Origin of the sequence: Streptomyces sp. D2-8 (genome assembly GCF_023184515.1) — a bacterium.
Taxonomy (GTDB): Bacteria; Actinomycetota; Actinomycetes; order Streptomycetales; family Streptomycetaceae; genus Streptomyces.
Window position 1 is genome coordinate 169,917 of sequence record NZ_JAAHBP010000009.1, and the last position, 112,635, is coordinate 282,551.

98 protein-coding genes and 10 pseudogenes (2 of these 108 running past the window's edge) are annotated in these 112,635 nt (G+C 72.3%); 57 read left to right on the top strand and 51 right to left on the bottom strand.

Features of this window, described 5'->3' with window-relative positions:
• Nucleotides 1-14, top strand: partial view of an MMPL family transporter gene (locus G3I77_RS18785; RefSeq protein WP_248505235.1) — the end only. 2,137 nt of this gene lie to the left of the window's left edge; the window shows 14 of its 2,151 coding nt (coding positions 2,138-2,151); its start codon lies off the left edge, out of view; its stop codon occupies nt 12-14.
• Nucleotides 15-216: 202 nt separating this feature from the next.
• On the opposite strand, the gene G3I77_RS18790 is transcribed toward G3I77_RS18785, so the two are convergent.
• Both G3I77_RS18790 and G3I77_RS18795 read right to left on the bottom strand, forming a co-directional pair.
• Complete coding sequence (locus G3I77_RS18790; protein WP_248505236.1) at nt 217-1,668, bottom strand: HAMP domain-containing sensor histidine kinase; 1,452 nt, start codon at nt 1,666-1,668, stop codon at nt 217-219.
• On the bottom strand, nt 1,665-2,357 hold the full coding sequence (locus tag G3I77_RS18795; protein ID WP_062926706.1) for a response regulator transcription factor: 693 nt from the start codon (nt 2,355-2,357) through the stop codon (nt 1,665-1,667). Before G3I77_RS18795 ends, G3I77_RS18790 begins: the two co-directional genes overlap by 4 nt.
• Before the next feature lie 207 nt (nt 2,358-2,564).
• Here G3I77_RS18795 and G3I77_RS18800 point away from each other — a divergent pair.
• Nucleotides 2,565-2,741: pseudogene (locus G3I77_RS18800) on the top strand (transposase); the annotation flags it as partial.
• Between the two features lie 73 nt (nt 2,742-2,814).
• On the opposite strand, the gene G3I77_RS18805 reads toward G3I77_RS18800, so the two are convergent.
• A complete protein-coding gene (locus tag G3I77_RS18805; RefSeq protein WP_248505238.1) occupies nt 2,815-3,204 on the bottom strand; it encodes an alpha/beta fold hydrolase in 390 nt (129 codons plus the stop codon).
• Between the two features lie 114 nt (nt 3,205-3,318).
• Nucleotides 3,319-4,380: a hypothetical protein gene (locus G3I77_RS18810; protein WP_248505240.1), complete on the bottom strand. Its 1,062-nt coding sequence runs from the start codon at nt 4,378-4,380 to the stop codon at nt 3,319-3,321.
• Between the two features lie 156 nt (nt 4,381-4,536).
• Here G3I77_RS18810 and G3I77_RS18815 point away from each other — a divergent pair, with 156 nt between their 5' ends.
• On the top strand, nt 4,537-6,627 hold the full coding sequence (locus tag G3I77_RS18815; protein WP_248505242.1) for an autotransporter: 2,091 nt from the start codon (nt 4,537-4,539) through the stop codon (nt 6,625-6,627).
• A gap of 12 nt (nt 6,628-6,639) precedes the next feature.
• Here G3I77_RS18815 and G3I77_RS18820 read toward each other — a convergent pair.
• Nucleotides 6,640-6,738 (bottom strand): annotated as a pseudogene (locus tag G3I77_RS18820) (MOSC domain-containing protein); the annotation flags it as partial.
• Between the two features lie 159 nt (nt 6,739-6,897).
• Between G3I77_RS18820 and G3I77_RS18825 the strand changes: the two are divergent.
• A complete protein-coding gene (locus G3I77_RS18825) occupies nt 6,898-7,413 on the top strand; it encodes a DinB family protein (protein ID WP_248505244.1) in 516 nt (171 codons plus the stop codon).
• A 12-nt stretch (nt 7,414-7,425) separates the two neighbouring features.
• Here G3I77_RS18825 and G3I77_RS18830 read toward each other — a convergent pair whose 3' ends face one another.
• Nucleotides 7,426-8,820, bottom strand: coding sequence for an amino acid permease (locus tag G3I77_RS18830; protein WP_248505246.1), 1,395 nt, complete (start codon nt 8,818-8,820; stop codon nt 7,426-7,428).
• A 130-nt stretch (nt 8,821-8,950) separates the two neighbouring features.
• On the opposite strand from G3I77_RS18830, the gene mmuM reads away from it, so the two are divergent.
• Entirely contained in the window at nt 8,951-9,862 is a 912-nt protein-coding gene (gene mmuM, locus G3I77_RS18835; RefSeq protein WP_248505248.1) for a homocysteine S-methyltransferase, read from the top strand.
• Nucleotides 9,863-10,005: 143 nt separating this feature from the next.
• On the opposite strand, the gene G3I77_RS18840 is transcribed toward mmuM, so the two are convergent.
• The gene (locus G3I77_RS18840; protein WP_248505250.1) at nt 10,006-11,610 is read right to left on the bottom strand and encodes a carboxylesterase/lipase family protein; all 1,605 of its coding nucleotides are present in this window, start codon (nt 11,608-11,610) and stop codon (nt 10,006-10,008) included.
• 366 nt (nt 11,611-11,976) lie between these two features.
• On the opposite strand from G3I77_RS18840, the gene G3I77_RS18845 reads away from it, so the two are divergent.
• On the top strand, nt 11,977-13,020 hold the full coding sequence (locus tag G3I77_RS18845) for a LacI family DNA-binding transcriptional regulator (protein ID WP_248505252.1): 1,044 nt from the start codon (nt 11,977-11,979) through the stop codon (nt 13,018-13,020).
• 100 nt (nt 13,021-13,120) lie between these two features.
• Here the strand turns inward: G3I77_RS18845 and G3I77_RS18850 are convergent.
• A pseudogene (locus G3I77_RS18850) lies at nt 13,121-13,258 on the bottom strand (ThuA domain-containing protein); the annotation flags it as partial.
• A gap of 156 nt (nt 13,259-13,414) precedes the next feature.
• Here G3I77_RS18850 and G3I77_RS18855 point away from each other — a divergent pair.
• A complete protein-coding gene (locus tag G3I77_RS18855) occupies nt 13,415-13,813 on the top strand; it encodes a VOC family protein (protein WP_248505254.1) in 399 nt (132 codons plus the stop codon).
• Here the strand turns inward: G3I77_RS18855 and G3I77_RS18860 are convergent.
• On the bottom strand, nt 13,799-14,482 hold the full coding sequence (locus G3I77_RS18860; protein WP_248505256.1) for a helix-turn-helix domain-containing protein: 684 nt from the start codon (nt 14,480-14,482) through the stop codon (nt 13,799-13,801). The genes G3I77_RS18855 and G3I77_RS18860 overlap by 15 nt on opposite strands.
• A 142-nt stretch (nt 14,483-14,624) precedes the next feature.
• Here G3I77_RS18860 and G3I77_RS18865 point away from each other — a divergent pair.
• Nucleotides 14,625-15,392, top strand: a pseudogene (locus G3I77_RS18865) (NmrA family transcriptional regulator).
• 12 nt (nt 15,393-15,404) lie between these two features.
• Here the strand turns inward: G3I77_RS18865 and G3I77_RS18870 are convergent.
• The gene (locus G3I77_RS18870; RefSeq protein ID WP_248505258.1) at nt 15,405-16,586 is read right to left on the bottom strand and encodes a YihY/virulence factor BrkB family protein; all 1,182 of its coding nucleotides are present in this window, start codon (nt 16,584-16,586) and stop codon (nt 15,405-15,407) included.
• A gap of 110 nt (nt 16,587-16,696) precedes the next feature.
• Between G3I77_RS18870 and G3I77_RS18875 the strand changes: the two genes are divergently transcribed.
• The 15 genes from G3I77_RS18875 (at nt 16,697) to G3I77_RS18945 (ending at nt 31,557) form a co-directional block, all read left to right on the top strand.
• A complete protein-coding gene (locus G3I77_RS18875) occupies nt 16,697-18,331 on the top strand; it encodes an acyl-CoA dehydrogenase family protein (RefSeq protein ID WP_248505260.1) in 1,635 nt (544 codons plus the stop codon).
• Nucleotides 18,332-18,594: 263 nt separating this feature from the next.
• The gene (locus G3I77_RS18880) at nt 18,595-19,872 is read left to right on the top strand and encodes a GAF domain-containing protein (protein ID WP_248505263.1); all 1,278 of its coding nucleotides are present in this window, start codon (nt 18,595-18,597) and stop codon (nt 19,870-19,872) included.
• A 175-nt stretch (nt 19,873-20,047) separates the two neighbouring features.
• A complete protein-coding gene (locus G3I77_RS18885; protein ID WP_248505265.1) occupies nt 20,048-21,358 on the top strand; it encodes a hypothetical protein in 1,311 nt (436 codons plus the stop codon).
• A gap of 66 nt (nt 21,359-21,424) precedes the next feature.
• Nucleotides 21,425-21,997 carry a GNAT family N-acetyltransferase gene (locus tag G3I77_RS18890; RefSeq protein ID WP_248505267.1) on the top strand — a complete coding sequence of 191 codons (573 nt, stop codon included), beginning with the start codon at nt 21,425-21,427 and terminating at the stop codon, nt 21,995-21,997.
• Between the two features lie 126 nt (nt 21,998-22,123).
• Nucleotides 22,124-22,207 carry a putative leader peptide gene (locus G3I77_RS41215; RefSeq protein WP_338117313.1) on the top strand — a complete coding sequence of 28 codons (84 nt, stop codon included), beginning with the start codon at nt 22,124-22,126 and terminating at the stop codon, nt 22,205-22,207.
• A 127-nt stretch (nt 22,208-22,334) separates the two neighbouring features.
• The gene (locus tag G3I77_RS18895; protein WP_248505269.1) at nt 22,335-24,032 is read left to right on the top strand and encodes a nitrite/sulfite reductase; all 1,698 of its coding nucleotides are present in this window, start codon (nt 22,335-22,337) and stop codon (nt 24,030-24,032) included.
• Entirely contained in the window at nt 24,029-24,217 is a 189-nt protein-coding gene (locus tag G3I77_RS18900; protein WP_248505271.1) for a hypothetical protein, read from the top strand. The genes G3I77_RS18895 and G3I77_RS18900 overlap by 4 nt, the downstream gene beginning before the upstream one ends.
• Nucleotides 24,214-24,924 carry a phosphoadenylyl-sulfate reductase gene (locus G3I77_RS18905; protein WP_248505273.1) on the top strand — a complete coding sequence of 237 codons (711 nt, stop codon included), beginning with the start codon at nt 24,214-24,216 and terminating at the stop codon, nt 24,922-24,924. The genes G3I77_RS18900 and G3I77_RS18905 overlap by 4 nt, the downstream gene beginning before the upstream one ends.
• Nucleotides 24,921-25,484, top strand: a complete 564-nt coding sequence (gene cysC, locus G3I77_RS18910; protein ID WP_248505275.1) for an adenylyl-sulfate kinase — start codon at nt 24,921-24,923, stop codon at nt 25,482-25,484. The genes G3I77_RS18905 and cysC overlap by 4 nt, the downstream gene beginning before the upstream one ends.
• The gene (gene cysD / locus G3I77_RS18915) at nt 25,481-26,416 is read left to right on the top strand and encodes a sulfate adenylyltransferase subunit CysD (RefSeq protein ID WP_248505276.1); all 936 of its coding nucleotides are present in this window, start codon (nt 25,481-25,483) and stop codon (nt 26,414-26,416) included. Before cysC ends, cysD begins: the two co-directional genes overlap by 4 nt.
• Nucleotides 26,417-26,418: 2 nt before the next feature.
• Nucleotides 26,419-27,753 (top strand): sulfate adenylyltransferase subunit 1, encoded by a 1,335-nt coding sequence (locus tag G3I77_RS18920; protein WP_248505278.1) that lies wholly within the window; start codon nt 26,419-26,421, stop codon nt 27,751-27,753.
• A gap of 222 nt (nt 27,754-27,975) precedes the next feature.
• On the top strand, nt 27,976-29,079 hold the full coding sequence (locus tag G3I77_RS18930) for an ABC transporter substrate-binding protein (protein ID WP_248505280.1): 1,104 nt from the start codon (nt 27,976-27,978) through the stop codon (nt 29,077-29,079).
• Nucleotides 29,080-29,127: 48 nt separating this feature from the next.
• A complete protein-coding gene (locus G3I77_RS18935) occupies nt 29,128-29,916 on the top strand; it encodes an ABC transporter ATP-binding protein (RefSeq protein ID WP_248505282.1) in 789 nt (262 codons plus the stop codon).
• Entirely contained in the window at nt 29,903-30,799 is an 897-nt protein-coding gene (locus tag G3I77_RS18940) for an ABC transporter permease (protein ID WP_248505284.1), read from the top strand. Before G3I77_RS18935 ends, G3I77_RS18940 begins: the two co-directional genes overlap by 14 nt.
• A gap of 5 nt (nt 30,800-30,804) precedes the next feature.
• Nucleotides 30,805-31,557, top strand: a complete 753-nt coding sequence (locus tag G3I77_RS18945) for a sirohydrochlorin chelatase (RefSeq protein ID WP_248505286.1) — start codon at nt 30,805-30,807, stop codon at nt 31,555-31,557.
• Nucleotides 31,558-31,560: 3 nt separating this feature from the next.
• Here G3I77_RS18945 and G3I77_RS18950 read toward each other — a convergent pair whose 3' ends face one another.
• From G3I77_RS18950 to G3I77_RS18960, 3 genes are all read right to left on the bottom strand, one after another.
• Nucleotides 31,561-32,388, bottom strand: coding sequence for a GvpL/GvpF family gas vesicle protein (locus G3I77_RS18950; protein ID WP_248505287.1), 828 nt, complete (start codon nt 32,386-32,388; stop codon nt 31,561-31,563).
• A gap of 234 nt (nt 32,389-32,622) precedes the next feature.
• Complete coding sequence (locus G3I77_RS18955) at nt 32,623-32,997, bottom strand: nuclear transport factor 2 family protein (protein ID WP_248505289.1); 375 nt, start codon at nt 32,995-32,997, stop codon at nt 32,623-32,625.
• The gene (locus tag G3I77_RS18960; RefSeq protein WP_248505291.1) at nt 32,990-33,538 is read right to left on the bottom strand and encodes a DUF1697 domain-containing protein; all 549 of its coding nucleotides are present in this window, start codon (nt 33,536-33,538) and stop codon (nt 32,990-32,992) included. The genes G3I77_RS18955 and G3I77_RS18960 overlap by 8 nt, the downstream gene beginning before the upstream one ends.
• A gap of 340 nt (nt 33,539-33,878) precedes the next feature.
• Between G3I77_RS18960 and G3I77_RS18965 the strand changes: the two genes are divergently transcribed.
• A complete protein-coding gene (locus tag G3I77_RS18965) occupies nt 33,879-36,131 on the top strand; it encodes an MMPL family transporter (RefSeq protein ID WP_248505293.1) in 2,253 nt (750 codons plus the stop codon).
• A gap of 67 nt (nt 36,132-36,198) precedes the next feature.
• Here the strand turns inward: G3I77_RS18965 and G3I77_RS18970 are convergent, their stop codons facing one another.
• Nucleotides 36,199-36,516: a hypothetical protein gene (locus G3I77_RS18970; RefSeq protein ID WP_248505295.1), complete on the bottom strand. Its 318-nt coding sequence runs from the start codon at nt 36,514-36,516 to the stop codon at nt 36,199-36,201.
• Nucleotides 36,517-36,715: 199 nt separating this feature from the next.
• Between G3I77_RS18970 and G3I77_RS18975 the strand changes: the two genes are divergently transcribed.
• Nucleotides 36,716-37,666, top strand: coding sequence for a zinc metalloprotease (locus G3I77_RS18975; protein WP_248505297.1), 951 nt, complete (start codon nt 36,716-36,718; stop codon nt 37,664-37,666).
• Nucleotides 37,667-37,874: 208 nt separating this feature from the next.
• Here G3I77_RS18975 and mgt read toward each other — a convergent pair whose 3' ends face one another.
• Genes mgt through G3I77_RS18995 form a run of 4 tightly spaced genes read right to left on the bottom strand, consistent with a single transcriptional unit; the run spans nt 37,875 to nt 42,182 of the window.
• Nucleotides 37,875-39,116: a macrolide-inactivating glycosyltransferase gene (gene mgt, locus G3I77_RS18980; protein WP_248505299.1), complete on the bottom strand. Its 1,242-nt coding sequence runs from the start codon at nt 39,114-39,116 to the stop codon at nt 37,875-37,877.
• A gap of 8 nt (nt 39,117-39,124) precedes the next feature.
• A complete protein-coding gene (locus tag G3I77_RS18985) occupies nt 39,125-40,399 on the bottom strand; it encodes an ABC transporter substrate-binding protein (RefSeq protein ID WP_248505301.1) in 1,275 nt (424 codons plus the stop codon).
• Complete coding sequence (locus G3I77_RS18990; protein WP_248505303.1) at nt 40,399-41,232, bottom strand: carbohydrate ABC transporter permease; 834 nt, start codon at nt 41,230-41,232, stop codon at nt 40,399-40,401. Before G3I77_RS18990 ends, G3I77_RS18985 begins: the two co-directional genes overlap by 1 nt.
• Nucleotides 41,229-42,182, bottom strand: a complete 954-nt coding sequence (locus tag G3I77_RS18995; RefSeq protein ID WP_374385706.1) for a carbohydrate ABC transporter permease — start codon at nt 42,180-42,182, stop codon at nt 41,229-41,231. The genes G3I77_RS18990 and G3I77_RS18995 overlap by 4 nt, the downstream gene beginning before the upstream one ends.
• Before the next feature lie 160 nt (nt 42,183-42,342).
• On the opposite strand from G3I77_RS18995, the gene G3I77_RS19000 reads away from it, so the two are divergent.
• The gene (locus tag G3I77_RS19000) at nt 42,343-43,206 is read left to right on the top strand and encodes a phosphotransferase enzyme family protein (protein ID WP_248505305.1); all 864 of its coding nucleotides are present in this window, start codon (nt 42,343-42,345) and stop codon (nt 43,204-43,206) included.
• 10 nt (nt 43,207-43,216) lie between these two features.
• Here G3I77_RS19000 and G3I77_RS19005 read toward each other — a convergent pair whose 3' ends face one another.
• The 4 genes and pseudogenes from G3I77_RS19005 to G3I77_RS19020 form a co-directional block, all read right to left on the bottom strand.
• Nucleotides 43,217-43,933: a 3'-5' exonuclease gene (locus G3I77_RS19005; protein WP_248505307.1), complete on the bottom strand. Its 717-nt coding sequence runs from the start codon at nt 43,931-43,933 to the stop codon at nt 43,217-43,219.
• 130 nt (nt 43,934-44,063) lie between these two features.
• The gene (locus G3I77_RS19010; protein ID WP_248505603.1) at nt 44,064-45,335 is read right to left on the bottom strand and encodes an SAV2148 family HEPN domain-containing protein; all 1,272 of its coding nucleotides are present in this window, start codon (nt 45,333-45,335) and stop codon (nt 44,064-44,066) included.
• A gap of 72 nt (nt 45,336-45,407) precedes the next feature.
• On the bottom strand, nt 45,408-46,730 hold the full coding sequence (locus G3I77_RS19015) for a copper amine oxidase (RefSeq protein WP_248505309.1): 1,323 nt from the start codon (nt 46,728-46,730) through the stop codon (nt 45,408-45,410).
• Between the two features lie 58 nt (nt 46,731-46,788).
• Nucleotides 46,789-47,630: pseudogene (locus tag G3I77_RS19020) on the bottom strand (Tat pathway signal sequence domain protein).
• A 181-nt stretch (nt 47,631-47,811) separates the two neighbouring features.
• Between G3I77_RS19020 and glgX the strand changes: the two are divergent.
• From glgX to G3I77_RS19035, 3 genes are all read left to right on the top strand, one after another.
• Nucleotides 47,812-49,944, top strand: a complete 2,133-nt coding sequence (gene glgX / locus G3I77_RS19025) for a glycogen debranching protein GlgX (protein ID WP_248505311.1) — start codon at nt 47,812-47,814, stop codon at nt 49,942-49,944.
• Nucleotides 49,945-50,092: 148 nt separating this feature from the next.
• A complete protein-coding gene (gene treY, locus G3I77_RS19030) occupies nt 50,093-52,462 on the top strand; it encodes a malto-oligosyltrehalose synthase (RefSeq protein WP_248505313.1) in 2,370 nt (789 codons plus the stop codon).
• Nucleotides 52,463-52,641: 179 nt separating this feature from the next.
• Nucleotides 52,642-53,892 (top strand): M14 family zinc carboxypeptidase, encoded by a 1,251-nt coding sequence (locus G3I77_RS19035; RefSeq protein ID WP_248505315.1) that lies wholly within the window; start codon nt 52,642-52,644, stop codon nt 53,890-53,892.
• Between the two features lie 54 nt (nt 53,893-53,946).
• On the opposite strand, the gene G3I77_RS19040 is transcribed toward G3I77_RS19035, so the two are convergent.
• Both G3I77_RS19040 and G3I77_RS19045 read right to left on the bottom strand, forming a co-directional pair.
• Nucleotides 53,947-55,293, bottom strand: a complete 1,347-nt coding sequence (locus G3I77_RS19040) for a M14 family zinc carboxypeptidase (RefSeq protein WP_248505317.1) — start codon at nt 55,291-55,293, stop codon at nt 53,947-53,949.
• Between the two features lie 161 nt (nt 55,294-55,454).
• Nucleotides 55,455-56,006: a DUF1707 and FHA domain-containing protein gene (locus G3I77_RS19045; protein ID WP_248505319.1), complete on the bottom strand. Its 552-nt coding sequence runs from the start codon at nt 56,004-56,006 to the stop codon at nt 55,455-55,457.
• A 173-nt stretch (nt 56,007-56,179) separates the two neighbouring features.
• Between G3I77_RS19045 and treZ the strand changes: the two genes are divergently transcribed.
• The gene (treZ, locus tag G3I77_RS19050; protein WP_248505321.1) at nt 56,180-57,925 is read left to right on the top strand and encodes a malto-oligosyltrehalose trehalohydrolase; all 1,746 of its coding nucleotides are present in this window, start codon (nt 56,180-56,182) and stop codon (nt 57,923-57,925) included.
• A gap of 123 nt (nt 57,926-58,048) precedes the next feature.
• On the opposite strand, the gene G3I77_RS19055 is transcribed toward treZ, so the two are convergent.
• From G3I77_RS19055 to G3I77_RS19085, 7 genes are all read right to left on the bottom strand, one after another.
• Nucleotides 58,049-59,056: an aminoglycoside phosphotransferase family protein gene (locus G3I77_RS19055; RefSeq protein WP_248505605.1), complete on the bottom strand. Its 1,008-nt coding sequence runs from the start codon at nt 59,054-59,056 to the stop codon at nt 58,049-58,051.
• A gap of 47 nt (nt 59,057-59,103) precedes the next feature.
• Entirely contained in the window at nt 59,104-60,231 is a 1,128-nt protein-coding gene (locus tag G3I77_RS19060; RefSeq protein ID WP_248505323.1) for an aminopeptidase P family protein, read from the bottom strand.
• An 87-nt stretch (nt 60,232-60,318) separates the two neighbouring features.
• Nucleotides 60,319-60,879, bottom strand: a complete 561-nt coding sequence (locus tag G3I77_RS19065; protein ID WP_248505325.1) for a PDZ domain-containing protein — start codon at nt 60,877-60,879, stop codon at nt 60,319-60,321.
• Between the two features lie 528 nt (nt 60,880-61,407).
• Nucleotides 61,408-63,573 (bottom strand): germacradienol/geosmin synthase Cyc2, encoded by a 2,166-nt coding sequence (gene cyc2, locus G3I77_RS19070; protein ID WP_248505326.1) that lies wholly within the window; start codon nt 63,571-63,573, stop codon nt 61,408-61,410.
• Nucleotides 63,574-63,714: 141 nt separating this feature from the next.
• Nucleotides 63,715-64,905, bottom strand: a complete 1,191-nt coding sequence (locus tag G3I77_RS19075; protein WP_248505328.1) for a damage-control phosphatase ARMT1 family protein — start codon at nt 64,903-64,905, stop codon at nt 63,715-63,717.
• A gap of 73 nt (nt 64,906-64,978) precedes the next feature.
• Nucleotides 64,979-65,626: a ScbR family autoregulator-binding transcription factor gene (locus tag G3I77_RS19080; protein WP_248505330.1), complete on the bottom strand. Its 648-nt coding sequence runs from the start codon at nt 65,624-65,626 to the stop codon at nt 64,979-64,981.
• A gap of 280 nt (nt 65,627-65,906) precedes the next feature.
• Entirely contained in the window at nt 65,907-67,694 is a 1,788-nt protein-coding gene (locus tag G3I77_RS19085) for a S8 family serine peptidase (protein WP_248505332.1), read from the bottom strand.
• 362 nt (nt 67,695-68,056) lie between these two features.
• On the opposite strand from G3I77_RS19085, the gene G3I77_RS19090 reads away from it, so the two are divergent.
• Complete coding sequence (locus G3I77_RS19090; RefSeq protein ID WP_248505334.1) at nt 68,057-68,992, top strand: lytic polysaccharide monooxygenase; 936 nt, start codon at nt 68,057-68,059, stop codon at nt 68,990-68,992.
• Between the two features lie 17 nt (nt 68,993-69,009).
• Here G3I77_RS19090 and G3I77_RS19095 read toward each other — a convergent pair whose 3' ends face one another.
• Nucleotides 69,010-69,651 carry a Tat pathway signal sequence domain protein gene (locus G3I77_RS19095; protein WP_248505336.1) on the bottom strand — a complete coding sequence of 214 codons (642 nt, stop codon included), beginning with the start codon at nt 69,649-69,651 and terminating at the stop codon, nt 69,010-69,012.
• A gap of 636 nt (nt 69,652-70,287) precedes the next feature.
• Between G3I77_RS19095 and G3I77_RS19100 the strand changes: the two genes are divergently transcribed.
• The 8 genes and pseudogenes from G3I77_RS19100 to G3I77_RS19135 all read left to right on the top strand — a co-directional run bounded on the left by G3I77_RS19100 (nt 70,288) and on the right by G3I77_RS19135 (nt 77,368).
• Entirely contained in the window at nt 70,288-70,959 is a 672-nt protein-coding gene (locus G3I77_RS19100) for a DUF6230 family protein (RefSeq protein WP_248505339.1), read from the top strand.
• The gene (locus tag G3I77_RS19105) at nt 70,959-71,405 is read left to right on the top strand and encodes a DUF6114 domain-containing protein (RefSeq protein WP_248505341.1); all 447 of its coding nucleotides are present in this window, start codon (nt 70,959-70,961) and stop codon (nt 71,403-71,405) included. The genes G3I77_RS19100 and G3I77_RS19105 overlap by 1 nt, the downstream gene beginning before the upstream one ends.
• A 38-nt stretch (nt 71,406-71,443) precedes the next feature.
• Nucleotides 71,444-72,092, top strand: a pseudogene (locus G3I77_RS19110) (SAM-dependent methyltransferase); the annotation flags it as partial.
• Between the two features lie 204 nt (nt 72,093-72,296).
• Nucleotides 72,297-73,301 carry a substrate-binding domain-containing protein gene (locus G3I77_RS19115; RefSeq protein WP_248505343.1) on the top strand — a complete coding sequence of 335 codons (1,005 nt, stop codon included), beginning with the start codon at nt 72,297-72,299 and terminating at the stop codon, nt 73,299-73,301.
• A 190-nt stretch (nt 73,302-73,491) separates the two neighbouring features.
• On the top strand, nt 73,492-75,990 hold the full coding sequence (locus G3I77_RS19120; protein ID WP_248505345.1) for an ATP-binding protein: 2,499 nt from the start codon (nt 73,492-73,494) through the stop codon (nt 75,988-75,990).
• 14 nt (nt 75,991-76,004) lie between these two features.
• Nucleotides 76,005-76,436 carry a roadblock/LC7 domain-containing protein gene (locus G3I77_RS19125; protein WP_020271575.1) on the top strand — a complete coding sequence of 144 codons (432 nt, stop codon included), beginning with the start codon at nt 76,005-76,007 and terminating at the stop codon, nt 76,434-76,436.
• 1 nt (nt 76,437) lies between these two features.
• Nucleotides 76,438-76,797: a DUF742 domain-containing protein gene (locus G3I77_RS19130; protein WP_248505347.1), complete on the top strand. Its 360-nt coding sequence runs from the start codon at nt 76,438-76,440 to the stop codon at nt 76,795-76,797.
• A complete protein-coding gene (locus tag G3I77_RS19135) occupies nt 76,784-77,368 on the top strand; it encodes an ATP/GTP-binding protein (protein ID WP_248505349.1) in 585 nt (194 codons plus the stop codon). The genes G3I77_RS19130 and G3I77_RS19135 overlap by 14 nt, the downstream gene beginning before the upstream one ends.
• A 94-nt stretch (nt 77,369-77,462) precedes the next feature.
• Here the strand turns inward: G3I77_RS19135 and G3I77_RS19140 are convergent, their stop codons facing one another.
• From G3I77_RS19140 to G3I77_RS19165, 6 genes are all read right to left on the bottom strand, one after another.
• Nucleotides 77,463-78,419, bottom strand: a complete 957-nt coding sequence (locus tag G3I77_RS19140; RefSeq protein ID WP_248505351.1) for an ABC transporter substrate-binding protein — start codon at nt 78,417-78,419, stop codon at nt 77,463-77,465.
• Between the two features lie 88 nt (nt 78,420-78,507).
• On the bottom strand, nt 78,508-79,173 hold the full coding sequence (locus G3I77_RS19145; RefSeq protein ID WP_248505353.1) for an ABC transporter permease: 666 nt from the start codon (nt 79,171-79,173) through the stop codon (nt 78,508-78,510).
• Nucleotides 79,170-79,874 (bottom strand): ABC transporter permease subunit, encoded by a 705-nt coding sequence (locus tag G3I77_RS19150; RefSeq protein WP_248505355.1) that lies wholly within the window; start codon nt 79,872-79,874, stop codon nt 79,170-79,172. Before G3I77_RS19150 ends, G3I77_RS19145 begins: the two co-directional genes overlap by 4 nt.
• Nucleotides 79,871-81,007, bottom strand: a complete 1,137-nt coding sequence (locus tag G3I77_RS19155; protein WP_248505357.1) for an ABC transporter ATP-binding protein — start codon at nt 81,005-81,007, stop codon at nt 79,871-79,873. Before G3I77_RS19155 ends, G3I77_RS19150 begins: the two co-directional genes overlap by 4 nt.
• Nucleotides 81,008-81,087: 80 nt before the next feature.
• Complete coding sequence (locus tag G3I77_RS19160) at nt 81,088-82,545, bottom strand: cell wall metabolism sensor histidine kinase WalK (protein ID WP_248505358.1); 1,458 nt, start codon at nt 82,543-82,545, stop codon at nt 81,088-81,090.
• Nucleotides 82,542-83,240, bottom strand: a complete 699-nt coding sequence (locus tag G3I77_RS19165) for a response regulator transcription factor (protein ID WP_248505359.1) — start codon at nt 83,238-83,240, stop codon at nt 82,542-82,544. Before G3I77_RS19165 ends, G3I77_RS19160 begins: the two co-directional genes overlap by 4 nt.
• A gap of 205 nt (nt 83,241-83,445) precedes the next feature.
• On the opposite strand from G3I77_RS19165, the gene G3I77_RS19170 reads away from it, so the two are divergent.
• From G3I77_RS19170 to G3I77_RS19180, 3 genes are read left to right on the top strand one after another with little or no spacing between them, the layout of a single operon-like run.
• Nucleotides 83,446-84,741 carry a ferric reductase-like transmembrane domain-containing protein gene (locus tag G3I77_RS19170; RefSeq protein ID WP_374385828.1) on the top strand — a complete coding sequence of 432 codons (1,296 nt, stop codon included), beginning with the start codon at nt 83,446-83,448 and terminating at the stop codon, nt 84,739-84,741.
• 13 nt (nt 84,742-84,754) lie between these two features.
• Nucleotides 84,755-85,168, top strand: coding sequence for an FMN-binding protein (locus G3I77_RS19175; protein WP_248505361.1), 414 nt, complete (start codon nt 84,755-84,757; stop codon nt 85,166-85,168).
• A gap of 3 nt (nt 85,169-85,171) precedes the next feature.
• On the top strand, nt 85,172-85,909 hold the full coding sequence (locus tag G3I77_RS19180) for an FAD:protein FMN transferase (protein WP_248505362.1): 738 nt from the start codon (nt 85,172-85,174) through the stop codon (nt 85,907-85,909).
• A 158-nt stretch (nt 85,910-86,067) separates the two neighbouring features.
• Here the strand turns inward: G3I77_RS19180 and G3I77_RS19185 are convergent, their stop codons facing one another.
• The gene (locus G3I77_RS19185) at nt 86,068-86,499 is read right to left on the bottom strand and encodes a beta-galactosidase trimerization domain-containing protein (RefSeq protein WP_308311401.1); all 432 of its coding nucleotides are present in this window, start codon (nt 86,497-86,499) and stop codon (nt 86,068-86,070) included.
• A 46-nt stretch (nt 86,500-86,545) separates the two neighbouring features.
• Nucleotides 86,546-86,680 (bottom strand): annotated as a pseudogene (locus tag G3I77_RS40670) (LacI family DNA-binding transcriptional regulator); the annotation flags it as partial.
• A gap of 238 nt (nt 86,681-86,918) precedes the next feature.
• Here G3I77_RS40670 and G3I77_RS19195 point away from each other — a divergent pair.
• Nucleotides 86,919-89,780 carry an ABC transporter substrate-binding protein gene (locus G3I77_RS19195; RefSeq protein WP_248505363.1) on the top strand — a complete coding sequence of 954 codons (2,862 nt, stop codon included), beginning with the start codon at nt 86,919-86,921 and terminating at the stop codon, nt 89,778-89,780.
• 8 nt (nt 89,781-89,788) lie between these two features.
• Here G3I77_RS19195 and msrB read toward each other — a convergent pair whose 3' ends face one another.
• The 4 genes from msrB to G3I77_RS19215 all read right to left on the bottom strand — a co-directional run bounded on the left by msrB (nt 89,789) and on the right by G3I77_RS19215 (nt 93,281).
• Nucleotides 89,789-90,196, bottom strand: coding sequence for a peptide-methionine (R)-S-oxide reductase MsrB (gene msrB / locus G3I77_RS19200; RefSeq protein ID WP_248505365.1), 408 nt, complete (start codon nt 90,194-90,196; stop codon nt 89,789-89,791).
• Nucleotides 90,197-90,210: 14 nt separating this feature from the next.
• Nucleotides 90,211-91,602: a UDP-N-acetylmuramate--L-alanine ligase gene (gene murC / locus G3I77_RS19205; RefSeq protein WP_248505368.1), complete on the bottom strand. Its 1,392-nt coding sequence runs from the start codon at nt 91,600-91,602 to the stop codon at nt 90,211-90,213.
• A 143-nt stretch (nt 91,603-91,745) separates the two neighbouring features.
• Nucleotides 91,746-92,219, bottom strand: a complete 474-nt coding sequence (locus G3I77_RS19210) for an indole-3-glycerol phosphate synthase (protein WP_248505370.1) — start codon at nt 92,217-92,219, stop codon at nt 91,746-91,748.
• A 258-nt stretch (nt 92,220-92,477) separates the two neighbouring features.
• On the bottom strand, nt 92,478-93,281 hold the full coding sequence (locus G3I77_RS19215) for a pyrimidine reductase family protein (RefSeq protein WP_248505372.1): 804 nt from the start codon (nt 93,279-93,281) through the stop codon (nt 92,478-92,480).
• A 37-nt stretch (nt 93,282-93,318) separates the two neighbouring features.
• Between G3I77_RS19215 and zapE the strand changes: the two genes are divergently transcribed.
• The 6 genes and pseudogenes from zapE to G3I77_RS41220 form a co-directional block, all read left to right on the top strand.
• A complete protein-coding gene (gene zapE / locus G3I77_RS19220; protein ID WP_248505374.1) occupies nt 93,319-94,422 on the top strand; it encodes a cell division protein ZapE in 1,104 nt (367 codons plus the stop codon).
• 706 nt (nt 94,423-95,128) lie between these two features.
• Nucleotides 95,129-95,710, top strand: a complete 582-nt coding sequence (locus G3I77_RS19230; RefSeq protein ID WP_248505376.1) for a carbonic anhydrase — start codon at nt 95,129-95,131, stop codon at nt 95,708-95,710.
• Nucleotides 95,711-95,718: 8 nt separating this feature from the next.
• On the top strand, nt 95,719-97,203 hold the full coding sequence (locus tag G3I77_RS19235) for a SulP family inorganic anion transporter (RefSeq protein ID WP_248505377.1): 1,485 nt from the start codon (nt 95,719-95,721) through the stop codon (nt 97,201-97,203).
• A gap of 185 nt (nt 97,204-97,388) precedes the next feature.
• Nucleotides 97,389-98,339: a slipin family protein gene (locus tag G3I77_RS19240; RefSeq protein ID WP_248505378.1), complete on the top strand. Its 951-nt coding sequence runs from the start codon at nt 97,389-97,391 to the stop codon at nt 98,337-98,339.
• Nucleotides 98,340-98,429: 90 nt separating this feature from the next.
• The gene (locus tag G3I77_RS19245) at nt 98,430-99,812 is read left to right on the top strand and encodes a PhoX family protein (RefSeq protein WP_248505379.1); all 1,383 of its coding nucleotides are present in this window, start codon (nt 98,430-98,432) and stop codon (nt 99,810-99,812) included.
• 266 nt (nt 99,813-100,078) lie between these two features.
• Nucleotides 100,079-100,297: pseudogene (locus tag G3I77_RS41220) on the top strand (polyphosphate kinase 2 family protein); the annotation flags it as partial.
• Between the two features lie 9 nt (nt 100,298-100,306).
• On the opposite strand, the gene G3I77_RS19255 reads toward G3I77_RS41220, so the two are convergent.
• Together G3I77_RS19255 and G3I77_RS19260 are read right to left on the bottom strand one after the other, a co-directional pair.
• Nucleotides 100,307-100,792, bottom strand: a complete 486-nt coding sequence (locus tag G3I77_RS19255; RefSeq protein WP_248505381.1) for an SRPBCC domain-containing protein — start codon at nt 100,790-100,792, stop codon at nt 100,307-100,309.
• Nucleotides 100,789-101,163, bottom strand: coding sequence for a helix-turn-helix transcriptional regulator (locus G3I77_RS19260; RefSeq protein WP_248505383.1), 375 nt, complete (start codon nt 101,161-101,163; stop codon nt 100,789-100,791). The genes G3I77_RS19255 and G3I77_RS19260 overlap by 4 nt, the downstream gene beginning before the upstream one ends.
• A gap of 85 nt (nt 101,164-101,248) precedes the next feature.
• Here G3I77_RS19260 and G3I77_RS19265 point away from each other — a divergent pair, with 85 nt between their 5' ends.
• Nucleotides 101,249-102,766, top strand: coding sequence for an FAD-dependent oxidoreductase (locus tag G3I77_RS19265; RefSeq protein ID WP_248505385.1), 1,518 nt, complete (start codon nt 101,249-101,251; stop codon nt 102,764-102,766).
• 27 nt (nt 102,767-102,793) lie between these two features.
• Entirely contained in the window at nt 102,794-103,009 is a 216-nt protein-coding gene (locus G3I77_RS19270) for a hypothetical protein (RefSeq protein WP_248505387.1), read from the top strand.
• Here the strand turns inward: G3I77_RS19270 and G3I77_RS19275 are convergent.
• Nucleotides 103,001-103,288, bottom strand: a pseudogene (locus G3I77_RS19275) (ABC transporter); the annotation flags it as partial. The gene G3I77_RS19270 and the pseudogene G3I77_RS19275 sit on opposite strands and share 9 nt — an antisense overlap.
• 16 nt (nt 103,289-103,304) lie before the next feature.
• Nucleotides 103,305-103,514: pseudogene (locus G3I77_RS19280) on the bottom strand (ATP-binding cassette domain-containing protein); the annotation flags it as partial.
• Between the two features lie 42 nt (nt 103,515-103,556).
• Between G3I77_RS19280 and G3I77_RS19285 the strand changes: the two are divergent.
• Nucleotides 103,557-104,318: a peptidyl-tRNA hydrolase gene (locus tag G3I77_RS19285; protein ID WP_248505389.1), complete on the top strand. Its 762-nt coding sequence runs from the start codon at nt 103,557-103,559 to the stop codon at nt 104,316-104,318.
• 69 nt (nt 104,319-104,387) lie between these two features.
• Nucleotides 104,388-104,849 (top strand): hypothetical protein, encoded by a 462-nt coding sequence (locus tag G3I77_RS19290; protein WP_248505391.1) that lies wholly within the window; start codon nt 104,388-104,390, stop codon nt 104,847-104,849.
• Nucleotides 104,850-104,860: 11 nt separating this feature from the next.
• Here G3I77_RS19290 and G3I77_RS19295 read toward each other — a convergent pair whose 3' ends face one another.
• Entirely contained in the window at nt 104,861-105,433 is a 573-nt protein-coding gene (locus G3I77_RS19295; RefSeq protein WP_248505393.1) for a potassium channel family protein, read from the bottom strand.
• 199 nt (nt 105,434-105,632) lie between these two features.
• On the opposite strand from G3I77_RS19295, the gene G3I77_RS19300 reads away from it, so the two are divergent.
• Nucleotides 105,633-107,012: a DUF692 domain-containing protein gene (locus G3I77_RS19300; protein ID WP_248505395.1), complete on the top strand. Its 1,380-nt coding sequence runs from the start codon at nt 105,633-105,635 to the stop codon at nt 107,010-107,012.
• A 188-nt stretch (nt 107,013-107,200) separates the two neighbouring features.
• On the opposite strand, the gene G3I77_RS19305 is transcribed toward G3I77_RS19300, so the two are convergent.
• On the bottom strand, nt 107,201-108,667 hold the full coding sequence (locus tag G3I77_RS19305) for an aldehyde dehydrogenase family protein (RefSeq protein WP_248505397.1): 1,467 nt from the start codon (nt 108,665-108,667) through the stop codon (nt 107,201-107,203).
• 384 nt (nt 108,668-109,051) lie between these two features.
• On the opposite strand from G3I77_RS19305, the gene G3I77_RS19310 reads away from it, so the two are divergent.
• From G3I77_RS19310 to G3I77_RS19320, 3 genes are all read left to right on the top strand, one after another.
• Nucleotides 109,052-109,795, top strand: coding sequence for a DUF4142 domain-containing protein (locus tag G3I77_RS19310; protein WP_248505399.1), 744 nt, complete (start codon nt 109,052-109,054; stop codon nt 109,793-109,795).
• Nucleotides 109,796-109,881: 86 nt separating this feature from the next.
• Entirely contained in the window at nt 109,882-110,652 is a 771-nt protein-coding gene (locus G3I77_RS19315; protein WP_248505401.1) for a TIGR04222 domain-containing membrane protein, read from the top strand.
• Nucleotides 110,653-110,766: 114 nt separating this feature from the next.
• Entirely contained in the window at nt 110,767-112,371 is a 1,605-nt protein-coding gene (locus G3I77_RS19320; protein WP_248505403.1) for an alpha/beta hydrolase, read from the top strand.
• Between the two features lies 1 nt (nt 112,372).
• On the opposite strand, the gene hemQ is transcribed toward G3I77_RS19320, so the two are convergent.
• A protein-coding gene (gene hemQ / locus G3I77_RS19325; protein WP_248505405.1) for a hydrogen peroxide-dependent heme synthase crosses the window boundary here: on the bottom strand, nt 112,373-112,635 show its final stretch. The gene runs 469 nt beyond the window's last position; 263 of the gene's 732 nt are visible here — the last part of the coding sequence; its start codon lies off the right edge, out of view; its stop codon occupies nt 112,373-112,375.

Here is a 112,635-nt window from a genome sequence, read left to right on the forward strand (position 1 = left end):
CGCTGCAACGGTGAGCGCGGCGGCACGGACGAGATCCGGGACGGGCCCAGGCCCGTCCCGGATTTTTTTCATGGACCCGACGGTCGCCGCCCTTTGGTCCTGCGCCACGCGCCGGGCCGGGGTCGGCGCATCGCGGTGTCCTGCCCCGACGGCGAGCCGCGCGGGGCCATGCCCGAGGGCCGCCGTCCCTTGTCCTGCGCCGCGTCGCAGGGCGGGTCAGCACGCCGCGGTGTCCTCCCCGGCGGTGAGCCGCGCGATCGGGGCGGGCGGGGCCGTGGCCGGAAGGTCGACCCGAAGCAGCGCGCCACCGCGTGCGGAGCGGGCGACGGTGGCCCGGCCGCCGTGGGCGTCGACGACCCGCTGCACGATCGACAGCCCCAGACCGGATCCCGGCAACGCCCGGGCGCTGTCGGCACGGTAGAACCGGTCGAACACCCGCGGTACGTCGGCGACGTCGATGCCCGGCCCGGCGTCGTCGACCTCGAGCACCGCCGACGCGCTCTCGGCACGGAGCCGGACCTGGACCGGCTGGTCCGCGGGGGACCACTTGCCGGCGTTGTCGATGAGGTTGAGCACCGCCCGCTCGAGCGCAGCGGGACGCCCGCTCACCCACACGGAGGTCACGTCGAGCGCGACCTCGATGTCGGGCACGCGGGAACGTGCCCGGGTCGCGGCGGCCGCCACCACGTCGGCGAGGTCGAGCAGCTCGGTGTTCTCGTCACTGACGTCACCGCGCGCCAGGTCGGTCAGCTCGGCGGCAAGGGTGCTCAACTCGGCCACCTGGGCGCCGAGATCGTTGAGCAGCCGGGTCCGGCTCTCCGCGGGCAGTGCGCTGTCCAGGGTGCCGCGCCGATCGAGCCGGATCAGCAGCTCGACGTTGAGGCGCAGGCTGGTGAGCGGGGTCTTGAGCTCGTGGGCGGCGTCCTCGGCGAGCAGTCGCTGGGCCCGCCGGGAGTCCCGGAGTGCGGCGAGCATGTCGTTGATCGACTGGATCAGCCGCCGGATCTCCCCGCCGCCCTCATCCGGGATGTCGGCGTCGAGATCCCGGGTGTGCGCGACACGTACCGCGGCGGCGGTGAGCCGGTCGATCGGTGCCAGCCCGGTCCGCGCCACGGTCCGCCCGACAAGGGTGCCGCCGACCACGCAGAGCAGCCCGATCAGCAGCATGCCGAACCCGAACTGGTTGATCGGGCTGTCGTCGGCGACCTGGGCCACCTGGACCGCGCCGTCGCCTGCCCGCAGCGTGTAGATGAGGTAGCCGTCCTCGTCGCTGTCGTTGGACTCCATCAGGTCGGCCGACGCGCCCTGCGCCACGCGCCCCGCGTGCTCGCTGACGGGGGGCAGCGCGGGTTGGCCGGCCGGCGTCCGGGTCGAGCCGTCGGGCAGGATGACCCGCACCAGCCGACCGGTTCCGGGATACGGCGGTAGCTGGACCTGCGCCAGACCGGCGCGCTGCGCGTTCGTCGCCAGGACGCGGGAGTCGGCGCGTAGCTGATTCTCGGCGGTGTCCCGCAGCTCCCAGTCCAGTAGTTCGCTGGCCACCTGGAAGGCCACGAACACGCTGACCGCGATGGCCGTCGCCGCGATCACCGTCAGCCGGGTCCGCAGGGACCGCCGGCGCCACCATCGGGTCAGCCGGCGCGGTTCCCGGCCGGCGGGCCTGCTCACGGAGGAGTCTCCCGCAACGTGTATCCCAGGCCGCGCAGCGTGTAGATCAATCGCGGCTCACCCTCGGCCTCCATCTTGCGGCGCAGGTAGCTCACGTATACCTGGAGGTTGTTGGCGGTGGCGCTCATGTCGAAGCCCCAGATCGCCTCGAACAGCGCGTCGCGGGTCAGGACCCGGGTCGCGTTGCTCATGAGGACCTGCAGGAGGGAGAACTCGGTCCGGGTCAGGCGCAGCGGCCGCCCGCCCCGCCACGCCTGGAACCTGTCGGGATCGAGCCGGACGTCGGCGAACGACAGGATCTGCGACTCCCCGTCGGTCGGCGTGCGCCGGCGTAGCAGGGCCCGCACCCGGGCCAGTAACTCCTCGGTGGCGAACGGCTTGGGCAGGTAGTCGTCGGCGCCCGCGTCCAGCCCCGTGACCCGGTCGGAGACCTGGTCACGGGCGGTCAGCATCAGCACGGGCAGATCCCGACCCGCGGCCCGCAACCGCCGGCAGGTCTCCAACCCGCCGAGGCGGGGCATCATCACGTCGAGGATCAGCAGATCCAGCGTGTCGCCGTCGGCCCCACCGACCCCGTCGAGCACGGCGAGACCGTTGGCGACGGTGCTGGTGTCGTAACCCTCGACCTGGAGCACCCGCTCCAGCGACTCACGGATGGCCGCTTCATCATCCGCGATCATGATCCGCACGCCGGCCCGCCCCCTTCCAGTCGATGTTTTTTCCGCTCATTGTCCCCGATCAACCTGAGGTCAGGATTAGAGCGTCGCTGGGGACCGCGCTCTTACGGATACCTAAGAGGGCGGTATGAGATCCGGTAGGTGATTGGTCGTCGCCTGAACGTGTGGGACTGCGGCATCTCAGCCGGTCGGCGGGCTCGGGCGTGCTGGACTGGACACCTGAGTGAGCGCAAGCCCTACAAGACCGACCTGTCCGACGGGCAGTGGGCGCTGATCAAGTCGGTGATCACCGCATGGAAGGCCGCACACCCCTCGATCGGCGGCCACCAGGGCCGGTACGAGATGCGGGAGATCGTCAACGCGCTCCTCTACCAGGGCCGCACCGGCTGCCAGTGGCTCGCGAGCAGCGGATTCAGTCCGTTGAGCGAGAGTTGACGGTCCGACACCTCACGAGGAACGTTTCCGCAGGTCACAGACCTGCACAGGTGGGGCGGGTGGGACTCGAACCCGCGGCCGACGGATTACGAGTCCTTTTCGGATCTTCCGATCTGCCCTCGCTCAGCATCCGGGCCAGATTCCGCTGGACGACCAGCCCACCCTGGCTGTGGGAGACCAGCACCAGCTGGGAGAACTCCCCGCCCTCCACCTCCAGGTAGACCTTCAGGCCCTCGGCGATGTCGTCGTAGTCGGGCACCCGGCGCCACGGGCGCAGGGACACCTTGGGGGAGGCGTACTTGAAGCGCAGTTCTGCCGCGAACCGCAGCTCCTCGTCCTCGGCGATCCGCCGGGCGAAGTCGTCCCACGTTTGCGGGCCCGACAGAAACCCGTGGACGAAGACCACCCCGACGCGGCCTCCCACTCTTGCCTCCTCGCCACTGTCCGTGTTCCCGCAAGGAGAACCTGCGTTGCGGTCGCAGAGGGTGCCTACCCCAGGCCGGACCGGAAGAGACCTCGCAGGACAGCGGTTGCAGTATTAGAAGGGGCGGCGGTACGGGTTCTCGCTCACCCGCTCGTGGATGTCGCGCAGCCACGGCTCGCGGACGGCGGGCAACCGGGCCAGGGTGTGGAGGAAGATGTGCGGGTCGGGCCGGAACAGGCTGTGCGGGCGGAGCGGCAGGGGGTCGTCGCGCAGGACTCCGTCGGGCAGGCCGCCGGTCATGGGGACGGGCAACTGCACCTCGTGCCGGGCCAGTTGGAGCCACACGTCGGCGGCCAGCGGCACGGAGTGCGCGATGCCGGGCGGTGGCTGCCACACCTCTCCGGTGCGCGGGTGCCGGGGGACCAGGGCGATGTCGGGGACGGGGTCAGGGGTGGGCAGGCCCGGCCCCGCCAGGGCGGCCGACTTCCTCGGGGCACGTCCCGGTGGGAGGAGGAGGTCCAGCACGCGGCGGAACGTATCGGCGAGGAGGCCGTCGGGGACGTCCACCGGCGCACCCCTCGAGACGGCCAGCAGATGGGCGAGCGCCGCCCCTGCGGCCGCCTCCCAGCGAGGATCCCACGCCCCGCACGGCTCGACGGGCGGGGTGGCCTCGTACTCCTGCGTCAGCGTCTCCCAGTTCGCCGGTCCGGCGGGACGGTCGGCGGTGAGGATCTGTACCGCGTCCGGGGCGAGCCACACCGCCTGCCAGAACGTGCAGTCGTCGATGCGGGTCGCCACCGCCCGCCCGCACCGGGCGCAGGCCAGATTGGGGCCGTCCCGCCCGTCCAGCCCGAGGCAGTAGCCGTCGCATCGCTCGAGGATCAGGACGGTGCCGCGGACGTCCCCCGGCGTGACGACGACCGCGCCCGACGGCCCGAAGGACAGGGCGGGAACGGGCGCGAACACGCCCCGGGCCGCCGCCTCGTCCGTCCCGGCCTCGCTCCATGACCGCCAGGGCGGCCCGAAGGGCTCGGAGTCGACGGCGTACGTGCCCGGTTCCATCAGGGCGGGGAGCAGTTCATGGCCGTGCCGTTGATGGGCGTGGACGGGAAGCGCCACCCGCGAGACGGGAGCGGTCAGCTCGGCGCCGCACCGCGCGCACGCGAACACCGCCACCTACCTGCCCCCCTGATCCCCTGGGCCACAGCCACGGGGATTATGACGACACCGTGGCGGACCGCCAACCGCTTTTCGCCCGCCGTGGCGTCGGCACCGGACCGGCAATCGCCGACTTTCTGTTATCGGCCGCCCGCCGCCCGCGTCTCCCCTCTCGTGCGCAGCCTCACCCACACCACAGCAGCGGCCGCCGGAGTCCTCGCGGTGGTCGCCTCCCTGCTCGCCGCTCCCCCGGCGGTCGCCGCGGGCGCCCGGGACGTCACCGCCGACGTGCTGGCCGACCGGGACGTGACGCTCACCGGCGACACGGCCGTCACCGTGCCGCCCGGGACGACGACGTACGACGGCGTGTTCCGCGGCGAGGGCACGCTCACGGTGCGCGGCAGCGGGACGCTGGTCCTGACCGAGGACAGCGACTTCACACTCCCCCGGTCCCGGCAGGGGCAGCGGGTGCGGACGGCGGGCGGCAACCACCCGTACGTCACCGTCACCCGGCCCGATCCTCCTGCGGTCACGGTCGAGCGCGGCGCGACGCTCCAGTACGGCGACGGAGGCACGACGGGCCTGATCGGCCACTTCCCGTACAACACCCCGGCGTTCCGCCTCAACCAGGACAACATCCGGGTCGACGGCACGCTGCGCCTCTCCCTCAAGAGCGCCTACAACCTGGGCACGATCAGCGGCTCGGGCCTGATCACGCAGCCCAGGTTCCTCTGGGGCACGTGGGACCTCTCCGGCACCCACTCCTTCTCCGGGGTGATCGACAACGGCACGCAGGCGAACGCCGGGCGGCCCGAGTACGCGACCTCGCTCCCGCGCGTCCGCAAGATCCTCAACCAGGGCACCTGGACGGTCGACACCCCGCTGGGCCGGACCGTCACGATGGGCATGGACTTCTACCAGCGGGAGTACGGCAGCGACATCAACGTCCAGTCCCGGCCGGGCGGCAAGGTGGTCCTGACCGGCCAGTACAGCTGGTCGGACCAGGGCGGCGACACGGACCCGTCGCTCAGCGACCCGGCCCTCAACTGGACGCCCGCCCGCAAGAACGTCAACAAGCGCGGCACCAACATCAAGGGCGCGAACGTCCGGTGGGGCGACGGCACGACCGACAGGATCTTCATGCCGGGCACGGCGGAGACGGTCTACATCAACCTGCTGGCGGCCCGCTCGCGCTCCCGGCTGACCCTCGACTACAACGGCCCGGTGACGCTCGGCGCCCCCATCGGCGGCGGCAGATTCCACGACACCCTGTCGGCCCCCGGCGCCGGCGACGTCGTCATCGCGGGCACCCCCGGCAACGACGTGACCTTCGCGGCCGTGCAGTACTACGACGGCTCCACGACAGTGGAGAAGGGCGCGGTCCTGCGCCTGGGCAGCGGCGAACGGGGCGGCGACGGCGACCTGTACACGGGCGGCACCCACGACCGGCTCGTCAACGACGGCTCCCTGATCCTGCGCAACACCAGCAGACCCCTCACGCTCTCCCGCATCGACGGCAGCGGCTCCCTCACACAGTCGGGCGCCGCCACGACGACCCTGGCGGGCGGGGCGGTGACGTACACCGGGACGACCACGGTCTCCCGGGGCACGCTCGCGCTGCGCGGCGGAGCCACCCTCGCCCACAGCCGGTCGATCCGGCTCACCTCGGCCGGGGCCAGGCTGGACGCGAGCGGGTCGGGCCTGCGCGTGACAACGACGCTGACCGGCAAGGGCACGGTACGGGGCGCGGTCACCAACGCGGGCACGGTCACAACGGGCCTCACCGTCAACGGCCCCTACACCCAGAGTCCGAAGGGCTCACTGGTCCTACGGGACAAACCGCTGACGGTGACGGGGCCGGTCCGGCTGGCCGGGGACCTCGATGTCTCGGCCGCGCCCGGGGCCACTCGCGAGATCACCGTGCTCGACCACAGGGGCGAGGCGAGGACCTCGGGAACCTTCACCGGCCTCAAGGAGGGCGCCCGCCTGAAGCGGGCCGACACCACATACCGCATCAGCTACCGGGGCGGCGACGGCAACGACGTCGTCCTCACGCCCGACAGGGCTCCCAGCCCGTCCCCCACGACCTCCGCACCATCCGCCGCAACCCCCCACAGCGCCGGCGCCTCTACCCGGGCCGGCTTCGGCTGGTGGCCCTACGCCCTCGGCGCCGCCCTGGTCATCAGCCTCGCGATACCGGTGGCGACGCGCCGGGGCCGGGGCGGTCGCCGGGGCGGGCGGCATGCGGGCCGCGCGCGGCAGTGACCGGCCCGGTGCTCACAGCTCGGACTCGCCCCACACCGTGACGTCCACCTCGTCCCCCACAGCCACCTTGCCGGGACGAAGTACCGGGTACTTCGTCCCGAAACCGACGCCGGCCAGGTACGCCAGGGCCAGGCTCCGTTCCCGGTAACGGAGTTCGGCCGCGACGGTGCCCTCGCCACCGTAGGCCACCGGCTTCTCGTCCGCCCGCGCCGGCATCAGTGACGCCAAAACACGCGACACCGCATGCGAACTGTGGGAACGTCACCCGCGATGACACAGCGAACCGATACACCCCCCGCGTGGGACGAACGTACGCAGCTGGCCACCTTTCTGGATTACGCCCGCGACACGGCGCGAGCCAAGTGTGAGGGCGTGTCCGAGGAAGATGCCCGCAAGGCACCGCTCCCGAATTCACCGTTGATGACGATATGCGGGCTGATCAGCCACCTGCGATGGGTCGAGCATCACTGGGTCCAGGTGATGTTTCTCGGCGAGGAGCCCGAGGGGCCGCTCACGGCGGCGACCGACGACGACCCCGATCCCGAGATGCGGACGGCCGTCGACATCCCGTTGCCCCGGCTTCTCGCCGAGTACGAGGAACAGAGCGCCCGCTACCGCCGCCTGGTGGCCGAGCGCGACCTGAACTCAACGGCCGAGCGACCTCTCGGCGACGGCCGCCACGTGGACCTGCGCTGGGTGGTCCTCCACCTCATCGAGGAGATTTCCCGCCACAACGGTCACCTCGATGTCGTACGTGAACTCGTCGACGGACAGACCGGCGTCTAGCTGCAACACGCTTCAGGCGGCCGCCTCCCGCCGCCCCCGCAGCCACACGTACACCGGGATCCCGGCGAACAGGAACAGCACCCCCTGGTAGACGGCCGCGTACCCGGCACCGGCGATCAGCCAGAAGGAGAAGCCGAAGGAGAGGACGGCGACGATCAGGTCGCGGATCAGGCCCGCGGGGCGAACGCGGTCGCGGGTGCCGCGGGCCAGCCAGTACAGCTGGGCCGCCGCCGACAGCAGGTAGGGCACGCAGCCGGTGAACGTCGTGATCAGGACGAGGACGCGGAACGTGGTGTCCGGGCCGGCCGTGTAGTTGAGGGCGATGAGGAGGCTGCCGAGGACCGCGCAGGCCCACACCCCGAAGCCGGGGACGCCGCCCTTGCCGACGCGGGCGAAGGGCGCGGGGAAGAGGCCGTCGCGGGCGGCGGCGTACGGCATCTGCGCGGCCATGAGGATCCAGCCGTTGAGGCAGCCGGTGATCGAGGCGACGGCGACCAGGGCGATGGCGATGCCGCCCCAGCCGCCACCGGTGATGGCGTTGACGGCATCGGCGAACGGGGCGCCGGAGTCGACGAGTTCGCTGTGCGGGACCAGTCCGAAGACGGCGATCGTGCCGAGGACGTAGACGAGGGCGGAGGCCAGCGTGCCGAGGACGCTCGCCCGGCCGACCGTGCGCTCGGGGTCGCGGACCTCGCCCGCGCTGACCGCGGCCGACTCGACCCCGAGGAAGCTGTACAGCAGCAGCGCGGCGGAGGCGGCGAGCGCGCCGGAGACGCTCTCGCCGGAGGCGTTGAACGGGCCGAAGTTGTCCGCGTCGACGAAGAACAGGCCGACCGTGGCGAGCAGGAGCAGCGGTACGAACTTCAGGACCGTGGAGACGACCTGCACCGCGCCGACCCACCGGGTGCCCGCGAAGTTCGCCGCCGCGGGGAGCCAGAGGGCGGCCATGGCGACGGCTGCCTGGAGGGCGTGGTTGCCGTGCAGGGGTATCAGGACGTCGACGTAGCCGACGACCGCGACGGCCAGGGCGGCGATGCTGACCCAGCACATCGTCCAGTAGGACCAGGCCGACAGGAACCCGGCGAACTCGCCGAAGGCGTCGCGCGGGTAGACGTACAGACCGCCGGTGACCGGGCTGCGCCGCGCCAGCCTGCCGAAGAGCAGCGCGAGCAGGACGGCCCCGACCGAGAGCACGAGGAAGGCGAGCAGGCTGATCGTGCCGTACGGGGCGACGGTGGCGGGCAGGGCGAAGATGCCGCCGCCGATGATGTTGCCCATGACGAGGGCCGTGGCGGCGGCGAGGCCGAAGGTGCGACGGGGAGCGGGGGCCGGGGTGGCGGCCTCGCCCGGCTCTGCGGTTCCGGATCCGGCGGGCTCGGCGGCCTCGGCGGAGCTGGGGACGGTCATGGGCGTTCCTGACGAGCGGAGGGGGGAGGGCCGTGATCGTAACCCGTCGTCCCACATGCTGGTCGACCTGTTCATACACTGGACACAACCGGCTGGGGTTCACCGCCTGTTCTCGACTACCGTCGTCGGCATGACCAGCACCCTCACCCTCGCCGAAGCCCTCGCCGCAGGGACGGTCGTCCTCGACGGCGGCATGTCCAACCAGCTCGAGTCGGCCGGGCACGACCTGAGCGACGAGCTGTGGTCGGCGCGGCTGCTCGCCGAACAGCCGGAGGCGGTGACCGAGGCGCACCTCGCCTACTTCCGGGCGGGTGCGGACGTGGCGATCACCTCCAGCTACCAGGCCACGTTCGAGGGGTTCGCCAAGCGCGGGATCGACCACGACCGGGCGGCCGAACTCATGGCACTGAGCGTGGAGTCGGCCCGGGAAGCGGCCCGGCGGGCGCGCGTCTCGCGGCCCCTGTGGGTGGCGGCCTCGGCCGGTCCGTACGGGGCGATGCTCGCGGACGGTTCGGAGTACCGGGGGCGCTACGGGCTGAGCGTGGACGAGCTGGAGCATTTCCACCGACCGCGCCTGGAGGTGCTGGCCGCGGCCCGCCCCGACGTCCTCGCGCTGGAGACGGTCCCGGACGCCGACGAGGCCACGGCCCTGCTACGGGCGGTGCGCGGGCTCGGGGTGCCGGCCTGGCTGACGTACTCCGTCGCCGGTGGCCGCACGCGCGCCGGGCAGCCGCTGGAGGAGGCCTTCGCCCTGGCCGCCGAGGCGGACGAGGTGATCGCGGTCGGGGTGAACTGCTGTGCGCCGGAGGAGGTGGACGCCGCGGCCGCGACGGCGGCGCGGGTCACCGGCAAGCCGGTCGTCGTCTATCCCAACAGCGGCGAGACCTGGGACGCCGAGGCACGCGCCTGGGCCGGCCGCTCGACCTTCACCGTCGGCCAGGTGAAGGGCTGGCAGCAGGCGGGGGCCCGGCTGATCGGCGGCTGCTGCCGGGTGGGGCCGGACGGCATCTCGGGCATCGCGGGGACGCTGAGGGCGGCGTAGCGCGACGGCACCCCGCGCTGCCCCAGCGGTGCGCGCACACCTTCGACGACATCCCGGCACCCACGTGGTGGTGAGGGACTCGGTGGGCCGGCCCCGGTCGCGCCGGCCGCTCGTGCGCGGCCCGCTCGCCGGTGTGGGCGCCGTCAGCGGCGTCGGAGGGCGCCCGAGCGGCGGAGTCGCCGTACGGCCGACCGCAGTTCCGTACCGCGGGCGGGCGACACGTCGGCCGGGATCGCGGGGGGTGTGGGTTCCGGGGGCCTGAGGGCGTCGGCCTTCCAGAGGGCGAGTTCGCGGTCCCGGGGGCCGTAGGCGGTGTAGGCCGTGCCGTCCTCGGCGTCGGGTGCGCGGTCCCCGAACACCCGCACCGGGTGCGTGTCGTCCCAGCGTTCCCAGCCCGGGTCGCCGTCCGTCGCGAACCGCACCCAGGCCGCGTGCATGGCGTCCGCCAGTTCCCGCGGCGCGCCCTCCCCCGCCAGCTTCCGGGACTCCGCGACCTCCCCGGTGTCGAAGACGAAGCCCAGCTCCAGCGCGTGGCAGGCACCGAGGTCGGGCAGGTTCGAGGGCCAGGCGAACTCGTAGACGTACGAAGGTTCCGTGCGGGCGTCGGCCAGGCGGTGCAGGGGGATACGGAGCAGGTGGTCGGTGACGAGCTGGCCGACGATCTCCGCCGCGCCGGCCTCGGGGTGCAGCGTGCGATAGCCGCGCGGGACCTCGCTGCCGCAGTGGCAGCGGGCCATGGCACCGGCGAGGGCGACGGCTCCGAGGCGGTCGACGCGCTCCAGAAGGCCGCCGGGCACCAGCCACAGCCGGTGCTCGTCGCGGGTCCAGCCCAGCAGCAGCTCGACGCCGGGGGCCGCGCCGCCGTCCGTGAGGGCCTCCAGGGGGTCACGGGGGACGACGTCACCGTCTGTGACGATCCCGAAGGCGGGGCCGCCGACCACCGGGCTGCTCAGTTTCCCCACTTCGGCCTGGGTGCGCAGCAGCAGATCGCGGTCCACGGCGGCGAATGCCTCGGCGGTGGCGGGGATCTTCAGCCGGGAGGCCATACGGCGGACCATCCGCCGTACCTTGGCCCGCTCGGACGCCTCGGGCGGCCCGCTCTGCAGAACGGCCCGGCGGACCAGCCCCTGGGTCTGCGGGGCGGCGATGAGGGCGCCGATGCTGATCGCCCCGGCGGACTGGCCGAAGAGCGTGATGCGGCCGGGGTCGCCGCCGAACGCCTCGATGGCCTCGTGCACCCAGGTCAGGGCGGCGATCTGGTCGCGCAGGCCGGGGTTGGGGGGCGTGTCCGGGAACAGTCCGTAGCCCTCGACGCCCAGCCGGTAGTTGATGGAGACACAGACCACGCCGTCGCGGGCGAAGGCATGACCGTCGTAGACCGGTACGGCCGAAGACCCCCTGGTCAGGGCGCCGCCGTGGAGCCAGACGAGGACGGGGAGGCGGGCTCGGGGGTCGGGCTGCGGGGTCCAGACGTTGAGGTTGAGGCAGTCGTCACCGGGCACGACCGGGTCGGACAGGTAGGGGGCGAAGGCGTCGGAGTACGGCGGTTTCGGCGCCGTGGGGCCGAAGGTGGCGGCATCGCGGACACCGTCCCAGGGGGGCAGGGGCACGGGCGGGCGGAAGCGGCGGGGGCCGAAGGGAGGGGCTGCGTACGGGATACCGCGGAAGACCGCGACTCCCCGCTCGTACCGGCCCCGCAGAGCACCACAGGGCGTGCTCACCACGGGGTCCGCCTGGTCTGCCGTCATACGTCCACCAGCCTCCTCACCGCGCTCGTGCACCGTGAAGATCAGAGCAACTCATTGTGGCCCGGTATTCCGGTGCACGAGCGGGCGTGAGGGCTGTTCGGCGTACACGGTCACTGTGCGTACACGGTCGCTGTGCGTGCACAGCGACTCGGTGTGCACGGCTACTTCACACCTGACTGAGGGCGCTGTTCGGCGTTTCGAAAGTTTTGACCGGCGTGAAGCAGTGAATTCAGGTGTCTTCCCGACGTCCTGCGCCGCACCTACAGTAGGAAGCGCTTTCTGCCCGGCCGGACCTCGTGACCGCCGTGTGCAGCGCTGGTCGAAACTTTCCACGGCTCCCGGGCGGGCCGGAGAGGTGGGTTCCCGATGGTCCGTACGGCGAGTGCGAGCGTGGCCGCCGGTCCGACGCTGGCGGTCGTGGCGCGCGAGGCGGGGGTGTCGGTGCCGACCGCGTCGAAGGTGGTCAACGGCCGCGAGGACGTGGCACCCGAGACCCGCCGCCGCGTGACCGAGGCCCTCGACCGGCTCGGATACGTGCGCAGACCCCGCTTCGACGCGGCCAAGCCGCCCCGGCTGGTCGATCTGGTCGTGCACTCGCTGGAGAGCTCCTGGTCGGGCGCGGTGCTGCACGGGGTGGAGGAGGCGGCGCACGACGCGGGTCTGGAGGTGGTGGTGTCGGCGGCGCTGATCCGCTCCCGGGTCGGCCGCCCGGAGCGCGGCTGGCTGGACAAGCTGGTCGCGCGGGGCTCCTCCGGGGTCCTCTTCAACCTGGCCGAGCTCAGCGACTCGCAGTACGCGTGGCTGGAGCAGCACCGCATCCCGTTCGTGATGATCGACCCGGTGCAGGAACCGCCGGAGGGCGTGGTGTCGGTGGGAGCGTCGAACTGGCAGGGCGGTCTGACGGCCACGGAGCATCTGCTGTCGCTCGGGCACGAGCGGGTCGCCGTCATCGCCGGTTCCCGGCGCACGATGTGCAGCAGTGCGCGGGTCGCCGGGTACCGCTCGGCGCTCGCGTCGGCCGGGGTCCGGCACCGCGCCGAGTACGTCCGGCACGCCGGTTTCGACGAGGGCGTGGCCCACCGCCGCATGCGGGAACTCCTCGACCTGCCCGAGCCGCCGACCGCCGTCTTCGTCTGCTCGGACCGGATGGCGCTGGGTGTCTACGAGGCCCTGGCCGAAAGGGGGTTGAGGGTACCGGACGACATCAGTGTGGTCGGCTTCGACGACCTGCCCGAGGCCCGCTGGGCCTCCCCCGGCCTGACCACCGTCCGCCAGCCGCTGTCCGAGATGGCCGCGACGGCCCTGCGGTCGCTGCTGCGCATGATGGACGGCCATCACCCGGAGAGCACGCGGACGGAGTTGTCGACGCGGCTGGTGGAACGGGCGAGTACGGCGGCGCCGCGCGCCTAGGAGGTACTCCCGGCCGACGGCCCGGGACGTACTCCCGGCCGCCGCCGCAGCGGTCGGGCCTCGGCGCGTGGTCGTGCGGGTGTCTGCCGCACACCCCTTGGGGCTGTTCGGGGGCCGCCGGGTCCTCGCTGGCGGGCACCTCGAAGTCCCCGAAGCTGCGCAGGGCGGCGATGCCGGCCGGGATGGAGTCGTGGCGGTAGCCGGTGGTGCGGGTGTGGACGAGCAGTCGGGGTGCCATGGCATGCGAACCCAGGAGATCCGGGGCCGCCGGCAGGCTGCCGCGGCGACCGAAATTTTCGGGCCCGGCGCGGCCGAACGGCCACCGCGGGGCGTCCGGCACGGGGCGTCCGTTTTCTTCAAGACCGGGCGTCGCGGGTCGGCCTACGGTGGCTCCATGACTGCACGATTCGATGCCATCGGCCTGGTCGTCTCCGACATGGCCGCCTCCGTCGCGTTCTACCGCCGGCTCGGGTTCGCCTTCCCGGACGGCGCCGAGAACCAGCCGCACACGGAGGCCGAACTGCCCGGCGGGCTAAGGCTGTTGCTCGACACCGAGGAGACGGTCCGCTCCTTCCTGCCCGAGTGGCAGCCGCCCGCGGGCGGGGGCCGGGCCTCGCTGGCCCTGCGGTGCGACGGGCCGGAGGAGGTGGACGCGCTGTACGGGGAGCTGGTCGGCTCCGGATACCACGGCGAGCTCAAGCCGTGGGACGCCTTCTGGGGGCAGCGGTACGCCATCCTGCACGACCCGGACGGCAACGGGGTGGACCTGTTCGCCCCGCTAGGGGCCGAGTAGCTCCCCCAGCGGCAGGCCCGACAACTCCCTTACGTCACGGGCCAGATGGGCCTGGTCGGCGTAACCGGCCCGGGCGGCCGTCTCCGCGAAGGGCGCACCGGCCCGGGCCAGCGCGAGGGCGCGGTGCAGCCGCAGGATGCGGGCCAGGGTCTTGGGGCCGTAGCCGAAGGCGGACAGCGAGCGGCGGTGCAACTGGCGGGCGCCGATGCCGAGTTCGTCGGCGGTGACGGCGACCGGACGGCCCGCGTCGAGGGCGGTGACGACCTGCCGGAGCAGCGGGTCCGGGGGTTCGGCACCGGCCGCCTGCCGCAGCGCCAGGTCCTCCAGGCCGCTCGCCGGGTCGGGGGCCGCGTTCACACGGCCGGCCAGCCGCCGCACCCGCGAGGCCGGCCACAGGTCCGCGAGCTCGACGCGCCGGTCGCGCAACTCGTGCGCCGGCACGCCCAGGAGCGCCGGGGCCGTGCCCGGGTAGAAGCGGACCCCGGACCAGGGGCCGCTCACACCGTCCGGGAGGTACGCACGGGTGTCGGGCCCGGCGACCATCAGCCGCCCGTCGTGCCACAGCAGATCCATGCACCCGTCGGGCAGGACCCGCCCCACCCCGGGCGCGGACGGGGTGCTCGTCCACACGACCGCCCCGGGCAGCCGCGACGCCCGCTCCACGTACACACGGGCCAGGCTACGCCGCCGGAAGGACGCCGGGCCCGGCCGGGCCGTGGCACTGACGTCGCGCGTGCCGCTACGCCACCCGCCCCCGGTACTCCACCGGGCTCACCCCCGTACACCCGCTTGAACGCGTACCGGGAGCCGGGTGGCGCGGGCCGCGGAGGCGGCCGGGCTCACGGTGCGGGCGGCGTCGCGGGCGTCGGGCTTCGACTGGTGGGACGGCTCGACCTGGGCGGACACCCTGCGCGGCGCCGACGCGGCCTACCTCGCCCATCCCTCGGACGTCGGCGCCCCGGGCGCCGCCGAGGCGGTCGGTGCCCCGGCGCGGGAGGCGGCCGGGCTCGGGGTGCGGCGGTTGGTGCTGCTGTCCGCGCGGGGCGAGGACCAGGCGCTGCCGACCGAGGCGGCGCTGCACGCCTCGGGGGCGGAGTGGACGGTCGTACGGGCCGCCTGGTTCGCGCAGAACTTCAGCGAGGGCCCGCTGGTGGCGGAGCTGTGGGAGCGCGGGGAGCTGGTGTTCCCGGCGGGCGGGGTGCGGGAGCCGTTCCTACGTGCGGGACATCGCGGACGTGGTGGTGACCGCGCTGACGTCCGGCGAGCGGTACGTGGGGCGGACCCTCACCCTCTCCGGGACGCGGCTGCTGACCTTCGGTGAGGCCGTCGCGGAGATCGCGGGGGCGGCGGGGCGCCCGCTGCGGTACGGGCGGTCTCGACGCGGGACTACGGAGCGGCGCTGGCCGGTTTCGGTGTGCCGCCCGGGGAGGTGGCGAGCATGACGGAGATCTTCGGCACCCTCCTCGACGGCCGCAACGCGCACCTCTCGGACGGTGTGCGGGAGGTCCTGGGCCGTGCGCCCCGGGATTTCGGCGACTTCGTGCGCGAGGAGGCCGCGGCCGGGAGCTGGAAGGGCTGAGACCGGCGCCCCTCACTTGTCCTCGGGCGGCTGCCCCTCCCCGTTGACCTGGGTGCTCTTCACATGGGCGTTCTTCACGTGAGCGTTCTTCACATGGGTGCTCTTCACATGGGTGCGCAGGCGGGCCGACACGTCCTCCGGCGGCAGGAAGCGGGACCAGCGTTCCGGGAACTCGGAGGGCATGTCGGGGTCGGCCTCGCCCTCGGCGGTGGCGCGGGCGACGTACTCGGCGACCTGGGCCTGGCGCAGCCGCTCGTTGGCCTCGCGGGCCGCGGCCGTGGCGGCGGCCGGCCAGACCCGGTCGATGGCGGCGTTGACCGCGGCCCCGACGAGCACGGCGAACGCGGACACACCGATCCACAGCAGCACGGCGACGGGCGCGGCGAGGGAGCCGTAGATCGTGGGGCCCTCGACCGTGCTGGTCAGGTAGATCCGCAGCAGGAAGCTGCCGAGCACCCACATGCCGAGGGCGACCAGCGCGCCGGGCACGTCCTCGATCCAGGGGGAACGGACCGGGACGGACACGTGGTACAGCGTCGTCAGGAAGGCGATCGACAGGAGTATGACCACCGGCCAGTACAGGACCTGCACGAGCGTCGTCGACCACGGCACGATCCGCACCACCGCGTCCGGCCCGGCCACCATCAGCGGCAGCGCGACCGAGCCGATCAGCAGGGCCACGATGAACAGCAGGAAGGCCATCAGCCGGGTCTTGACGATGCCCCGGACGCCGTCGAGGCCGTACATCACGGTGATGGTGTCGATGAAGACGTTCACCGCGCGGGAGCCCGACCAGAGGGCGAACAGGAAGCCGATGGAGATGACGTCGGGCCGGCCGCCCTTTATCACGTCGTGCAGGATCGGCTGGGCGATCTCGCGGACGCCCTGGTCGGACAGGACCGTGCGGGAGGCCTCCAGGAGGTTGGTCTGGAGGCTCTCGATGGTGTCGGCGCCGGTCCAGGCGTCGACGTAGCCGAGCAGTCCGATCATGCTCAGCAGCAGCGGCGGCACCGACAGCAGTGTGAAGAACGCGGCCTCTGCCGCGAGGCCCAGGATGCGGTACTCGACGCAGGAGTTGACGGTGTCCTTGACCAACAGCCAGGCGGTCCTGCGCTTGGAGACGTTCCGGTAGAGGGCCCGCGCCCGGTGGAGGCGCCCGGAGGGCGTGTCGGGGGTTTCACTTGCTGGCTGCACCCCCTAACGGTATCCGTCGTGCCCGGCCCCACTCACCCACAGGCCGGGTCTTCGCGGACCGGGCCGCCCACGCTGGTGACCAAGGTGCTACCGCGGGGTACGTTCGCAGCATGGCAGGCAGCACCCACACCGTGACGAACCAGGTCCCGCCGCTGGTCGGGTACGACGTCTTCTCCGCCGACCGGGCCCTGGCCGCCGCGGTCGACCGGCATCTGGAACCGGAACTGCGCGACGAGGTCCTCGGCGAGCTGGCGGCACTCGGCCGGACCTCCGGCTCGGCCCAGGTGCAGGAATGGGGGAGGCTGGCCAACGAGAACCCGCCGCGGCTGCTCACCCACGACCGGTACGGCAACCGCGTCGACGAGGTCGAGTTCCACCCCTCCTGGCACCGGCTGCTCGGCAAGGGCGTCTCGGCCGGTCTGACGGCGGCCTGGGACCGCCCGGCCGGACATCTGCGGCGGGCCGCCGCGTTCCTGGTGTGGACGCAGGTCGAGGCCGGCAACGGCTGCCCGCTGTCCATGACGCACGCGGCGGTGCCGGCCCTGCGCACCGACCCGGACCTGGCCGCCGAGTGGGAGCCGCGGCTGACGTCCATGGTCTACGACCGTGAGCTGCGGCCCGCGCACCTCAAGGCCGGGGCGCTGTTCGGGATGGGCATGACGGAGAAGCAGGGCGGCAGCGACGTCCGGGCGAACACCACGTCGGCGCGGCCCCTCGCCGAGGACGGGACGTACGAGCTGACCGGGCACAAGTGGTTCTGCTCGGCGCCCATGTCCGACGGCTTCCTGGTGCTGGCCCAGGCGCCGGGCGGGCTGACCTGCTTCCTGGTGCCGCGGGTGCTCCGGGACGGCACACGCAACGTGTTCCGGATCCAGCGGCTCAAGGACAAGCTCGGCAACCGGTCGAACGCCTCCGCCGAGGTCGAGTTCGACGGGACCTGGGCGCGCCGGGTCGGCGAGGAGGGGCGCGGGGTGCGCACCATCATCGAGATGGTCGCGGCGACCAGGCTCGACTGCGTGCTCGGCTCGGCCGGGCTGATGCGGCAGGCCGTGGCCCAGGCGGTGCACCACTGCACGTACCGCGAGGCGTTCGGCGGGAAGCTCGTCGACAAGCCGCTGATGCGCAACGTCCTCGCCGACCTCGCACTCGAGTCGGAGGCGGCGACGACCCTGGCGCTGCGGCTCGCGGCGGCCTGTGACGAGGGCGGCGAGCAGGAGCGGGCGCTGCTGCGGATCGCGGTGCCGGCCGCCAAGTACTGGGTGACCAAGCGGTGCCCGCCCGTTGCCGTGGAGGCGGCGGAGTGCCTCGGCGGCAACGGGTACGTGGAGGAGTCCGGCATGCCCCGGCTGGTGCGCGAGTCGCCGCTGAACTCGGTCTGGGAGGGTGCGGGCAACGTCCAGGCGCTGGACGTGCTGCGGGCGTTGCAGCGGGAGCCGGGCGCGCTGGACGCGTATCTGCGGGAGGTCGGGCAGGCGCGCGGTGCCGATCACCGCCTCGACGCCGCCATCAAGAACCTCCTGACCGAACTCGCCGACCTGGAGGGCGTGGAGGGGCGGGCGCGCCGGCTGGCGGAGCGGATCGCGCTGGTGCTCCAGGGCTCGCTGCTGGTCCGTTTCGCCCCACCGCAGGTCGCGGACGCTTTCTGCGCGGGGCGGCTCGGCGGCGACGCGGGCGCGGCGTTCGGAACGCTGCCGCACACGCTGGACCTGGCGTCGGTGGTGGAGCGGGCCCGGCCGGTGTCCTGATCCGCTCTGCTTCTCTTCGTGTGCGCGCAAAAGCGAGGGTGGTGCTGCGCCGACACGGCACCACCCCCGCCGCACTGGCCCGTTCGAGCCACGGAACGCCGCTCGGGACGGCGCCGCTCAAGTTTCAGACACGGCCGCGCTGTCCACCAGGGTTGCAAGGGGTTGCAACTTGCTGCTGACTGTACGCGGACTGTGCGCGCGCCCCTGGGGCAGGCGGCACTATGAGACGCACAGTCAAAAGCGACTCCGGGGGGCGCACGCGTATGGACGTCACGCACTTGGCCGCCGTCGACAGCACGCGTGCGGCCCGGGTCCTCAGCGAGGTCCGCTCCGCCCGGCTGGCGGGGCAGCCCGCTCCGGTGGCTCCGCGTCCGGTGATCGAGCGGTCCTGGGAGCGGATGATGCGCGGCGGCGTCGACCCGGAGAACGACGTCCGGGCCGATCCGCTGTCCCGCGAGGAGGTGCAGCGGCGGCGCGAGACGTCGGTATTGCGCCATGTGCTGCCGGTGCTGCGGGAGGGGCTGCTGGCGGCCGCGGACGTCGCCCACCACATCATGGTGGTGGCCGACGAGGAAGGCCGGGTGCTCTGGCGCGAGGGCAGCCCGCCGGTGCTGCGCAGGGCCGACGGGCTCGGCTTCGAACTCGGCGCGGACTGGCGTGAGGACGTCGTCGGCACGAACGGTCTGGGCACCCCGGCGGTGGTGCGCCGGCCCGTGCAGGTCTTCGCCTCCGAGCATTTCGTGCGCTCCCAGGCCGGCTGGACCTGTGCGGGCGCTCCCCTGACCGATCCGCGGGACGGCCGGCTGCTCGGCGTGGTCGATGTCAGCGGGCCGCTGGAGACGATGCATCCGGCCACGCTCGCCTGGGTCGGCTCGGTGGCCAAGCTCGCCGAGGCCCGGCTGCGGGAGATGCACCTGGAGTCGCTGGAGCGGCTGCGCGCGGTGGCGGCGCCGGTGCTGGCCCGGCTCGGCGGCCGTGCCCTGGTCGTCGACCCGGACGGCTGGACCGCCGCGGTCAGCGGCATGCCGTACGTGCGGCGTGTGGCCCTGCCGAAGTCGCTGTCGGCGGACCCGAGATGGCTGCCGGCGCTCGGGCTGTGCTCGGTGGAGCCGCTGGCCGGGGGCTGGCTGGTGCGGGCGGTCGACGACGAGCCGGTGCCGCGCGGCCCGGCCAGGATCGTGCTGGACCTCAGACAGGCGCGGCGCTGGTCAGTGGAGGTGCTCGGTGGGGCGGGTTCCTGGACCCGGGAACTGAGCCCCCGGCACGCGGAGTTGCTGTATCTCCTCGCCGTCCACCGCTCCGGCCGCAGCGCCTCGGGCCTGGCCGGGGACGTGTTCGGGGACCCGGCCCGCACGGTGACGGTGCGTGCCGAGATGTCGCGAGTGCGGCGGTATCTGGGGGCGTTCCTGGAGCACCGGCCGTACCGGTTCGCCGAGGACGCCGAAGTCGAGGTGCTGCTTCCGGACGACCCGCGGGAGCTGCTGCCGCACTCGGCCGCACCCGCGGTGAGCAGGCAGCGCAGGTCCGCACCGGCACCCTGAGGTTCACTCCGAGTGCCGTACAAGCCGCCCCGAGGGGTGCATCTTTCGCATATTTGCAGAGTCTTCGTCCCTCGCACCGCTCACCTGCCGTAGCATCCCTCTACGGACCACCCCACCTGCTCCTCCGTCAACGTACGGATCACCAGGCGCAGTTGGTCCGTCTCGGGAGGACGTTATGAAGCATCGCGGCAGACACCGGCGGCGCAGGCGGGGCAGGGCGCTGCGCGCGACCCTGGCCGGGACGGCTCTCGCGCTCACCGCCGCCGCCACCCTGATCAGCGCCTCGCAGGCCACCGTCGCCGACGCCCCCGGGGCTCTGAAGCCCCTCGCCGCGTCCGACGCGTCCGGGCGGCTGCCGCTGGCCGAGCACCGGGTACCCGGGCGGTGGCTGAACCGGCTGGCGTCGGAGATGGGCCCGCCCGTCGGCGTCGGCACGGTGCTGGAGAACGCCGACCTCCCCCTGCGGGACGCGGCCGGCTGCTCGACCGCCGAGAAGCACAGCCTGCCGGTCGAGCCGGCGGCCACCCGCGCGTACTGCTTCGGCGGCTCCGACACCCGGGGCTGGCGGGCCGGCGCGGTCACGACCTCGGGCGACGCGGACGACGACGGCCGCTGGGACGGCAACCGCGTGATCCTGTCCGGCTGGACCCGGGGCGCCGAAGGCGGCTCCATGGACGGCCCGGCCCCCGGGCAGGGCCTCGCCAAGGTCGCCTTCGTCGACGCGAACGAACCCGGCGCGCTCCGCTACACCTGGGCCCTGCTGGCCGTCCCGGTGGACGGCGGGCGGGACTACCGCGGGCTGGTCTCCCCGCTGTCCGGCATGGTCTGGTACCAGGACAAGCTGCTGGTGACGACCCGCGAGGGCGACCGGGACGCGCTGTACGTGTACGACATGGACCGCATCCAGCGCGCCACCGTCGAGTCCGACGCGGTCGGCCGGGTGCGGGGCGGCTGGGCGGCGCACGGTTACCGGTTCGTGCTGCCGGCCGTCGGCTCGTACACCCTGCCCGGCGGGGACGACGCGGCCCGCCCGGCCACCGTCTCCCTGGACCGCAGCACCTCCCCCGACAGTCTGGTCGCGAGCGAGTGGGTGCCCGCGGACACCGACCGGCGCACCCGGCTGTGGCGTTACGCGCTGAGCCGGGACCCGGCCCGCTCCGGCCTGCTCACCACCGACTCCTCCGGTGAGGCGGCCCCGGTCGAGGCGTACGAGACCAAGACCGCCGACGTGCGGGGCGTGCTGGCCCGCCGTTCGGACTGGTACCTGGACCGCGCGGCGGGCAGCCCGGGCGGGCACGGGACGCTGTGGCGCCAGGACACGGACGGCGCGCGGGCGACGGAGTGCGGCACCGACGAGACGCGGCACTGCTGGAGCGGAGGGTCGGGCTCCCTGTCCTACTGGGAGGAGACCGGCGAGGTCTGGTCCCAGTCGGGGCGGATGCTGTTCGCGCTGCCGCTGACGTCCATGGACAGGGCGCTGCGCTGACCGGCGCCGCCCGCGGAGCACGGGGCCGATCGACAGACGTGTAGGTCAGATGGTTTTCTGGCCCGCATGACCACCATCGCCGTGACCACTTGGTCCCTGGAGCAGACCGCCCCGACCGACCTGCTGCCGGCCGTCGCGCCGGACGGGGACGTCAGGGTCGTCCGCTCCGAGGCGCCCTCGCCCGAGTTCAGCCGGTTCCTGTACGCGTCGGTGGGCGGCGACATCCTCTGGACGGACCGGCTCGGCTGGTCGTACGCGCGGTGGGTGGAGCACCTGGAGCGGCCCGGCGTGGAGACCTGGGTGGCGTACGACCGGGGCACGCCCGCGGGGTACGTGGAGCTGGAGGCGCAGGACGACGCGGTCGTGGAGATCGTCTACTTCGGGCTGCTCCCCGCCTTCCGGGGCCGCCGCATCGGCGGGCACCTGCTGTCCTACGGCACGGCCCGGGCCTGGGACCTCGCGGACCGCTGGGCGGGACTGTCCCCGACGAAGCGGGTCTGGCTGCACACCTGCAGCAAGGACGGCGAGCACGCGATGGACAACTACCAGCGGCGCGGCTTCAAGCTGTTCGACACCAAGGTCGAGGAGGAGGCGGATGCCGCCGCTCCGGGACCATGGCCTGGGGCGTTCCCCGTCTGACCTGGACGGACACCTCGGGGACGCCCGATGTGACCAACGACACCCTTGTCTTGCTCTGCGAGACAAGGGTGTCCGCATCTTGGACGAAGCTGGACTCTGTCCAGATCGCCGTGACACGCTTCCGTCATGTCTGGAACTGGAATTGCCTTGGTGAGTCGGCGGCACGTCGACCTCGGCCGCATGTCCAGCGCCATCTGTCCGGCGCTCTGAGCGTACTCAGCCCGCGCCCGACATCCCCCTTCTCCTTTCCTTTCCCGCGCAATGACGCGCATGTATGCCCATGCGCGCACGCGCAGGTCAGAGCCGCATTCCCGCCTGTCCGAAGGACGTATCAACCATGGCCGCCACCCCGCAGAAGCCTGCCGCCGCGACTCCCCGCCGCAAGGTGAGCCGTCACCGCGGTGAGGGCCAGTGGGCCGCGGGACACTTCACCCCGCTGAACGGCAACGAGCAGTTCAAGAAGGACGACGACGGTCTCAATGTGCGGACACGCATTGAGACGATCTACTCCAAGCGGGGCTTCGACTCGATCGACCCGAACGACCTGCGCGGCCGCATGCGCTGGTGGGGTCTGTACACCCAGCGCAAGCCCGGCATCGACGGCGGCAAGACGGCCGTCCTGGAGCCGGAGGAGCTGGACGACGAGTACTTCATGCTGCGCGTCCGGATCGACGGCGGGGCCCTGACCACGCAGCAGTTGCGGGTCATCGGCGAGATCTCGCAGGAGTTCGCGCGCGGCACCGCCGACATCACGGACCGGCAGAACGTCCAGTACCACTGGATCCGGATCGAGGACGTGCCCGAGATCTGGAACCGGCTGGAGGGCGTGGGCCTGTCGACGGTCACCGCGTGCGGCGACACCCCGCGTGTGATGATCGGCTCGCCGGTGGCGGGCATCGCCGAGGACGAGATCATCGACGCCACCCCGGCGCTGGAGGAGATGAAGCGCCGGGTCCTGAACAACCCGGCGTACTCGAACCTCCCCCGGAAGTTCAAGACCGCGATCTCGGGCTCGCCGGTGCTGGACGTGGTGCACGAGATCAACGACGTCGCGTTCGTCGGTGTCGTCCACCCCGAACACGGCCCCGGCTTCGACGTGTGGGTCGGCGGCGGCCTGTCCACCAACCCCAAGCTGGGCGTGCGGCTGGGCACCTGGGTGTCGATCGACGACGTGCCGGACGTCTACGAGGGCGTCATCTCGATCTTCCGTGACTACGGCTACCGCCGGCTGCGCACCCGCGCCCGGCTGAAGTTCCTCGTCGCCGACTGGGGCCCGGAGAAGTTCCGGCAGGTGCTGGAGGACGAGTACCTCCAGCGCAAGCTGACCGACGGCCCGGCCCCCGAGCAGCCGTCCCAGCTGTGGCGCGACCACATCGGCGTGCACCGGCAGAAGGACGGCCGGTTCTACGTCGGCTTCGCCCCGCGCGTGGGACGCGTCGACGGCGCGACGATCACGAAGATCGCCGACCTCGCCGAGGCCCACGGCTCGGGCCGGGTGCGGACCACCGTCGAGCAGAAGATGATCGTCCTCGACGTCGAGGAGGACAAGGTCGACTCGCTCGTCGAGGGCCTGGAGGCGCTCGACCTGACCGCCCGGCCGTCCTCGTTCCGGCGCGGCACCATGGCCTGCACCGGCATCGAGTTCTGCAAGCTGGCCATCGTCGAGACCAAGCAGCGCGGTTCGCAGCTGATCGACGAACTGGAGCGCCGACTGCCGGACTTCGGGGAGCCGATCACGATCAACCTCAACGGCTGCCCGAACGCCTGCGCCCGTATCCAGGTCGCGGACATCGGTCTCAAGGGCCAGCTCATGCTCAACGACCAGGGTGAGCAGGTCGAGGGCTACCAGGTGCACCTGGGCGGCGCCCTGGGCCTGGAGGCCGGCTTCGGCCGCAAGGTGCGCGGCCTGAAGGTCACCTCCGACGAACTGCCGGACTACATCGAGCGCGTCCTGAAGCGGTTCCAGGCCGAGCGCGAGGACGGCGAGCGGTTCGCCACCTGGGCGGCGCGGGCCGGCGAGGAGGCCCTGTCGTGAGCGAGCGCGCCGCACCGTTCTACTGCCCCTACTGCGGCGACGAGGACCTGCGTCCGAGCGAGGCCGCTGAGGGCAGGCACGGCGCGTGGGAATGCGCGGCGTGCAACCGGGCCTTCTCGCTGAAGTTCCTCGGGCTGCTGGCCCAGGGACTGAAGCGATCCGATTCCGGAGGGGCACAGATATGACGACCGCTCAGGAAGAGCGCACCACCGAGGACCTGAAGCAGCTCGCCGAGCAGGCGGGCCGTGATCTGGAGGACGCCTCCGCGCTGGAGATCCTCCAGTGGGCAGCGAAGACGTTCGGCAAGCGCTTCTGCGTGACCTCCTCGATGGAGGACGCCGTGGTGGCCCACCTCGCCGCCCGCGCCATGCCCGGCGTCGACGTCGTCTTCCTCGACACCGGCTACCACTTCGAGGAGACCATCGGCACCCGCGACGCGGTCGAGGCCGTGATGGACGTCAACCTCATCACGCTCACCCCGCACCAGACGGTCGCCGAGCAGGACGCCGAGTACGGCCCGAAGCTGCACGACCGCGACCCCGATCTGTGCTGCAAGCTGCGCAAGGTGCAGCCGCTGGAGCAGGGCCTGAAGGACTACCAGGCCTGGGCGACCGGTCTGCGCCGCGACGAGTCCCCGACCCGGGCGAACACCCCGGTGGTCGGCTGGGACGAGAAGCGGCAGAAGGCCAAGATCTCACCGATCGCCCGCTGGACCCAGGACGACGTGGACGCGTACGTCACCGAGCACGGCGTGCTGACGAACCCGCTGCTGATGGACGGCTACGCCTCCGTCGGCTGCGCCCCCTGCACCCGCCGCGTCCTGGAGGGCGAGGACGCCCGCGCCGGACGCTGGGCGGGCCGCAGCAAGACCGAGTGCGGGCTGCACGGATGACGACGACGATTCAGGAGAGTGACGTGACGACCGGAGCCACCGTCTGGCTCACGGGTCTGCCGAGCGCGGGCAAGACCACCATCGCCTACGAGCTGGCCAGCCGGCTCCGCGCGGAGGGCCACCGGGTCGAGGTGCTCGACGGCGACGAGATCCGCGAGTTCATCTCCGCGGGCCTCGGCTTCAGCCGCGAGGACCGGCACACGAACGTGCAGCGCATCGGCTTCGTCGCCGAACTGCTCGCCCGCAACGGCGTGCTGGCCCTCGTCCCGGTCATCGCGCCCTACCAGGACAGCCGGGAGGCGGTACGCAAGCGCCACCAGGCGAACGGCACCGCGTATGTCGAGGTGCATGTCGCGACGCCCGTCGAGGTGTGCAGCGAGCGTGACGTGAAGGGCCTGTACGCCAAGCAGGCCGCGGGCGAGCTCACCGGGCTCACCGGCGTCGACGACCCGTACGAGGCGCCCGAGTCGCCCGATCTGCGCATCGAGTCGCAGAACCAGACCGTGCAGGAGTCCGCGGCATCGGTGCACGCCCTGCTCAGCGAAAGGGGACTGGCATGACGACCGCTGCCACCGTTTCCGAGGAGACCGACAGCCCGTACGCGCTGTCGCACCTCGACGCCCTCGAGTCCGAGGCGGTGCACATCTTCCGCGAGGTGGCGGGCGAGTTCGAGCGGCCGGTGATCCTCTTCTCCGGCGGCAAGGACTCCATCGTCATGCTGCATCTGGCGCTGAAGGCCTTCCGGCCGGCGTCGGTGCCGTTCTCCCTGCTGCACGTGGACACCGGGCACAACTTCCCCGAGGTCCTCGACTACCGCGACCGCACGGTGGAGAAGCACGGGCTGCGGCTGCACGTCGCCTCCGTGCAGGACTACATCGACCGCGGCGTCCTCAAGGAGCGCCCGGACGGCACCCGCAACCCGCTGCAGACGCTGCCGCTGACCGAGAAGATCCAGGCGGAGAAGTTCGACGCCGTCTTCGGTGGCGGCCGCCGCGACGAGGAGAAGGCCCGGGCCAAGGAGCGGGTGTTCTCCCTGCGGGACGAGTTCTCCCAGTGGGACCCGCGCCGGCAGCGCCCGGAGCTGTGGAACCTGTACAACGGCCGGCACGCGCCCGGTGAGCACGTCCGCGTGTTCCCGCTGTCCAACTGGACCGAGCTGGACGTGTGGCAGTACATCGCCCGCGAGGGCATCGAGCTGCCGCAGATCTACTACGCGCACGAGCGCGAGGTGTTCTCCCGCAGCGGCATGTGGCTGACCGCCGGCGAGTGGGGCGGGCCGAAGGACGGCGAGACCGTCGAGAAGCGGCTGGTGCGCTACCGGACCGTGGGTGACATGTCCTGCACCGGCGCGGTGGACTCCGACGCCGACACCATCGAGAAGGTGATCCTGGAGATCGCCGCCTCCCGGCTCACCGAACGCGGCGCCACCCGCGCCGACGACAAGATGTCCGAGGCCGCGATGGAAGACCGCAAGCGCGAGGGGTACTTCTAGAGATGAGCACCATCACGACCGAGGAACTCTCGGAGACCACGCTGCTGCGGTTCGCCACCGCGGGCTCCGTCGACGACGGCAAGTCCACCCTCGTCGGGCGGCTGCTGCACGACTCCAAGTCGGTCCTCACCGACCAGCTGGAGGCCGTGGAGCGCGTCTCCGCGAGCCGCGGCCAGGAGGCCCCGGACCTCGCGCTGCTGACGGACGGCCTGCGGGCCGAGCGGGAGCAGGGCATCACGATCGACGTGGCGTACCGCTACTTCGCCACCCCGCGCAGGCGGTTCATCCTCGCCGACACCCCCGGCCATGTGCAGTACACGCGGAACATGGTCACCGGCGCCTCCACCGCCGAGCTGACGGTGATCCTGATCGACGCCCGCAACGGCGTCGTCGAGCAGACCCGCCGGCACGCCGCCCTCGCCGCGCTGCTGCGCGTCCCGCACGTGGTCCTCGCGGTCAACAAGATGGACCTCGTCGGGTACGAGGAGAAGGTGTTCGCCGCCATCGCCGAGGAGTTCACGGCGTACGCGACCGAGCTGGGCGTTCCCGAGGTCACCGCGATCCCGATCTCGGCGCTCGTCGGCGACAACGTGGTGGAGCCTTCCGCGAACATGGACTGGTACGGCGGCCCGACCGTGCTGGAGCACCTGGAGACCGTGCCGGTCAGCCACGACCTGAGCCACTGCCACGCCCGGCTGCCCGTGCAGTACGTGATCCGGCCGCAGAGCGCCGACCTCCCGGACTACCGGGGCTACGCCGGTCAGATCGCCGCCGGTTCCTTCCGCGTCGGCGAGTCCGTCACGGTGCTGCCGTCGGGCCGCGCCTCGAAGATCTCCGGCATCGACCTGCTGGGCGAGCCGGTCGACGTGGCCTGGACGACGCAGTCGGTGACCCTCCTGCTGGAGGACGACATCGACATCTCCCGCGGCGACCTGATCGTCCCGAGCAAGGACGCGCCCGCGACCACGCAGGACATCGAGGCGACCGTCTGCCATGTCGCCGACGCCCCGCTGACGGTCGGGCACCGGGTGCTGCTCAAGCACGGCACCCGCACGGTCAAGGCGATCGTCAAGGACATCCCCTCCCGTCTCACGCTCGCCGACCTGTCCCTGCACCCGCACCCGGGACAGCTCGTCGCCAACGACATCGGCCGGGTGAAGATCCGTACCGCCGAGCCGCTGCCGGTCGACTCCTACGCCGACTCGCGCCGCACCGGCTCGTTCATCCTGATCGACCCGAACGACGGCACCACCCTCACCGCCGGCATGGTCGGCGAGTCCTTCGCGGCCCCGGAGCCGGTCAAGGACGAGTCCGAGGACGACGGGTGGGACTTCTGACATGACCTCCCCCGACTTCTACTCGATGTTCGCCAAGGAGGGCGGCCGCGTCGGCAGCGGTGCTCTCGGCAGCGGGCAGGGCGGAGTGGCGCGATGTGTGCGCTGACGTACGCGCACCGCATGCGCGCCCTCGCCCCCCGCCGCCGTAGACGAAAACCTGCCGACCTCCCGGCCACGACCTGAGAGACCGTGACCGCCGGGCCTCCGAGAGGACCACCTCCCGTGCCTGCTTCATCCGCTCTTCGCCGCGGCCTCGCGGTCGTCGCCGCACTTCCCCTGCTCACGCTGGCCGCCTGCGGCTACGGCTCCCAGGCCAAGGACGACGGCACCGCCAAGGTCGCCGCAGGGGCGAAGAAGATCGACGGTCTCGACAGCGTCAAGATCGGCTACTTCGGCAATCTGACCCACGGAACCGCGCTGGTGGGCATGCAGAAGGGCTTCTTCCAGAAGGCCCTCGGCGCCACCAGGGCCGCGCCCGCGGTCTTCAACGCGGGTCCCTCGGAGATCGAGGCGCTCAACTCCGGTTCGATCGACATCGGCTGGATCGGCCCCTCCCCCGCCATCAACGGCTACACCAAGTCCGCCGGCAAGAACCTGCGCATCATCGGCGGTTCGGCGTCCGGCGGTGTGAAGCTCGTGGTCGACCCGGACAAGATCAAGTCGCTGAAGGACGTCAAGGGCAAGCGCATCGCGACCCCGCAGCTCGGCAACACGCAGGACGTGGCGTTCCTCAACTGGGCGGCCGACCAGGGCTGGAAGGTCGACCCGCAGAGCGGCAAGGGTGACGTCACGGTCGTCCGCAGCGACAACAAGGTCACGCCGGACGCCTACAAGGCCGGGTCCGTCGACGGTGCCTGGGTGCCGGAGCCGACCGCGTCGAAGCTGGTAGCCGAGGGCGGCAAGGTGCTGCTCGACGAGGCGTCGCTGTGGCCGGACGAGAAGTTCGTGATCACGAACATCATCGTGCGGCAGGAGTTCCTCGAGAAGCACCCGAAGGTCGTCGAGGCCGTGCTGAAGGGCTCGGTCGAGACCAACAAGTGGATCAACGCCGACCCCGACGCGGCGAAGGCGGCTGCGAACAAGCAGCTGGAGGAGGACTCCGGCAAGGCGCTGCCCGCCGATGTGCTGGACCCGGCGTGGAAGTCGATCCGGTTCACCGACGACCCGCTGGCCTCCACCCTCGGCACCGAGGCCGAGCACGCGGTGAAGGCGGGGCTGCTCGAGAAGCCGGACCTGAAGGGCATCTACGACCTCGCGCCGCTGAACAAGGTCCTGAAGGCCGAGGGCGAGCCCGCGGTCGACGACGCCGGACTCGGCGCGAAGTAAGCCCGCACCCGAAGCCGCATTGTGAAGAGTTCCCAGGAGGTGACGACCATGGCCACGACCCTCGCCAAGGCCGCCGACGGCACCGAGTCGGCCACGCACGCCGCCCGGATCGGACACGTGTCGAAGTCGTATCCGGGCCCCGCCGGGCAGCAGCTCGTCCTGGACGACATCACCCTCGATGTCGCGCCGGGAGAGTTCGTCACCCTCCTGGGGGCCTCGGGCTGCGGCAAGTCCACCCTGCTCAACCTGGTGGCGGGCCTGGACCGCCCCACCGTCGGCGAGATCGCCACGGACGGCCGCCCGGCGCTGATGTTCCAGGAGCACGCGCTGTTCCCGTGGCTGACCGCGGGCAAGAACATCGAACTCGCCCTGAAGCTGCGGGGCGTGCCGAAGGCCGAGCGCCGGGAGCGTGCCGAAGAGCTGCTCGAACTGGTGCGGCTGAAGGGCGCGTACGGCAAGCGGGTGCACGAGCTGTCGGGCGGGATGCGCCAGCGCGTCGCGCTGGCCCGTGCGCTCGCCCAGGAGAGCAAGCTGCTGCTGATGGACGAGCCGTTCGCGGCTCTGGACGCCATCACGCGGGACGTGCTGCACGACGAGCTGACCCGCATCTGGCGCGAGACGCAGCTGTCCGTCCTGTTCGTCACGCACAACGTGCGCGAGGCGGTCCGGCTCGCGCAGCGCGTGGTGCTGCTGTCCTCCCGTCCGGGACGGATCGCACGCGAGTGGACGGTGGACATCCCGCACCCGCGCCGCATCGAGGACACCCAGGTGGCGGAGCTGTCCGTCGAGATCACCGAAGAACTGCGTGGGGAGATCCGCCGTCATGGCCAGCACTGATTCGACGACCGTCGCCAAGGACGGCAGCGATCTCGCCGGACTGGAGGCGGGCCTCGACGCGCTGGAGACGCGGCAGACGCTCCGCACGCCGTTCCGGCAGACTTTCGTCCAGAAGATCCTGCCGCCCCTCCTCGCCGTCGCGCTGGTGCTGGCGGTCTGGCAGGCGCTCGTCTCGTTCAAGATCGTCGACGACCCGGCCAAGCTGCCCGCGCCGTCCGCGGTGTGGGACGTCGTCCGGACGGCGTGGCTCCAGGGCGAGTTGCTCGGCTACATCTGGACCAGCGTCTCGCGCGGTCTGCTCGGCTTCTGCCTCGCCCTGGTGATCGGCACGCCGCTGGGACTGATCGTCGCCCGCGTGAAGTTCATCCGCGCGGCGATCGGCCCGATCCTGTCGGGCCTGCAGTCCCTGCCGTCGGTCGCCTGGGTGCCGCCGGCGGTGATCTGGCTGGGTCTGAACAACTCGATGATGTACGCGGTGATCCTGCTCGGCGCGGTCCCGTCGATCGCCAACGGCCTGGTCTCCGGCGTCGACCAGGTGCCCCCGCTGTTCCTGCGCGCGGGCCGCACGCTCGGCGCCACGGGCCTGAAGGGCACCTGGCACATCGTCCTGCCCGCCGCCCTGCCCGGCTATGTGGCGGGTCTGAAGCAGGGCTGGGCCTTCTCCTGGCGCTCCCTGATGGCCGCCGAGATCATCGCGTCCTTCCCCGACCTCGGCGTCGGCCTGGGCCAACTGCTGGAGAACGGCCGCAACGCCAGCGACATGGCCATGGTCTTCGAGGCCATCCTCCTGATCCTCGTCGTCGGCATCGCCATCGACCTGCTGATCTTCAGTCCGCTGGAGCGGTGGGTGCTGCGCAGCCGCGGCCTGCTGGTGAAGAGCTGAAGCCCATGAACAGCAAGCCCGTCCTCCTCGTCATCGCCCACGGCAGCCGCGACCCGCGTCATGCCGCGACGGTGCACGCCCTGGTGCGCCGGGTACGTTCGCTGCGCCCCGACGTACGCGTGGAGACGGGCTTCCTGGACTTCAACGTCCCCTCGGTGCAGGGGGTGCTGGAGTCCCTGGCGGTGCAGGGCGTCCGCGACGTCGTCGCCCTGCCCCTCCTCCTCACCCGGGCGTTCCACGCGAAGGCCGACATTCCCGCGGTCCTCGCGGACGCGCCCCCGCAGCTCCGCATCCACCAGGCGGACGTCCTGGGCCCCTCTCCTCTCCTCCTGGCAGCCCTGGAGCGGCGGCTGTACGAGGCGGGCCTGACCCCCGCCGACAAGTCCTCGACCGGGGTCGTCCTGGCCTCGGCGGGGTCCACCGACCCGGAGGCGATCGCAGTGATCGCAGAAATCGCGCGGGAGTGGCGGCACACCGGCTGGTGCGCCGTGCGGCCTGCGTTCGCCTCCGCTGGTTCTCCCGCGGGGTTCCCCCGCACCGAGGACGCCGTCCGCGAACTCCGCGCACTCGGCTGCTCCCGGGTCGCCGTCTCCCCGTACGTGCTGGCCCCCGGCTTCCTGCCGGACCGTATCGCCCGGGGGGCGGCCGAGGCGGACGTCCTGGCGGATGTCCTGGGACCGGCGCCGGAGGTGGCGCGGGTGGTGCTGGAGCGGTACGAGGCGGCACGGGTGCCGTTGCCGGCGGCCGTGAGCGCCTGACGGTCACGCCGCTGCTTCCTCGTGCGGTTCCGGCTGGAGGGCGAAGGAGTACGGGGCCCACGGGCCGGTGATCTCCACGCGGAGGCCGGGCACGCCCTGCGCCGCCGTGAGGATGCCCGTGCGGAATGCGGTGACCCGGTCCTTCGGGACGAGGTAGGCGTCGTTGCCGAGGTTGGTGCCGGGGGCCGTGCCCGCCAGGCTGCCGCGTTCTGGGGTGTGGGCGACGCGGTCGACGGCGAGGGTCCCGGCCGTTTCGGTGAGGTGGGCGGCGGCCTGGGCGACCGTACGCCAGGCCTCCTCGTTCCTGCGCTGTCTGCGGCGGCGGATCACCTGGTAGGCCCGCCCGACGCCGAGGCCCGTCAGGGGGTCCTGCGCGGACTCCGCGTCGGCCTCGGGCGGGGTGATGTCCGGGGCGGCGTAGATCTTCACGCCGAGTTCGACGTGGCCCGTGAGCCGGTCGAGCAGGGAGAGGAAGTAACCGCGGCGGGTGTCGAGGGCCTGCCGGGCGGTGTCCTCGTCGCGGTAGACGGTGGCGAGGCGCAGGGGCAGCACGGCGGTGCCGGACGCGACCAAGGCGGCCACCACGGCGTGGTGGGAACGGACCGTGGACTCCAGCCAGTCCAGGTCGTCGAGGTGGGCCTGGAGGGGTGCGTCGTCGTAGTCGGCGGGCGGGACGTGGCCGACGGCGAAGGCGAGCTGAGGGCTGCTGACCGCCGGGGTGACCAGGTGGATCGGCTCTCCGGCGACACCGCGCAGGTGGGCCGCGGCCGCCGCGGCCTCGGGGGTGCGGCGCAGGACCGCGTAGGCGTAGACGAGGTTCGTGTCGCTCATGACTGCGGGCTCCTGTCGGTGGCCGTGCGATTCCTCTCGCGAGACTCCGTTCTCGTGCCGTCCTTCCGTAGGTACGGAAGGGGTGGCTAAGGCGTTCAGCCGAACGCCCGGCGGGTTGACCGCGCGAGGGCGCGGCCCGCTCCGCGGACGACTGGCCGCGGCTCTGCACGGACCCGCGGCCGACCGCGCCGGCCGAGATCACGTCGTACACGTCCTACCTGGGGGACCGCCGGGTCACGTTGCCCGCTCGCTGAACGGGGTCGCCTGGTGGAACCAGAGCAGCCAGCGGCCCTCCGTGCGCCGCCACAGCGAACTGCGGTGTGCGCGGCTGCCGTCGTACTCCGTGTCGTAGGTGAGGTGGACCAGGTCCGGGGCGAGCTGCACGCCTCTCAGGGCGGAGACGGCGACGGGCCGGGCGCCGGACTCGGTGGTCGCGGCCAGGGAGGCGATGATGGCGGCCCGGCTCCAGTGCCGGCCGGAGGCGCCGAACTCGTGGAAGTCGGGGTGGAGCAGCGCCCCGACCCGCTCCGGCGATCGGCGGACCTTCGGGGTGAGCAGGGCGAGTTCGCCCTCCATCGCGGACTCGACGGCCGGGTTGTGCTCAGGCACCGGTCATCTCCACCAGCTTGACGACGGTGTTCCAGTTGCGGGTCGTGGCGATCACGCCCTTGTTGATGCGCGGTTTCGACAGGTGTTCGGCGAGCTTGGAACGGCCCAGGCCGTTCGGGGCGTACAGGTACAGGGCCCGGTCGGCGAGGCGGAACTCCTCGGGGAGGTAGGCGTCCTGGTCGATCTCCGCGAAGCGGTCTGCGGTGACGGGGGTGGAGAAGTAGGTGACGTGGAGCTGCTTGGCCTCCAGGTCGGCGGCCGGGAACGGGCAGGCGTCGGCGACGGCCCGCAGATAGGCGTGGTCGCGCACGATCACGTCGACGCCGAAGCCGAAGCGCTTGTCGATGGCCTGCGCGATCTCGTCGGCCAGCGACTCCTCGCTGCCGTGGCCGGCGGAGAACACGGCCTGGCCGCTCTGCAGGTAGGTGCGTACGTCGTCGTGGCCGAGGCCCGCCAGGAGGGTGCGCAGGTCGGCCATGGGGACCTTCCTGCTGCCGCCCACGTTGATTCCGCGCAGCAGGGCCGCGTATGTCGTCGTCATCCGCTCACGATAAGGCGGCCGTCGTGCCCCGTGGGGGTGGGCACGACGGCCGCCGCGGGCAGCTGCCCGGCACCGTAAATTACTCACCGGTCTTCGCGGGGCACAACCGTCTGCTCAGGATCCACACACCCGGGGAGCCCGAATTGTCTCGCGATAGGTGTAGGGGACCACAGTCCGTGGGGGTCCTCCCCAGTGGGGAGGGAGCTCGCTCCGTGGGGATGAGTTCCGGCCCCGCCACTTCACCGGGCAGCACGACGAGATGGCTTTATCCGGCCCATACCTTCGAAGCGGAAGGGGGCGGCAGGGGGCCGCCACCGCATCACGAGGGGGCAAGCCCGTCATGGGGAACGGAGACATACGGGTGCGGGGCCTCGCCGCCCGGGCCGGCGGCTGGAGCGCCCGGCACCGATGGGCTGCCGTCGGTATCTGGGTGCTGTTCGTCGTCCTGGCGATGGGGCTCGGTTCGGCAGCGGGCCGGGTCGACGTCAAGGACAGCGACCAGCTGAAGGGCGAGACGCACACCGCCGCGCGGATCATCGAGGACGCCGGGATCGACGAGCCGGCCACTGAGACCGTGCTGATCCAGGCCGAGAGCGATGACCTGAAGGCGACGGACGCCGAGTTCCGGGACGCCGTCGACGCCGTCGTGCGGGCCGTCGAGGGGACCGGCCGGACCACCGAGGTGACCTCGCCGTACGACACGAAGACGATCTCGAAGGACGGCCGCAGCGCGCTCGTGCAGTTCGACATGCGCGGCGAGCCGGACACCGCCGGCGAGCGGGTCGAGCCGGTGCTGAAGGCCGTCGAGGGCGTCCAGCAGGAGCACGAGGCGCTGCGGATCGAGGAGATCGGCGGCGCCAGCATGATGAAGACGTTCGCCGACGCGTACGGCGACGACTTCAAGAAGGCCGAGTACTCCGCGGTGCCGGTGGCCTTCGGCATCCTGCTGATCGCGTTCGGCGCGCTGGTCGCGGCGCTGCTGCCGGTGGTGCTGGCGATCACCGCGATCATGGCGACGATGGGTCTGATGGGCGTCGTCAGCCATGTGATACCGATGAGCGATGCCGCGAACTCCGTGATGCTGCTGGTCGGTCTGGCCGTCGGCGTCGACTACTGCCTGTTCTACCTGCGCCGGGAACGCGAGGAGCGCGAGGCGGGCCGGGACGCGCAGACGGCCCTCCGGATCGCCGCCGCGACCAGCGGCCGGGCGATCGTCGTCTCGGGTGTCACGGTGTGCGTGGCGATGGCGGGCATGCTGTTCACCGGCCTCGCCGAGTTCGAGGCGATGGGCCTGGCCTCGCTGATGGTGGTGGCCGTGGCCATGGTGGGGTCCGTGACGGTGCTGCCCGCGCTGCTGTCGCTGCTGGGCGAGCGCGTAGAGAAGGGCCGCCTGCCGTTCCTGCGGCGGCGCAAGCGGAGCGGCGGGCGTCAGGACAGCCGGTTCTGGACGGCCGTGCTGCGGCGCGTCCTCGCCAAGCCGGTGGTCGCCGTCGTCGTGGCGGCCGGTGCGCTGCTGGCCATCTCGGCCCCCGCGCTCGATATGAAGACGCAACAGCTCACCCTGGACCAGGAGTTCGGTGACTCGCTGCCCATCGTGCAGACGTACAACCGGCTCAACGACGCTTTCCCGGGCGGTTCCGAACCGGCCGAGGTGATCGTCAAGGCGCACGACATCAACGCGCCGGAGGTGAAGTCCGCGCTCGCCGACTTCCGTGACCGGGCGATCAGTTCGGGCGCTTCGCGGGGCCCGGTGGAGATCAAGCTGCACGACGCGCGGAACGTCGCGTTCGTCTACGTCCCGCTCGTCGGCGGTTCCGATCTGGACAAGGCGGAGGCGAGCCTGGACAAGCTGCGTGAGGAGGTGCGTCCGGCCACGCTCGGCAAGGTCGACGGGGTCGAGGCGCCCATCACCGGGCAGGTCGCGGGTTCCAAGGACTTCAACGACCAGCTGGCGGGCGCGGTCGTCCCGGTGTTCGCGTTCGTCGTGGTCTTCGCCTTGGCGCTGATGCTGCTGTCGTTCCGTTCGCTGACCATCGCGGTCACGTCGATCGTGCTGAACCTGCTGTCGGTGGGCGCCGCGTACGGCATCCTCGTCGCTGTCTTCCAGCACGGCTGGGGCGCGTCCCTGGTGGGCGCGGAGGGCGTCGGCGCGATCATCACCTGGCTGCCGCTGTTCCTCTTCGTGATCCTGTTCGGCCTGTCGATGGACTACCACGTGTTCGTGGTCTCCCGGATCCGCGAGGCGCGGCTGCGGGGCCTGGCGACGAAGGAGGCGATCCGGCACGGCGTGGTCACCACGGCCGGGGTGGTCACCAGTGCCGCGGTCATCATGGTCGCCGTGTTCGCGATCTTCGGGACGCTGTCCATGCAGTCCATGAAGCAGATGGGCGTCGGCCTCGCGGCCGCGGTGCTCATCGACGCGACGATCATCCGGGGTGTACTGCTGCCGGCCGTGATGGCGCTGCTCGGCGAGCGCAACTGGTACCTGCCGAAGTGGCTGCACCGGCTGCCGGACCTCACGCACGACGAGACGCCCCAGGCGGTCACCCGACCGGCGGCACGGGACGACGAGGGTGAGCCCCTCAAGGTCTGATCGCCGCGGTGGTGCGCAGGGCCTGTTGGTTGCCGAAGCAACCAACAGGCCCTTCCGTGCGCTCGCGTCAGGTCAGCCGGCGCACCTGGAGCACCCGCTCGTCGCAGCGCACGATCTCCAGCTCGCGGTCCGGGCGGGTGCCGCCGACGGTGAGCGCGATGTGACGGTCCGACAGGAGCCGCCAGCGACCGGGTACGGCGCCGGGGGCGTCACCGCGCCCCAGCGGGTGGTCGACGAAGGTGCCGTCGGGCACGAACTCCATGCCGCGGCGCCCGCGCGCGGGCGGGAAGGGGAAGTCGTCCGGCCGGTAGACCCGCACGTCCTCGTGGTCCTCCTCGTAGGAGTGGAGCCACGAGCGGAACAGGTCCGGCGGGGGCTCTCGCATGACCGGCCACCTCACTCGTCCGACACCGTCCACATTGCCGCTCTTATGCCGAAGTGCCTAGAATTATCAGTGTATGGGTTCGGAGGGAACGGGCAACCGACCGCTCCGCCCGGCGTCGCCCGGCCCTCGCGGCGCGTGTCAGACGCGCAGTTCCGCAGCCGCGTGCGCGGCACACCCCAGCTCCCCCAAGGGGGAAGCCATGTCCGATGCGCAGGCATTCCATCGCGCCACCTCGCCCGACTACAGCCGCTGGTGCGGCGCCATGGAGGTGCACCGCAGACTCCTCACCCTGAACCCGGAGTACGCCGAGAACCGGGCCCTGATCGAGAACACCGCGTTCGCCTACGAGTCGATGGATCAGGTCACCGCCCGGCAGGGCCTGATCGACATCCCCGTCGTCGTGCACGTCGTGCACAGCACCCCCGAGCAAGACGTGAGCGACGCCCAGATCCACAGTCAGATCGACGTCCTCAACCAGGACTTCCGCGCGAGCAACCCGGACGTGAGCAAGGTGCCCGCGATCTGGCAGGACCTGGTGGCCGACGCACGCCTGCAGTTCCACCTCGCCCGGACCGACCCGCTGGGCCGCCCCACGGACGGCATCACACGGACCCGGAGCGCGAACGCCGACTGGGACACCGACGACCTGGTCAAGTTCAGCCTGAGCGGGGGCCAGGACGCCTGGCCCGCGGACGTCTACCTGAATCTCTGGGTCTGCCGGCTGCGCCGCGGGCTGCTGGGCTACGCCCAGTTCCCGGGCGGCGCCGCCTCCACGGACGGCGTGGTCGTCACGCACACCGCCCTCGGGACCACCGGCACCGCCACGGCACCGTTCGACGGCGGCCGCACGGCCGTGCACGAGATCGGGCACTGGCTGAACCTGCGGCACATCTGGGGCGACGACGACGAGGGGTGCAGCGGCAGCGACTTCGTGGCGGACACCCCCAACCAGGCCGGGGCGAACACCGGTTCACCCCGCTTCCCCCATGTGACGTGCAGCAACGGACCGGACGGCGACATGTTCATGAACTACATGGACTACACCGACGACGCCGCGATGTTCATGTTCACCAAGGGCCAGTCGGCACGCATGGACGCCACGCTCGACAACGCCCGCCTGACCCTCACCCGCCAGGCCGTCGCGGTGTGACGACGGCCTGACCAGTGCCCCGGCAGGCAACGTTCGGCCCGTCGCGACGCCCGGCACGCTCCCCCAAGCTCTTCGAGCGGGGGGGGGACCCCCACTCGCCGCACCGGCCGAAAGCCCAAGTACGTCCAGTACGAGGACTTCCGGCCGGCACGCCGAGAGCACGCACCGGACGCCGCTCCTTGACGGGCCAACGTTGCCCGCCGGAGCACTAGCTCCGGCGGGCGGTCAGTTCGGCCTCGATGAGGTCGGCCGCGCGCCTGGTGCCGCCCTCCTGGGCCGTCTCCGCCTGCAGTTCCTTCAGACGCCGGGCGACCTCCGGATCTCCGACCAGGGCGAGGGCCGCGGCGCGCAGGGTCTCGGCGGTCGCCTCCTGCGTGGGGACGCGGCGGGCGACGCCGAGGCCCTGGAGCATCTCCGCGTTGCCGAACTGGTCCACGGCCTGCGGTACGGCGATCATCGGCGTCGCGGTGGCCAGGCCCTCCTGGCTGCCGCCGGCGCCGGCGTGCGTGACGAACAGGTCGGCCTGCTTCAGGATGGCCAACTGCGGCACCCAGGAGTGCACCTCCACGTTCGCCGGGACGTCCGCGAACTCGGCCCGGTCGACGTGCTTGCCGACCGAGAGCACCAGATGCCAGCCGGGCAGGTCGCCGAACGCCTTGACACACTCCCGGTAGAAGCCGGACTGCTTGGTGAAGGCGGACCCGAGGGACACGAGCACGACCTTCTCGGCATCGGCCGGGCGCTGCCAGCCGCCCTCGGCGGTGCGGTCGCCCTGGCAGGCGCCGACGAAGGAGTACACGCGCTCGTCGACACGGTCCGCGTTCGGCTGGAGCGCCTTCGGGAGCAGGACGATCGAGCGGTCGGGCCGGCCCCCGAAGTCGTCGGGGTGCTGTGTGATCCCGTTCTCCTCGAGCCAGGCATGGAAGCGGGCGTAGTAGGCACGGCCCCGTTCGGTCTTCTTCGGCTCCTCCCACAGGGGCCGGGCCACCTCCTCCTCGTACCCCTCCCAGACGACCATGGCCGGCGAGAGGGAGACCGCGGGGACGCCCCAGCGGTGGGCCAGGACCCGGCCCGGGTAGGAGGCGATGTCGTGCAGGACGAGGTCCGGCTCGTCACCCTCGTACGCCTCGATCAGCTGCGGGAGGGCCTGGATCGCGTCGGCGAGGAACGGCTCCACGTTGTCCAGCAGTGTGCTCCCCCACGCTTCCGGGTCGTCGTCGGGCGAGGGCAGCGTGGAGTTCCAGGGCTTCGCCTCGGCGCCGGTGTCCGCGACCTTGTCCGCGAAGACGGGCGGGATCGCGTAGGTCACCCGGTGGCCGCGCGCCACGAGCTCGCGGATCACCTCCAGACTCGGGTTCACGTGGCCGTGGGCGGCGATGGAGAACATGGCGATGTGGGCGCGACTGGTCATGCGCCGACCGTACGCGAGACGATACGTCTCGTGCAACATGAATTCCGTCAGCGCTGATAGCGCGCCAGCACCAGGTTTCCGTCATCCTCCAGACGGGCTCTCAGCTCCCGGAGGCCGATCGCCCCGCTGTAGTACTCCTGGAACGCGGGGGTGGCGACCTTGTCCTTCCACTCCGGGTAGCCGCGGACGGACTGGGCCGGGGCCGGGCGCAGGTGCTCGGCGAGGGCCGTGCCGGTGGCCCAGCCGTCCTTCGTCCGGTGCAGGGCGGGGTCCTTCAGGGCCTGGCTGCCGGTGGGCAGCATCCAGTCGCCGAGGGCGAGCCGGACCATGTTCGCCGGCCTGAGAAGGAAGTCGAGGAACTCCGCGGCCTCCTTCTTGTGCGGGCTGTCCTCGGCGATGGAGAGGGTCTGCGGGCTGACGCCCTGGGTGAGTCCGCCGGCGCCCGCCGGGGCGGGCAGAACCTGCCAGTCGAAGCCCTTCGGGGCCTGCTGGACGATCTGCTGACGGTAGGAGAAGCCGAGCGGGACCATCGCGTACCTGCCTGCGAAGAAGCCGGGCAGCGTGTCGGAGCCGCCGCTGCCGAGGGTCGTGGGCGAGGCGCTGCGGTCGGTGTTCGCCTGGCCGTGGACGGTGCGCGGCACCACCTGGTCGGCCGCCTCGAACCGGACCGTCACCTTGCCGTCCGGCCCCCGGTGGAAGAGCCGTCCACCCGCCGACAGCGAGAGGTTGAGCGTGGCGGAGACGGGTTCCTTCAGCGGCCAGGCGACGCCGTACTTCCCCCGGCCGCTGAGGCGCTCGGTGATCCGGCGGAACTCGGCCCAGCTCCACGGCTTCTCCGGCGTCGGGATCCGTGTGCCGGACTGTCGGAGCCACTTCGCGTTGGCGATCAGCACGCGCGGTTCCTGGAGGAACGGCACCCCGTAGAGGCCGTCCCCGAAGGCGGTCGTCTCCCAACTGCGCCGCGGGATGTCCGACTTCAGCCTCGCGGACAGCAGGCCGGTGAGATCGGCCAGGTAGCCGCCGTAGGCGAAGTCCGCCAGATCGTCGGAGGCGTCGTGGATGATGTCGGGCGCCTCGCCGCCCTCGAAGGCGGTGAGGAGCTGGTCGTGGACGCTGTCCCAGCTGCCCTGGACGTACTCGACCCGGACATCCGGGTGGGTGGCGTTCCACTCCTTCACCAGCGCCCTGTTGGCCTCGACGGACTCCTCCTGCCAGGCCAGGGACTGGAAGCGCAGGGTGATCCGGCCGTCGTCGCGGGTGCCGCCGGAGGAGCAGCCGGCGAGCAGCAGCAGGAGGACCAGGGCCAGCAGACGGGTGCGCATCAGCTCTTCACCGCCCCGGTGAGCATGCCGCCCGTGATCCGCCGCTGGATGACCGCGAAGACGACCAGCGAGGGCAGGGTCGCGAGGAACGCGGCCGCGGCGAGCGGACCGAGGTCGGCGACGCCCTCGGCGCCGATGAAGTGGGTGAGGACCACGGGAAGCGTCTGTTTCTCCGGTGTCTTGAGGAGGACGAGCGCGAAGAAGAACTCGTTCCACGCGGTGATGAACGCGAACAGCGCGGTCGCCACGATGCCCGGCGCGAGCAGCGGCGCGGTCACCGACACCAGCGTCCGCACCCGGCCCGCCCCGTCGACCGCCGCCGCCTCCTCCAGCTCGGGCGGCACGGCCCGTACGTACCCGGCGAGCATCCACAGCGCGAAGGGCAGCGCCCACACCACGTACACCAGCACCAGCCCCGGCACGGAGTTGATCAGGCGGAGGTTCTTCAGCGCGAGGAACAGCGGGATGATCAGCAGGACGAACGGGAACGCCTGGCTGACCACCACCCAGCCCGTCACCGCCTTCGCGAGCCGGGTGCGGCGCCGGGCGACGACGTAGGCCATCGGTGTCGCGATCAGGACGGCGACGACGGCCGCCGCGAGTGCGGCGAGCAGGGAGTTGAGGGCGGCGTGCAGCAGCGGCTGTTCGTCGAAGGCCTGCCGGAAGTTGTCGAGGGTGGGGTCCTCGGGGATCCACCTCGGGTGCAGGCTGCCGAGCTCGCGCGGCGGCTTGAACGCGGTGGAGACCAGCCAGAGGAACGGGAAGGCGAGGAAGACGAGGTACGCGAGCAGCGCGGTGTACTGGCCGACGCGGGCCGGGCGGCCGTTCCTCACGAGTCGTCACCTCCCCTGAGGCGGCCGGCGAGGAACACCGCCAGGGCGATCGAGATCACGGCCACCATCACGCAGCCCATCGCCGCCGCGTAGCCGAACTGCCCGTAGCGGAAGGCCTCTTCGTAGGCGAAGAGCATGGGCAGCCGGGTCCGGCCACCAGGGCCGCCGTTGGTCAGCACGTAGACCAGGGCGAAGGAGTTGAAGTTCCAGATGAGGTTGAGCGCGGTGATGGCGAGGGCGATGGGTTTCAGGGCGGGCCAGGTGACCGTGCGGAAGCGGCGCCAGGCGCCGGCGCCGTCGACCGCCGCCGCCTCGTGGAGTTCGCGCGGGGTGTTCTGAAGCCCGGCGAGCAGCGCGACCGTCGTCTGGGGCATGCCCGCCCAGACGCCGACGAGGATCACGGCGGGAAGCGCGGTCGCCAGTCCGCTGAGCCAGTCCCGGTCGCTGCCCAGGCCGAGGTCGCGCAGGGTCTCGTTGAGGATGCCCGCGTCCGGGTTGTAGACGAGCCGCCACATGATGCCGACGACGACCTCGGGCATGGCCCAGGGGATGATCGCCAGGGCCCGGGCCAGCCAGCGCAGCCGGAGGTCCTGGTTGAGCAGCAGGGCGAGGCCCAGCGCGAGCAGGAACTGCGGCACGGTCACCCCGACCGCCCACACCAGCCCGATCCGGAACGACTCCCAGAACAGCGTGTCGTGCAGCAGGTCCCGGAAGTTGAGGGCGCCGATCCACCGGGTGGGTGCGGTGCGGCCCGACTGGGCGTCGGTGAAGGCCAGCAGGATCCCGTACAGCAGCGGCCCGACACTGAGGACGAGGATCGGGATCAGGGCGGGGAGCACCAGGAACCAGGCGCCGTGGTCGGCGGCTCGCCGGGGCCGGTCCCCGCCGGGTCTGCGGCCGGCCCGTCTCCTCGGTGGCGAAGGTGGTGAAGCCTCGGTCACCGTTGTCACGGAATCAGCCCCTTTGCAGGCTCGGACCAGCCTGGTCATGCTCGTGAAGGCCGTGTGCCTCGTCAAGACACCGCGTACGCCGCCCGACCTGTGCCGATGCGACACTGACCGAGGGATGGCCGGAACCCGACGGCCGACGCGTGGACGACGGAGGCGGACGATGGACGAGGCGCGGGCGCGGGACGTACTGGCCGCGGCGGCGGTGCTGCCCGGCGCGGCCCGGAAGGCGCGACTGCTCGCCCTGGGCGAGAACGCGGTGTTCGCCGCCGGTGATCTGGTCGTCAAGGTCGGCCGTGACGCCGAACTCCTCGACCGGGCGCGTCGCGAGCTGGACATCGCGGTGTGGCTCGCCGAGGTGGGCGTGCCGGCGGTGCGGGCGGCCGAGCCGAAGGCGCTGCTGGTCGACGGGCACCCGGTGACGGTGTGGCATCGGCTGCCGGATGCCGTACGGCCCGCCGAGCCGGGGGATTTGGCCGAACTGCTACGGGTCGTGCATGCCACACCCCTTCCTCCCTTCGAACTCCCGGCCCGTGATCTGCTGGGCGGTGTGGAGCGCTGGTTGCGGCTCGCGGGGGATGCGATCGATCCGGCGAACGCGGCGTATCTGCGCGAGCGGCGGGACGGGTTCGCCGCTCGGGCCGCCGCGCTCACGCCGCATCTGCCGCCGGGGCCGATCCATGGGGACGCGCTGCCGCGCAATGTGCACGTCGGCCCGGGCGGGCCGGTTCTGGTCGACCTGGAGACGGTCTCCACCGACCTGCGCGAGCACGACTTGGTGGTGATGGCGCTCTCCCACGACCGGTACGGGCTCACGGACGAGGCGTACGCGTCCTTCACCGAGGCGTACGGGTGGGACGTTAGGGAGTGGGACGGGTGCTCGGTGTTGCGCGGCGCCCGGGAGACGGCCAGTTGTGCCTGGGTGGCCCAGCACGCGCCGAGCAATCCGAAGGCGCTGGCCGAGTTCGAGCGTCGGGTGGCGTCCTTGCGGGAGGCCGATGAGACGGTGCGGTGGTATCCGTTCTGACGGGCCCGGCTTACGCGTCCGCCAACTCCCTCAGCGGCCACGCCCCGTCCACCGAAGCCGTCGTGTCGCCCTTGCCGCGCAGGAAGCTCTGGAAGTCCGCCGCCCACTGCGCGTACCACTCGATCTGGCGGTGGTGCAGGGCCGCCGGGCCGAGGGTGGCGATCTTGGGGTGGCGGTCGGCTATCGCCACGGCCAGGCGGGCCGCCGCCAGGGCGTCGGCCATGGCGTCGTGGGCGGCGTCGAGGACGACGCCGTACTCGGCGCAGACCGCTTCGAGGTTGCGTTTGCCGCGGCGGTAGCGGTCGACCCAGCGGTCGATGGTGTACGGGTCGATGACCGGGGCCGGGTCCGCGCCGCCCAGGCGGTCGCGCAGGGACGGCAGACCGTGGCGCCGCAATTCGGCGGAGAGCAGGGTGAGGTCGAAGGTCGCGTTGTAGGCGACGACCGGTACGCCCGTCTTCCAGTAGGAGGTGAGGACGTCGGCCAGCGCGTCCGCCACCTGGTCGGCCGGCCGGCCTTCGGCCGCCGCCCGCTCGTTGCTGATGCCGTGCACCGCCACCGCGTCCTCGGGGATCGGCACTCCCGGGTCGGCCAGCCACTCGCGGCGCCCTATCGGCTTCCCGCCCCTGACCTCGATCACGGCCCCCGTGACGATGCGCGCCTCGCGCGGATCCGTGCCCGTCGTCTCCAGGTCGAAGCCGACCAGCAGCTCCTGGTGCCAGCCCATGGGCCGTCCCCCTTCTTGTGGTGCGTTCCCCCAGTGGTCTCCACCTTCCCACGCACCACTGACAATCAGAGGACCGCGTTCCGCTCACCCCGGCGGCGGGCCGGAGAACCACCGCACACCGGGGCACAGTTCATGACACCGGCCGCGAATCCGCCCACATCACCTCGAACTCCTCGCGGTACGTGGGGAAGAGGCCGCTTTCGTCCATCTCGCCCGACTTGACCACCTTGCCGGCGTTGCGCAGCACGAACACCGGTGCCTCCATGCCGCGGGTGCGGCGCAGATAGCTCTGCACGACCGCGATGCCGTCCGCTCCGTCGCCGTCCACGAGATACGCCGTGAAGCGGGGCGTCTCGTCGAAGACCTGGATCTCGAAGGCGCCGGGGTCGCGCAGCCGGGCGCGCACCCGGCGCATGTGCAGGATGTTCATCTCGACGGCCCGGCTGAGCTCGCCGCGCTTGATGCCGAGTTCGCGCTCGCGGCGCTTGACCGCGCTGGAGGCCGGGTTGAGGAACAGCAGCCGCACCCGGCAGCCGGATTCGGCCAGCCGCACCAGCCGCCGGCCGGAAAAGTTCTGCACGAGCAGGTTGAGTCCGATGCCGATGGCGTCGAGGCGGCGGGCGCCGCCGAAGATGTCCTCGGCCGGGAACTGCCGCATCAGCCGCACCCGGTCCGGGTGGACGGCGACCACGTCGGCGTACCGGTCGCCGACCAGGTCCTCGACCGCGTCGATCGGCAGCCGCCGCGCCGAGGGCACGTCGCCGCCCGCCCCGAGCATCTCCAGCAGCCGGGCCGAGGCCCGCTCGGCCTGGTTCAGCACGGCCTCGGACAGGGCCCGGTTGCGGGAGACGACGTTCCGGGTGACCTCCAGCTCGTCCAGGGCGAGTTCGACGTCGCGGCGGTCGTCGAAGTACGGCTCGAAGCAGGGCCAGTGCTGCACCATCAGCTCGCGTAGCTGCGGCAGGGTGAGGAAGGAGAGCACGTTGTCGTCGGCCGGGTCGAGCAGATAGCCCTTGCGGCGGCTGACCTCGCGTACGGCGACCGCGCGCTGCACCCACTCCTGGCCGGCCGGTCCGGCGGCGGCCACCACCCACTCCTCGCCGTGGACGGGTTCGTAGACGGGCCGCAGCACGGCGGCGACCACCGCGCGCAGCCGCTGCTCGACGAGGTTCAGCCAGATGTAGGCCCGGCCGGCCCGCTGGGCGCGGGTGCGCACCTCGCGCCAGGCGTCGGCGTCCCAGTCCAGTTCCGGGCCGATCGAGCCCGTCGCGTCCATCGGCCGCGCCAGGGACACGGCACCGGTCGGGACGTCAGCGGAGCTCCCCTCGTGACCCTCGTCACCAGGGGGCAGCTCCAGCCCTCCCGAGCCCACCCGCGCACCGCCTTCCGCTCCCCCGAGCACTCCCCTTGTCAACGATCAAGGAAGGGTACTCCGGGAGCGGTCGGCGGTGCAGCCGGATGGGCAGGGTAGTTCTCAACTCCGGGGACGCCAGTGCCCGTTCTGCCAGCCGAGCTCGGCCGGAGTGAGCGGATTCATAGCGGTGACGTCGCGCGGGGCGATGGAGAAGCCCTGCCAGTGGACGGGCATGGGCTGCTGGTCCTCGTCCCGGGCTATGTGGTGGAAGCCGATGTTCATCCAGACCACCGGGTGGGTCAGGGCCTGTCCGTTCACCCACTTGTCGACGGACTTCCCGGCTCCCGGACCGCAGTTGCCGGGGTTGTGGCTGGCGAACAGTTCGCACTTGTTGTACTGCGTGACGTACAGGTCGCGCTTGGTGTAGCTGCGGCCCGGGTACTTGGTCGTGACCCCGGGGACGATCTCGTAGGAGCGCGCGTGTCCGTCCTTGTTCTTTCCGGTCGCGCTGACCATGCGCCACCAGCGGTAGTTCTTGCTGTCCCCGGCCATTTCCTTGGTGACCTTGGTGCGGGTGGTCTTGGTGGTGGGGGCGCGCTGGCCCCGGGTGGGCGCGGTGACGGTGGAGTCGTACTGCTCGACGCGGTTCTTCGTGGAGCCGTCCAGTGCGAAGTCGAGCCGCCAGAAGGCGTTGTGGCTGTGGCTGGTGGACTTGGCGCTCGCGCCCTTGCCGATGGGCCAGCCGCGGCCGTCGCCGGCGTCGTAGTCGTCCCAGGAGAGGCTGCCGGTCGCGCCGACGTTCATGGTGATGGCGCCGTCGTCCTGGAAGCGCCACTCGGTCATGTACTCGTACCAGCCGACCTGGTTGACCGTGTAGACGAGGAGGTCCTTGCCCTGAGCCTGGAAGACCTTGTTCGCCGTGTCGCCCTGCATGCGGTAGGCGTGGCCGCGGGAGCGGGTGGTGGTGCACAGGCCCTTGACGTTCGGGTCCTCGTTCCAGGAGTCCGGGACCTTGACGGTCTTGATGGCCCCGCCGGGGCACTCGCTCGGCGCCAGGTTCATCAGGCCCTGGGCGAAGTCGAAGCCGGTGAGGTCGTCGTACTCGACCGAGCCGTCGTCGTAGGGGACGTGGATCTGGCCCAGGCGGGCGCTGTTGAGGACCCTGATCGGTTTGGGTTCGCCCTTGGGCTGGTACGAGATCTTCTCCAGGACGAGGCCGGCCTTGCCGTCGTAGCGCCAGCACATCCGCCAGGTGGTGCCGGAGGAGAGCTTCTGCTCGATGCGGTAGGCGGCGCTGCAGTCGGCGGCCGGTGCCGCGGCGGGGGCGGCCTTCGGCTGGGCGGTGGCCGGTCCCGCGCCGGCCGTGGCGCCTGCGGCCAGCGCGGCCACGGTCAGGCCCACGGCCGCCCGGGTGCGGGCCTTGGTGTTGCTGTTCACGCGCATGACGAGATGACTCCCTGACGAAGAGGCGCGAGGTGGACGGGTGAGCGAAGAGGGTGGGTCAGCGGCCGAGCCGGGCGACCTTGCGGGCGCTCAGGTCGATCACCAGCGACCTGGCGTCGACCCACGGGCCGTTCTTGATCTTCGGGAACAGCCGCACGCAGCGGTGTTCTCCGCACCGGTCGAGCACGGCGGGCTGGGCGCCCGGCGCGGCCCGGTAGACGGCGCCGCTGAGCTGGAGCTGGTCCGCGGAGGTGAGCGCCTTGCCGGTGGCGTCCTTGTAGTCGGCCTTCAGGCCCGAGCCCAGCGGGTCGGCGATCAGCAGACCGGCCGCCTCGGCCTTCTCGGCGCGGCTGAGCGGCGGCTGGACGCCGTGCTGGGTGCCGGTGCTCACCACCTCGCCGGTGCCGAGATCGACGGTCCTGGTGACGAGGGTGTCGTCCCGGTAGTCGTAGAACGTCACGTCGGCACGCCGGGGCGCGTCCGGCCTGCCGGCCTCGTCGGCCTCGGGTTCGGCGAGGTCGACGCCGAGGGGCTGCGGACCGCGGGCCCCGTCCACGCTCTCGCTGCTCCGGAACAGCTGCCGGCTGAGGGCGATCTTCTCGGCCCGCTCCAGCTCGTCGTCGGTCAGCGGATCGCGGCCCTCGCCCTGCTGCCCTTCGGCGGGCGCCGCCTCGACGACCCCCGGCGCCACGGCCCGGCCGCCGGCCGCCGCATCGCCGGCCCCGGCGGCCCCCGCGGCCCCCGCGGCCCCCGCGGCCCCCGCATCCTGCGGGACGGACTGCCCCGCCCGGGTCCCGGTGTCGTCCGCCCCGGCCGTGCCCGGCAGGGTCACCGCCAGGCCACCGCGATGGCCGTACCTGCCACCATCTTGCCCAGGTGGCGGTGCACTATGTTGCGCACGTCTTCTCCCTACTCCCCCAACAGCCCCGGGAGTATGTGTCTGCCCCATTGGTTCGGCATACCGCGTATGCACTGGTCACTCGGCAAGAGGGAGATAAGTCATAGGAGGTTCCCTCACTTTCGGGGAGACTCGGGACCAAGGCGTCCCCACCGGCGCCGCACACCTGAAAGAGTCGTATCCATGCAGGTCTGGCCTGGCGAGGCGTATCCACTCGGTGCCACGTACGACGGCGCCGGTACCAATTTCGCGGTCTTCTCGGAGGCCGCGGACCGAGTAGAGCTGTGTCTGCTGCACGACGACGGCTCCGAGACGGCGATCGAGCTCCGGGAGAGCGACGCGTTCGTGCGGCACGCGTATGTGCCGGGCATCATGCCGGGGCAGCGGTACGGGTTCCGCGTGCACGGCCCGTACGCCCCGGAGCGCGGGCTGCGCTGCAACTCCGCGAAACTGCTGCTCGACCCGTACGCGCGTGCGATCAGCGGGTCGATCCGCTGGGGCGAGGAGGTCTACGGCTACCACTTCGACGATCCCGACCGGCGCAACGATCTCGACTCGGCGCCGCACACGATGACGTCGGTCGTGGTCAACCCCTACTTCGACTGGGGCGACGACCGGCGCCCGCGCACCGAGTACCACCACACGGTGATCTACGAGGCCCATGTCAAGGGCCTCACCATGAAGCACCCGGGCCTGCCGGAGGAGCTGCGCGGCACCTACGCGGCCCTCGCGCACCCGGCGATCATCGAGCACCTCACCGAGCTCGGGGTCACCGCCCTGGAGCTGATGCCCGTCCACCAGTTCGTGAACGATCACCGACTGGTCGACATGGGCCTGAACAACTACTGGGGCTACAACACCATCGGCTTCTTCGCCCCGCACAACGCCTACGCGTCCTGGGGCGACCGGGGCCAGCAGGTGCTGGAGTTCAAGTCGGCGGTCAAGGCGCTGCACGAGGCCGGGATCGAGGTGATCCTCGACGTGGTCTACAACCACACCGCCGAGGGCAACCACCTGGGCCCGACCCTGTCCTTCAAGGGCCTGGACAACTCCCGCTACTACCGGCTGACGGACGACCCCCGCTACTACATGGACACGACAGGGACCGGGAACTCCCTGCTCATGCGGTCCCCGCACGTGCTCCAGCTGATCATGGACTCGCTGCGGTACTGGGTCACGGACATGCACGTCGACGGGTTCCGCTTCGACTTGGCGGCGACGCTCGCCCGGCAGTTCCACGAGGTGGACCGGCTGTCGTCGTTCTTCGACCTGGTGCAGCAGGACCCGGTGGTCTCCCAGGTGAAGCTGATCGCCGAGCCGTGGGACGTGGGCGAGGGCGGCTACCAGGTGGGCAACTTCCCGCCGCTGTGGACCGAGTGGAACGGCAAGTACCGGGACACCGTGCGCGACCTGTGGCGGGGCGAGCAGCGCACGCTCGCGGAGTTCGCCTCGCGGCTGACCGGCTCGTCCGACCTGTACCAGGACGACGGGCGCCGACCGCTGGCCTCGATCAACTTCGTGACCTGCCACGACGGCTTCCCCCTGCACGACCTGGTGGCCTACAACGACAAGCACAACGAGGCCAACGGCGAGGACAACCGGGACGGCGAGAGCCACAACCGGTCCTGGAACTGCGGGGTCGAGGGCGAGACCGACGACCCGGACGTGCTGCGGCTGCGGGCCCGGCAGATGCGGAACTTCATCGCGACGCTGATGCTGTCCCAGGGCGTGCCCATGATCAGCCACGGCGACGAGTTCGCCCGCACCCAGGGCGGCAACAACAACGCCTACTGCCAGGACAACGAGCTGGCCTGGGTCGAGTGGCCGGAGGAGGACGAGGACTCGGAGGGCGGGCCGAGCCGGGAGCTGCTGGCCTTCACCCGCGCGATGGTGTGGCTGCGCCGCAACCACCCGGTCCTCCGCCGGCGGCGCTTCTTCCACGGGCGGCCCGTGGAGGGCACGCACGACGACCTGTCCGACATCGCCTGGTTCACCCCGGACGGCCGGGAGATGACCCAGCGGGACTGGGACTCGGCGCAGGCATCGGCGCTGACGGTGTTCCTCAACGGCAACGCGATCTCCGAGCCGGGCGCACGCGGGGAGCGCATCACCGACGACTCGTTCCTGCTGATGTTCAACGCCTCGCCGAAGCCGCTGGAGTTCGTCATTCCGGTCAATCACGGGCGGCAGTGGGAGGTCGTGGTCGACACGGCCCTCCCGGACGGAGTGCCCTCGGACACCGGCCCGAAGGTGCAGGCCGGGGACCGGCTGACCCTGACGGACCGGAGCATGACGGTGCTCCAGCGGCCCGTGTAGCGGCTTTGGCGGCCCGTGGGGCCGTCCGGGCCGTCCGGGGAGGGACCACCGTAGCGTCGTCCGGAGAGAGCCACTCGTCCGGGCGACGCGCGGCGCACCTGGCGCGGGTGATGACACGAACGGCGGCGGGGCGGGTACGTACGTTTCCATGACACCTGAGCGACTTGACCCGGTGGTGCCCACGGCCACGTACCGGCTGCAGCTGCAGCCCGAGTTCCCCTTCGGAGCAGCCGCGGCCGTCGTGCCGTACCTGGCCTCGCTCAACGTCTCGCACCTGCATCTGTCCCCCGTTCTGGAGGCGGTGCCGGGCTCGACGCACGGCTACGACGTCGTCGACCACGCGCGCGTGCGTGAGGAGCTGGGCGGCGAGGAGGGGCTGCGGGCGCTGGCGCGCACCGCGCGCGAGCACGGGCTCGGCCTGGTGGTGGACATCGTCCCGAACCACATGGCCATGGCCCCGCGCCACAACCGCGCCCTGTGGGAGGTGCTGCGCGAGGGCCCGAAGTCGCCCTGCGCGCGGTGGTTCGACATCGACTGGGAGGCGCAGGACGGCCAGGTGCTGCTGCCGGTCCTCGGCGGGCCGCTGGGCGAGGTGCTCGACGAGCTGCGCGTCGACGGTGACGTGCTGCGCTACTACGACCACGTCCTCCCTCTGCGCGAGGGCACCGAGGACCTGCCGCTGCCGCATCTGCTGGACGCGCAGTGGTACCGCCCGGTGTGGTGGCGGCTGGCCCGGACCGAGCTCAACTACCGGCGGTTCTTCAGCATCTCGGAGCTCATCGGGGTACGGGTGGAGGACCCGGAGGTGTTCGAGGCCACCCACGACAAGATCCTCGAGCTGCTGCACGAGGGCGTGATCGACGGGCTGCGCATCGACCACCCCGACGGGCTCGCCGACCCCGACGGCTACCTCCGGCGGCTGCACGAGGCGACCGAGGGCCGATGGACGGTCGTGGAGAAGATCCTCGCCGACGGTGAGCACCTGCCGGCGTCCTGGCCCGTCGCCGGGACCACCGGCTACGACGCCCTGCGGCACGTGGACGGGGTCTTCACGGACCCGGCCGGGTTCGGGGACCTGCTGGGGCAGTACCGGCGCTTCGCGGCCCCCCAGACGGACCGGGGCGGGCAGTGGGAGGCGACCGTGCGGCGGGCGGCGTACAAGGTCCTCACCCACGAGCTGGCCACCGAGACCGACCGGCTGACCCGGGTGGCGAGCCGGCTGTGCGCCTCCGCACCGGAGCCGGCCCTGCGCGACCGCGCCCCCTGGGCGCTGCGCACGGCCCTCCAGGAGCTTCTCGTGCGCATGGAGGTCTACCGGCCCTACGAGTCGGCCGACGCGGCGTCCGTGGTCACCGAGGAGGCCGCCGCCGAGGCCCGGCACGCCTTCGCCGTGCCCGAGGAGGCCGGTGCGGTGGACGTCGTACGGGACCTGGTGCTGGGACGGTACGGCGACGGGCCCGCGCAGCTGGAGTTCCGGACGCGGTTCGGGCAGACCTCGTCGGCGCTGCGGGCCAAGTCCGTGGAGGACACGGCGTTCTACCGGTACGTGCCGCTGCTGTCGGCGACCGAGGTGGGCGGGAATCCGGGGGCTCCCGCGCTGTCGCCGGAGGAGTTCCACGCGTACTGCGCGCGCGTGCAGCGCGACTGGCCGGTGACCGGCACGGTCGCCAGCACGCACGACACCAAGCGCAGTGCGGACGTCCGGGCTGCGCTGCACGTGCTCACCGAGTGCCCGGACCGCTGGGCGGACGTGCTCGCCGAGGTGACCCGCACCGGGGAGGGGGTGCCGGACGCGCAACTGGCGTGGGCGGCCTGGCAGACGGTGTTCGGGCTGGGACCGGCCTCGGGGGTGCGGGAGCGGGTGCAGGGGGCGCTGCTGAAGCATGTGCGTGAGGCGGGCCTGTACACGAGCTGGACCGAGCAGGAGCCGCCCTACGAGGAGGCGGTGGAGCGGTTCGTGGCGGCCGGGCCGTGCGGGGCGCCGGGCGAGCGGGTCGCCGCGTTCCGGGAGTCGCTGGCGCCGCACATCCGGGCCAACGTGCTGGGCACGGCCCTGGTGCAGCTGACGATGCCGGGTGTCCCGGACGTCTACCAGGGCACCGAGGCCGAGTACCGGGCCCTGGTCGACCCGGACAACCGGCGGGCGGTGGACTTCCCGCCCGCGGAGTCCGGCGGCACGTCGGCGGAGAAGGCGGCGGTGACGCGGGCGGCACTGGGGCTACGGGCCCGGCGTCCCGGCGCCTTCGGCGACACGGCGACGTACGGGGCGTTGCCGGCCGAGGGACCGGCGGCGGCGCACTGCCTGGCGTTCGTCCGCTCCGGTGAGGTGCTGACGGCCGTGACCCGCCTTTCCCTGCGGCTCGCGGAGGCGGGCGGCTGGCAGGACACCCGGCTGCCGCTGCCGCCGGGCCGCTGGGCGGACGTACTGGAGCCGGGGCGCGAGTTCACCTGGCACGCGCGCGTGGAGGAGCTGTTCTCGGGGGTGCCGGTGGCGCTGCTGGAGAGGGTGGGCGACTGAGGGCGCGGCAGCCGGGCCGAGGCGGGTGCGGCCCCGGCGGGACAGGGCCGCACCCGCGGTGATCTCGGCGCCTGGGGGAATGCTTCCGGGCGCCCCCGGGAGCCTCCCCGGTCGCGCCCTTGACACCGCACCATGGCCATGGGGTACTGCGATTGCGAACTCGGGCGGATGTGACGGGGGTGAGTGTCCTGCCGGAGCTGCGCTACCCGACGGTGACCGAACAGCTTTCTGCTGCCCGGGCGTTGACCGCTCTGCGTCCCGGCGTGTGCATCCTGCGGCAGGTGGGTGCCTCACGCGCGGGCAGGCCCCTGCACCTGCTGTCCGTGGGCCGGGCCCGCCATGCCGTCCTGGTGGTCGCCGGCGCCCACGCCAACGAGCCGACCGGCTCCTGCACCCTGATCGCGCTCGCCCGTCGGGTGCTGGAGCAGCGTGAGCTGCGCGACAGCATCTCCTGGCACTTCCTGCTGTGCGCGGACCCCGACGGGGCGAGTCTGCATGTGACGCCGGCGCCGCGCAGCCTGTACGACTACCACCTCGGCTTCTTCCGGCCCGCGGGCCCGGAGCAGCCCGAGTGGGCGCCGTCCGTGCTGCCGCCGGACCGGCTGCCGCCCGAGACCCGGGCGCTGACGGGCGTCATCGACGAGCTGCGCCCCTATCTGCAGGTCACCCTGCACGGCACGGACCTGGGCGGCAGCTGGGTGCAGCTGACGAAGGACGTGCCCGGGCTGGCCGAGCCGTTCGCGAAGTCCGCGGCAGAGCTGCACATCCCGGTGGAGACCGGCGCCTCGGACGCCGCGGGCTGGCCCGCCTCCGGACCGGGCGTGCATGTGATGCCCGCGCCGGGGATCGGGCCGGCGTACCCGAGCCTGCCGGACGACGCGCGGCACAGCACCTGGTACCACGCCCACCGGTACGGCGGGCTGACCGCGGTGGTCGAGGTGCCGATGTGGGCGAGCGACCTGGTGGACGACCCGGCTCCGCATCCTGCTCCGGCGGCGGCGATCGGGCAGCTGGCCATCCGGTTGCAGCGTGACGCGCTGGAGGTGACGCGCGTGCTGGAGGGGGCGCTGCCGCGGCTGGCGGGTCTGGACGGGCCGTTGCTGCGGGCCGCCCGGTGGGGGCTGGAGCTGGTGCCGGGCCTGGCCTCCGACCTGATCCACACCCCGCCCGCCGACCTCACCCGAGCGTATGTGGGCAGCGTGGACGCGTTCGCGCGGCGCGTGCCGCTGCGGGCGGCGGCCATGCTGCTGCGGGTGCTGCGCGGGACCGACGAGGGTGCGGCGAAGCAGCTCGATGAGCTGGTCTCGACCTGGAGCGACGCCTTCGCCGAACGATTCCGCGCCCGCTGGGTGCCCTTGGAGCACCAGGTGGAGCACCAGTCCCGCACGGTGGTCGCGGCGGCGTTGCACGCGCGCGAGAGGGCGTCGTAGGGGCCCGTGCCGGGGGCGCCCCGGGCACCTGGCCCGTGCGGACGGCCCTTCGTCTCAGTCCCGCTGCATGGGCACCGGCTCACCCGAACCGGAGCACGCGCGCGCGTGCCGCCCGGCCAGCTCGAACGCGGCGAGCACCACCCGGGCCTGGTACTCCGCCTGGCGGGCCACCGGGATCCAGCGCGCCCCGCAGTTGTCGCGGTAGTCGGCGCACCACTCGTCGATCAGCCGGTCCAGCTCCGGCAGTGCCCCGGCCGGGTCGCGGCCGGCGGCCCGTACGAGCTGGTGCAGCAGTCCCGCCGTGCGCAGTGCGAGCCGTCGCCCGGAGATGCGCAGGGCGACCAGGTGGGCGGTGCTCAGGGGCGGGAGGGGGTGGGCCGGGCTGTCGCCGGTGTCGGGGTCCCAGGCGTCGGCGAGGCCGGGGCACACCAGGAGGTAGTCGTCGACCGGGGCGAGCAGGCGGGCGGCGTCGGGCACGGTGGCCAGGTGCGGCCGGATCCGGGCCAGCAGATGCCGCAGGAGGCCCGTGTCGTGGCGCAGGGTGCGGCTGACGGCCCGGAGCACGGCGTCCCGGTCCGCGGGCGGGGAGCCGTCCGCCACGGCCGTCACGCCCCACATGGGCGCCTCGACGACGGCGGTGACGGTCCCGTGCCGGTACGGATGGAACCACGTGGACTCGACGGCGGCCTCCGTGATCGCCGCGATCAGATCGGCCCGGCGCGGCGGCGGGATCCGGTAGACGGCGGGCCCGAGACCGGGCCAGTACAGGGCGTCGTACGCGCCGAGTTCGCGGGGGATGCCGAGCCGGGCGGCGATCTGGGCGAGGCGCCGGTCGAGGCCCGGCAGGTCGTGGGTGAGCTCGACGAAGCCGCCGCCGATGTCGACGCCGTGCAGGGAGCACTGGAGGAACGGGCGCAGTTCGTCCTGGAGGTCGAGCAGGGCGCGGGTCTCCGGCAGGGCGGCGCCGGCCGCGCCGTCGGGCAGCCATTCGGGCTGCTCCAGGAAGCCGGGCCGGAAGAAGTTCCGGACGTACCGGCCGAGTGTGTAGGGGCCGGGCAGCCAGCCCTCGTTGCGGCGCGAGCCGTCCGGGTCGAGGCACAGCAGCAGGTTCCAGGTGGCGTCGGGGCCCTCGGTGAGCTGCGGATCGGCCAGCGCGCGCTCGGCCAGGCGCAGCACGGTGGCGCCGCCCACCGGTTCGTTGGCGTGGGGGCCGGCCACGACCAGGGCCTGACGGCTGCCGTGGCCGACGGAGAGCAGCCACAGGGGGGTGCCCGCGCGGGAGGTGCCGACCCGGCGCAGCCGGGCGTCACGGGGATGGCGGGCGACGAGGGCGGCGGCCCGGGCGCCCAGTTCGTCGACGGTCGGGTAGCGCAGGAGGGGCGGCAGGGCACACCTCCCCAATGCGGTGCCGTCGGTTCACCAGGTGTAGATGGCGTAAGCACAGTGAGTCACGACTTCAAGGGAACGTCAACACCGTGGACCGCAATGGCATTTCAGCCACGCACCGGGGACCGCTCTGCGGCAATCCCCAGGCCAGGGCTGAGGCATGGCTCCGTTTCCGGTCAGCCCGCCGACAGCCGGAACGCCATCCGGCCGAAGCCCACCTGGTCGCCCTCGCGGACGACGGCCGCGCCGACGACCCGCCTCCCGTTCACCGTCGTGCCGTTGGTGGAGCCGAGGTCCCGCAGGACCCACATGCCGCCCTGGTGACGCAGTTCGGCGTGCACACGGGAGACCGTCTCGTGGTTGAGGCGCAGTCCGCTGGCGGGGTCGCGGCCTATGCGCAGCGGATGGCCGAGCGACGGGTGGGGCAGCTGCAGCTTGGGCAGCCGCTCGGCCTGCCAGGCCCTGCGCAGCCGTACGGAGAATCCGGAGACGGCCTCGACGGTGCCGAACACCAGGCGCGAGAACCGGCTCTCCGTGCGCAGGTCGGCGGTGAGCACGGCGAGTTCGTCCGGGCGGCGGGCGGCGAGCGCCAGCTCCATGCGGCGGACGAATGTGTCGTGGGACAGGCGGCCCATGGCGACGCCGTCACGGAGCACCTTCAGCACCCGGTCGCGCTCCGCGTCGGAGAGCCGCGCGGGGAACGTGTTGAACTCGAAGGACGACGTCACGCTGGTGATTGTCGGGCAGCGCGGCCGGGCTGTCCAGAAAACGGGAAATCGGCCGCCCCGCGCCCGTACCCGGCGACACCCGCCGCAAAAGGGTGGATGCACCAGCGGATTGATCTCGTTTGACGCACCATGGACGGGCTACATCACGGTGAGCAGACGAAGGGGAACCGTCCGTGCAGTTCGAGGTGTGGGCACCACAGGCCGGCCGTGTGACGCTCCAGTGCGACGACGTCACACGTGAATTGGAGCGCGATCCCGAACGGGCGGGGTGGTGGCGGGGCGAGGCCGAGGCGCGCGACGGGTCCCGGTACGGCTTCGCGCTGGACGACGGGCCCGTGCTGCCCGATCCGCGCTCGCGGCGGCAGCCGGACGGCCCGGACGGGCTGAGCGCGGTCGTCGATCACGAACGGTACACGTGGCGCGCGCAGTGGCGGGGGCGGCCGCTCCCCGGCGCGGTGCTGTACGAGCTGCACGTGGGGACCTACACGCGCGAGGGCACCCTGGACGCGGCCGCCGAGCGGCTCGGCCATCTCGCCGAACTGGGCGTCACACATGTGCAGCTGATGCCGCTGTGCCCCTTCCCGGGCACGCACGGCTGGGGCTACGAGGGTGTCTCGCTGTGGGCGGTGCACGAGCCGTACGGCGGGCCCGAGGCTCTGAAGCGCTTCGTCGACCGGGCCCACGGGCTCGGCCTGGGCGTGGTGCTCGACGTGGTGCACAACCACTTCGGGCCGTCGGGCAACTACCTGCCCGTCTTCGGCCCGTACCTCACGGACACCCACCACACCCCCTGGGGCGCCGCGGTCAACCTGGACGCGCCGGGCTCGGACGAGGTGCGCGCGTTCCTGATCGGCAGCGCCCTGGCGTGGCTGCGCGACTACCGGATCGACGGGCTGCGCCTGGACGCGGTGCACGCCCTGGTGGACACGCGCGCGTGCCACTTCCTGGAGGAACTGTCGACGGCCGTGGACGCCCTGGCCGCCGAGACGGACCTGCCGCTGTTCCTGGTCGCCGAGTCGGACCTGAACGACCCACGGCTCATCACCTCCCGCGCCGAGGGCGGCCTCGGGCTGCACGCGCAGTGGAACGACGACTTCCACCACGCCTTGCACACCACGCTGACCGGGGAGTCGCAGGGCTACTACGCCGACTTCGCGCGCGCCCCGCTCGGCGGGATCGCCAAGACCCTCACCGGCGGCTACTTCCACGACGGGTCGTACTCCAGCTTCCGGGAGCGGCACCACGGGCGCCCGCTGGACCGTACGCGCGTGGCCGGGCACCGCCTGCTCGGCTACGGCCAGACCCACGACCAGGTCGGCAACCGCGCCCAGGGGGACCGGCTTTCGGCCCTGGTGTCCCCCGGTCTGCTGGCGTGCGCGGCGACGCTGATCCTGACGGCGCCCTTCACGCCGATGCTCTTCATGGGCGAGGAGTGGGCGGCGGGCACGCCCTGGCAGTTCTTCACCGACCACACCGACCCGGAGCTCGCGGACGCCGTACGGCGGGGCAGGCGGCGGGAGTTCGCCGCGCACGGCTGGAAGGAGGAGGACGTGCCCGACCCGCAGGACCCGGCGACCAGGGACCGCTCCTGCCTCGACTGGTCCGAGCCGGAACGCGAGCCCCACGCGCGCGTGCTGGCCTGGTACCGGCAGCTCCTCGCCCTGCGCCACGAGCAGCCGGACCTGACCGACCCCGATCTCGCCGACACCAAGGTCGCCTTCGACGAGGAGCACCGCTGGATCGCCTTCCGGCGCGGGGACGTCCTCGTGGGGGTGAACCTGGCCTCCGAGCCGGCCGCGCTGCCGCTCGGCGTGCCCCACGCGCGCGTGCTGGCCGCGTGGGATCCGGTGGAGAAGCCCGGGGCGGACGGGGTGGTGCGGCTGCCCGGGGAGTCGGCCGTGGTGCTCGCCGAGGACTGAGCGCGGGGAGGGGCCGGCTGAGCTTCGCGTCCTGCGCTCGATCACGGGCGTGAGGGCCGCCGGTCTCTCGCTGCGGGCGCCGCCCACCGCGGTGCGGACGGCGATGTGGCGCCGCCCGGCCCGTTACGGGGTGTCGTCCGCGGCCCCCAGGTCCGTCACCCGTTCCAGCAGGATCGGCTCCCAGGCGCGGCGCAGCCGGGTGCGCAGCAAGGTGGCGTTCTTGCCGGCGAGGTCCTCGGCGAGGTGGACGACGGTGTCGCAGCGGGCGAGCCACAGGCCGCGCAGGCAGGGGCGGGCGCCGTAGCCGGCGAGGGTGGCGGCGCGTACGGCGGCGGGTGAGCCGACGGCGAGCGCGAGGCCCGCGATGTCCTCGGCCGGGTCGCCGACGACCGCGCCGGCCCAGCCGAGAACGCCGCGTACCCGGCCGTCGGCGCTGACCACGAGATGGCCGCCCGTGAGGGCGTGGTGGGTGAGGACCGCCGAGCCGGGCTGGGCGGCGAGCTGGGAGGCGGCGGGCGGGGTGAGCTGGTGCAGGCGTGCGGGGTCGAACTCGTCGGCTCCGGCGAGGCGTTCGGCTGCGCGTACGGCGGCCCGGCGCAGTGCCTCCAGGGAGCGCGGCGCGGTGCGCGGCACGCCGAGGGTCTCGGCCTGCCGGACCGGCACCTCGCGCAGGCCCGTGAGGAGCGCGGCGAGGTCGGCCTCGCCGACGGCGGACACGTCGTGCTCCTCCCCCGAGCCGCCGGGCACCTTGGTGTCCAGCGTGTAGCCCAGTCCGGGGGCCCACTCGCCGTGCGCCACGCTGGCCGGCACCGCCACCGGGACGTGCGGGCGGACGAGGTCGCGCAGGCGCAGTTCGCGGCGCTGACGCAGGGTGGCCTCGCGGTCGGGGGCGAGGCGCAGTACGTGGCGGGTGCCGACCCACCAGGTGACGGGTTCGGCGCCCGGGGTGGCGGGCCGGACGTCGGGGCCGGGGCCGCTCCCGCCCTGCCGGGTCTCCTTGCCGCCCCTGCCGTCCTTGGCGTTCTTGGCGTTCTTGCCTTCCTTGGCGTTCTTGCCTTCCTTGGCGTCCTTGAGGAGGGACAGGACCAGCCGGCGGACGGTGTCCGCGGTGGGTGTGGGTGCCTGGGTCATGGTCGCGCCGTTGCCGTTCGGGAGGCGAGCTGGGGACATCGGGGGCCTCACTCCACTATGACCAGCTCGCGCGTGGTGGTGTTCAGGCGCCGCCCGCCGTCCTCGGTGACGGTCACGATGTCCTCGATGCGGACCCCGAACCGGCCGGGCAGGTAGATGCCGGGTTCCACGGAGAAGCACATGCCGGGCACGAGGGGCCGTTCCTCGCCCTCGATCATGTAGGGCGGCTCGTGGGTGGTGACGCCGATGCCGTGGCCGGTGCGGTGGATGAAGTACTCGCCGTATCCGGCGTCGGCGATGACCTCACGGGCGGCCCGGTCCACGTCCTGGCAGGCGGCCCCGGGCCGCACCGCGCGGAAGCCGGCCTCCTGGGCCTCGCGCACGATTGCGTGCACGCGGCGCTCCTCCTCGGTGGGTTCGCCGACGTGGACGGTGCGGGAGGTGTCGGAGCCGTAGCCGTCCCGCAGGCCGCCGAAGTCGAGGACGATCATGTCGCCGCGGGCGATGACGCGGTCGCCCGCCTCGTGGTGCGGGTCGGCGCCGTTCGGGCCCGAGGCGACGATGGTGAAGTCGACCTGCTCGTGGCCGTGCCGGCGCAGCAGCCGGTCGAGGTCCGCGGCCACCTCGGATTCCCGGCGGCCGGCGAAGGGGACGTCGCGGATCTCCTCGAACGTCGCGTCGGCGGCGGCGCCCGCGGCCGCCATGAGGTCCAGCTCGGCCGCGTCCTTGACGGCGCGCAGCATCGGCAGGGCCTCGGTCAGCGAGGCGTAGGAGCTGCCGGGCAGGGCCTGCTGGAGGGCCAGCAGGTGCAGGGCCCAGGCGTTGTCGCTGATGCCGAACCGGCCCGAGGCGTCGAGGAGCGCGGCGGTGGCGGCGTAGGGGTCCTTGCCGTCGGTCCAGTCGCGCAGGGTCAGGGCGGCCGCGCCGGGCGCCCGGTGCGCGTCCGGGGCCTCCAGGGCGGGGACGACGAGGACGGGGTCCTGCCCGGCGGCGAGGATCAACAGCGTGAGCCGCTCGGTGACCGCCGGGGGCGCGTAGCCGGTGAGCCACACCAGGTCCGGCCCCGGGGCCACCAGCAGGCCCGCGAGACCGGCCTCGGCGGCCGTCCGCGCGGCGCGCTCCATGCGGGCCCGGTAGTCGTCGGCGGTGAAGGACGCGGCCGTGCTTCCGGTCATCCGGGCCTCCCAGGACGGGCGAAGGGGCTACGGGCAGCATCCTGCCCGGCCGGAGAGGGCGGCGCGAGCCGTCTGCGGGCATTCGCCTCAGGCGGCGACAGCCGGTACGAGGGTCAGCTGCTCGTAACCGCCGCTGCGGTGGCGGACCGTCAGCCTGACCTCGGAGCCGGGGCGGGCGCGGGCGACGGCCCGGACCAGGTCGGCCGCCGTGTCGATCCGGGTCGCGCCGAAGGCGAGGAGGACATCGCCGCGCACCAGACCGGCGGCCTGGGCCGGCCCGGGGACGTGCAGCCCCACGACCACAGCCCCCGGCTTCCGGGCGTCCATGACCTGCACGCCGAGCGTCGCGGCGGCGGGCACGGAGGGGGCGGCGACGGGCGCGGGGCCGGGGCGCGACGGCGCATGCCATCCCCGCGGGTCCAAACGCCCGCCCTTGCCGAGCACCGAGGTACCCATCGCCCCGAGGCCGATCCCGGACAGCACCAGGACCACGCCGGTGAACCCGGCGAGCAGCACGTTGAGGAGACGCCTCCCGCGTCGCCGGGCGGCGTGCGGGCGGGGCCGTGTGGGGCCGGGCCCCGTCGCCGGCGCGGCCCCGTCGGGCTCCTGCCCCGGCATCGGCTTGGGTCGCAGCGCGGTCTGTTCCATGGCTCGCCTCCGGATGGTGCCGATCGCCTCCGGCGGATCCCGGAACGATCACGGCAAGTGCTCTACCCGGCACATCGGCGGCCGACGAGCCACGAACGAGTGAGACTGACCGGGGCCCGGCGCGGTCAGAGGCCGGCCGGTGCGGCCCTCCCCATGGCCTCCGTGCGCCCCGCCGTGGTCGAACCCTGTGGGCGGCCGTCCCGGCGCAGCTTCACCTCGACGGAGGTGAGCGGGTACTCGCTGCCCGCCGTAGCCACACATCAGGGTCGGCGGGAGCCGCGGGTGCAGGCGCACCCCCGCCGGGCGCAGAGCGATCTCGGTCTCGCGCAGGACGTCGCCGAAGGCGGGAGGCAGACGGGCGGGACGTGCAGCGGCGCGACGTACGGTGGCGCGACGTACGGCGATGCCGGTCAAGGTGGACCCCCCGTGTGGTGCGTTGTCTGTTCCCCTCTCTCAGGAAGACCCCGGCGCACCACCGGGGGTTCCGTCATGTCCCGTTCCGAGTTGATCTGGAGGGAAAGCGCCGGCTCAGCGCAGGGCGGGTACGGGCACGGTCGGCGGCCGGTCCGGGAGGAAGCCGTGGGCACGCCGGGACAGCCACTCGTCCTTGTAGCGGTCCACCTCGCGATGCCAGTTGAGGATCCCCGCCATCCAGTTCCGCAGGTCCGTCACATACGTCCCCATGGCCGCGCGCACTTCCTCCGTGAGCTGGAAGTCGTCGTACAGGATGGGCAGTTCGTGCTCGACGACGTGCTCGAACTGGCGCATGCGCTGGCTCATCAGGTCGTGCACGATGCCGAGCCCGGTCGGGTAGTCGCAGCCGAAGAAGGTCTGCACGACGAGGATCGCGTTGTGGATCTCGCCCTCGAACTCGATCTCCTTCTGGTACGAGAAGACGTCGTTGAGGAGGCACGCGAAGTCCATCGCGGCGTTCTCCAGGGAGCGGACCGGGCCGCTGCGGTAGACCTCGGGCGGGACGGCCGGGCCGTGTCCCATCCGGCACAGGCTCAGGGTGAGGTCGGAGCCGAAGGTCGCCCGGCGCATCTCCAGGTAGTCGACCGGGTCGGGCACACGGTTCTGGAGCTGGTTCGACAGCTCCCACACCCAGCTCTCGGTCATGACGTTGATCGCGTCCTTGAGCGTGCGCCGCGCCCCGGGCGGCATCTCCGCGGTGGTGCGCACCCACAGGTCGGCCAGGGCGCGCTCCATGGCGTTGGCCGGGAGCAGCGGCTCCGCGCCGTCGATCGGCATGCAGTCGGACAGGCGGGCCGTGGTCAGCCGGGCGGCGGCGAGGTCGCGGCGGTGGCCGTAGACCAGGGGGTAGTAGTCGTCGCCGTAGGTGCCCCAGGCGAGCCACTGCGCGCTGAGGTCGAGGGCCTCGGGCGTGGCGTCCGGGTCGAGGCCGGCCGAGCAGAGCGCGAGGTCGTAGGCCCGGAGCTTGTCCTCGTCCCAGACGCCCTCGGCGAGGATGCCCATGCGCTCCACCCAGTCGCGCAGCTGCCGGCGGGAGTTGTCGAGGTGCGGGCTGAGCTCCAGCGGGAACGGCATGCGGATGTCGGGGATCCGCGCCGGCCCGGCCTTCTGGTACGGCACGTGCGTGTAGGAGCGGAGGCGCTCGGCTCCGGCCGTCGCGAGCAGGGCGCGGACGTCGGCGGCCGAGGTGCCGAAGCCGGTGCATCCCGGCCACGGGCTGCCGCCGCGCACCGCGTTCTCGTTCATGTAGCGGCTGGAGCGCAGATGCCACTCGTGGCCGCCGGACTGCCAGTCCTGCAGCCCCTTCGTGTACGCCGCCACGGCCGCGACCTCGTCCGGCCTGAGCCCGTTCTCCAGGGCCACCGCGGGCACTTCGGTGAACGCCGTGTGCTCGAACTGGTGGAGGCGGGAGGTGAGGACGTCGTTGACGGTGTCGGCGGCCTCCTGGGTGGTGCAGCCGAAGAAGGTCTCCAGCACCAGGACACCGTTGCTGAGTTCGCCCTCGTCCTCGACCTCGCGCTGGTAGGAGAACAGGTCGTTGCGCAGGTGCACGGCGTCGGAGAACGTCTCCATCAGCACCCTCAGCGGCCTGGACTCGGCGACGGAGGCGGGCACTTCGGCGGTCGCGTACTCCACGAGCCCCGCCGACCAGGGGGCACCGCCGACCTTGCGGCGCATCTCGATGTACTCGACGGGGTTGGCGATCCGCCCCTCGTCGATGTTGGACAGCTCCCACATCGACTCGTTGAGGAGGTGCTCGGTGGCCACGGCGAAGCGGCGGCGCCACTCCTGGGACATCTTCGGTACCGTGCGCGTCCACAGGTCGGCGAGGCCCGCCTCGACCGGGTTGCGCGGCTCGGGTACGGGAGCCGACAGGTCCAGCGGCATGAACAGGGGCAGCCGGTCCAGGTGGGCCTTGCCGGCGGCGCGGTCCTGGGTGCGCTTGTACAACTCCAGGAAGTGGTCGTCGAAGAAGAAGACCCACACGTACCAGTCGGTGATGAGGGAGAGGGCGGGGCCGTCGCAGTCGGGGTGGGTGTAGGCGCAGAGCAGGCCGTAGTCGTGGGCGTCGAGGTCGGCCTGGTCCCAGACGCCGGATCCCTCCAGCATGCCCATCTCGCGTGCCCACTCGGTCGAATGGGCGCGGGCCTCGTCGAGGTGGGGGTTCAGCCGCGCGGGGTGCGGCATGTAGAAGTGCGGGAGTTCGAACGGCTGCGTCATGGCCGGGCCCTACCCGGCGCCCCGCGGTGGCATCCACCAGGCCGGACATGATCACACCATCGCGTGAATCAGGGGCGAATGCGGGAGTTCCGCCCGGCCCTTGTGGCGTTCCTCCCTCAACCAGGAGCCGCCACCCACCCCTTACCGGGCGTCCCGTACCTGGATCAGCGCGTGCGTGCCACTGGTGCGCCAGCGCTGGTCCTCGGCCGCGACCAAGGCGGCCTCGGTCGGTGCGTCGAGGCCGGTGATCACGTCGGACTTCAGGGTGCGCAGGGCGGCGACCGGGCCGGGGAAGTAGGCGGTGACGTCCGCGAACGGCGTGGTCGGGGCCCACAGCCGGTCGCCCACCAGGCGGCGGTAGTTGAGGTCGCCCTTGACGATCGTGAGCGTGGCCGAGGCGAACTCGGCGCGCAGGTCGCCGGGCATCTCCTCGTACGGCAGTGGCGCGCTGGAGAAAGGGTGGGCCCGCAGGGTGAAGCGCCCGTCGGCCAGGGCGGACCACAGGGTTTGCCCGTACGCGGCGGCCGCTCCCCCGGCGCCGGTCAGCCGGCGCAGGGCGTCGACGACATCGGCGGTGGTGGCGTCGGAGACGTAGTAGGGGTACGGCTTGACGTGCAGGACCGCCCGTCCGATGCGGCCGCTCTCCAGGAGGTGGGCGATGAGGAGGAGATCGGGGACGAGTTCGCGGCCCGCGTTGTCGGCGACCAGGCACAGCGTGCCGGCCCCCGGGGACGTGGTGTCGAGCAGGGACCAGAGCCGGTCGCTGTCGTCGGCCACGAGGCCGGGTGCGGCGTCGGCGTCGCGCGCGCCTTCGGCGGAGAGGCGGAAGCCGAGGTCGGCGCGGTTGCCCCACAGGGAGCCGTGCAGCAGGGCCTGTGCCTGTTCGGCGGCGGGGCGGCCGGCGAGGTCGTCGAGCGCGGCGAGTTCCTCGTCGGTCTCGGGGGAGTCGAGTTCGGCGAGCTTGAAGGGGCGGAAGGGGTCGATGCCCTGCCAGGGACCGGGGCCGAACCAGCCGACGGCCTGGAGCAGCCGGCGGTAGAACCAGCTCTCGGACCAGAGCCACGGCACGTCGAACCAGGAGCTGCCGGTGTACTCGCGCAGCCCCCAGGTGTCCCAGTGGTCACGGTCGGGCGCGTCGGCGGGGAGGGGTTCGATCTCGCCCTTGGTGCAGTTGGCGAGCAGTTCGTCGAGGGCGCGGTGCTGCCCTGGTTCGTACGGGAAGGCCTCGCGGACCTGCCGGATGATCGCGGGGTGCCGCTCGGCCAGCACACTGTGGGGGAAGGAGCCCGGCTGGTTGCCGAGGAGCAGGGGTGCGGAGGGGGTGTCGGGCATGGGCCTCACCGTAACGCGCGTGCCCTTCGTACGGGTCGTACGGGCCGTACGGGCCGGCCCGCCGGCGCCCTGGTCACACCGGTGCGATCTCCCGCTCCAGACGCGCCGCCAGGCTCAGATAGCGGGCCCGGCGGGTCACCGGGACCAGGCCTCGGATGAGTATGTTCCACATCTCGGCCGTCCGGCGGGGCTGGCGCGCGACCGGCTCGCGGGAACGGCCCACGACGCGGGTTCCGACGAAGAAGCAGACCAACGAGTGGGCCACGACGTCGATATCGATGTCCGGGTGGACGTCGGACTCCTTGACCGCGGCGACGAGCCGGGCCGTGACGATGTCCAGCCACTCGGTGAACGGGTGGCTCAGGGGCGGCCGGGGCCGGATCCCGCCCGTGGCGAGCCGCAGCCCGGCCCGCAGCACCGGGTCCTCCACGGACATGCGGGTGATGCCGAACGTGAGGCGCATCAGCGCCTCGAGGGAGGTGTGGCCGCGGTTGTCGGTCTCCGTCGCCAGTCGGCGGGCGGTGTGCGACTGGAGTTCGAGGATCGCGTGGGCGAGATCCTCCTTCGCCGCGAAGTGGAAGTACAGGGCGCCCTTGGTGACATGGGCGTGCTCCACGATGTCGCTGAGACTGGTCGATTCGTAGCCGCGGCGGTCGAACAGGTCAGCGGCGGCCGTGATGATCGTCGAGCGGGTCTGCTCGGCTCGCAACTGCCTCGCCATCGGCTGAACTCTCCCGGGACGGAAATGAACGGGTCATGCCGTTTGTTTTTACCCCGCGTACACGATAACTCACCCTGAGACGGCGCTCATCACACCAGTGTGCCGGAGTGCGGGTGCACATCCGGCAAAACAAGCGCAACCGGTGAAAGAAAACAGCGCGTTCGGTATCTAACCGTGAGGGATGTGGGGGCAGACGTAAAGGCGGGCCGGCCGGTGCCCCATCCGCACCGGCCGGCCCGCCCGCTTGTGGCCTGCCTCGTTCAGAGTTCCCGAAGGACGATCAGAAGGTCAGCTTCCAGCCGTTGAGGGTGCCCGTGTCCAGGGCCGCGGTGTCCTGGACGCGCAGCTTCCAGGTGCCGTTGGCGCTCTCGCCGGACGCGTTCACCGTGTAGGTGGTGTTCACGTTGTCGGCGGAGTCCGAGGCGGCGGACTTCAGGCGGTACGTCGAACCGTCCGGCGCGACCAGGTCGATGACGAGGTCGCCGCGGTAGGTGTGGGTGATGTCGACGCCGACCTGGAGGGCCGAGGGGGCGTTGCCGCTGCGGCCGGTGACGCTGATCGGCGACTCGATGGCGGCGCCGTTGTCCGGGATGGCGACGGCGGTGGTGCTGGAGAACGTCGTGCCGGTGGACGTACCGCCCTTGACGGCCTGGACCGTCTTGGCGGCGTCCGCGAGGCCGGCGCCGCAGCCGCCGGAGCAGGTGCCCGGCAGGGCACGGGCGTTGGCCTTGATGGCCGACTCGATCTGCGCCGGGGTGAGGGCGGAGTTGGCCGACTTCATCAGAGCGGCGAGGCCCGCGACGTGCGGGGTGGCCATGCTGGTGCCCTGGTAGTAGTCGTAGTTCTCGCTCGACGGCGTCTTGGTGCCCGAGTTCAGCGTGGACAGGATGCCGTTGGCCTTGGAGGTCCTGGTCTCGCCGCCGGGGGCGGCGATGTCGACGAGCGAGCCGTAGTTGGAGTAGGAGGCACGGCTGCCCGCGCGGTTGGTCGCGGCGACCGTGATCACGTTGTTGCAGTTCGCCGGGGAGGCGTTGGAGACGTTCTGGTTCTCGTTGCCGGCCGCGACGACGACCGCGGTGCCGCGGTTCACGGCGCCGTTGATGGCGCTCTGCGTCGCGGTGGAGCAGGCGCCGCCTCCGCCGAGGCTCATGTTGATGACCTTGGCGACGTTGCTGTTGGCGGGGACACCGGAGACGGTGCCGCCGGACGCCCAGGTGATGGCGTCGATGATGTCGGAGTCGTAGCCGCCGCACTTGCCCAGGACGCGGACCGGGGAGATCTTCGCGCCGTAGGCGACACCGGCGACACCCTTGCCGTTGTTGGTGGCGGCGGCGATGGTGCCGGCCACGTGGGTGCCGTGCCAGGAGGAGCTGGACGCGGGGATGCCCTGGCCGCACTCGTTGTCGTTGTACCAGTCGCCCGGGTCGGCCGGGTTGCTGTCACGGCCGTTGCCGTCGACGGAGACGGCGGTGTCGGAGATGAAGTCGTAGCCGCCGACGATGTTCGCGGCCAGGTCGGAGTGCGTGACGTAGCCGGTGTCGATGACGGCGACGGTGACGCCGCTGCCGGTGGTGGTGTCCCAGGCGGCGGGGACGTTCATGCCCGCGGTGGACTCGAACAGGTCCCACTGCTTGCCGTACTCGGTGTCGTTCGGGGTGACGGCCGTCGGCTTGTTCAGACGGTCCGGGACGACGTAGGCGACCTGCGGGTCGGCCTTGTACTGCGCGACGACGTCGGCGACGGAGGCACGGGTGGGGTGGGTGCCCAGCTCGACGAGGGCGGCGCCGGTGCCGAGGCGGCGCTGGAAGTCGATGTCCTCGCCGGTCTTCTCGGCCTTCGCCGCGGCGTCGGCCGCGGCGGCCTTGTCGGACGTCGCCTCGCCCGCGCCGGACTTGTAGCCGACGATGAGGCGCTCGGCCTGGATGCCGGGAGCGGCTTCGGTCTGAGCGGCCGGGACGGGCGCGGACTCCTGGGCGACGGCGACCGAGGCGGGGGCTGCGGTCAGCAGGGCGGCGGAGACGACGGCGACGGATATCAGCTTCCGTCTGAGCTCTGGGGAGGTACGCACGGTCGTTGCCTTTCGTTGCCGGACTCCGGGCTGGTCGGAGCGGCGGTGGACTCGCTTCGTCTTCGAAGCGCAGGGGGGTGGTTCGAAAAGCGAAGAGCGACGCGATGGCCGGCCAGGCGTGTGGCGGAAGCGGACCCGTTCGGGGTTACCTGTGGGTCAGCAGTGCTCGAACGATAGGCAAAGGGAAGGTCATCGGGATACGGGGGAAACCCTCGATCCACCTGCCACCCCACCCTCTACGGAGGGCAGTTGGGCGCCCAATGGCCCCTTTTCGAACAGGTCGTGGCGTGATGAACGCGCCGGGCCGGTTTCCCGTACTGCATGACCGAACGTCGCCACCCCGGCCGAGGAGACGCAGACGGATGCCTCGTACACCCGCACACCGCACCGCACTCGCGGCCGCCCTCGTGACCCCGCTGCTGCTGCCGTGGTGGGTGGCGGGCCAGGCCCGGGCGCACGGTGCGCCGACGGACCCGGTGAGCCGGGTGGTGGCCTGCTCCCCGGAGGGTGGTGACCGGGCGGGCACGGCGGCGTGCCGTGCGGCCGTCGCCGCGAACGGCGCGCCCTTCACGGCGTGGGACAACCTGCGGGTGGCGAACGTGAACGGCCGGGACCGGCAGGTCATCCCGGACGGGAAGCTGTGCAGCGGGGGCCTGCCCGCCTACCGGGGCCTCGATCTCGCCCGGGCCGACTGGCCGTCGACCCGGATGACGCCCGGCGCGACCCTGACGATGCGGTACGTCTCGACGATCCCGCACACCGGCACGTTCCGGATGTATCTGACGAAGCCCGGCTACGACCCGGCCGGGCCGCTGTCCTGGTCCGACCTGCCCGAGAAGCCCTTCGCGGAGGTGACGGACCCGGCCCTGACGGACGGCGCGTACCGCGTCGAGGCCACTCTGCCGTCCGACCGGACCGGGCGGCATGTCCTGTACACGGTCTGGCAGAACAGCAGCACGCCGGACACCTACTACTCGTGCTCGGACGTGGTGTTCCCGGAGACGGAGAGGGAGCCGCGCAAGACGGAGCAGCGGGAGGAGCAGAAGAAGGAGCGGACGGAGGGAGAGGAGCCGGAGGAGAAGAAGGCCGAGCGGAAGACGGAGCCGGAGAAGGAGGGGCCGGCAGCGAGCACCGCCGCGCACTCCCCCGGCCCGCAGCCACAGGGCGACCACACGCCGCTGGCCACCACCTCGGACCCGGCCTCCGGCCCGTCCGCGCCCATGCTGGCGGGCGGCGCCGCGGCGGTGCTGTTGCTCACCGGCGGCGCCACCCTGGCCGTACGGCTACGGCGGCGCTGACTACCGCTGTCCGACGTCTAGTTGACGTTGACGGCGACGCCGCCCTTGGTCACCGGGGCGTACTTGGCGGTGAAGAAGGCGTTGGCGAAGCACAGCGACGAGCCGGACACCTTGGTGAACTGCTGGTTGGTGAAGGCGATGCTGTTGTCGGCGTTGCTCGCCGTGCCGGTCAGGCCGGGGGCCTGGTAGACGCAGGTGATGGTGCCGAGCAGGGTGCGCAGCTTGACCGTGGACTGGACGGTGGAACCCGCGGCCGGGGCCACGGAGACGGTGCCGTCGGAGGACACGCTCGTGGTGTAGGGCAGGTTGTCGACGGTGATGCCGCTGACGCCGAGCACCCCGACGACGTTGGTGGTGCAGCCGCTGGTGTCGAAGCTGTGCGAGGTCAGGGACTCGGTGGCGGTGCCGGGGGCGGCCGGGTTGTCGGTGACGGTGGCGGCGAACGCCGACTTGGTGCAGGAGATGCCGCTGGTGCCGGTCGCGCTGGAGTAGAAGGTGGCGGCGGTACCGCTCGCCAGGGACGCGTCGAGGACGTCGCCGACCGCGACGGCCGCGCCGTCGGCGGTGGTCAGGACGGGGGTGTCGGCCGCGGAGGCGGGGGCGGCGAGGCCCAGGGTGGCGACGGCGGCGGTGAGGGCGAGGAGGGTGCGCGTACGCATACGGGTGTACCTCTTTCGATAGCGGAGGGTGAGGGGTGGGGGGCGCCGGGTGTCCGCCGGTGCCGGCGCGTCACGCCTTCTCCGTACGTGACGGGCCGGCAACGGCAGGCCGGTCACCGGCCGGAGGCTCACACGGGAAGGGGCTTCCGGCCGGGCCGGGCGGGGGGTGGCTGGTGGCACGGCTTCAGGGAAAGCCGCCATGCCGTGGCGGGGGACTCGGGCGACAGAAAGCCCGTGCGGACGCACCGGGCGACGAGATGCCCGTTCGGGGACGAGCGGGTCCGGGACACGCGGACGTTGCCGCGCGGCGGATCCGGCGCCACGGATCCGGTGGGACGAGGAGAGTTGTAGACCTGCGCCTGAGTCAACGTCAAGCCTTTGAAAGGGAGTTGTGGCTGCGCTGAGCCCATCGGGACATCGGCGGCTCACCTGCGGCGCACAATCGACACTCTTTGTTCACACTTCCCTTGACCCTTCATGTAACCCCCGGTAACTTCCTCGACGGCTACTGCGGCGTAACGAGAAAGCCCTTGCAACCGCCGGGAGTTGCGGGAGACGTGCGTACGCGGTCGATGTCCGCGCCAGGGCAACGTGCCACCGAAGTCCGATCCGCACCGACATGCACCTGGAGCAGACATGACCTCCTCCGCCGAGCACACCCCCGAAAGACCCGACGGCACCGCCGCCCCGGACGTCCTCGACGCTCCCGCACGACGCGGGCGGGTCCGGGCGCGCCGCGCCGCGGTGATGGCGGTACCGGCCACCGCGGTCGCCGCCGGCCTCGCGATCCTCACCGCCCAGGGGGCACTGGGCGTGCAGTTCGCCATCTCCGGCATGCCGTTCACGGTCACCGCGACCGAGCTGAACGGCACCGGCTTCGCGCAGTTCGGCGGCCTGGACGAGATGGCCGAGGGCAGCCCCAACGCGGGTGACACCGGCGGTCAGGTGCTGGTCGTCACCTCCGTGATCAAGAACGCGACGCTCACCAAGCTCTGCCAGAGCGTGGACCTGGGCGGCACGAACCTGATCATCCGGGCGGGCGAAGGCGCGCAGAAGGTCACCGCCAGCGATCTGACGACCGACTCCACCGAGCTGTCCGGCGACGCCGCGTTCAACAACATCGAGATCGGCAACGACGCCAGCACGCTCAACAAGGCCGGGCCGCAGGGCCGGGGGCCGAAGGGTGTGTTCAGCCAGCAGTCCGACACCGTGCACATCGCCAAACTCCGGCAGACCAACTACGCCACGACAGCGGGTGTGTTCAAGCTTCCGGGGCTGAAGCTGGGCTTCAGCGGATCGGGTTGCTGATGCCGCGCGGTCCGCGCGAGGGAGTCCGGCCCGCCTTCAGGCAGTGGCGGGCCGGCCGTCCGTTCTGGGGCGGGCTGCTGCTCACCCTGGGCGGGGCGGAGGTCCTGCTCACCCTGAAGGCGTCGCTGGACGTCATCCTGCACGTCGGCATGCAGGGCCTGGCCGGCTACCTGCTCCCGGTCGTGATGCTGCTGTGCGGCGTGCTGATCCTGTTCAACCCCGCGCAGCGCCTGTTCTACTCGGTCATCGGTGTCCTGGTCTCCCTGGGCACCTGGCTGACCTCCAACCTGGGCGGCTTCTTCATCGGCCTGCTCCTGGGCGTGATCGGCAGCTGCCTCGCCTTCGGCTGGCTCCCGGACCAGGAACCCCGCGTCGGCCGCAGACAGCGCCGCAAGGAGGTCCGGGCGGCGAAGGCCTTGTCCCCGGCGCCGGTGCGGCAGCCCTAGGCGGGCTGCCCGCGGCGAACCGCGTTGCGGCCCGGTCGCACCGGGCGGTGCGCCACCTCGCCCAGGAGGCCGGGATACGCCAGTTCCTCGACATCGGCACCGGCATCGCCACCTCCCCCCACCTGCACGAGATCGCCCAGGAGGCGGCGCCCGGGGCGCGGGCCGTCTACGTCGACACCGACCCGCTCGTCCTCACCCTCACCCAGGGGCTGCTGTCGGGCACGCCCGAGGGGAGGACGGCGTACGCGGAGGCGGACATGCGCGACCCGGCGGCCGTCCTCGACGCCCCCGGGTTCCGGGAGACCCTCGACCTGTCGGAGCCGGTCGCGCTGACGGTGATCGCGATCGTGCACTTCATGCTCGACGAGCACGACGCCGTCGGCATCGTCCGGCGGCTCCTCCGACCGCTGCCCTCCGGCAGCTGTCTGGCGATGCCGGTCGGCACCGCCGAGTTCGCCCCGGACGAGGTCGGCCGGGTCGCCCTCGAGTACGCGGCCCGTGGTATGCCGTTGCGGCTGCGGACCCACGCGGAGGCGGCGGAGTTCTTCGAGGGTCTCGACCTGGTGGAACCCGGCATCGTGCAGGTCCACGTGGCGGCCGAACCGCACGGACGGTACGGAAAGCGGAGGTGGGGGCATCCGCGACGAGGACATCGCGATGTACAGGGCGGTGGCGCGCAAGCCGTAACCGGAATCCCACTGTTCGGCCCGTCGGACAGATCATCACGATGCGGCAGCATCAACTCACGGCATGTGGCCGCTCACTTGACGACCGGTGGTCACACACGGTTGGCTCCGGGCCAGCGAGAGTCATCCGGTCGGTGCACACCCTGCGGCCCCGCCTGCGCTCTCACCCTGCTCTTGCTCGGCCGCACAGCGAGGTCCGCCCCTCATGAACACTCCTCCCCCGCCGCACACCTCCGTGAGACGCACCCGTGTCGCGGCCCTGGCGTCCGCCCTGTGTCTGCTGGTGTCCGGCTGCTCCGTGTTCGGCGCGGCCGACGACGGGCCGGACGCGGCGGGCGGACCGGGCGGCGGGATGAAGGTCACCCTGGTGACGCACGGCGGCAAGGGCGACGCCTTCTGGGACCTGGTGCGCAAGGGCGCCGAGGCGGCGGCCGCCAAGGACGGCGTCGACCTGACGTACGTCGGCGACGCGGACCCGGCCGCGCAGGCCGATCTGGTGCGGGACGCGGTCCGCGACAAGGCCGACGGCATCGCGGTGACCCTGGCCAAGCCGGCGGCGATGCGCGGCCCGGTCGCCCAGGCCAAGGCGGCCGGCATACCCGTCGTCGGGCTCAACTCCGGCATCGACGCCTGGCGGCCGACCGGGCTCCTGGAGTACTTCGGCCAGGACGAGTCCGTGGCGGGCCGGGCGGTCGGCGACAAACTGGACGCCCTCAGGGCCGAGCACGCCCTGTGCGTGGTGCACGAGCGGGGCAACGTCGCACTGGAGGCCCGCTGCGCCGGTGTGCGCAAGACCTTCCGCGGCGACACCGACAACCTGTACGTGGACGGCACCGACCCGGACGCGGTGACCGCCACGATCGCCTCCCGGCTGCGGCAGGACTCGAGCATCGACGAGGTCGTCACCAACGGCGCCCAGTTCGCGCTGAGCGCGGTCAAGGCCGTGCGGCAGTCCGGCAGCCGGGCGAAGGTCGCCACCTTCGACCTCAACAAGGACCTGGTCAGGGCGGTCCAGGACGGCGAGGTGCAGTTCGCCGTGGACCAGCAGCCGTATCTGCAGGGCTACCTCGCGGTGGACGCCCTGTGGCTGTACCGGACCAACGGCAACGTCAGCGGCGGCGGGACGGCCCCGGTGCTCACCGGCCCCGCCTTCGTGACCAGGTCGAACGTGTCCGCCGTCGCGCGGTTCGCGGCCGCCGGGACCCGGTGACGGGCGCTTTCTGTGACGGTGTCGCCAAAGATTCGGTCAGGCCCGGTCCGCAGGTCCACTTGTACGGATAACATCCTGCGCATCCCATGTGCCGTACCCGGGACGGCACCACCCCCGCGCCCGCCCTTCACACCCCCCGACCGTTCCGCCTTCCCGTTCCTCACCTCCCGCTGATCGCCCTAGGACGACGATGTCTCGACGGACAGGTGCCCGGCGCCGTCTCGGTTCCATACGCCTCTCCCTGGTGCTCCTGGCCCTCGTGCCCAGCGTCACCCTCGCCGCCATGTGGGGCGTGACGACGATCCAGATGTTCTCGGAGGGCCTGAGGCTGCGCGACCAGACGGAGCTCAGCCGGTCGACCGGCGCCATGGGCACCGACGCGACGCTCGCGCTGCAGCGGGAGCGCAGTCTGTCCGCCGCCTGGCTGGCCTCCCCGAAGGGCTCCCGGGCCGCCCTCGACACGCAGCGCGAGGAGACCGACGAGGCGGTGGCCAAGCTGGTCGGGCAGGCCGACGCGATCGAGAGGGCGCCCTCCCGGATATCCGACCGGCTGTACTCGGTGCTGGGCTCGGTGGGCAGCCTGGAGTACTACCGGGACCAGGTGGACAACCCGACCGACATCACCCCGCAGCAGGCGCTGGACCAGTACTCCTCGATCATCGACGACCAGATCCACGCCTTCCAGGAGCTCTCCCAGGTCGACGACGGCGACCTCACCTCGCAGGCCGGCCCGCTGGTCGGTCTCGAGCACGCGGCGGAACTGGTCTCCCGGGAGGACGCGCAGCTGACCCTGGCCTGGCCGACCGGGCATCTGGACGACAAGACGTGGACGCAGTTCACGGAGCTGGTGAACACCCGGCGCTGGCTGGTCAAGGACCAGGTCGTGCCGCAGCTGACGGGCGACGCCAAGGCCCAGACCGAGCGGATCCTGGCGAGCCGGGAGTGGCAGACGCTGCAGTCCGTCGAGGACCGGGTGCTGGCCTCGCGCAACGCCGGCGACACCGCCGACCGGATCGCCCTGCCGGACACGCAGAAGCAGTGGTCCGCCGCCATGGACAAGCTGTCCGATCAGTACGCGGGCCTCATCCAGCAGCAGACGGCGGGGCTGTTGGAGCGCAGCGCCGACAAGGCGGACGCACTGCTGCTCAAGGCGGCGCTGCTGAGCGCCGGCGGGCTGCTCGCGCTGTTGCTGTGCGTCGGCATGTCGATGCGCATCACCCGCTCGCTGTCCCGGCGGCTGCGCGGACTGCGCCGGGCCGCCGTCAGCCTCGCGCAGGAGCGGCTGCCCGATGTGGTGGCGCGGCTGGAGCGGGGCGAGACGGTCGACCCGGAGTCGGCGACGACCGAGCTGGATTACGGCCACGACGAACTCGGCCAGGTGGCCCGGGCGTTCAACACCGCCCAGCGCACGGCCGTGCACACCGCGGTCGAACTCGCCGACACCCGGCGGGGGTTCCAGAAGATCATCCTGGGCATCGCACGGCAGAGCCAGAACCTGGTGAACCTCCAGCTGAGCAAGCTCGACACGCTGGAGCGCGAGCACACCGACCCGGACATCCTCAAGGGCCTGTACGAACTGGACTCCACGGCCAGCCAGTTGCGCCGCTACGAGGAGAACCTCGTCATCGTCAGCGGCGAACGGCCCGGCCGCAGCTGGACCGAGCCGGTCGCGCTGATGGACATCCTGCGCAGCGCGGTCGGTGAGGTCGCCGAGTACCAGCGGGTGGAGGTGCTCACCGAGGAGGAGGTGTACGTCGCGCCGCCCGCGGTGGCCGACGTCATCCATCTGCTGGCCGAGCTCATCGACAACGCGACCGCGTATTCCCCCGCCCCGAGCCCCGTCACGGTACGGGCCGGGATGGTGGCCAAGGGCCTGGCGGTCGAGGTCGAGGACCGCGGCCTCGGCATGTCGGAGGAGGACTACACGTCCTTCAACGAACAGCTGGCGGTGCCCCCGCAGTTCGACGTGGTGGCGCTCGCCGACGACCTGCGCCTCGGCATGTTCGTGATCGCCCAGCTGGCCCACCGGCACGGCATCGCCGTCACCCTGCGCTCGTCGCCGTACGGCGGGACCACGGCGATTGTGCTCGTCCCGCACGAGATCGTGGTGCGGGAGATCCCGGGCAGCGCGGCGCCGCAGGCGCGGGCAGCCGAGGACGGAGCCGGCGTCGACGGCCTCGCGGCCCCGGCCGGCCCGCGAGGCGCGGCCGGGGGCGCGAAGGACGGCGACGCCCCGAAGGACGGGCTGGTTGCGGTGGACGGACGGGGTGCGATGGACGACGAGCCCGGTGAGGCGCCTCAGCGCGCCGAGGCCTCGCGGGGAGCCGAACACGCCGCCGGGTCCGCCCGCGAGGCCCGGCCCCTCGTCGCGGCCCGCACCGCCTCCGCCGTCCCGTCCGCCGGCCGCGAGGTCATCCCCCGCCGGGACGGCCTCGCCCCGCTTCCCCGCAGGGTGCCGCAGACCAGCCTGGTGGAGGAGTTGCGCGAGGAGTCCGCGCCCGCCGGCGACGACGGCTCCCTCGACGACTTCACCGCGGAAGCCGCCGCGTCCTCCCTGGCCGGCTTCCAGCGCGGCACGCTCCGGGCCCGTGACGACGATGCCGAGCCGCCCCACGACGAGGAGGCGGCCGCGGTACCCCGGCAGGCCGCCGCCGATCCCGTCACCTCGACTCCGCCCGCCGACCGCTGACGAAGGACACCGCAATGACACGCCCCATCCCCGCCACGCACACCCAGCTCGACCAGCTGCTGACCGGACTCGTGGAGCGGGTCGCCGACGTGAACCAGGCCGTGGTGCTCTCCGAGGACGGCCTGGTGGTCAGCAAGTCCACCGGATTCCTGCGCGACGACGCCGAGCGGCTCGCGGCGACCGCGTCCGGGCTGATGAGCCTCAGCAAGGGCGTCAGCATGGACTTCCGGGGCGGTCCGGTGCGCCAGGCGCTCATCGAGATGGCCAACAGCTATCTGATCCTGACCTCCGCCGGTCCCGGTGCGCATCTGGTCGTGCTGACCGGGCCGGGCGCGGACGTCGGGGTGGTGGCGTACCAGATGAACATGCTCGTGAAGAAGATCGGCGAGCACCTCAGCGCGGCGCCGCGGGGCATGGCCGGACCCGTCGTCGATCCAGGCGTGTGAGGTGGGCGTTGGTGATCCGGCGGGCCGGCTCGTCAGACCGTTCGCTCTGACCGGTGGCCGGACCCGGCCCAGCCGCGCCGACTTCACCCTCATCTCGACGGTCACGGCGGTCGATCCGCCGCCCGCCACGGCGGCCCGGTGCCAGCCCGAGCACACCCGGATCCTGCGGCTGTGCGCCGAGCCGGTCGCCGTGGCGGAGCTGGCCGCCCGGCTCGACCTGCCGGTGAGCGTGGTCGTCATCCTGCTCTGCGACCTGCTGGAGGCGGGCCGGATCACCGTGCGCCCGCCGCGCCTCGTTTCCCCTACCACTCCGGACCTGGACCTGCTGCAGAAAGTGAGGGACGGCCTTGGCCGGCTCTGACCTTGCCACTGACGCGCCTTCGGCACCCGACACGGTCAAGATCCTCATCGCCGGGGGCTTCGGCGTCGGCAAGACCACCATGGTCGGGTCGGTCAGCGAGATCGTCCCGTTGCGCACCGAGGAACCCCTGACCATGGCCGGTCTGGGCGTCGACGACCTCGACGGCATCGAGGAGAAGCGGGCCACCACCGTGGCCCTGGACTTCGGCCGGATCACCATCAGCCGGGAACTGGTGCTGTACCTGTTCGGTACGCCGGGGCAGCAGCGGTTCTGGTTCATGTGGAACGACCTGGCGCTCGGCGCGCTCGGTGCCGTGGTCCTGGTCGACGTGCGCAGACCCGAGTCCAGCTTCGCGGCGATCGACTTCTTCGAGCGCCGCGGCATTCCGTTCGTCGTCGGTGTCAACGGCTTCCACGGCGAACACCCCTACCCGCCCGAGGACATCCGGGAGGCGCTCGCGGTGCCGGACCATGTGCGGGTGCTGCTGTGCGACGCCCGGGACCGGGAGTCGTGCCGGGACGTGCTGATCGCCCTGATCGACCAGCTGATCGCGTCGGCGGTGCAGACGTAGGGGCCCGGCTTCCGGGGAGCCGGCTGCCGGGAGAACCGGCCCGTCAGTTCAGGCCGCCCGGGCCGGTGTTCAGCGGCCCGTCAGTTCAGGCCCGTCAGTTCAGGCCCGCCGACTTCAGCCACGCCTGCGCCACGTCCAGCGGGTCCTTCTTCTCGAGCTGCACCTGCGCGTCCAGCTCCAGGAGCGTCTTCGTGTCCAGCTTGGCGGAGACCGCGTTCAGCGTGTCGACGCCCGTCTGGGAGAGGCCGCTCTTGTGGACCAGCGGGGTCACGTTCGCGAACCCGAAGAGGTTCTCCGGGTCCTTCAGGACGACGAACTTCTCCTTCACGATGGTCGGGTCCGTGGTGAAGATGTCCGCGGCCTGGACGGTGTTCCTGGCCAGCGCCGCCTGGGTCAGCGGGCCGCCCGCGTCGAGCGCCTTGAAGGACTTGAACTCCAGGCCGTACACGGACTTCAGGCCCGCCAGGCCCTGCTGCCGGGTCTGGAACTCGGGCGAACCGCCGATCACCAGGTCCGGGGCGGCCTTCTTGAGGTCGGCGAGGGTGGAGGAGGAGGTGAGCTTGTACTTCTTTGCGGTCTCGGCGTTGACGGTGACCGAGTCCTTGTCCTCGGCGGGCGACGACTGAAGCAGCGTCAGCTTCTTGTCGAGCTTGGCCTTGGCGGCCTCGTTCACGGCCTCGGTGGACATCTGCTCGGCCTTGGGGTCCAGGTAGGCCAGCAGGGAGCCGTTGTACTCCGGCAGCACGGTGACGGAGCCGTTCTTCATCAGCCCGTAGGTCGTCTCACGGCTGCCTATGTTGTGCTTGTAGGTGACCTTGAGGCCCTTGGCCTTGAGTGCCTCGCCGTAGATGTCGGCGAGCAGGGTGCTTTCGGCGAAGTTGTTGGAGCCGACGACGACGGTGCCGGCCTTCGCCTTCTCGCCCTCCAGGGGGTTGTCGGAGGAGTCGCCGGACGAACAGCCCGCGAGCAGCGCCGCAGCGGCGGTGAGCGCGACGGCCGCCACGCCGGTGTGCTTCGTCCTGGACCTGCTGCTCTTCGCGGTAGAAGTCATCCACCGATCCAATCCAGCCGCTTTGTGATCAGTCAAGAGCCTCCTGGTCACGGTTTGTTACAGACCGGGTGCGGACCAGGTTCGGGCTTCAGCGTCTGCGCACCCCGGGCGACACGGCCACCCGGCCCGCCACCCAGAACAGGGCCAGCGTGACCAGTGCCAGGACGGCCACCAGGGTGGCGCCGCCGACCACCTTCTCGTAGTCGCGCTGGTAGAGGCCGTCGACGATGTACCGGCCGAGGCCGCCCAGGCTGACGTACGCGGCGATGGTGGCCGTCGACACGATCTGGATGGCCGCCGAGCGCAGACCGCTCAGGATCAGCGGCAGCGCGACCGGCAGTTCGACCTGGAACAGGATCCGCGACTCGTGCATGCCCATGCCGCGGGCGGCGTCCACCGGGGACGGGTCGACGGTGCGGACGGCTTCGTAGGTGGTCACCAGGATCGGCGGCACGGCGAGGATGACCAGGGGGATCATCACGGGCAGCAGTCCGAAGCCCATCATGATGACGATCAGCACCAGCAGACCGAAACTGGGCAGCGCGCGGGCCGCCGTGGCGATGAACGCGAGGGCGTTGCCACCCCGACCGGTGTGCCCGGTCAGCAGGCCGACGGGCAGGCCGATCGCAGCGGCGAGGGCCAGGGCCAGTGCTGAGTACTGGACGTGTTCGAGCAGGCGTTGCGGGATGCCGTCGTAGCCGTGCCAGTGGGCGCCGTCGCTGAAGAAGGCGTTGACGAAGTTCAGTACGTTCACCGGGTCACGTCCTGGGGGGCGGGCAGTTGCTGCCGCACGCCGGTCTTCGGGCGCCTGCGGGCGCCGTTCGGCATCCACGGGGTCAGCACGACGCGGAGCAGCACCAGCAGGGCGTCGCACAGGATGGCCAGGACGGCTGTCGTGATCACGGAGTTCACGGCCAGCTCGGGCCGGTCGTACTTCTGCGCGTCGGCGAGCAGGTTGCCGAGGGCGCCCTGGTTGCCGATGAGGGTGCCGACGCTGACCAGGGAGATGCTGGAGACGGTGGCGACCCTGAGCCCGGCGATGATGGCGGGCACGGCGATCGGCAACTGCACCTGGAGGTAACGGCGTACGGGTCCGAACCCCATGGCGGTGGCCGCGGCCAGGGTCTCCTGCGGCACGGACCGCACCCCGTCGACGATGGCCGGGACGAGCACCACGAGGCTGTACACGGCCAGCGGGATCATCACGGTCAGCTCGGTCTGGCCGGTGTAGTCGATGAGGACCACGAAGAAGGCCAGCGACGGGACGGCGTACAGGATGGTGGTGGCGCCGAGTACGGGCGGGTACAGCCAGCGGAAGCGGACACAGAGCTGGGCGAGCGGCAGCGCGAGCAGCAGCCCCGCCAGGACGGGCAGCAGGGCCTCGCGCAGATGCAGCCCGATCAGGCCCGTGTAGCTGTGCTGGAGGTCGCTCGGGATGTCGAAGAAGCCGTTCACGACGCGACCTTGGCCTCGTCGGCGTCGGCGTCGGCGTGGCCGGCGGCGTGGGCGCTGCGGATCGCCTCGCCGATGGTCGCCTGCGAGACCACGCCGGTCACCCGCCCGGCGTCGTCCACGGCGACGGCCCAGCCGGCCGGGGAGAGCACGGCGCAGTCGAGGGCGGCCCGCAGGGAGTCGGTGCCGGGGACGAACGGCCGTCCGTGCGTCAGGAGCCGGCCGGGGTCGATGTCGCCGGCCGTCAGGTCGCCCGGCTCGGCCCAGCCGAGGGGCCTTCCCTCGGCGTCGGTGACCAGGAGCCAGGAGGCGCCGGGGGCGGCGATCTGCTCGGCGGTGGCGTCCGCCGGGATCACCGGGCCGGTCGTCAGCGGGAGTTCGGCGGAGGGGAAGAACGACAGCCGCCGGATGCCGCGGTCGGCCCCGAGGAAGTCCTCGACGAAGGCGTCGGCGGGGTGGGAGAGCAGCTCGGCGGGGGGCGCGTACTGGGCGAGGTGACCGCCCTCGCGCATCACGGCGACCATCGTGCCGAGTTTGATCGCCTCGTCGATGTCGTGGGTGACGAAGACGATGGTCTTGCCCAGCTCGTCCTGGATGCGCAGCAGTTCGTCCTGGAGGCCCTTGCGCACGACCGGGTCGACCGCCGAGAACGGCTCGTCCATGAGCAGCACGGGCGGGTCGGCGGCGAGCGCCCGGGCCACGCCGACCCGCTGCTGCTGGCCGCCGGACAGCTGGTACGGGTACCGCTTGGCGAGCGCGGCGTCCAGGCCCACGCGCTCCATCAGTTCGGCCGCCCGGGCCCGGGCCTTCTGCTTGCCCCAGCCGAGCACGCGGGGCACGGTGGCGATGTTGTCGAGGATCGTGCGGTGCTGGAAGAGGCCCGCGTTCTGGATGACGTAGCCCATGGACCGGCGCAGGGTGGTGACCGGCCGGCGCTGGATGTCCTCGCCGTCGAGGAGGATCGTTCCCTCACTCGGTTCGACCATCCTGTTGATCATCCGCAGGGTGGTCGTCTTGCCGCAGCCCGAGGGTCCGACGAGGACGGTGATCGAGCGGTCGGGTATCTCAAGGGAGAGCCGGTCGACAGCCACCGTGCCGTCCGGATACCGCTTGGTGACTGATTCGATCCGTATCAAGGCGCCGGAGCCCTTCGGGTTGGCGGAAGCGTTGGCCAGGGTCGTACGGGCTGTTTCCGGTCGAGTCTAGAGGGCGCCTTTCAACGGTCCGTAGGGCGCACGCCCTTCACGGGCAGGCGCACGGTGAACACCGTCGCTCCCGGTGCGCTGTTCAGCTCGATGCGGCCGCCGTGGGCGCGGACCAGGGACTGGGCGACCGCCAGGCCGAGCCCGCTGCCGCCGCGGTCGCGGCTGCGGGCCTTGTCGACGCGGTAGAAGCGGTCGAAGACGCGGGCCCGGTCGTCGGGCGGGATGCCCGGCCCGGTGTCGGCGACCCGGACCTCGGCCGCGCCCCCCACGACGGCCACCTCCACCGACACCTTCGTCCCGGCGGGGGTGTGCACCGCTGCGTTGGTCATGAGGTTGTCGACGACCTGCCGGATGCGCAGCGGGTCCATCGGCAGCCGCACCGGGCCCGGACCCGCCAGGACGGTCAGCGGATGGTCGGGGCGGCCGGCGCGGAAGGCGTCCGCGGCCTGGCCGACCAGCTCCACCAGGTCGGCGTCCTGCAGACGCAGCGGCGTCTCCACCTCCGCCGCGTCCAGCCGGGCGAGCAGCAGCAGGTCGTCCAGGAGGATGCCCATGCGGGCGGCCTCGGCGCGCAGCCGGGCCAGGTGCCGGTCGCGTTCCTCGGGGGCGTTGGCGGCCGCGTACTGGAAGAGGTCGGCGTAACCGCGGACCGACATCAGCGGGGTGCGCAGCTCGTGGGAGGCGTCGGCGACGAAGCGGCGCAGCCGCTGCTCGGCCTCGGCGCGCACGGCGAGGGAGTCGTCGATGTGCTCCAGCATCGTGTTGAAGGCGGTGCGCAGTTCGTCCACCTCGGGCCCGCCGTCCCGGCCGTCGGCGCGCAGCGGCAGCCGGGCCGCCGACTCGGTGAGGTCGTGCGAGGCGATGCCGTGCGCGGTGGACGCCATGTCGCTGAGCGGCTTCAGGCCGCGGCGCAGCATCCGGCGGCCGAAGACGACCAGCGCGAGCAGCGCGAGGGCGAAGGTGACGACCTGGATGGTGATCAGCTGCCCGACGGTGTCCTCGATCTCCTCCATCGGCGCGGCACTGACCAGGACCACCCCGGGCTCGACCTGGCAGGCGCGCAGCCGGTAGGTGCCGGCGCCCTTGAGGTGCTCGGTTCGCAGCAGCTCCGTGCGCGCGGCGGTCTGCGCCGAAGCCAGGGAGGTGAAGTCGTCGACGTCCTTCGGCAGGTCGGCCGGGTCCTCGGGCCTGCGCAGCTCGGGCGATCCGTCCGACACGTCGTACACGGCGTAGAACCAGCTGTAGTACTTCTTGCCCGAGAGCGTGCCGTAGTCCGCGATGCTCTTGGACTGGGCGATCTGGGCCTGCGCGAGCTGGGTGTCGAGCTGGGCCGACAGGTAGTCCCGCATGTACGTGGTCAGGGCCGTCCCGACGACGGCGAACACGACCAGGGACAGGGCGCCGAGCCCCAGGGCCAGCCGGGTGCCCAGCCGCATTCTGCGGTAGACCCGCCGCAGCCGGGCGATCATTCGGCGGCCTGCCGCAGCACGTACCCGAATCCGCGCACGGTGTGGATGAGCGGCGAGCCGCCCTCGTCGGTCTCGTCGAGCTTGCGCCGCAGCCGGCTCACGACCAACTCCACGACGTTGGAGCGGCCGCCGAAGCCGTACTCCCACACGTGGTCGAGGATCTGCGCCTTGGTCAGCACGGTGGGCGACTTGCGCATGAGGTAGCGCAGCACCTCGTACTCGGTCGGGGTCAGCGACAGCAGCCTCGCGCCGCGCCGGACCTCCCGGGTGTCCTCGTCCATCCTGAGGTCGCCGACCTGGAGCACGGACCGCTGGAAGGCGGGCCCGGCGCTGCGCCGCAGCACGGTCCGCAGCCGGGCCATCAGCTCCTCCACGGCGAACGGCTTGACCAGGTAGTCGTCGCCGCCCCGGGTGAGGCCGGCGACCCGGTCGGCGACGCCGTCGCGCGCGGTGAGGAACACCACCGGCACCATCGTGCCGGAGGCGCGCAGCCGGTCCAGGACGCCGAAGCCGTCCACGCCGGGCAGCATCAGGTCGAGCACCACGATGTCCGGGTGGAACTCGGCGGCCCGCTTCAGCGCGTCCTCGCCGGTGTACGCCGTGACCGCCTCCCAGCCCTCGTAGCGGGCGACGGTCGCGACGAGATCGGCGATGGGCGGGTCGTCGTCGACGACGAGAAGTCGTACTTTTTCCACGAGCTCATAGTGCTGCACGGGCCGGTGCCGCCATAGCCGCGCTCCCCGTCGCCGCGGGATCGATAAGCACCTGAAAGTCGAGCGACAGCTTTCCGACAGCTCCCCCGCGCCAAGCTCGGTATCCCAGGATCCGATCAAGGAGCTGCCCACCGTGACGACCCTCCGTCAACCTCCCGCGGCGACCCGCCCGGGCGTGCGCCCCTCAGTGGTGGGCCGCACCGGCCTGTACGCGGTGCTGCTGGCGAACGCGGTCGTGGTGGCCGTGTTCTTCGTGCAGGCCGGTTTCGCCTCGAACGCGCTCATCGTGCTGGGCCGGCTGGCCGGGCTGTACGCGGCGCTGCTGATGGCGTTCCAGCTGCTGCTGGTGGCGCGGCTGCCGTGGTTCGACCGGCGGATCGGCATGGACCGGCTGACGTCCTGGCACCGCTGGACCGGCTTCTCGGTGCTGTGGCTGCTGCTGGCGCACGCCGTGTTCATCGTCTTCGGCTACGCGGAATCTTCGGCGGACTCGTCGCTGGACCCGGTGAACCAGCTGGTGGACCTCGCCGAGACGGTCGAGGGCGTGCTGCGGGCGATCGTGGCCCTGGCGATCATCATCGTGATCGGCGCGGTCTCGGCCCGCTACGCCCGGCGCCGGCTGGCCTACGAGACCTGGCACTTCATCCACCTGTACACCTACGTGGCGGTGGTGCTGGCGTTCACCCACCAGGTCGCGGCGGGGACGACGTTCGCCTCGTCGCCGGTGGCGACGACGTACTGGTACGGCGTGTGGGGCACGGCCCTGGCCTCGGTGTTCGCCGGCCGGCTGGTGCTGCCGCTGTGGCGCAACCTCCGCCACCGGCTCCGGGTGACGGCCGTCGTCCCGGAGAACGAGCACGTCGTCTCGATCTACATCACCGGCCGCGACCTGGACCGGCTGCCCGCCCGGGCCGGGCAGTTCTTCCTGTGGCGGTTCCTGACGAAGGACCGCTGGTGGCAGGCGAACCCGTTCTCCCTGTCCGCCGCCCCCGACGGCCGTACGCTGCGCCTGACCGCCAAGCGGGCGGGCGACGGCAGCGCGGCCCTGCGGCACCTGAAGCCCGGCACGCGCGTGTTCGCCGAGGGCCCCTACGGCGCCTTCACCACCCTGCACCGCACCCGCCCGGACGCCGTGCTCATCGCCGGTGGCGTCGGTGTCACGCCGATCCGGGCCCTGCTTGAGGAACTGCACGGCCACGCGGTCGTGATCTACCGAGTGGCCACGGACCAGGACGCCGTCCTCTACGGCGAACTGCGCGATCTCGCGCTCGCCAGGGGCGCCGAACTGCACCTGGTGACCGGCCCGTCCGTGCCCGACCGGCTGGCGCCGGCGGAGCTCGCCCGGATGGTGCCGGACATCGCCGAGCGGGACGTCTACCTGTGCGGCCCGCCGCCGATGATGAACGCGGTGCTCGGCAGCCTGCGCGAACTGGGCGTGCCGGGGTCGCAGACCCACTTCGAACGCTTCAGCCTGGCCGGATGACGAGGAGACTGTCGTGAAGCGAGCCCTGCCCGTCCTCGTCCTGAGCGTCGCCGGCCTGATCCCGGTCTGGCGCTACGCCCCGTCGCACGACACCGGGTCGTCGTCGGCCGCCACGGAGGCCGCGGCGCCCGCGTCGACGCCCTCGGTCTCGTCGTCGGGCGGTACCACCTCCACCGTCGTGGCGGGCTCCACCGTCGCCACCGAGAAGGGGGCGGTGCAGGTCGAGGTCACCTTCGACGGCGACAGGATCGCCTCGGTGCGGATGCTGCGGCAGCCGGACCATCCGCAGACCACGGCCGCCGTGCCAAAACTGATCGAGGAGACGCTCCAGGCGCAGAGCGCCGACATCGACACGGTGTCCGGCGCGACCATCACCAGCGACGGCTACCAGGAGTCCCTCCAGGCCGCCCTCGACGCGAAGGGCTGACGGATGCGGCGCGTCGAGCACGTCATGGGGTTCCCGGTGTCGGTCCGCATCGACGACGAGGACTTCCCCGAGGCGCCGGTGGACGGCCTGTTCGCCTGGCTGCGCGAGGTCGACGCGCGGTTCAGCCCGTTCCGCCCGGAGAGCGAGGTGTCACGGCTGGACCGGGGCGAGGTGCGCGAGCCCAGCCCGGGGCTGCGCGAGGTGCTGGACCTGTGCGAGGAGTACCGGATCGCGACCCAGGGCGCCTTCGACGCGCGCCTGCCCGGCCGCGGCCTGGATCCCTGCGCCGTGGTGAAGGGCTGGTCGGTGCAGAAGGGAGCGGACCTGCTGTCGGCGGCGGGTGCGCGCCGCTTCTGCCTCAACGCCGGTGGCGACGTGCTCGCCTACGGCGGCCCCTGGCGCGTCGGTGTACGCCACCCCGACCACGCCGACCGGCTCTGCACGGTCCTGGACGTCACGGACCGGGCCGTGGCGACCTCCGCCCGCTACGAACGCGGCGACCACATCCTCGACGGCCGCACCGGCCGGCCCGCGACCGGCCTCCTCAGCATGACGGTCGTGGCCCCGACACTGACGGAGGCGGACACGGTCGCGACAGCGGCCTTCGCACTCGGCGTGGCAGGCGTCGAGTGGGCAGCGGCCCGCGACCACTGCGAGGTGTTCGCGGTGGACGCGGGCAGGCGGGTGCTGCGGAGCGCGGGGTTTCCGGGGGCGGCGGCGGGTGGGGTTGCGGCGGCGTGAGCCGGTAGGCACCGGTCAGCCGCCCGGCAGATCCTCCAGCAGTCCCGCCGGCGGCACGAAGAACAGGCTGCCGGTGACGGCCCGCGAGTAGTCCAGCAGCGGGTCGGGCCCGGAGCCCGGCCCGCCGAGTTGGCGCGTCCACTCCTCCCGCAGCGCCTTCACGTCCCACGGCCCGAGGGGCACCGCGTCGGCGCACGCGGCGCCCGACAGCGCGTCCCGCAGCGCCGTCGGCACCGGCACGGACACCTCCTGCCACGACCAGTCGTGCAGGAAGCGCACCCGGAGGCCGTCCCGGGCGGTCGCGGACGTCGCCGTGACGCTCGGGTGGGCCGGGCGCCAGGCACCGTCCGGGGCGTACCGGTCGAACAGGGCGCGGGCGAAGCCGGGTCGGGCACCGTGCCGACGTAGGTGACGCGGCCGGCTCCGTGGCGGTGCGTGGTGACGGCGGGCCAGCGGCCGAAGTGCGGGTGCGCGTACGCCGCCAGGGTCTCGGCGCCCTGCGGCCGCAGCCCGTCCGCCCAGTGCAGGGCGTGCGCGCCGGGCGGGAGGGGGAGGGAGTCCGTGCCGGTGACGGGCAGCGGGTCGCGCAGTCAGCACGCGGTCGCGCGCCTCGGGGCTGACGTGCGGTTCGCCGTTGACGACCCGCGACACGGTCTTCTGGGACACCCCGGCGGCCCGGGCCACCTCGGTCATACCGGGCCCGCGGCGGCGTCGCCCACCGGCGGCTCCGGTCGTCGTCATGAGGGCTCCCCTGCTGATGGACGACGGCATGGACTACGTAGTCAGACTTGTCTGAGGTGAGGGAAAGGGCTTGCCTGACTACGTAGTCAGGCCAGTGTGGTGATCCGGGCGTATGGCCTCAACGATCCGGACGAAACAAGAGTTCGTCCGTCACCCACTCCGACAACATCCGCACCGGTTAATCTCGTAGGTCACCGAAGGTTAACGGGGGTTGCCCATGGTGAACGCCGACCGCACGCCGCCGGACTGCCCTGGGGGCCATGACGGCATGCCGGAGACCGACGCCGGGCGTCACCTCCAGAACCAGCTCGAGATCCTCATCCAGGACTTCCGCAGGAGCACCGAACCGCCGATGCCGGTGTTCGTCGTGCACGCGCAGGAGAGCCGGGACGACGACGCGGTGGCCGGGCTGGTCCGGCAGCTGTACGCGGGCCAGGAGGCGCACGGCACGCGCTGCGCGGTGACGCAGGACGCCTACGAGGGCCGCACGGAGGTGCGCCGGGCGGCGGCCCTGGTGCGGGCGCTGAGCGACCCGCGGAAGTGGGGCGGCCCGAAGGCGGTCTACCGGCGCTACGCGTTCCCGCGGTTGCGGCTGGTGCACGCCATCGACGACGCGGTCGCGGCACTCGGCGACAGCTGGCCGACACCCGCCCCGGGCAGCCCCGAGGCCGGGCAGGACCAGCAGCAGCGGCTGCTGAACGAGCTGGCGCAGCAGCGCTGGCGGCCGAAGAACACCGCCCGCTGGCGTTCCGGCCTGCCGCTGTTCGACATGGCGCACATCCTCCCGGCGAGCGTCGTGACCGTGCTCGCCGCGCTCCTGGCCCGCAGCGAGTGGTACGTCGCGGTCGGCGCCGGTCTCGTCTTCCTGCTGCTGCTGACCGTCCTCAACTACGTCCTGCCGGGGCGGGCGCCGATCTTCCTGTGGCTGCGCCGGGAGAGCCGCTGGTTCATGACCACGACCTTCCTGCGCGCGGCTGACCGGGAGGAGCCCACCGAGGTGTCGCTGCTGCGGCCGGTGCGGTCCTGGAAGGCGATCGCGGCCCGGGCCTACGACGTGGCCGAGGCGCTCACGGCGGGCGGCGACTTCCACCTCCAGCTGTGCGTGCTGGCGCTGCGCGAGGACCTGCGGGACAACCACCGCCGCTGGAGCTGGGACCTGCGCGGCTTCAAACGGCCGCGCCCGCCGATGCTGTTCCTGCCCCACGCGGACGAGAGCAACGGCGGCATCGAGCTGATCCGGGCCATCAGCGACGTCCGCAGCCGGCGCAGCGAGCTCGACCCGCTGCTCGTGGTCGCCGCGGTGCGCACGCACGACGTGCCGCGCCTGGAGCGCAGCGTGGTCCAGACGGCGCCCGCCCCGGAGGCGGCGCCGCCCACGTTCGGCATCCGGCTGCTGCGCACCTGGTACCGGGAGTGGGGCCGCAACCTGCGCGCCGAGCAGTCGCCCAGCCGGGAACGGTCCGTCCTCCCCTGGGTGATGACGATCCCGCTGCCGCACGACCAGCTGGGTCCTCTCGAGGAGGGCCGCCACCATCTGCGGGCCTCCGCCCGGCCGACGCCCGCCCGGCTGGTGTGGGCGCTGCACTCCCTGGCCCTGGTGATCGCCGTGCTGTCCGCGGCCACCGTCATGCGGGCCGACGCCCTGGACGACCGGTACTGCTCGGCGTCCGTGCTGACCGCCAACCGGGACACCCGGCGCGCACAGGCACCCGACGGCCGCACGGAGTGCATCGGCGTGGCGACGGACGACGTCCGCTTCGCCGACTGGCTGCCCGCACCCGAGGCCGGTGACGACCTCAAGGCGCTCACGGCCGGCGACGAGACGCCCTGGACGGTGACCGACCTGGAGGACCGCATCGCCCGGCAGAACGCGGAGGTCCTCGCCGGCCACGCCGGCAAGTACGTCACCGTCGTCTACGCCGGGCCGCTCAGCGCCGACACCGCGGCCGGCTCCTCCCTCGTGAAGGGCGCCGAGGAACTGGCGGGCGTGTATCTGGCTCAGGCCGTCATCAACGAGAACTCCAGCGTGAAGCTGCGTGTCCTGATCGCCAACGGCGGCGTGGACCTGGGCCACCAGGAGCAGATGGCCGAGGCGATCGCCGCGTACGCCGCCCACGACCCGACCGTGGTGGGGGTCGTCGGCACCGGCCGCGACCTGAAGTCGAGCCGGGCGACGACCCGCATCCTGATGGAGGCCGGCCTGCCGGTCGTCTCCGGCACGAACTCCGCGACCTATCTGCCCCGCGAGTTCGCCAACTGGTTCAGCCTGGCGGCCACGGACGAGTGGCAGACCCGGCAACTCGGCCTGATCGCCGCCCAGTTGCGCACACCGGACCGGCGGCAGTACGCCCTCGTCCTGGCCCGTGACACGGCGCGGACCGACGACCTCTACACCGACGAGCAGGCGCGCTACGGCCAGCGGATGCTGCAACGGCAGGGCTTCACCCTGCTCAAGCAGCGCCGCTACACCCTCAGCGGCGGCAAGCCGGAACTCCGCTCGCACGCCCAGGAGATCTGCCGGGGCGGCCGGGTCCCGTCCGTGGTCTACTTCGCGGGCCGGGTGGAGGACATCGACCCCCTGATGACCCAGCTGGGCACCGAGCCGGGCTGCGCCGGAAAGCCCCTGGCCATCCTCACCGGCGACGACCTGTCCAAGGCGGACTTCGCCGGCGGCGGTCAGTCCGTGGCGCCGAAGGTCACGCTGTACCACGCGGCCCTCGCGGAGCTGGAGACGGCCGCCACCAGAACGGCCTTCTACCTGGACGCCGCCAAGCACCTGCCGGGACAGCAGGGCCGCCGCCTGCGCTACGACAGCCCCGCCCTGGCCAGCGGCCAGACCGCCCTGGCCCATGACGCGACCCGCGCCCTGTACTGGGCGGCCACCCGCGGCGACCGGCCGCAGAGCCGCGCCTCGACCTGGGTGAACCTGCGCAACGTCAAGATCGAGGGCATGGCCACCGGCACCATCGACTTCACCGGCGCCCCGCTGTACGGCGACCACACCGGGCACAGCATCGTCCTCAAGGAGGTCCGCCGCACCGGCGACGGCCTCTCCGAGCCCCGCGTGGTGTGCAGCCGCACCGCGGGGAACACGAAACCCCTCACGCGGAAGGAGTGCCGGATCCGCTGAGCGCCGCCTCAGCCCTCCTCGGGGGCCAGCCGCAGCGCGATCGAGTTGATGCAGTACCGCTGGTCCGTGGGCGTCGCATACCCCTCACCCTCGAACACGTGCCCGAGATGCGAGCCGCACCGGGCACACCGGACCTCGGTCCGCACCATGCCGTGCGACCGGTCCTCGATCAGCTCCACCGCGTCGGTGTCCCTGGGGTCGAAGAAGGACGGCCAGCCGCAGTGCGACTCGAACTTCGTGTCCGAGGTGAACAGGTCCGCGCCGCAGGCGCGGCAGGAGTAGACGCCCCGGGTCTTGGTGTCGGTGTACTCACCGGTGAAGGCGGGCTCGGTGGCCGCCTGCCGCAGGACCGCGTACTCGCCCGGGGTCAGTTCCGCGCGCCACTGCTCGTCCGGCTTCTCCACGTCGTACGGCATGAGCCTCCAGCCCCTCAGTTCGACAGACGGTCCAGGATGTGCGGGCCGAGGTCGGTGACGTCGCCCGCTCCCATGGTGAGAACGAGGTCACCCGGCTTCGCCATTCCCGCGACGGCCGACGGGACGTCCGCCTTGTCGTGCACCTGCGTCACGTCCGCGCCCGCGGCCCGGGCCGCCTCGATGATCAGCTCGCTCGTCACGCCCGGGATCGGGTCCTCGCGCGCCGGGTAGATGTCGAGCACGACGGAGGCGTCCGCGAGGGCGAGGGACTGGCCCATCTCCTTGCCGAGCTCCTGCGTCCGCGAGAAGAGGTGCGGCTGGAAGACGACCAGGATCCGGGCGTCACCGGCCGCCGCGCGCATGGCCTCCAGGTCGGCGGTCATCTCGGTGGGGTGGTGCGCGTAGGAGTCGATGACCTGCACACCCGCGGCCTCGCCCTTCAGCTGGAGCCGCCGCTTGACGCCCGTGTACGCGGCGATCGCCGGGGCCAGCTCGGCCGCCGGGACCCCGAGGGCCACGCCCGCCGCCAGCGCGGCGACCGCGTTGTGCGCGTAGTGCCGGCCGGGGACGGAGACCGTGAAGGTCAGCTCCTCCCCCTCCAGCACCACGGTGACCTCGCTCTTCAGCCCCTGCGGCACGACCGACCGGATGCGCACGCCCGCGTCCTCGGACTCGCCGTACGTCACCACCCGCACGCCGCGCCCGGCGACCCGGCGCGTCAGCTCCCGGGCGCCCTCGTGGTCGGCGGCGATCACCAGCGTGCCGCCCTCGGTGATCCGGTCCACGAACGTCTCGAACGACGCGTAGATCTCGTCCATCGACGCGTAGTTGGCGTGGTGGTCGAGCTCGACGTTCAGCACGATCGCGACGTCGGGCGCGTACTTGTGGAAGCTGCGGTCCGATTCGTCCGCCTCGGCGACGAAGATCTCGCCCTCACCGTGCAGCGCGTTGGAGCCGGGCGCGTCCAGGTCCCCGCCGATCGCGTACGAGGGCTTCAGGCCCAGCTCGCTCAGCGACACGGCCAGCATCGAGGTCGTGGTCGTCTTGCCGTGCGTACCGGCGACGGCGATCGGCCGCAGCCCGCCCATCAGAGCGGCGAGCGCGTCGGACCGGTGCACGACGGGGATGCCGAGCTCGGCCGCGCGGGCCAGCTCGGGGTTGTCCTGCCGGATCGCCGACGACACGACCACACAGCTGGCGTCGTCGGCGAGATGCTCCGCGGCGTGCCCGATGTGCACGGTCGCCCCCAGCGCCCGCAGCGCCTCGGCCGTGGCCGACTCCTTGGCATCACTGCCCGCCACCACGGCCCCGCGCTGCGCGAGGATCTTCGCGATCCCCGACATTCCGGCCCCACCGATCCCGATGAAGTGCGGTCGGTCCATGGCGGTGGGAAGGCCGGCTGCCATGCAGATCTCCAAGAGCGAGCGACGACGGTGAGCGCCCCCAGCCTATTTCAGGAACGGGGAGTGATGCGGCCAACCCAGGGGCGCGGGGAACTGCGCGAGCAACCACGACCGACCCGCACCCGACGAACCAGGACGACCCGGCCCTACGCCTTGCTGTGCGAGAACAGCTTCAGCACCGGCACCCCCACCTTGTGCCGGGCCCGGGAAGCCCAGTCACGGTGGAAGAACTCCTCCACGTAGTGGGGATCGGTCAGCACGATGACCTCGTCCGCCCCGACCTCCTCCACCAGGGACTTCAGCGCGTCCAGCGGATGATCCTCGATCAGCCGCCCCTGGGCCCCGCTGCCCGAGGCACGCAACGCGGCGAGGGACACCTCCAGCGCGCGCTGCCCCACGCTCAGCGCCTCCTCGCCCTCCGGTGTCTCCCCCTCGCGGACGGCCTCGTCGAGCTCGCCGAGCGCCACGTCGTCGATGGCCCGCAGCAGGCGGTCCGCCTGCTCGCCGCGCGGCTGCCACAGCACCTGGAAGGAGACCTGCTCCTCGCCGTGCAAGGTGGTGACGAACTCCACGTCGGCGGACGTCAGCGCCTTCTCGATCATCAATACGCTTGTGAACACCAGGCGCCCCTTCTGCTCCCGGGGGCCCGTGGCCCCACTCCTCCGCGGGCCGTGCCAGGCCCTGCGAAAACCAACCTGCCCCGTGTTCGCACGGGTACTGCCGGATCCAGTGTGCCCTTCGGAAACCAAACGGAACGACATATTCCGCCGATGAACGGACCGACAGTGAGGTTCACCCCCGCTTCTGGACGAAGCGGTCGGCCGGACCACCCGACCGCCGACACCTCCTACCCCGGGTCCGGCGTTTCAGTACGCCGCTCAGGCCCGTCCGTACCGCGTGAACAGGAAGCCGTCCTCCTCCAGCATCGACACCAGCCCGAAGCGGTGCGGGACCGTGACCGCCGGCCCCCCGGCGATGCGCTGCGCCTCGCCCGCCGTGAGCATCGGGGAGACGGTCAGGCACAGCTCGTCGAGCACACCGGCCGCGACCATCTGCCCGAGCAGCCGCGGGCCGCCCTCGGTCAGCAGCCGGGTGTGGCCGAGGTCGGCGAGGGCCCGGACGGCGCGGGCGGGGTCCACGCCGATGCCGTCTCCGGCGGTCATCACCCGGGCACCCGCCTTCTCGGCGGTGGCGACACGGTCCGGGGCGGCCGCGGCCCCCGTGAGGATCAGGGTGGGCACCAGGGGCGAGGTGAACAGCGGGAGCGAGAAGTCCAGGTCGAGGCCGGCCGTGACGACCGCGATCGCGGGTGCGGGCCGCTGCCCGGCCGCCTGGCGCCTCGCCGCGAAGTCCGCACGCGCGCGGGCCGGCCGGTACCCCTCCTGCCGTACCGTCTCCGCACCGACGACCACGACGTCGGCCAGCGCCCGCAGCGTGCCGAAGATCCGCATGTCGGTGGCGCTGGAGATGGGCTGCGAACGGCCGTCGTGCTGGGCGGCCCCGTCCAGCGTGGACACCATGTTGGCGCGCAGCCACGGCACCGGCCCCCCGGGCCCCGGCTCGGGATAGGCGTACGCCGCGGCCAGCTCGTCCAGGCTCCATTCCCGCCCGGCGCCCTCACCGGACGCGCCGCCCGGCACCGGAGCTGCTGTTTCATCGGTCACAGGGAACAGACGTCGCATGCCGTGCAGTGTTCCACGCGCCGTAGCATGGTGAACCGTGTCTTCTCCCCTGGCCCCTTCCGGAGGCGGCCCCATAACCGACCCGGCCCCGCTGTCCCTGTGCGCCCGTGAGCCGCGTGTGCCCGCGGATCGGCTGGTCGCCGAGATGGTGCCGCCGCCGCGGTTCGACTCCGTCCGCTTCAGCACGTACATCCCCGACCCGAACCAGCCCAGCCAGACCGAGGCCGTCGGGGTCCTGGAGGGATTCGCGGCGGGCCTCGACTCGGGAGCGGCCGGAGGATCCGGCAAGCGCCGGCTGTTCGGCTTCGGCAAGGCGCCGAAGAAGGCCCCCGCAGGCCCGCGCGGCGTCTACCTCGACGGCGGCTACGGCGTCGGCAAGACCCACCTGCTGGCGTCCCTGTGGCACGCCACCCCGGCCGAGCCCGCGCTCAAGGCGTTCGGCACGTTCGTGGAGCTGACCAACCTGGTCGGCGCCCTCGGGTTCCAGCAGACCGTCCAGACGCTGTCCGGCCATCGCCTGCTGTGCATCGACGAGTTCGAGCTCGACGACCCGGGCGACACCGTCCTGGTCTCCACCCTGCTCGGCAAGCTGGTCGACGCGGGCGTGGCGCTCGCCGCCACCTCCAACACGCTGCCCGGCAAGCTCGGCGAGGGCCGGTTCGCCGCGGCCGACTTCCTGCGCGAGATCCAGGGCCTGTCGGCCCACTTCCGCGCCCTGCGCATCGACGGCGAGGACTACCGCCACCGCGGTCTGCCCGAGGCGCCGCCGCCGTACTCCGACGCGCAGGTGACCGACGTGGCGCACGCCACCGAGGGCGCCTCCCTCGACGCGTTCTCGCCCCTCCTGGAACATCTCGCCCGGGTCCACCCCAGCCGGTACGGCGCTCTGACCGACGGGATCAAGGCCGTCTGCCTCACCGGTGTGCGGCCGGTCCCCGACCAGTCGACGGCCCTGCGGCTCGTCGTCCTCGCGGACCGGCTCTACGACCGCGAGGTGCCCGTGCTGGCCTCGGGTCTGCCCTTCGATCAGCTCTTCAGCGACGAGATGCTGAACGGCGGCTACCGCAAGAAGTACTTCCGGGCCATCTCCCGGCTCACCGCCCTCGCCCGCGACGCGGGCAGGCTCGCCGGCACCCGGTAACCACACCCCCCTCACCGCGCCAACCGCCTGGCGAGAAGTGCCTGTTCAAGCCAGCCGACCGCCGGTTTTCAGGCTCTCTTCAGCTTGAAACGTTAAGTTAACCCTGCAAACGACTTTGCAGGGTTAACGTGTTTCTTGACCAGCCATTGACCAAGTGTTGGTCCGCACTAGACGTGCGAATTACCTGAAGGGGGGCGCATGTATCGAGGTACGACGGCACGGACCGTGGTTTCGATCCTCGCCACCGTCCTCCTCGCCCTCCAGTTCTTCGCACCGACGGCATCCTTCGCATCCGCGCATACGAAGAGTCAATCCGAGGCCAACGCTCAGCCCGGAACGAAGCCCTCCGGCAAGTCCTCGCGCCCCGGACACAAGCCGTCCGGGAAGGCTCTGCGCGACGAGACGGCCACCTGCCGCGCCGGACACCCCGGGGACCCGACCGGTCCCCTGCGGACCCGCGACCGGTCCCACACCGCCGACTCCGCGCCCTCGGCGCCCGAACGGCCCCTGCACAGGCGCCTCCAGCCGACGGCACCCGACCCGGTCAGACCCGGTGCCGCGCACCACCGCACGTCGAGATCCTCGACAGCGCACACCCCGGCAGCCCTTCAGGTCTTCCGCTGCTGATCAGCAGAGCAGTTCCCCCCACCCGTTGCCATGCCCGTCCGACGCGCCCCCACTGCGCGCCAGGAGGAGTCACACACTCATGCAACCCCTCATCGACAACGCCCGCACCTTCGGACAGCGCCCTGAGGAGTTCGCCCACCTCGCCGAGGGCCAGTCCCCCGACGTCCTGTTCATCACCTGCTCCGACTCCAGGGTCGTACCGGCCCTGATCACGGGCGCCCGTCCCGGCGAGCTCTTCGAGCTGCGCACCGCGGGCAACGTCGTTCCCCCGCACTCCTTCGAGCACCCCACGTCGGAGGCGGCCACGATCGAGTACGCCGTGGAGGTTCTCGGCGTCAAGGAGATCGTGGTCTGCGGCCACTCGCACTGCGGCGCCGTGGGCGCGGTGGTACGCGGCGACGACCTCGCCGCCGTACCGGCGGTGCGTGACTGGCTCGCGCGCGCCGCCGACGAGCCCGAGTGCTCGGACCCGGCGGACCCGACGGTCGCCGAGGCCGTGCAGAACCACGCCCTCACCCAGGTGCTCCGACTGCGGTCCTACCCCTGCATCGAGCGCCGGCTGGCGGAGGGCCGACTCGGCCTGCACGCATGGTTCTACGAAGTGCACACCGGCACCGTGCGGGAACACCGCGCGGACACCGACTCCTTCGAGAAGCTGTGAGGGACTCCATGACCAAGTTCCCTTATCTCAGGCAGGACTTCACCGCCTCGCTGGTCGTGTTCCTGGTCGCCCTCCCGCTGTGCGTGGGCGTGGCCGTCGCCTCCGGCGTCCCGGCCGAACTCGGCCTGGTCACCGGCATCGTGGGCGGCCTCGTCACCGGACTCCTGCCGGGCAGCAGCCTTCAGGTGTCCGGGCCGGCCGCCGGTCTGACCGTGCTGGTCTTCGAGGCGGTCCAGGAGTACGGGCTGCCCGCGCTCGGCATCATCGTGCTGGCCGCCGGTCTGCTCCAGCTGATCATGGGCGCCCTCAAGCTCGGCCGCTGGTTCCGGGCGATCTCGGTGTCGGTCGTCGAGGGCATGCTGGCCGGAATCGGTCTGGTCCTCATAGCCGGCCAGCTGTATGCGACGGCCGGCCTGAAGGCACCCGCCTCCGGCATCGACAAGATTCTGGGCCTGCCCGGCGCCGCCGCCGACGCGGCCGGCAGCACGGCGGCGCTCACGTCCCTCGTGCTCGGCGCGGCCACCATCGCGGTGATGGTGCTCTGGAAGAAGCTGCCGAAGAACGTGCAGGCCGTACCCGGCGCGCTCGCCGCGGTGATCCTCGCGATCGCGGCCACCGCCGTGTTCAACCTGCCGGTCGCCACCGTCGAGGTGAAGGGCCTGCTGGGTTCCATCCAGCCGCCCGGCCTGGACGCCTTCGGCAGCGTGGGCTTCGGCATCATCGGCACGATCGTCGCCTTCACCCTGATAGCCTCCGCCGAGAGCCTCTTCAGCGCCGCCGCCGTGGACCGGCTGCACGACGGCCCGCGCACCCAGTACGACAAGGAGCTCATGGCGCAGGGCGCGGGCAACACCATCTGCGGTGTGCTCGGCGCACTGCCGATGACCGCGGTCATCGTCCGCAGCTCCGCCAACGTCAGCGCGGGCGCCAAGACCAAGGCGTCCCGGGTGCTGCACGGTGTGTGGCTGCTGCTGTTCGCCGCGCTGCTGCCGGGCACGCTGGCCCTGATCCCGCTGCCCGCCCTCGCCGGCATCCTCGTCCACGCGGGCTGGAAGCTGATCCCCTTCCGCAAGATCGTGCCGCTGTGGAGGGAGCACCGGGGCGAGGCACTCATCCTGGTCGTCACCGCCGTGTCGATCGTCGCGGTGAACATGTTCGAGGGCGTGCTCATCGGTCTGGCCCTGTCGGTCGTCAAGACCGCCTGGGAGGCCTCGCACGTCAAGCTCGAGATCATCGACAAGGGCGCCGGCCCGATCCAGGCGTACCTGTCGGGCAACGCGACTTTCCTGCGGCTGCCGAAGATCCTCGACACCCTGGAGGGTCTGCCGCAGGACCGCCCGGTCGAGGTGGACCTCTCGGGCCTGCACCACCTCGACCACGCCTGTCGCACGGCCCTGGAGAACTGGGCCGCACGCCACAGCGCGACAGGCACCGAGCCGGTGAAGGTCACGGAGCCCGTGGAGGCCACGGCGGAGAAGGCCACCGCCGTCTAGCCGCCTGAGCGGATCACCCGGGTCCTGGTCCGGGGCGCGCACCCGGCGCGTCCCGGACCACGCATGTCCGCCCCCGCTCTGCCCCCACTCCGGCCCCGCCGATCACACCCCATGGCCCCACACCACGGTTCGGGCATATCGTTACAGGAGCATACGAATTCGGACCTCTGAACGGGGAGGTCGGCATGGTCGAAGAGCTGGTCGGCGTGGCGGTCGCGGTCGGGGCCGGTGCGCTGGTGTACCTCGCCTCCGCGGCGCGGATCGTCAAGCAGTACGAGCGCGGGGTCGTCTTCCGGCTCGGGCGCCTGCACGGGGACGTGCGGCGGCCCGGGTTCAACCTCGTCATCCCCGCGGTGGACCGGATGCGCAAGGTCAATCTTCAGATCGTGACGATGCCGGTCCCCGCCCAGGAGGGCATCACCCGCGACAACGTGACCGTGCGGGTGGACGCGGTGGTGTACTTCAAGGTCGTGGACCCGTCGGCGGCGATCGTCAACGTCGAGGACTACCGCTTCGCCGTCTCGCAGATGGCGCAGACCTCGCTGCGCTCGATCATCGGCAAGAGCGAGCTGGACGACCTGCTGTCCAACCGGGAGAAGCTCAACCAGGGCCTGGAGCTGATGATCGACAGCCCGGCCGTGGAGTGGGGCGTGACCATCGACCGCGTGGAGATCAAGGACGTGTCCCTGCCGGACACGATGAAGCGCTCCATGGCCCGCCAGGCCGAGGCCGACCGGGAGCGGCGGGCCCGGCTGATCAACGCCGACGCCGAGTACCAGGCCTCGAAGAAGCTGTCCCAGGCCGCCCAGCAGATGGCCGACACACCCTCGGCTCTCCAGCTGCGGCTGCTGCAGACGGTCATGGCGGTGGCGGCGGAGAAGAACTCCACGCTCGTCCTGCCCATTCCGGTGGAACTCCTGCGCTTCCTGGAGCGGGGTGCGCAACCCCCCGCGAAGAGCGCGGGACACACGGAGACTGCGGACCCCACGGAGACCACGGCCTCCGCGGAGGGACACCCGGAGATCGCGGGACACGCGGAGACCGAGGACCCCGCGGAGAACGCGGAGAGTGCCGTCGACCGCACGGAGCAGGCCGAACAGGCCTTGGAGGAGCTGCGGCGCGCCGTCGAGCAGTGACCCGCGCTACGCGCGTGGTTCCCGCTGCCCGCGGCAGGTGATAGACACACGGGGATCACAGTTCCTGTCCGCCAGCAGGAAGGTTTCCCCATGACCGAATCCGGTCGCTCCGCCACACGACGTCAAGTGCTCGCCGGAACGGGCGCCCTGGGCGTCGGGATCGCGTTCTCCGGCGCCCTGTCCGAACTCTTCACCGGCACCGCCGCGGCACAGGGCCTCGGCCGCACCGGCTACGGCCCGCTCGTCCCCGACCCGAAGGACATCCTCGACCTGCCGGAAGGGTTCCACTACCGGATCCTCTCCCGCGAGGGAGACGAACTCCGCTCCGGCGAGGGCAAGGTCCCCTCCAACCACGACGGCATGTCGGCCTTCCCGGGCAGAGGCGGCCGTGTCCACCTGGTCCGCAACCACGAGAACCGCGCCAACGGCAAGGTGCCGGTCCCGACCGTCGAGGGCCTCACCTACGACCCGGCCGGCAAGGGCGGCTGTACGGCGCTGACGCTGGACTCCCGCAACAGGGTCCGGTCGGAGCGCGTCGCGATCGCCGGCACGGCCGTCAACTGCGCGGGCGGGCCCACTCCTTGGGACACCTGGCTGACCTGCGAGGAGACCGAGGACAAGGCCGGCACCAACGGCTACACCAAGGACCACGGCTTCATCTTCGAGGTCGACCCGGCCGACCCGCACCGCACCGGGGCCGTGCCGCTGACCGCGATGGGCCGCTTCGCGCACGAGGCGATCGCCGTCGACCCCCGGCGGGGCGTGGTGTACGAGACCGAGGACGCCTTCGAGAGGCCCTTCGGCCTCTTCTACCGCTTCCTGCCGGACCGGCCGCTGGGCGGCAGGGGTTCGCTGCGCGCGGGCGGCCGGCTCCAGGCCATGCGCGTGCCCGGCGTGCCGGACCTGTCCTCCATCCAGGAGATCGGCGCCGAGTTCGACCGCATCGAGTGGGTGGACGTACCGGACCCGCAGGCCGCGCAGACGCCGATCCGGTTCCAGGACTTCGGCCGCAAGGGCATCACGCACGCGCAGAAGCTGGAGGGCTGCTACTGGGGCGGCCGTTCGGTGTACTTCGTGTCGTCCTTCGCGCACCGGTCGGACGGTTCGGCCGCCGACCACTTCGGGCAGGTCTGGCGCTACGACCCGGAGCGGCGCCGACTCACCCTGGTGATCGTCTTCGGCCCCGACACCGATGTGCAGATGCCGGGCGAGTCGCCGGACAACATCTGCCTGGCGCCCAGCGGCGGCCTCATGGTCTGCGAGGACGGCAACGGCGCCCAGCACGTCTACGGTGTCACCAGGCGCGGCCAGGTCTACGCGATGGCCCGCAACCGGCAGAACATCGGCACCCCGGAGGAGCCCGAGTGGGGTGAGTTCGCCGGGGTGGCCTTCTCCCCGGACGGCGACACGATGTACGTCAACTGCTACTCGCCCGGCACCACGTTCGCGGTGACGGGCCCCTGGCGCCGGTAGCCGACGCTCAGCTCCCGACCGGGGCGCCGGGTGCGAGGCCCGGCGCCCCGCCGGGCCATGGAGGCACAGGACCGCAAGGGGGCCCGGTGACACGCAAGGACAGCACCTCGCTGCGGGAGCGGCTGTGCCTCCCCGTCGGTGAGCGGGCATGGCCGCCACGGCCCCGGTCGGCGAGCGGCTGGCCGTCCTCCAGGAACGGCTGTGGGCGGCGAGCACCAAGGGCGACCGGCGCCGCGTCCTGCTGGTCCTCCAGGCTCTGATCAAGTGCTTTGCGGCCCGCGTTCCAGAACGCCTACGAGATCGCCCTGGAGCGCTGCGGCACCTCGTACGCGCCCTGGTACCTGATCCCCGCCGACCACAAGTGGTACCGCAACTGGGCGGTCGGCACGCTGCTCCTGGAGCACTTCGAGGAGCTGGATCCGCGGTACCCGGAGGCGGACTTCGACGTGGACGAGTTCCGGAAGCGGCCGCTGGAGCAGCCCTGATCCGTCCGGTCAGGCCGCGAGCAGGGCGTCGATCTGGCCGACGGCCTCCTTCAGGCCCTCCTCCATGCCCATGGTGACCAGTTGCTCCATCTGCTCACGGGAGTCGAACAGCGAGCGCATCTCCATCCGGGTGCCACCGCCGTGCTCGCTGAGCCGCACCGTCACGGCCATGGTCGGCATGTCGTCCTTGGGCTTGCCCTCGTCGTCGGCGAAGCCGTCGGTGAACTCCAGGGCCGTCGGCTCGCTGACCGAGGTGATCCGCCACCAGCCGCGGTGCCGGTCGCCTTCCGGGCCGGTCATGAAGTAGGTGACCTCTCCCCCGGGCGTCAGGTCGTGCTCCTCCACGGTCGCCGGGTAGGTCGGCGGGCCCCACCAGCGCTCCAGCTGCCGGGGGTCGGCCCACAGCCGCCACACCCGCTCGACCGGGGCGGCGAAGTCGGCGACCAGGGTGAGGGTGAGGTTGTCGAGGTCCTTGTCGACACTGGTGACACTCATCGCTCGGTTCCTTCCGTCGTGTCGTTCTCTTCGGTTCCGGGGTCCTCGGCGAGCAGCCGGGCCATCCGGTCCACGCGCCCGCGCCACGCCGACTCGAGTTCGTCCAGGGCCTGGCGAGCGCGGCCCACCGCGTCGGGGTCGGTGCGCACGAGCTGCTCCCGTCCGCTGCGCTGCTTGGTGACCAGCCCCGCCCGCTCCAGTACCGCGACGTGCTTCTGCACCGCGGCGAAGCTCATCGGGTAGGCCTCGGCGAGCCGGGACACGGACAGCTCCCCGCGCACGCAGCGGCGCAGTATGTCCCGGCGTGTGGTGTCGGCCAGCGCGTGGAACAGCCGGTCCACCGTCTCGTCACTCAGCTCATCTACAACCATTTGGTTGTACGTTAGCCCTGCCCGCCTCTCCTGTAAAGCGACCCGCCCGACACTGAAGCGGACGGACGGGGGTACTCGGCGGGCTATGAGCGAGAAGCAGCAGGTCAGCAGCTCGTACTGGCTCGAGACGGCACCGGACGGGCGCCACCCGGCGCTCGCGGAGGACCTGGACGTCGACGTGGCGGTGATCGGCGCCGGCATCGCCGGGCTGTGCACCGCGTGGGAGCTCACGCGGGCCGGGCGGAGTGTGGCCGTGCTGGAGGCCGGGCGGGTCGCGGCCGGCGTCACCGGGCACACCACCGCCAAGGTCACCGCCCTGCACACGCTCGTCTACGACAAGCTGCGGCGCACCCGCGGCCCCGAGGGCGCGCGGCTGTACGCGCGTTCCCAGTCCGAGGCGATCGAACACGCGGCCCGGATCGCCGGGGAACTGGGCGTCGACTGCGAGTGGGAGACGAGGAGCGCCTACACCTTCGCCCGCGACACGGACCGCGTGGAGGAACTGCGCGCCGAGGCACGGGCCGCGGCCGAGGCCGGGCTGCCCGCCTCGTTCGTGACGGAGACCGGGCTGCCGTTCCCGGTGGCGGGCGCGGTCGAGGTCACCGGGCAGGCCCAGTTCCATCCGCGCAAGTACCTGCTGGCCCTCGCCGCCGACCTGGTCGAACGCGGCGGGCGGATCTACGAGGACACCACCGTCCTCGGCCTGGACGAGGGCGAGCCGTGCAGGCTGTCGACCACGACCGGGGCGACGGTCCGGGCCCGGGACGTCGTCGTCGCGACGCACTACCCGATCTTCGACCGGGCCCTGCTGTTCGCCCGCCTGTCCACGCGCCGCGAACTGGTCGTCGCCGGGCCGATCCCCGCGGACCAGGACCCGGACGGCATGTTCATCACGCCCGACGAGGACACCCGCTCGGTGCGCACCGCGCCCTACGAGGGCGATCGGCGGCTGCTCATCGTCACCGGTGAGCACTTCACGCCGGGCACGGGCGACCCGCGGGCCCGTTTCGAACGCCTCACCGCCTGGGCCACCGGCCACTTCCCGGACCTGGAGGTCACCCACCGGTGGGCCACCCAGGACACCGAGCCCACGGACACCGTGCCGATGGTCGGCCCGCTGCACCCGGGCGCCCGGCACGCCTATGTGGCCACCGGGTTCGGCGGCTGGGGCATGACCGGCGGCATCATGGCGGGCCGGCTGCTGACCGCGCAGATCATGGGCGAGGAGTGCGAGTGGAGCGGACTGTACGACCCGCGCCGGCTGAAGCCCGCGGTGCGTGAGGCGCCGTCGTTCCTCAAGACACAGGCCAAGGTCGCCGGGCACTTCGTGGGCGACCGGCTGCGGCCTTCGCCGCCGGTGGAGTCCCTGCCACCCGGCGAGGGCGCCGTGGTCCGTGCCGACGGCCACCGCCTCGCGGTGTACCGGGACGACGACGGCGGGCTCCACGCCGTCTCCGCCCGCTGCACCCACCTGGGCTGTCTGGTCAGCTTCAACGCCGCCGAACGCGCCTGGGAGTGCCCCTGCCACGGCTCCCGTTTCGACACGGACGGCAAGGTGATCCAGGGCCCGGCGACCAAGCCCCTGGAACAGCGGGACCTCTGACGCCCCGCCCCGGCCTCGGCTGGACGTATGAGCGACAACGACTACTGCCTGATCGACGCGACCAGGCCGCCGCGGGCGGAGGGACCGCCGTACGCGATGGGGGTCCCCCCGCTCGAGCGCAGCCGAGAGTGGGGGAGTGTGCTGTGCCGGGAGCCGACGGAGTACCCCGAGTCGTACAAGGGCAGCACGCTCTGCCCCGTCTGCGAGTGGCAGGAGGCGGAGCGCACCGCCTGCTCAGGGTGATCTGCGGGAGGCCGGCGCACCGGCCAGGGGCAGCAGCGGCAGCGGGACATCGCCCTTCTGCGAGCCGGCGACCAGGCCCTGCACGGCCGCCTGCGCCGGTGAGCCGGTGGCCACCAGGGACAGCAGCGCCGCGACCAGCAGGGCCACCAGGGCGCGGCCCGGCGACCGCAGCAGAGGCCGGCCGGTGAGCGCGCCGACGGCCGTGCCGAGCAGGGCGCAGGCCAGGGCGGCGAGCAGCCCGGCCCCGCAGGCGGGGGCGAGCGGCACACGGGTGCGGTTGGTCGGAGGCGACTTACGCCGTGCGCGGCCGGCCGGTGACACGGCCCTCGCTCGGCGCGTCGATGCCGGCGAGCAGCCGCAGCAGCGTGGACTTGCCGCTGCCGTTGGCTCCCCCGACGCGGACGAGCCGGCCCGGGGCCACCGCCATGTCGACACCGCGCAGCACCCAGGGGCCGCGCAGACCGTAGCGGCGGCCCGCGTTCCGGAGGCACAGGTCGGGTCGCATGCGGCCATCCTGCACGATCTTCCGGCTGGCACACTGGGATTCGTGAGTGAAGACCCGACGCCCGTGAGCGACAGTCCCTTCCGGTCCGAGCCCTCGGCGCGCGACGAGGCACCGCAGTTCGTGCTGCCCCTGGTCGTGCGGATCGAGCGGGCGGCCCCGCCGGCGCGCACGGACGCGCTGGAGACGGCCGCGCGGGCCGTGCTGACGATCCTGGCCGACGAGCGGTCGGCCGGCGAGGGCGAGTGGGCCGGGGCGATGCGCAACTGGCAGGACGCCAGGATCCGCAAGGTGGTGCGGCGGGCACGCGGCGCCGAGTGGCGGCGGGCCGAGGCGCTGTCCGGCATCACGGTCACCGGCACGTCGGCCGAGGTGCGGGTCTTCCCGCCCGTCCCGCTGGACGGCTGGCCCAAGGACCTGGCCAGGCTCCAGGTCTCCGGCACCGACCTCGACGACCCGGAGCAGCCGGTGGACGCGGACCCGGCCGCCTGCGTGCTGTGGCTGAACCCGGACCTCGGCATGTCGGCGGGCAAGGCCATGGCGCAGGCCGGGCATGCCGCGCAACTGGCCTGGTGGGAGCTGTCCGACGAGGAGCGGACCGCCTGGGACGACGCGGGGTTCCCGCTCGCCGTCCGGACGGCCGACCCGGCCCGCTGGTCCGAACTGACCGGCATCGGGCTGCCGTTGGTCCGCGACGCGGGGTTCACGGAGATCGCGCCCGGCTCGTGCACGGTGGTCGCGGACCACCCGGCGCTGCGCCGGGAGCCGCACGGGAGCGGCCTCGCGGCGTCCACCCGTTCGGAGTAGCCGCGGGCGCGCCGGTCCCCGACGGATGCTCCAGTGGGGTTACCGGCCGACCCGACCCAGGAGGCAGCCATGACCAGCGCCGCGCCCCCTCCCCCCGCCCCGCCCGCCCCCGACGACCGGACGCCCGACGGCTCCGGATCGGGCGGTTCCGGCGACCCGTGGGCGGCCGGGGGTCTCGCTCTCGGCGGCATCCTGATGGTCGTCTACGGCCTCTTCGCGGTGCTCCAGGGCATCGCGGCGATCGCCGGGGACGAGGTGTACACGAGCTTCGGCCAGTACTCCTTCGCGTTCGACCTGACCGCGTGGGGCTGGATCCACGTGATCGTCGGTGTGCTCGTGGTGGCGGCCGGGCTCGGCCTGTTCGCCGGAGCCACCTGGGCGCGGGTCGTGAGCGCGGTCGTGGTCGGCCTGGCGCTGATCGCGAACTTCCTCTGGCTGCCGTACCAGCCGTTCTGGTCGATCATCATGATCGTGACCGGCCTGTTCGTCCTCTGGTCGGTGTTCAACTACCGCTCCTCCCGCCCGGTGTAGCGCCGCCCCGGTCAGGACGGCGGCGGACGCCGGTCGCGCTCGGCGACCACGCCGTGCAGCCGGCGGGTCAGGGCGGTGGCCGCCGCCGTGAGGAAGACGAACGCGTACACGACCTGAGCGACGGTCACCAGCCGGGCCTCCTGCCCGCGCGGGGTGATGTCGCCGTAGCCGACGGTCGCCAGCGTCACGACGGTGAAGTACAGCGCGTCGACCCGGGTGTACAGGCCGATGAACTGGCCCGGCTGCTGGGCGAGTGCGTAGTAGCCGGACGAGAAGACCAGCACGGCCAGGCACATCAGCATCGAGATCATGATGCCCGACCGGGCCTGGGGCCTCTCCAGCACGATGTCGCGCACGTGGCGCAGCAGCAGCGCGGCGACGAACGCCAGGCCGGCCACGAACAGCGGCCAGCCGAGCCAGGGCCGGTCGGCGCCCAGCCCTTCCAGCGGCAGCAGGAAGTAGGCCGTGCCGACCGCCACGAGCAGGGCTCCGGCTCCGATCCGCAGCCGGCGGACGCCGGCCGCCTCCGACTCCGGTTCCCGTTTCCGCGCGGTGTGGTGGGGCTGCTCGCTGCCTTCGGGCATAGGTCCGGTCTACGGCGTATCAGGGCGGGACGCGACCCTTGCGCCTCCGTCGGTGGGGACGGGCAGCGGGACCCGCGAACCTCAAATATTGCTCTGAAGGAGGGCTGGGCGGGGTTCGGCGGCCGGCGGCTGGGCCATACCCCCCTCACGTTCGAGGATCGGGCACGTTCGAGGATCGGGCCGGGTGGAGGAGGGGACGATGGAGCGACTGGGGACGGGTATCGGGTGGCGACCTGAGATCGCGGACGCCGTGGAGCGGATGCCGGGGATCGACTGGGTCGAGGCCGTGGCCGAGAACGTCTGCCCCGGGCACCTGCCCGACTCGCTGCGGCGGCTGCGCGAGCGCGGCGTCACCGTGGTGCCGCACGGCGTCTCGCTCGGCCTCGGAGGCGCGGACCGGCCCGACGCGGGCCGGCTGACCGCACTGGCCGAGCGCGCGGAGGCGCTGGGCTCGCCGCTGGTCACCGAGCACATCGCGTTCGTCCGGGCGGGCGGGTCGCTGACGGCGTCCGCGCACCTGGAGGCGGGCCATCTGCTGCCCGTCCCGCGGACCCGGGACGCCCTGGACGTGCTGTGCGACAACGTACGCATCGCGCAGGACGCACTGCCGGTGCCGCTGGCCGTCGAGAACATCGCCGCGCTGATCAGCTGGCCGGGCGAGGAGATGACGGAGGGCCAGTTCCTCTACGACCTCGCCGACCGCACGGGAGTCCGCCTCCTCATCGACGTGGCCAACCTGCACACCAACCACGTCAACCGCGGCGAGGACCCGGCCAAGGCCCTCGCCGAGCTCCCGCTGGAGGCCATCGCCTACGTCCATGTCGCCGGCGGCTTCGAACGCGACGGCGTCTGGCACGACAGCCACGCCCACCCGGTCCCCCGGCCGGTCCTCGGCATCCTCACGGACCTCGCCTCCCGCGTCTGCCCGCCGGGTGTCCTCCTGGAACGGGACGAGAACTTCCCGGAACCGGCGGAGCTGGAGCACGAGTTGAGCACGATCCGCCGGGCGTTGGAGGCAGGGGCTGTCGAACGCGTGAAGACAGAGCTCCGCTCGGCCGGGCGAGGGGCGGAGACCGGGACCGGCTCGGTACGGCAGGGCCATGAGACCGGGGCGGCCGGGGCGACACGGGGCGCCTTCGGCCTGCCCCATCCAGAGGGTGCCGACGACGCGCGGCAGCGGCTCGGGCTGGCGCAGGCCGCGCTGCTGTCGGCGCTGGTCGCGGGGACGCCCGTGCCCGAGGGGTTCGACCGGGTACGGGTCGGCGTACAGGCGCGGGCGCTCGCCGCGAAGCGGGCGGATGTCGTGGCGAAGGTCGCTCCCGAGCTGCCGGTGATCCTCGGGGACGAGTACCGCACGGCGTTCCTCGGCTACGCCCAGACCCAGCCGATGACCGCCGGCTACCGGCGCGACGCCCTCACCTTCGCCGAGCACCTGCTGTCCGCCGGGCTGCCCGGGGACGCGCAGGCGCGGCGGGAACTGCGGGAGTGGTGGCTGGAGCGCTCGGGGCCCGCGCCGCGCTCCCGCCGCCCGGCCCACCGGCTCGCTCGCGCCACGCGCAGGGTGCTGCTGCGGCGTTGACGGCGATGGGCCCGGCCCGGGCCTCGCTCCTCACCGGCCCATGCCTACCCGGTTACGCAGGCGCAGGATGCGCTCAGCGCCGGCGATGACGCGGTCGTGGGCGGACCCGGCGCCGCGCGCGGGAGTGGCGGCCGTGCCGTGCCTTTCGTGGGTGAGCCCTTCGTGGGTGACACGGTGTGGCGCGCGGGTCAGCCCTTGAACCAGCCGGAGGGGGCGGGGGCGAGGTTCTGGTAGATGTGCTTGGCCTCCTGGTACTCGCGCAGCCCCGTGGGGCCGAGCTCGCGTCCGACGCCGGAACGGCCGAAGCCGCCCCACTCGGCCTGCGGTACGTAGGGATGGAAGTCGTTGATCCACACGGTGCCGTGCCGCAGCCGCTGGGCGACGCGCTGGGCGCGACTCGCGTCGGAGGTCCACACGCCGCCGGCGAGGCCGTAGGGGGTGTCGTTGGCCAGTTCGACCGCCTCGTCCTCGGTGCGGAAGCGCTCGACGGTGACGACCGGGCCGAAGACCTCCTCCTGGACGATGCGCATGGACCGGTCGCAGTCGGCGAAGATCGTCGGCAGCAGGAAGAAGCCGCTGCTGAGGGCGGGGTCGTCGGGGCGGGTGCCTCCGGTGACGAGCCGGGCGCCCTCCTCCTTGGCGACGGCGATGTAGCCCTCGACCTTCTCGCGGTGCTCGGCGGAGCTGAGCGGACCGCTCTCGGTGCCCTCCTCCAGGCCGTTGCCGAGCCGGATCGCCCGGGCGCGCTCGGCGTAGGCCTCGACGAACCGGTCGTGCAGGGAGTCCTCGACGAGCAGGCGCGAACCGGCCGAGCAGACCTGCCCGGAGTGCAGGAAGGCGGCGTCGAGGGCGTAGTCGACGGCGGCGTCGAAGTCGGCGTCCGCGAAGACGACGTTGGGGTTCTTGCCGCCCAGTTCCAGGGCGATGTTCCGCGGTCCCTCGGCGGCGCTGGCCATGATGGCGCGACCGGTGTTCAGACCGCCGGTGAAGGAGACCAGGTCGACCTCGGGGTGGCGGGTCAGGGCCGCGCCGACGGTCGCCCCGGAGCCGAGCACGAGGTTGGCGACGCCGGGCGGGGCGCCGGCCTCCTCGATGAGCCGGATCATGGCGATGGTGGTGAGCGGGGTGGTCTCGCTGGGCTTGAGGACGAAGGTGTTGCCGGCGGCCAGGGCGGGGGCCACCTTCCAGGAGGCCTGCAGCAGCGGGTAGTTCCAGGGGGCGATGAGCGCGCACACGCCGACGGGCTGGTAGACGACGCGGCTGAGGACGTCCGGGCCGACGTCGACGACCCGGCCCCCGTCCTTGCCCGCGAGTTCGGCGAAGTAGCGGAAGGCGTTCGCCACGTCCTCCACGTCGATCCGGGCCTCGGTGAGCGTCTTGCCGGTGTCGAGCGTCTCGGTGCGGGCGATGTCCTCCCGGTCGCGCAGCAGCAGGTCGTGGACGCGCAGCAGGAGGTCGGCCCGGCGGCGGGAGGGGGCGTTCGCCCAGTCCTCCTCGGCGAAGGCACGCCGGGCGGCGCGCACGGCGCGGTCGACGTCGGTGGCGTCGGCCTCGTCGACGGTGGTGACGACGGAGGCGTCGTAGGGGTTGACGACCTCGCGACGGCCACCGGCCGCCGACTGCGTCCATTCGCCGTCGATGTACAGCTCACCCACCGCGGGGCCTCCTTCGCGTCCGGCCGGAGCCCGATCGGCTCGACGGTCAGCAACATGGCCCATCGGGCGGGCGGCGGCCACGGGGCACACCGCCGCGAGGGCGTCCGGACGGCTCAGAGGACCCGGGTGGGCTAGTCGCCCGGCCCCGGACCTGCGCGACCAAGTGTGCGGGGACTAACACCCGGATCACATGCGATCGGAGTCGTGGGCCCCTTCTACCTCTTTGTCCCGGCATGTCATCCGTCTCGCATCCCGCATTTGCCCCTGTCCACCCCCGAAACAACCATTCATCCCTGTACGGCAGTTGACGTAGACCCAGCAGTAACATGTCAACTCCGCACCCGAAGCGCACTAGCGTGCGGTGCCGTACCGGGAGGCACCACCATGCGACCGCGAACCCCCGTCGAGGGCCGAGGCATCTTCAGCGGCACGGGGCTCATCGTCACCTGCCTGGCGGCGACGCTGGCCGCGCTGGTCTTCCCGCTCTGGTCGTACACGGACCGGCCGGGGACGGCGCCGGACGTGCTGAGCGCCCAGACCCTGCGGACGAGCCACGGCCCGCTGTCCGCGCTCGACCAGGACTTCCTCACGAAGGTCCGGCTGGCCGGGCTGTGGGAGCTGCCCGCGGGGCGGCAGGCGCAGGCGAAGGGGACCACACCGGCCGTCCGGACGGCCGGCCGGCACCTCGTCGAGGGGCACCGGTTCCTGGACGAGCGGGTCCGCGACGTCGCCACCCGGCTGAACCTCGCCCTGCCGGACGAGCCCAGCGAGCAGCAGAAGCAGTGGCTGGACCGGCTCGACCGGGCGCAGGGCGCGGAGTACGACCGCGCGTTCGCCAACATCCTGCGCAGGGCGCACGGCACGGTGTTCCCGGTCGTCGCCCAGGTCCGCGCGAGCACCCGCAACTCCCTGGTGCGCGAGCTCGCCGACGACGCCAACTCGACCGTCCTCGACCACATCAAGGTCCTGGAGGCCACGGGCTACGTCGACTTCGACGCCGTGGCCCGCGACCTGGCCCGCGACAGCGCCCCCGCGGCCACCGCCCCGGGGCCGGCCGTCCCGCCGCCCTCGTCCCCCTCGCCGGACTACACGCTCCCGCCGCCCGCCTACAGCCCGCCACCGGACTGAAGCGGAACGTCACATACCGACAACACTCCGTCCGGATTGTGAACGAGGCATGGTGTTCTCGGGACCGTGTCACATACAAACAACATATGCTCTGGGTTCTTTTCCTGCTGGCGGCCTGGGCCGTGGCCGGCACGGCGTGCACGCGCCTGTGCCTGGCTGCCGTTCGCGCCGCCGCCGTGGACGCGGACACCGGCCGGGGTCGTGAACTCACGCTGTACGAGGCGGCGTTCCTCTCCGGCGGCCCCCGCCGGGTCGCCGACGTGACCCTGGTCGCCATGGCCCGCCAGCGCCGTCTGCTCCTGGCCCACACCGGCTGGGCGACGGTCGTCGACCCGCGCGGGAGGGACGAGATGGAGCGGTCGGTGATAGGGGCCATCGGTCCCGAGGGGCAGTCCCGCATCGCGCCGGTGCGGGCCACGGCCGCGACGGCGGACGCGGTGCACGGGATCGCCGAGGGGCTGGTGCGCGCGGGGCTCGCGGTGCCGGACAGTGCCCGTACGACGGTCGCGACGGCCGTCCGGCAGGTCCGCGTGGCTGCCGTCGCCGTGCTCGGGCTGGGCGTGGCCGCGCTGCTGACGCCCGCTCCGCCGGACCTGCCGCGGCACCTGGTCGCCCTGTGGTTCGCGTTGCCGCTCGCCCTGACCCTGAGCTGCCTGGCCGTCGCGCGGGTCGAGATCCACCCCTACTCGCGCTGGGCCTCCCCGGCCGGTCAGCGGCTGCTCGGCGCGCTGACCCGGACCGCGGACGGCGCCGCCGACGACCGTACGTACCTCACCTCGGTGGCCGTGCGGGGCGTCCGCGCGATCGGCGAACCGGATCTGCGGGCCGCGTTCGCCCACCGCGAGTCGCACGACTGACGGACCGGGGGCGCACAGGGGCATTGGGCCCGACACCGGCGGACGGTGCTTGCCTTCCCCCACCTCCGAACGAAACATCCCTTTCGTCGCCACCGTGCACCGAAGGGATACGCGATGAGAGCCGCCCTCCTCTACTCGGCCGCCGGGTCGTTGCTGCTGAGCACCCTCACCGCGGCCCCGGACGCCGAGGACCGCACGGGAGCGGCCGAGAGGCGCGGCACCGCCGTGGCCGCCGCGCGGGCGAAGGCGGCGGGTGTCGCCTTCGGCCCGTGCCCCGACGCGCAGGACCTGCCGGGCAGCATGCGGTGCGGCACGGTGAGCGTTCCGCTGGACTACGCCCGCCCGGACGGCAAGCAGATCGAACTCTCCGTCAGCAGGGCCCGGGCCACGCAGAAGGACCCGCTCAACAGCAAGCACAAGGTCCGCCGGCAGGGGGCCCTCGTCCACAACCCCGGTGGTCCCGGCGCCACCGGCCTGTACTTCCCGCTCATCGGCCTGCTCCCCGAGTGGAAGCGGATCGCGGCCGCGTACGACCTCGTCGGCTACGCCCCGCGCGGGGTGGGCCGTTCGGCGCCGCTGTCGTGCAAGGACCCGAAGCAGTTCTTCAAGGGGCCCTCGCAGGCGCCGACCCACCCCTCGGAGTCGTACAAGAAGGAGCGCATCGCGCAGGCCAGGGCGTACGCGCGCGGCTGCGCCGAGCGGTCCGGCGACGCGCTGCGGCACTACCACTCGCTGAACAACGCCCGCGACCTCGAGGTGCTGCGCGCCGCACTCGGCGAGGAGCGGCTGACCTTCATGGGCTCGTCGTACGGCACCTACTTCGGGGCCCTGTACGCGACGCTGTTCCCGGAGCACGTGCGGCGGATGGTGTTCGACTCGGTGGTCCACCCCGGCCCCGAGCGGATCTGGTACCGCAACAACCTCGGCCAGTCGGCGGCGTTCGAGGGCCGCTGGGCGGACTTCCGGGCCTGGATCGCCCGGCACCACGACGTGTACGGGCTGGGCCGGACGGCGCGGGAGGTGCTGCGCAGCTACGAGCGGGCGAGCGCGAAGCTGGCCGCGGAACCGGCGGGCGGGAAGGTCGGGCCGGGGCAGTTGCAGGGGGCGTTCCTGCAGGCCGGGTACTACGACGACCAGTGGCCGCACCGCGCGCACGCGCTGTCGGCGTACCTCAAGGGCGATTCCGGGCCGCTGATCGAGCAGGCCGAGCAGCACCCGGAAGCGGCGGCCGAGGCGGAGAACTCACGCGCGGTCTACGTGGCCGTCGAGTGCAACGACGCCCCCTGGCCCACGGACTGGAGGGTGTGGGACCGGGACAACACCCGGCTCGCGCGGGTGGCGCCCTTCGAGACCTGGGACAACGTGTGGACGAACCTGCCCTGCGCCTACTGGCAGGCCCCGCGGCAGCGGCCGCTCGACGTCGGCGCGGGGCCGGGCGAACTGCCGCCGACGCTGATCCTGGCCGCCGAGCGGGACGCCGCCACGCCCTACGACGGCGCCCTCGAACTCCGCGACCGCCTCGCGGGCTCGGTCCTGGTGACGGAGCGGGACGCCGGCGCTCACGGGCTGGCGGGCGGCCCGAACGCCTGCGTCAACGGGCACATGGAGGCGTACCTGCTGGAGGGCCGGCTGCCGGGACGGCGCGCGGAGTGCGCCCCGCACGCCGAGCCGAAGCCGACGGCCCCGGGCAGGGCCGGGGCCGGGCGACGCATCCGCTGACTCAGGCCAGACCGGCGACCAGCTCGGCGATGTCCTTGCGGCGGCCCGTGTAGAACGGCACCTCCTCGCGGACGTGCCGGCGGGCCTCCGAGGCGCGCAGGTGACGCATGAGGTCGACGATGCGGTACAGCTCGTCGGCCTCGAAGGCGAGGATCCACTCGTAGTCGCCGAGGGAGAACGAGGCGACGGTGTTGGCGCGCACGTCCGGGTACCCGCGGGCCATCTTGCCGTGGTCGGCGAGCATGCGGCGGCGGTCCTCGTCGG

What these genes read in the sequence shown, in the direction of transcription:
- G3I77_RS18975 (WP_248505297.1), top strand. Translation starts at nt 36,716, where the DNA reads ATGTCCGATGCGCAGGCATTCCATCGCGCCACCTCGCCCGACTACAGC.
- G3I77_RS18895 (WP_248505269.1), top strand. Translation starts at nt 22,335, where the DNA reads ATGGCCGCCACCCCGCAGAAGCCTGCCGCCGCGACTCCCCGCCGCAAG.
- G3I77_RS19065 (WP_248505325.1), bottom strand. Translation starts at nt 60,879, where the DNA reads ATGGAACAGACCGCGCTGCGACCCAAGCCGATGCCGGGGCAGGAGCCC.
- G3I77_RS19300 (WP_248505395.1), top strand. Translation starts at nt 105,633, where the DNA reads ATGGAGCGACTGGGGACGGGTATCGGGTGGCGACCTGAGATCGCGGAC.
- G3I77_RS18880 (WP_248505263.1), top strand. Translation starts at nt 18,595, where the DNA reads ATGGACGTCACGCACTTGGCCGCCGTCGACAGCACGCGTGCGGCCCGG.
- G3I77_RS19055 (WP_248505605.1), bottom strand. Translation starts at nt 59,056, where the DNA reads ATGACCCAGGCACCCACACCCACCGCGGACACCGTCCGCCGGCTGGTC.
- G3I77_RS19095 (WP_248505336.1), bottom strand. Translation starts at nt 69,651, where the DNA reads ATGCGTACGCGCACCCTCCTCGCCCTCACCGCCGCCGTCGCCACCCTG.
- G3I77_RS19005 (WP_248505307.1), bottom strand. Translation starts at nt 43,933, where the DNA reads ATGGGCTGGCACCAGGAGCTGCTGGTCGGCTTCGACCTGGAGACGACG.
- G3I77_RS19060 (WP_248505323.1), bottom strand. Translation starts at nt 60,231, where the DNA reads ATGACCGGAAGCACGGCCGCGTCCTTCACCGCCGACGACTACCGGGCC.
- G3I77_RS19015 (WP_248505309.1), bottom strand. Translation starts at nt 46,730, where the DNA reads ATGCGCGTGAACAGCAACACCAAGGCCCGCACCCGGGCGGCCGTGGGC.
- G3I77_RS18875 (WP_248505260.1), top strand. Translation starts at nt 16,697, where the DNA reads ATGGCAGGCAGCACCCACACCGTGACGAACCAGGTCCCGCCGCTGGTC.
- G3I77_RS18825 (WP_248505244.1), top strand. Translation starts at nt 6,898, where the DNA reads ATGACACAGCGAACCGATACACCCCCCGCGTGGGACGAACGTACGCAG.
- G3I77_RS19000 (WP_248505305.1), top strand. Translation starts at nt 42,343, where the DNA reads ATGGACGAGGCGCGGGCGCGGGACGTACTGGCCGCGGCGGCGGTGCTG.
- G3I77_RS19310 (WP_248505399.1), top strand. Translation starts at nt 109,052, where the DNA reads ATGCGACCGCGAACCCCCGTCGAGGGCCGAGGCATCTTCAGCGGCACG.
- cyc2 (WP_248505326.1), bottom strand. Translation starts at nt 63,573, where the DNA reads ATGACGCAGCCGTTCGAACTCCCGCACTTCTACATGCCGCACCCCGCG.
- G3I77_RS19230 (WP_248505376.1), top strand. Translation starts at nt 95,129, where the DNA reads ATGCAACCCCTCATCGACAACGCCCGCACCTTCGGACAGCGCCCTGAG.
- G3I77_RS41215 (WP_338117313.1), top strand. Translation starts at nt 22,124, where the DNA reads ATGTCTGGAACTGGAATTGCCTTGGTGAGTCGGCGGCACGTCGACCTC.
- msrB (WP_248505365.1), bottom strand. Translation starts at nt 90,196, where the DNA reads ATGCCGTACGACGTGGAGAAGCCGGACGAGCAGTGGCGCGCGGAACTG.
- G3I77_RS18970 (WP_248505295.1), bottom strand. Translation starts at nt 36,516, where the DNA reads ATGCGAGAGCCCCCGCCGGACCTGTTCCGCTCGTGGCTCCACTCCTAC.
- G3I77_RS19240 (WP_248505378.1), top strand. Translation starts at nt 97,389, where the DNA reads ATGGTCGAAGAGCTGGTCGGCGTGGCGGTCGCGGTCGGGGCCGGTGCG.
- G3I77_RS19160 (WP_248505358.1), bottom strand. Translation starts at nt 82,545, where the DNA reads ATGATCGCCCGGCTGCGGCGGGTCTACCGCAGAATGCGGCTGGGCACC.
- G3I77_RS19115 (WP_248505343.1), top strand. Translation starts at nt 72,297, where the DNA reads ATGAACACTCCTCCCCCGCCGCACACCTCCGTGAGACGCACCCGTGTC.
- G3I77_RS18940 (WP_248505284.1), top strand. Translation starts at nt 29,903, where the DNA reads ATGGCCAGCACTGATTCGACGACCGTCGCCAAGGACGGCAGCGATCTC.
- glgX (WP_248505311.1), top strand. Translation starts at nt 47,812, where the DNA reads ATGCAGGTCTGGCCTGGCGAGGCGTATCCACTCGGTGCCACGTACGAC.
- G3I77_RS19215 (WP_248505372.1), bottom strand. Translation starts at nt 93,281, where the DNA reads ATGCGACGTCTGTTCCCTGTGACCGATGAAACAGCAGCTCCGGTGCCG.
- G3I77_RS19270 (WP_248505387.1), top strand. Translation starts at nt 102,794, where the DNA reads ATGAGCGACAACGACTACTGCCTGATCGACGCGACCAGGCCGCCGCGG.
- G3I77_RS19100 (WP_248505339.1), top strand. Translation starts at nt 70,288, where the DNA reads ATGACCTCCTCCGCCGAGCACACCCCCGAAAGACCCGACGGCACCGCC.
- G3I77_RS18985 (WP_248505301.1), bottom strand. Translation starts at nt 40,399, where the DNA reads ATGCGCACCCGTCTGCTGGCCCTGGTCCTCCTGCTGCTGCTCGCCGGC.
- treY (WP_248505313.1), top strand. Translation starts at nt 50,093, where the DNA reads ATGACACCTGAGCGACTTGACCCGGTGGTGCCCACGGCCACGTACCGG.
- G3I77_RS18935 (WP_248505282.1), top strand. Translation starts at nt 29,128, where the DNA reads ATGGCCACGACCCTCGCCAAGGCCGCCGACGGCACCGAGTCGGCCACG.
- G3I77_RS18845 (WP_248505252.1), top strand. Translation starts at nt 11,977, where the DNA reads ATGGTCCGTACGGCGAGTGCGAGCGTGGCCGCCGGTCCGACGCTGGCG.
- G3I77_RS19140 (WP_248505351.1), bottom strand. Translation starts at nt 78,419, where the DNA reads ATGACTTCTACCGCGAAGAGCAGCAGGTCCAGGACGAAGCACACCGGC.
- G3I77_RS19090 (WP_248505334.1), top strand. Translation starts at nt 68,057, where the DNA reads ATGCCTCGTACACCCGCACACCGCACCGCACTCGCGGCCGCCCTCGTG.
- cysD (WP_248505276.1), top strand. Translation starts at nt 25,481, where the DNA reads ATGACGACCGCTGCCACCGTTTCCGAGGAGACCGACAGCCCGTACGCG.
- G3I77_RS19315 (WP_248505401.1), top strand. Translation starts at nt 109,882, where the DNA reads ATGCTCTGGGTTCTTTTCCTGCTGGCGGCCTGGGCCGTGGCCGGCACG.
- G3I77_RS19295 (WP_248505393.1), bottom strand. Translation starts at nt 105,433, where the DNA reads ATGCCCGAAGGCAGCGAGCAGCCCCACCACACCGCGCGGAAACGGGAA.
- G3I77_RS19255 (WP_248505381.1), bottom strand. Translation starts at nt 100,792, where the DNA reads ATGAGTGTCACCAGTGTCGACAAGGACCTCGACAACCTCACCCTCACC.
- G3I77_RS19235 (WP_248505377.1), top strand. Translation starts at nt 95,719, where the DNA reads ATGACCAAGTTCCCTTATCTCAGGCAGGACTTCACCGCCTCGCTGGTC.
- G3I77_RS18950 (WP_248505287.1), bottom strand. Translation starts at nt 32,388, where the DNA reads ATGAGCGACACGAACCTCGTCTACGCCTACGCGGTCCTGCGCCGCACC.
- G3I77_RS18965 (WP_248505293.1), top strand. Translation starts at nt 33,879, where the DNA reads ATGGGGAACGGAGACATACGGGTGCGGGGCCTCGCCGCCCGGGCCGGC.
- G3I77_RS19075 (WP_248505328.1), bottom strand. Translation starts at nt 64,905, where the DNA reads ATGCCCGACACCCCCTCCGCACCCCTGCTCCTCGGCAACCAGCCGGGC.
- G3I77_RS19120 (WP_248505345.1), top strand. Translation starts at nt 73,492, where the DNA reads ATGTCTCGACGGACAGGTGCCCGGCGCCGTCTCGGTTCCATACGCCTC.
- G3I77_RS19245 (WP_248505379.1), top strand. Translation starts at nt 98,430, where the DNA reads ATGACCGAATCCGGTCGCTCCGCCACACGACGTCAAGTGCTCGCCGGA.
- G3I77_RS19105 (WP_248505341.1), top strand. Translation starts at nt 70,959, where the DNA reads ATGCCGCGCGGTCCGCGCGAGGGAGTCCGGCCCGCCTTCAGGCAGTGG.
- G3I77_RS19265 (WP_248505385.1), top strand. Translation starts at nt 101,249, where the DNA reads ATGAGCGAGAAGCAGCAGGTCAGCAGCTCGTACTGGCTCGAGACGGCA.
- G3I77_RS19125 (WP_020271575.1), top strand. Translation starts at nt 76,005, where the DNA reads ATGACACGCCCCATCCCCGCCACGCACACCCAGCTCGACCAGCTGCTG.
- G3I77_RS19290 (WP_248505391.1), top strand. Translation starts at nt 104,388, where the DNA reads ATGACCAGCGCCGCGCCCCCTCCCCCCGCCCCGCCCGCCCCCGACGAC.
- G3I77_RS18960 (WP_248505291.1), bottom strand. Translation starts at nt 33,538, where the DNA reads ATGACGACGACATACGCGGCCCTGCTGCGCGGAATCAACGTGGGCGGC.
- G3I77_RS18840 (WP_248505250.1), bottom strand. Translation starts at nt 11,610, where the DNA reads ATGACGGCAGACCAGGCGGACCCCGTGGTGAGCACGCCCTGTGGTGCT.
- G3I77_RS19180 (WP_248505362.1), top strand. Translation starts at nt 85,172, where the DNA reads ATGCGGCGCGTCGAGCACGTCATGGGGTTCCCGGTGTCGGTCCGCATC.
- mgt (WP_248505299.1), bottom strand. Translation starts at nt 39,116, where the DNA reads ATGTTGCACGAGACGTATCGTCTCGCGTACGGTCGGCGCATGACCAGT.
- G3I77_RS19195 (WP_248505363.1), top strand. Translation starts at nt 86,919, where the DNA reads ATGCCGGAGACCGACGCCGGGCGTCACCTCCAGAACCAGCTCGAGATC.
- G3I77_RS19320 (WP_248505403.1), top strand. Translation starts at nt 110,767, where the DNA reads ATGAGAGCCGCCCTCCTCTACTCGGCCGCCGGGTCGTTGCTGCTGAGC.
- mmuM (WP_248505248.1), top strand. Translation starts at nt 8,951, where the DNA reads ATGACCAGCACCCTCACCCTCGCCGAAGCCCTCGCCGCAGGGACGGTC.
- G3I77_RS18890 (WP_248505267.1), top strand. Translation starts at nt 21,425, where the DNA reads ATGACCACCATCGCCGTGACCACTTGGTCCCTGGAGCAGACCGCCCCG.
- G3I77_RS19080 (WP_248505330.1), bottom strand. Translation starts at nt 65,626, where the DNA reads ATGGCGAGGCAGTTGCGAGCCGAGCAGACCCGCTCGACGATCATCACG.
- G3I77_RS18885 (WP_248505265.1), top strand. Translation starts at nt 20,048, where the DNA reads ATGAAGCATCGCGGCAGACACCGGCGGCGCAGGCGGGGCAGGGCGCTG.
- G3I77_RS18905 (WP_248505273.1), top strand. Translation starts at nt 24,214, where the DNA reads ATGACGACCGCTCAGGAAGAGCGCACCACCGAGGACCTGAAGCAGCTC.
- G3I77_RS19260 (WP_248505383.1), bottom strand. Translation starts at nt 101,163, where the DNA reads ATGGTTGTAGATGAGCTGAGTGACGAGACGGTGGACCGGCTGTTCCAC.
- G3I77_RS18920 (WP_248505278.1), top strand. Translation starts at nt 26,419, where the DNA reads ATGAGCACCATCACGACCGAGGAACTCTCGGAGACCACGCTGCTGCGG.
- G3I77_RS18830 (WP_248505246.1), bottom strand. Translation starts at nt 8,820, where the DNA reads ATGACCGTCCCCAGCTCCGCCGAGGCCGCCGAGCCCGCCGGATCCGGA.
- murC (WP_248505368.1), bottom strand. Translation starts at nt 91,602, where the DNA reads ATGGCAGCCGGCCTTCCCACCGCCATGGACCGACCGCACTTCATCGGG.
- cysC (WP_248505275.1), top strand. Translation starts at nt 24,921, where the DNA reads ATGACGACGACGATTCAGGAGAGTGACGTGACGACCGGAGCCACCGTC.
- G3I77_RS18945 (WP_248505286.1), top strand. Translation starts at nt 30,805, where the DNA reads ATGAACAGCAAGCCCGTCCTCCTCGTCATCGCCCACGGCAGCCGCGAC.
- G3I77_RS18855 (WP_248505254.1), top strand. Translation starts at nt 13,415, where the DNA reads ATGACTGCACGATTCGATGCCATCGGCCTGGTCGTCTCCGACATGGCC.